88 protein-coding genes and 7 pseudogenes are annotated in these 82,754 nt (G+C 58.4%); 39 read left to right on the top strand and 56 right to left on the bottom strand.

The features are described 5' to 3' along the window. Positions 1–609: 609 nt before the first annotated feature. Positions 610–918: a non-histone chromosomal MC1 family protein gene (locus RH858_RS14270; RefSeq protein ID WP_259534084.1), complete on the bottom strand. Its 309-nt coding sequence runs from the start codon at positions 916–918 to the stop codon at positions 610–612. A 341-nt stretch (positions 919–1,259) separates the two neighbouring features. Between RH858_RS14270 and RH858_RS14265 the strand changes: the two genes are divergently transcribed. Together RH858_RS14265 and RH858_RS14260 are read left to right on the top strand one after the other, a co-directional pair. Further along, a complete protein-coding gene (locus RH858_RS14265; protein WP_119820851.1) occupies positions 1,260–1,457 on the top strand; it encodes a hypothetical protein in 198 nt (65 codons plus the stop codon). Positions 1,458–1,521: 64 nt separating this feature from the next. Next, a complete protein-coding gene (locus tag RH858_RS14260; RefSeq protein WP_259534085.1) occupies positions 1,522–2,577 on the top strand; it encodes a quinone-dependent dihydroorotate dehydrogenase in 1,056 nt (351 codons plus the stop codon). A gap of 51 nt (positions 2,578–2,628) precedes the next feature. Here the strand turns inward: RH858_RS14260 and RH858_RS14255 are convergent, their stop codons facing one another. Further along, positions 2,629–5,274 (bottom strand): valine--tRNA ligase, encoded by a 2,646-nt coding sequence (locus RH858_RS14255; protein ID WP_259534086.1) that lies wholly within the window; start codon positions 5,272–5,274, stop codon positions 2,629–2,631. 149 nt (positions 5,275–5,423) lie between these two features. Between RH858_RS14255 and RH858_RS14250 the strand changes: the two genes are divergently transcribed. Next, complete coding sequence (locus tag RH858_RS14250) at positions 5,424–5,648, top strand: hypothetical protein (protein WP_259534087.1); 225 nt, start codon at positions 5,424–5,426, stop codon at positions 5,646–5,648. On the opposite strand, the gene RH858_RS14245 is transcribed toward RH858_RS14250, so the two are convergent. Genes RH858_RS14245 through RH858_RS14230 form a run of 4 tightly spaced genes read right to left on the bottom strand, consistent with a single transcriptional unit; the run spans position 5,645 to position 7,693 of the window. Further along, on the bottom strand, positions 5,645–6,145 hold the full coding sequence (locus RH858_RS14245; RefSeq protein ID WP_259534088.1) for an amino acid-binding protein: 501 nt from the start codon (positions 6,143–6,145) through the stop codon (positions 5,645–5,647). The genes RH858_RS14250 and RH858_RS14245 overlap by 4 nt on opposite strands. A 59-nt stretch (positions 6,146–6,204) precedes the next feature. Then, on the bottom strand, positions 6,205–6,438 hold the full coding sequence (locus RH858_RS14240; RefSeq protein ID WP_259534089.1) for a hypothetical protein: 234 nt from the start codon (positions 6,436–6,438) through the stop codon (positions 6,205–6,207). 60 nt (positions 6,439–6,498) lie between these two features. Continuing rightward, entirely contained in the window at positions 6,499–6,846 is a 348-nt protein-coding gene (locus RH858_RS14235; RefSeq protein WP_259534090.1) for a hypothetical protein, read from the bottom strand. A gap of 10 nt (positions 6,847–6,856) precedes the next feature. Further along, a complete protein-coding gene (locus RH858_RS14230) occupies positions 6,857–7,693 on the bottom strand; it encodes a ubiquinol-cytochrome c reductase iron-sulfur subunit (protein WP_259534091.1) in 837 nt (278 codons plus the stop codon). Between the two features lie 131 nt (positions 7,694–7,824). Between RH858_RS14230 and ppc the strand changes: the two genes are divergently transcribed. Beyond that, positions 7,825–10,530 (top strand): phosphoenolpyruvate carboxylase, encoded by a 2,706-nt coding sequence (gene ppc, locus RH858_RS14225; RefSeq protein WP_310562233.1) that lies wholly within the window; start codon positions 7,825–7,827, stop codon positions 10,528–10,530. A 43-nt stretch (positions 10,531–10,573) separates the two neighbouring features. On the opposite strand, the gene RH858_RS14220 is transcribed toward ppc, so the two are convergent. Together RH858_RS14220 and RH858_RS14215 are read right to left on the bottom strand one after the other, a co-directional pair. After that, positions 10,574–10,804 carry a hypothetical protein gene (locus RH858_RS14220; protein WP_259534093.1) on the bottom strand — a complete coding sequence of 77 codons (231 nt, stop codon included), beginning with the start codon at positions 10,802–10,804 and terminating at the stop codon, positions 10,574–10,576. Further along, positions 10,804–11,199, bottom strand: coding sequence for a Rid family detoxifying hydrolase (locus RH858_RS14215; RefSeq protein WP_310562232.1), 396 nt, complete (start codon positions 11,197–11,199; stop codon positions 10,804–10,806). Before RH858_RS14215 ends, RH858_RS14220 begins: the two co-directional genes overlap by 1 nt. Before the next feature lie 137 nt (positions 11,200–11,336). Here RH858_RS14215 and RH858_RS14210 point away from each other — a divergent pair, with 137 nt between their 5' ends. Beyond that, complete coding sequence (locus RH858_RS14210; protein WP_310562231.1) at positions 11,337–11,996, top strand: riboflavin synthase; 660 nt, start codon at positions 11,337–11,339, stop codon at positions 11,994–11,996. Between the two features lie 13 nt (positions 11,997–12,009). Here RH858_RS14210 and RH858_RS14205 read toward each other — a convergent pair whose 3' ends face one another. Further along, the gene (locus tag RH858_RS14205; RefSeq protein ID WP_259534096.1) at positions 12,010–12,912 is read right to left on the bottom strand and encodes a helix-turn-helix domain-containing protein; all 903 of its coding nucleotides are present in this window, start codon (positions 12,910–12,912) and stop codon (positions 12,010–12,012) included. 292 nt (positions 12,913–13,204) lie between these two features. Between RH858_RS14205 and RH858_RS14200 the strand changes: the two genes are divergently transcribed. Continuing rightward, positions 13,205–13,795 (top strand): 50S ribosomal protein L15e, encoded by a 591-nt coding sequence (locus RH858_RS14200; protein WP_259534097.1) that lies wholly within the window; start codon positions 13,205–13,207, stop codon positions 13,793–13,795. Positions 13,796–13,930: 135 nt separating this feature from the next. On the opposite strand, the gene RH858_RS14195 is transcribed toward RH858_RS14200, so the two are convergent. Next, on the bottom strand, positions 13,931–14,086 hold the full coding sequence (locus tag RH858_RS14195) for a hypothetical protein (protein WP_310562230.1): 156 nt from the start codon (positions 14,084–14,086) through the stop codon (positions 13,931–13,933). Positions 14,087–14,225: 139 nt separating this feature from the next. Here RH858_RS14195 and RH858_RS14190 point away from each other — a divergent pair, with 139 nt between their 5' ends. From RH858_RS14190 to RH858_RS14180, 3 genes are all read left to right on the top strand, one after another. Next, on the top strand, positions 14,226–14,804 hold the full coding sequence (locus RH858_RS14190) for a hypothetical protein (protein WP_310562229.1): 579 nt from the start codon (positions 14,226–14,228) through the stop codon (positions 14,802–14,804). Further along, entirely contained in the window at positions 14,801–15,220 is a 420-nt protein-coding gene (locus RH858_RS14185) for a universal stress protein (protein WP_259534099.1), read from the top strand. The genes RH858_RS14190 and RH858_RS14185 overlap by 4 nt, the downstream gene beginning before the upstream one ends. A gap of 117 nt (positions 15,221–15,337) precedes the next feature. Beyond that, the gene (locus RH858_RS14180; protein WP_310562228.1) at positions 15,338–17,038 is read left to right on the top strand and encodes a 2-oxo acid dehydrogenase subunit E2; all 1,701 of its coding nucleotides are present in this window, start codon (positions 15,338–15,340) and stop codon (positions 17,036–17,038) included. 6 nt (positions 17,039–17,044) lie between these two features. Here RH858_RS14180 and RH858_RS14175 read toward each other — a convergent pair whose 3' ends face one another. The 4 genes from RH858_RS14175 to RH858_RS14160 all read right to left on the bottom strand — a co-directional run bounded on the left by RH858_RS14175 (position 17,045) and on the right by RH858_RS14160 (position 21,321). After that, complete coding sequence (locus tag RH858_RS14175; protein WP_259534100.1) at positions 17,045–18,070, bottom strand: NAD(+)/NADH kinase; 1,026 nt, start codon at positions 18,068–18,070, stop codon at positions 17,045–17,047. 38 nt (positions 18,071–18,108) lie between these two features. Continuing rightward, entirely contained in the window at positions 18,109–19,110 is a 1,002-nt protein-coding gene (locus tag RH858_RS14170; protein ID WP_310562227.1) for an alpha-ketoacid dehydrogenase subunit beta, read from the bottom strand. After that, a complete protein-coding gene (locus RH858_RS14165; protein ID WP_259534102.1) occupies positions 19,107–20,141 on the bottom strand; it encodes a thiamine pyrophosphate-dependent dehydrogenase E1 component subunit alpha in 1,035 nt (344 codons plus the stop codon). The genes RH858_RS14170 and RH858_RS14165 overlap by 4 nt, the downstream gene beginning before the upstream one ends. A gap of 193 nt (positions 20,142–20,334) precedes the next feature. Continuing rightward, positions 20,335–21,321, bottom strand: coding sequence for a GDP-mannose 4,6-dehydratase (locus tag RH858_RS14160; protein WP_259534103.1), 987 nt, complete (start codon positions 21,319–21,321; stop codon positions 20,335–20,337). Between the two features lie 92 nt (positions 21,322–21,413). Here RH858_RS14160 and RH858_RS14155 point away from each other — a divergent pair, with 92 nt between their 5' ends. The 4 genes from RH858_RS14155 (at position 21,414) to RH858_RS14140 (ending at position 24,919) form a co-directional block, all read left to right on the top strand. After that, the gene (locus RH858_RS14155; protein WP_259534104.1) at positions 21,414–23,090 is read left to right on the top strand and encodes an ATP-binding protein; all 1,677 of its coding nucleotides are present in this window, start codon (positions 21,414–21,416) and stop codon (positions 23,088–23,090) included. 122 nt (positions 23,091–23,212) lie between these two features. After that, positions 23,213–23,683, top strand: coding sequence for a pyridoxamine 5'-phosphate oxidase family protein (locus RH858_RS14150; RefSeq protein WP_259534105.1), 471 nt, complete (start codon positions 23,213–23,215; stop codon positions 23,681–23,683). A 155-nt stretch (positions 23,684–23,838) separates the two neighbouring features. Next, positions 23,839–24,294, top strand: coding sequence for a type IV pilin N-terminal domain-containing protein (locus RH858_RS14145; RefSeq protein WP_310562226.1), 456 nt, complete (start codon positions 23,839–23,841; stop codon positions 24,292–24,294). A gap of 178 nt (positions 24,295–24,472) precedes the next feature. Further along, positions 24,473–24,919 (top strand): PQQ-binding-like beta-propeller repeat protein, encoded by a 447-nt coding sequence (locus RH858_RS14140; RefSeq protein ID WP_310562225.1) that lies wholly within the window; start codon positions 24,473–24,475, stop codon positions 24,917–24,919. Positions 24,920–24,977: 58 nt separating this feature from the next. On the opposite strand, the gene RH858_RS14135 is transcribed toward RH858_RS14140, so the two are convergent. Beyond that, positions 24,978–25,220 carry an amphi-Trp domain-containing protein gene (locus RH858_RS14135; protein WP_310562224.1) on the bottom strand — a complete coding sequence of 81 codons (243 nt, stop codon included), beginning with the start codon at positions 25,218–25,220 and terminating at the stop codon, positions 24,978–24,980. Positions 25,221–25,357: 137 nt separating this feature from the next. Here RH858_RS14135 and RH858_RS14130 point away from each other — a divergent pair, with 137 nt between their 5' ends. Continuing rightward, positions 25,358–25,708, top strand: a complete 351-nt coding sequence (locus RH858_RS14130) for a hypothetical protein (RefSeq protein WP_310562223.1) — start codon at positions 25,358–25,360, stop codon at positions 25,706–25,708. Between the two features lie 32 nt (positions 25,709–25,740). Further along, positions 25,741–27,105: a transposase gene (locus RH858_RS14125; protein ID WP_310562222.1), complete on the top strand. Its 1,365-nt coding sequence runs from the start codon at positions 25,741–25,743 to the stop codon at positions 27,103–27,105. On the opposite strand, the gene RH858_RS14120 is transcribed toward RH858_RS14125, so the two are convergent. The 6 genes from RH858_RS14120 to RH858_RS14095 form a co-directional block, all read right to left on the bottom strand. Further along, a complete protein-coding gene (locus RH858_RS14120) occupies positions 27,085–27,282 on the bottom strand; it encodes an antitoxin VapB family protein (RefSeq protein WP_310562221.1) in 198 nt (65 codons plus the stop codon). The genes RH858_RS14125 and RH858_RS14120 overlap by 21 nt on opposite strands. A 36-nt stretch (positions 27,283–27,318) precedes the next feature. Further along, complete coding sequence (locus tag RH858_RS14115; protein WP_310562220.1) at positions 27,319–27,762, bottom strand: PIN domain-containing protein; 444 nt, start codon at positions 27,760–27,762, stop codon at positions 27,319–27,321. Further along, complete coding sequence (locus RH858_RS14110; protein ID WP_310562219.1) at positions 27,759–28,034, bottom strand: hypothetical protein; 276 nt, start codon at positions 28,032–28,034, stop codon at positions 27,759–27,761. The genes RH858_RS14115 and RH858_RS14110 overlap by 4 nt, the downstream gene beginning before the upstream one ends. 329 nt (positions 28,035–28,363) lie before the next feature. Then, entirely contained in the window at positions 28,364–28,882 is a 519-nt protein-coding gene (locus RH858_RS14105) for a hypothetical protein (protein ID WP_310562218.1), read from the bottom strand. Positions 28,883–28,890: 8 nt separating this feature from the next. Continuing rightward, positions 28,891–29,187 (bottom strand): UPF0175 family protein, encoded by a 297-nt coding sequence (locus tag RH858_RS14100; protein ID WP_310562217.1) that lies wholly within the window; start codon positions 29,185–29,187, stop codon positions 28,891–28,893. Between the two features lie 242 nt (positions 29,188–29,429). Then, on the bottom strand, positions 29,430–29,927 hold the full coding sequence (locus RH858_RS14095; RefSeq protein WP_310562216.1) for a hypothetical protein: 498 nt from the start codon (positions 29,925–29,927) through the stop codon (positions 29,430–29,432). Here RH858_RS14095 and RH858_RS14090 point away from each other — a divergent pair. Continuing rightward, positions 29,823–30,053, top strand: a complete 231-nt coding sequence (locus RH858_RS14090; protein WP_310562234.1) for a hypothetical protein — start codon at positions 29,823–29,825, stop codon at positions 30,051–30,053. The two genes, RH858_RS14095 and RH858_RS14090, sit on opposite strands and share 105 nt — an antisense overlap. A 111-nt stretch (positions 30,054–30,164) precedes the next feature. Here the strand turns inward: RH858_RS14090 and RH858_RS14085 are convergent, their stop codons facing one another. Further along, on the bottom strand, positions 30,165–30,575 hold the full coding sequence (locus RH858_RS14085; RefSeq protein ID WP_310562215.1) for a winged helix-turn-helix domain-containing protein: 411 nt from the start codon (positions 30,573–30,575) through the stop codon (positions 30,165–30,167). A gap of 98 nt (positions 30,576–30,673) precedes the next feature. On the opposite strand from RH858_RS14085, the gene RH858_RS14080 reads away from it, so the two are divergent. Beyond that, positions 30,674–31,294 carry a hypothetical protein gene (locus RH858_RS14080; protein WP_310562214.1) on the top strand — a complete coding sequence of 207 codons (621 nt, stop codon included), beginning with the start codon at positions 30,674–30,676 and terminating at the stop codon, positions 31,292–31,294. 492 nt (positions 31,295–31,786) lie between these two features. On the opposite strand, the gene RH858_RS14075 is transcribed toward RH858_RS14080, so the two are convergent. Then, positions 31,787–32,332 (bottom strand): hypothetical protein, encoded by a 546-nt coding sequence (locus RH858_RS14075; protein ID WP_310562213.1) that lies wholly within the window; start codon positions 32,330–32,332, stop codon positions 31,787–31,789. Positions 32,333–32,461: 129 nt separating this feature from the next. Here RH858_RS14075 and RH858_RS14070 point away from each other — a divergent pair, with 129 nt between their 5' ends. Together RH858_RS14070 and RH858_RS14065 are read left to right on the top strand one after the other, a co-directional pair. Continuing rightward, a complete protein-coding gene (locus tag RH858_RS14070; RefSeq protein ID WP_259534118.1) occupies positions 32,462–32,875 on the top strand; it encodes a MarR family transcriptional regulator in 414 nt (137 codons plus the stop codon). Between the two features lie 11 nt (positions 32,876–32,886). Then, a complete protein-coding gene (locus RH858_RS14065) occupies positions 32,887–33,216 on the top strand; it encodes a DUF433 domain-containing protein (protein ID WP_310562212.1) in 330 nt (109 codons plus the stop codon). Here the strand turns inward: RH858_RS14065 and RH858_RS14060 are convergent. The 8 genes and pseudogenes from RH858_RS14060 to RH858_RS14025 form a co-directional block, all read right to left on the bottom strand. Further along, entirely contained in the window at positions 33,148–33,870 is a 723-nt protein-coding gene (locus RH858_RS14060; RefSeq protein ID WP_259534120.1) for a nucleotidyltransferase domain-containing protein, read from the bottom strand. The genes RH858_RS14065 and RH858_RS14060 overlap by 69 nt on opposite strands. Before the next feature lie 74 nt (positions 33,871–33,944). Continuing rightward, entirely contained in the window at positions 33,945–34,397 is a 453-nt protein-coding gene (locus RH858_RS14055; protein ID WP_310562211.1) for a DUF86 domain-containing protein, read from the bottom strand. Beyond that, the gene (locus tag RH858_RS14050; protein WP_310562210.1) at positions 34,387–34,827 is read right to left on the bottom strand and encodes a nucleotidyltransferase domain-containing protein; all 441 of its coding nucleotides are present in this window, start codon (positions 34,825–34,827) and stop codon (positions 34,387–34,389) included. Before RH858_RS14050 ends, RH858_RS14055 begins: the two co-directional genes overlap by 11 nt. A gap of 82 nt (positions 34,828–34,909) precedes the next feature. Then, positions 34,910–35,254, bottom strand: a complete 345-nt coding sequence (locus tag RH858_RS14045) for a DUF86 domain-containing protein (protein WP_310562209.1) — start codon at positions 35,252–35,254, stop codon at positions 34,910–34,912. Beyond that, complete coding sequence (locus RH858_RS14040) at positions 35,251–35,544, bottom strand: nucleotidyltransferase family protein (RefSeq protein WP_310562208.1); 294 nt, start codon at positions 35,542–35,544, stop codon at positions 35,251–35,253. Before RH858_RS14040 ends, RH858_RS14045 begins: the two co-directional genes overlap by 4 nt. A gap of 70 nt (positions 35,545–35,614) precedes the next feature. Beyond that, positions 35,615–35,821, bottom strand: a complete 207-nt coding sequence (locus tag RH858_RS14035; RefSeq protein WP_310562207.1) for a hypothetical protein — start codon at positions 35,819–35,821, stop codon at positions 35,615–35,617. Positions 35,822–36,058: 237 nt separating this feature from the next. After that, positions 36,059–36,343, bottom strand: a complete 285-nt coding sequence (locus tag RH858_RS14030) for a type II toxin-antitoxin system HicA family toxin (RefSeq protein ID WP_310562206.1) — start codon at positions 36,341–36,343, stop codon at positions 36,059–36,061. Positions 36,344–36,415: 72 nt separating this feature from the next. Then, positions 36,416–36,550: pseudogene (locus tag RH858_RS14025) on the bottom strand (type II toxin-antitoxin system HicB family antitoxin); the annotation flags it as partial. Positions 36,551–36,654: 104 nt separating this feature from the next. Between RH858_RS14025 and RH858_RS14020 the strand changes: the two are divergent. The 4 genes from RH858_RS14020 to RH858_RS14005 all read left to right on the top strand — a co-directional run bounded on the left by RH858_RS14020 (position 36,655) and on the right by RH858_RS14005 (position 38,983). Further along, positions 36,655–36,837 (top strand): hypothetical protein, encoded by a 183-nt coding sequence (locus RH858_RS14020; RefSeq protein ID WP_310562205.1) that lies wholly within the window; start codon positions 36,655–36,657, stop codon positions 36,835–36,837. 330 nt (positions 36,838–37,167) lie between these two features. Continuing rightward, on the top strand, positions 37,168–37,467 hold the full coding sequence (locus tag RH858_RS14015) for a DUF433 domain-containing protein (RefSeq protein ID WP_259534130.1): 300 nt from the start codon (positions 37,168–37,170) through the stop codon (positions 37,465–37,467). 3 nt (positions 37,468–37,470) lie between these two features. Next, positions 37,471–37,794: a DUF5615 family PIN-like protein gene (locus RH858_RS14010; RefSeq protein WP_310562204.1), complete on the top strand. Its 324-nt coding sequence runs from the start codon at positions 37,471–37,473 to the stop codon at positions 37,792–37,794. Between the two features lie 238 nt (positions 37,795–38,032). Beyond that, positions 38,033–38,983, top strand: coding sequence for a glycosyltransferase (locus tag RH858_RS14005; protein ID WP_310562203.1), 951 nt, complete (start codon positions 38,033–38,035; stop codon positions 38,981–38,983). A 17-nt stretch (positions 38,984–39,000) separates the two neighbouring features. Here the strand turns inward: RH858_RS14005 and RH858_RS14000 are convergent, their stop codons facing one another. After that, entirely contained in the window at positions 39,001–40,131 is a 1,131-nt protein-coding gene (locus RH858_RS14000) for a glycosyltransferase family 4 protein (RefSeq protein WP_310562201.1), read from the bottom strand. Then, a complete protein-coding gene (locus tag RH858_RS13995) occupies positions 40,124–41,293 on the bottom strand; it encodes a polysaccharide pyruvyl transferase family protein (RefSeq protein WP_310562199.1) in 1,170 nt (389 codons plus the stop codon). The genes RH858_RS14000 and RH858_RS13995 overlap by 8 nt, the downstream gene beginning before the upstream one ends. A 173-nt stretch (positions 41,294–41,466) precedes the next feature. Between RH858_RS13995 and RH858_RS13990 the strand changes: the two genes are divergently transcribed. Continuing rightward, positions 41,467–42,306: an FAD-binding protein gene (locus tag RH858_RS13990; protein WP_310562198.1), complete on the top strand. Its 840-nt coding sequence runs from the start codon at positions 41,467–41,469 to the stop codon at positions 42,304–42,306. 100 nt (positions 42,307–42,406) lie between these two features. Beyond that, complete coding sequence (locus tag RH858_RS13985; RefSeq protein ID WP_310562197.1) at positions 42,407–43,291, top strand: IS1595 family transposase; 885 nt, start codon at positions 42,407–42,409, stop codon at positions 43,289–43,291. Positions 43,292–43,304: 13 nt separating this feature from the next. Here the strand turns inward: RH858_RS13985 and RH858_RS13980 are convergent, their stop codons facing one another. Then, positions 43,305–44,300, bottom strand: a complete 996-nt coding sequence (locus tag RH858_RS13980; protein ID WP_310562196.1) for a hypothetical protein — start codon at positions 44,298–44,300, stop codon at positions 43,305–43,307. A 137-nt stretch (positions 44,301–44,437) separates the two neighbouring features. On the opposite strand from RH858_RS13980, the gene RH858_RS13975 reads away from it, so the two are divergent. Further along, complete coding sequence (locus RH858_RS13975; RefSeq protein WP_310562195.1) at positions 44,438–45,886, top strand: oligosaccharide flippase family protein; 1,449 nt, start codon at positions 44,438–44,440, stop codon at positions 45,884–45,886. Positions 45,887–46,030: 144 nt separating this feature from the next. Here RH858_RS13975 and RH858_RS13970 read toward each other — a convergent pair. The 5 genes and pseudogenes from RH858_RS13970 to RH858_RS13950 all read right to left on the bottom strand — a co-directional run. Beyond that, positions 46,031–46,789, bottom strand: a pseudogene (locus tag RH858_RS13970) (cell division control protein Cdc6); the annotation flags it as partial. A gap of 418 nt (positions 46,790–47,207) precedes the next feature. After that, complete coding sequence (locus RH858_RS13965) at positions 47,208–48,401, bottom strand: AAA family ATPase (RefSeq protein ID WP_310562194.1); 1,194 nt, start codon at positions 48,399–48,401, stop codon at positions 47,208–47,210. 205 nt (positions 48,402–48,606) lie between these two features. Next, a pseudogene (locus RH858_RS13960) lies at positions 48,607–48,726 on the bottom strand (transcriptional regulator); the annotation flags it as partial. Positions 48,727–48,847: 121 nt separating this feature from the next. After that, positions 48,848–49,993: a cobalamin-independent methionine synthase II family protein gene (locus RH858_RS13955; protein WP_310562193.1), complete on the bottom strand. Its 1,146-nt coding sequence runs from the start codon at positions 49,991–49,993 to the stop codon at positions 48,848–48,850. A gap of 158 nt (positions 49,994–50,151) precedes the next feature. Further along, positions 50,152–50,601 carry a VanZ family protein gene (locus RH858_RS13950; RefSeq protein WP_310562192.1) on the bottom strand — a complete coding sequence of 150 codons (450 nt, stop codon included), beginning with the start codon at positions 50,599–50,601 and terminating at the stop codon, positions 50,152–50,154. Positions 50,602–50,728: 127 nt separating this feature from the next. On the opposite strand from RH858_RS13950, the gene RH858_RS13945 reads away from it, so the two are divergent. Then, the gene (locus RH858_RS13945; protein ID WP_310562191.1) at positions 50,729–52,531 is read left to right on the top strand and encodes an ABC transporter ATP-binding protein; all 1,803 of its coding nucleotides are present in this window, start codon (positions 50,729–50,731) and stop codon (positions 52,529–52,531) included. Between the two features lie 78 nt (positions 52,532–52,609). Here the strand turns inward: RH858_RS13945 and RH858_RS13940 are convergent, their stop codons facing one another. The 4 genes and pseudogenes from RH858_RS13940 to RH858_RS13925 all read right to left on the bottom strand — a co-directional run. Beyond that, a complete protein-coding gene (locus RH858_RS13940; RefSeq protein ID WP_310562189.1) occupies positions 52,610–53,317 on the bottom strand; it encodes an acylneuraminate cytidylyltransferase family protein in 708 nt (235 codons plus the stop codon). Between the two features lie 2 nt (positions 53,318–53,319). Continuing rightward, a complete protein-coding gene (locus RH858_RS13935) occupies positions 53,320–54,318 on the bottom strand; it encodes an ATP-grasp domain-containing protein (protein ID WP_310562188.1) in 999 nt (332 codons plus the stop codon). Next, on the bottom strand, positions 54,306–55,307 hold the full coding sequence (locus RH858_RS13930; RefSeq protein WP_310562186.1) for a pyridoxal-phosphate dependent enzyme: 1,002 nt from the start codon (positions 55,305–55,307) through the stop codon (positions 54,306–54,308). The genes RH858_RS13935 and RH858_RS13930 overlap by 13 nt, the downstream gene beginning before the upstream one ends. 72 nt (positions 55,308–55,379) lie before the next feature. Continuing rightward, positions 55,380–55,565, bottom strand: a pseudogene (locus RH858_RS13925) (IS1595 family transposase); the annotation flags it as partial. A 516-nt stretch (positions 55,566–56,081) separates the two neighbouring features. Here RH858_RS13925 and RH858_RS13920 point away from each other — a divergent pair. Next, positions 56,082–57,122 (top strand): N-acetylneuraminate synthase family protein, encoded by a 1,041-nt coding sequence (locus RH858_RS13920; RefSeq protein ID WP_310562185.1) that lies wholly within the window; start codon positions 56,082–56,084, stop codon positions 57,120–57,122. Further along, positions 57,119–58,270 (top strand): UDP-N-acetylglucosamine 2-epimerase, encoded by a 1,152-nt coding sequence (gene neuC, locus RH858_RS13915; RefSeq protein WP_310562184.1) that lies wholly within the window; start codon positions 57,119–57,121, stop codon positions 58,268–58,270. The genes RH858_RS13920 and neuC overlap by 4 nt, the downstream gene beginning before the upstream one ends. Positions 58,271–58,332: 62 nt before the next feature. On the opposite strand, the gene RH858_RS13910 is transcribed toward neuC, so the two are convergent. The 7 genes and pseudogenes from RH858_RS13910 to RH858_RS13880 form a co-directional block, all read right to left on the bottom strand. Continuing rightward, positions 58,333–58,794, bottom strand: a complete 462-nt coding sequence (locus RH858_RS13910; protein WP_310562183.1) for a GNAT family N-acetyltransferase — start codon at positions 58,792–58,794, stop codon at positions 58,333–58,335. Between the two features lie 369 nt (positions 58,795–59,163). Next, entirely contained in the window at positions 59,164–60,204 is a 1,041-nt protein-coding gene (locus tag RH858_RS13905) for an SDR family NAD(P)-dependent oxidoreductase (protein ID WP_310562182.1), read from the bottom strand. Positions 60,205–60,259: 55 nt separating this feature from the next. Next, positions 60,260–61,387 carry a DegT/DnrJ/EryC1/StrS family aminotransferase gene (locus RH858_RS13900; protein WP_310562181.1) on the bottom strand — a complete coding sequence of 376 codons (1,128 nt, stop codon included), beginning with the start codon at positions 61,385–61,387 and terminating at the stop codon, positions 60,260–60,262. A gap of 68 nt (positions 61,388–61,455) precedes the next feature. Further along, positions 61,456–61,614, bottom strand: a pseudogene (locus RH858_RS13895) (IS701 family transposase); the annotation flags it as partial. Between the two features lie 179 nt (positions 61,615–61,793). Beyond that, positions 61,794–61,947, bottom strand: a pseudogene (locus RH858_RS13890) (IS5/IS1182 family transposase); the annotation flags it as partial. A gap of 237 nt (positions 61,948–62,184) precedes the next feature. After that, complete coding sequence (locus tag RH858_RS13885) at positions 62,185–63,525, bottom strand: surface carbohydrate biosynthesis protein (RefSeq protein WP_310562180.1); 1,341 nt, start codon at positions 63,523–63,525, stop codon at positions 62,185–62,187. A 394-nt stretch (positions 63,526–63,919) separates the two neighbouring features. After that, positions 63,920–64,365: pseudogene (locus RH858_RS13880) on the bottom strand (hypothetical protein); the annotation flags it as partial. 422 nt (positions 64,366–64,787) lie between these two features. On the opposite strand from RH858_RS13880, the gene RH858_RS13875 reads away from it, so the two are divergent. Continuing rightward, positions 64,788–65,788, top strand: a protein-coding gene (locus tag RH858_RS13875; RefSeq protein ID WP_310562179.1) for an IS630 family transposase whose coding sequence is annotated in 2 segments (ribosomal slippage) — positions 64,788–65,280 and positions 65,280–65,788 — 1,002 coding nt in all. Because the reading frame shifts where the segments join, the coding sequence is not laid out codon by codon here. Between the two features lie 323 nt (positions 65,789–66,111). On the opposite strand, the gene RH858_RS13870 is transcribed toward RH858_RS13875, so the two are convergent. Next, complete coding sequence (locus tag RH858_RS13870; protein ID WP_310562177.1) at positions 66,112–67,413, bottom strand: polysaccharide pyruvyl transferase family protein; 1,302 nt, start codon at positions 67,411–67,413, stop codon at positions 66,112–66,114. 415 nt (positions 67,414–67,828) lie between these two features. Between RH858_RS13870 and RH858_RS13865 the strand changes: the two genes are divergently transcribed. After that, a complete protein-coding gene (locus RH858_RS13865; protein ID WP_310562176.1) occupies positions 67,829–68,626 on the top strand; it encodes a nitroreductase family protein in 798 nt (265 codons plus the stop codon). Positions 68,627–68,722: 96 nt separating this feature from the next. Here the strand turns inward: RH858_RS13865 and RH858_RS13860 are convergent, their stop codons facing one another. Further along, positions 68,723–69,844 carry an AAA family ATPase gene (locus RH858_RS13860; protein ID WP_310562175.1) on the bottom strand — a complete coding sequence of 374 codons (1,122 nt, stop codon included), beginning with the start codon at positions 69,842–69,844 and terminating at the stop codon, positions 68,723–68,725. Between RH858_RS13860 and RH858_RS13855 the strand changes: the two genes are divergently transcribed. Both RH858_RS13855 and RH858_RS13850 read left to right on the top strand, forming a co-directional pair. Beyond that, positions 69,750–70,868, top strand: coding sequence for a glycosyltransferase family 2 protein (locus tag RH858_RS13855; protein ID WP_310562174.1), 1,119 nt, complete (start codon positions 69,750–69,752; stop codon positions 70,866–70,868). The genes RH858_RS13860 and RH858_RS13855 overlap by 95 nt on opposite strands. 171 nt (positions 70,869–71,039) lie before the next feature. Continuing rightward, positions 71,040–72,353 carry a hypothetical protein gene (locus tag RH858_RS13850; protein WP_310562172.1) on the top strand — a complete coding sequence of 438 codons (1,314 nt, stop codon included), beginning with the start codon at positions 71,040–71,042 and terminating at the stop codon, positions 72,351–72,353. A gap of 1 nt (position 72,354) precedes the next feature. Here RH858_RS13850 and RH858_RS13845 read toward each other — a convergent pair whose 3' ends face one another. After that, entirely contained in the window at positions 72,355–73,470 is a 1,116-nt protein-coding gene (locus RH858_RS13845) for a glycosyltransferase (RefSeq protein ID WP_310562170.1), read from the bottom strand. 206 nt (positions 73,471–73,676) lie between these two features. Between RH858_RS13845 and RH858_RS13840 the strand changes: the two genes are divergently transcribed. After that, entirely contained in the window at positions 73,677–74,885 is a 1,209-nt protein-coding gene (locus RH858_RS13840) for a hypothetical protein (RefSeq protein WP_310562169.1), read from the top strand. A gap of 4 nt (positions 74,886–74,889) precedes the next feature. On the opposite strand, the gene RH858_RS13835 is transcribed toward RH858_RS13840, so the two are convergent. After that, the gene (locus RH858_RS13835; protein ID WP_310562168.1) at positions 74,890–76,053 is read right to left on the bottom strand and encodes a glycosyltransferase family 4 protein; all 1,164 of its coding nucleotides are present in this window, start codon (positions 76,051–76,053) and stop codon (positions 74,890–74,892) included. A 109-nt stretch (positions 76,054–76,162) separates the two neighbouring features. On the opposite strand from RH858_RS13835, the gene RH858_RS13830 reads away from it, so the two are divergent. After that, the gene (locus RH858_RS13830; protein ID WP_310562167.1) at positions 76,163–77,140 is read left to right on the top strand and encodes a GDP-mannose 4,6-dehydratase; all 978 of its coding nucleotides are present in this window, start codon (positions 76,163–76,165) and stop codon (positions 77,138–77,140) included. Then, positions 77,140–78,480 carry a nucleotide sugar dehydrogenase gene (locus tag RH858_RS13825; RefSeq protein WP_310562166.1) on the top strand — a complete coding sequence of 447 codons (1,341 nt, stop codon included), beginning with the start codon at positions 77,140–77,142 and terminating at the stop codon, positions 78,478–78,480. Before RH858_RS13830 ends, RH858_RS13825 begins: the two co-directional genes overlap by 1 nt. A gap of 30 nt (positions 78,481–78,510) precedes the next feature. On the opposite strand, the gene RH858_RS13820 is transcribed toward RH858_RS13825, so the two are convergent. Together RH858_RS13820 and RH858_RS13815 are read right to left on the bottom strand one after the other, a co-directional pair. Beyond that, positions 78,511–79,470, bottom strand: a complete 960-nt coding sequence (locus RH858_RS13820) for an NAD-dependent epimerase/dehydratase family protein (protein WP_310562165.1) — start codon at positions 79,468–79,470, stop codon at positions 78,511–78,513. 39 nt (positions 79,471–79,509) lie between these two features. After that, positions 79,510–79,767, bottom strand: coding sequence for a MarR family transcriptional regulator (locus RH858_RS13815; RefSeq protein ID WP_310562164.1), 258 nt, complete (start codon positions 79,765–79,767; stop codon positions 79,510–79,512). Positions 79,768–79,948: 181 nt separating this feature from the next. On the opposite strand from RH858_RS13815, the gene RH858_RS13810 reads away from it, so the two are divergent. From RH858_RS13810 to RH858_RS13800, 3 genes are read left to right on the top strand one after another with little or no spacing between them, the layout of a single operon-like run. Further along, positions 79,949–80,845, top strand: a complete 897-nt coding sequence (locus RH858_RS13810) for a hypothetical protein (RefSeq protein WP_310562163.1) — start codon at positions 79,949–79,951, stop codon at positions 80,843–80,845. Position 80,846: 1 nt separating this feature from the next. Further along, positions 80,847–81,713, top strand: a complete 867-nt coding sequence (locus RH858_RS13805; protein WP_310562162.1) for a hypothetical protein — start codon at positions 80,847–80,849, stop codon at positions 81,711–81,713. Then, a complete protein-coding gene (locus tag RH858_RS13800) occupies positions 81,710–82,591 on the top strand; it encodes a hypothetical protein (RefSeq protein ID WP_310562161.1) in 882 nt (293 codons plus the stop codon). The genes RH858_RS13805 and RH858_RS13800 overlap by 4 nt, the downstream gene beginning before the upstream one ends. The last annotated feature ends 163 nt before the right edge of the window (positions 82,592–82,754 follow it).

Genomic DNA, 82,754 nt, shown 5'->3' with positions numbered 1-82,754 from the left:
CTTACGGATCTTATCGTACCGCGTCCGAGGGCTTAAACCCATCGGATCGCTTCCGATTCGATCCCCGCGAATCCGGCCGAATTCGGTCCGGATTCGCGGTCTCGTTCGCATCACGATTCGAATGCCCACCTACTGATAAGGGCATCGGATCGGACGCGGTCGACCCCTCCCATCGGGAGAGGTCGGACCCCGGGTCGCCCCGGGGCGTTCGCATTCTAACCGAGGAGAGTCGACCACTTAACCCCGTCGTTCCATCGCCGCCTCGTCACTCGATTCCACGGCCCGTCGTCACAGTTGTCGACGAGGCTATCGGTCGGGTTCGAAACCTTCCAGTCGATGGCGAACGCCCGAGTTACAGGGAACACGAGACAGGGAACACGAGACAGGAAGCGCGACGGTTCACACTACCGGGAGAACTGTTGCGCGGATGGAGGCCGGTCGATCATCCGTCCGCTCGTACGGGTCGTCCCGCCGGGCGTGCGCCGCGCGTACGACTAACTGTTCGTCACGCGAATAAAAGAGTCGGATTCGACGGCGTCGTCGGCGACCCGATCTTCGCGACCGCCCGACAGGTCGTCACTCTCCGCTGCTACTCGCGGCTACTCGCGGCTACTCTTCGAGGTGTTCGATGCCCTCTTTGGAGACGTTTGCCTCGGTGATCTCCTCGGGCATCCAGTCGGGACTGTTGTCCGGCGCCTCCTCTTCCCAGGCCCAGCCTTCGTAGATGTGGACTTTGTCGGTCCCTTTCTCGCGGAGTCTGAGTTCCTCGGGATCGGCGGCGTCCTCGCTGGGTGCCGGCTCGAGCCGTCGGGCAGCCTTGAGTGCTGCCTGTCGAGGAGTGTTCCCCGAGAACACGCTCGGTTCGTCTCCACCTTCCTCTCGAAGTGCGAAATTGCGCTTACCATCTTCACGTACCATGGTTTTAACCCTCCATGGCAATCGAACACATGATACGTTATAAAAATACCGGGGAAGGCCACCAGAAAGACAGAAAGTATTTAAGCTTCGATCTCGCTCCACCGGAACGAGCGGCGAAAAAAGCGGTTACGGGGCCGATACCGGGGTGAAATCACGGGGTTCAGGGGGCACTGGATGCTCGCGCGCGGTCGGAATCGCCCCACGGCCACCCTGTCCGGGGAGCAAATCGGCGTCCGAACGACCCTCAGCATGGTCGGCTCTTCATCACGGACGGGGGGCCACGGGAGCGCGAAACAACACTTATGTATAGGCTACTCCGAAGTTAGGGATAGATAGGTTCGATGGTCCGGAAAAAGAAGCTCAGCCCGAGTGGGGCCAAGGACGACGACGGGCAGTATCACAACGCCCACGTGAACCTTCACGAAGACGAACTCGCCGTGGCGGGAATGGAGATCGGCGACGAGGTGTTCGTCAGGGTACGGGACGGCAAGATCGTCATCCAGAAGGCGGATTCGGACGAGGTCGAACACGACTTCTAAAGCGACAGTTGACGGCTCCGGCGAGCCGGCGGCTTCTTGTCGCCGGAGGAAGTTTGTCCGGACGATGAGGGCGTACGATCTCCTGAAGCGAGGACTGTTCCTGTTGCCGCCGGAGACGGCACACGGACTCGCAGTGAACGGACTAAAGGCCGTCCAGCGGACGCCGGCAGCGGGGGCGATCGAGCGACGCTGTCGCATCGACGACCCACGCCTCGAGTCCGAGGTGTTCGGCGTGCAGTTCCCCAACCCCGTCGGCGTCGCCGCCGGCTTCGACAAGAACGCGGAGGTGCCGGTGGCGCTTGCGGCGCTGGGCTTTGGCCACCTCGAAATCGGCGCCGTCACCGCCGAACCGCAGGTCGGCAACCCACGTCCACGAGCATTCAGGCTGTCCGAGGATCGGGCACTCATAAACCGGATGGGGTTCAACAACGACGGGGCCGACGCGATCGGACGCCGCCTGGACCGCGGCCCGCTTCCGGACGTTCCGCTCGGCGTCAACATCGGCAAAACGACCGCGACGCCCCTCGCGGAGGCTGCCGACGACTACCGGTACACCTACGAGCGCGTCGCCGAAGCGGGCGACTTCTTCGTGGTGAACGTCTCCTGTCCCAACACTCCGGAGCTCCGCGAACTACAGGACAGAGATGCCCTCGAGGAGATCCTCTCGAAGCTGCAGTCCGCCGGTGCCTCGCCGCTGTTGGTGAAACTCTCGCCAGACCTTCCGGGCCCCGCACTCGAGGAGGCACTTTCGGTCGTCGACGGGATGGGCCTCGACGGGGTCGTCACCACGAACACGACCACCGAACGCCCGAACACGCTGGAGAGCCCGAACCGAAGCCAGCGTGGCGGCCTCTCGGGAAAGCCGATCGAGGACCGTGCGACCGACCTCGTGGGGTACACCGCCCGACGGGTCGACGTTCCCGTGGTCGGCGTCGGTGGAGTCTCGGACGCCGAAGGCGCCTACGCCAAGATCCGGGCGGGGGCGAGCCTGGTACAACTGTACACCGGGCTGATCTACGAGGGGCCGACGATCGCACGCGACATCAACAGGGGACTGCTCGAACTGCTCGAACGGGACGGGTTCGACTCGATAGAAGACGCCGTCGGCGCGGATCTCTAGGCGGGATCCCGCCTTCCGTTCGGCCGACCGCTCACCGCCGACAGCTGCCGATCAGTCGTCGACGCTTACGATGACGACGACGCCGTCGGCGTCGAGGTACGTCCCGTCGCCGGCGTACTGCCGTTCGGTCTCGACCTCGAACATCTCCGGCTCGAGCGCCTCCCCGGCGGCGTGGAGTCGGTCGTCCTCGATCTCGTAGTCGCCGGCCTCGATCGCGGCCTCGATGTCGGGAACGCCGCCGCCGAACTCCGGCCCGACCAGCGAGTAGTCGAGATCGATTCCCGTGACTACCGTCTCGACTGGCGGTTCGGCGCCGGGAAGCACCGCGAGTTCCTCGACGTGCATCACGCCGGTGACGTCCGCTTCGAAGTCGGCGACGTCGGCGTACACCTCGACGCGGTCGAGCGTCGCGTTCAGGGGGAGCTGGTTTTCGCTTTTGTACTTCCGGAGCGCGCCGACGACCGCCATCGCCGCCGCCCCGGCCTCCCGGTCGGCCTCGATCCCGAGCGGTTCGGGCCACGCCTCGAGATGGATGCTCTCCTCGCTTTCGGACGCGTCGTACATCTCCTGCCAGATCTCCTCGGTGGCGTGAGCGAGCAGGGGCGCAAACAGCTTCAGGAACCGCCGGTGGGCGGTCTCGAGCGCGTACTGCGCCGAGCGTTCGTCCTGCCCCTCGCGGATCCGCTGTTTGGCGATCTCGAGGTAGTCGTCACAGAACGTCCCCCAGAAGAACGACCGCAACCGGTCGCGCGCCTTCGAGAACTCCCGGTGTTCGAACTGGTCGGTGAGCGTCTCGATCTCGTCGTCGAGCCGGGCGAGTAGCCACCGATCCAGTTCCCGGAGCTCCTCGGGACGATCGACCGTCCCCTCGGGAGTCAGCGAGTCGACGAGCTTCGAGGCGTTCCACAGCTTCCGGAGCAGTTTCTCGCCGGCGCGGAGCCCTTTCTCCTGGTACGGGAGGTCGTCGCCGACGGCACTGCCGGCCGCCCAGAAGCGCGCGGCGTCGACGGGATACTTCTCGAGCACCTCGTCGGGGGCGACGATGTTCCCTTTCGACTTCGACATCTTCTCGCGGTTCTCGTCGAGCACCATCCCGTTGATCATCGTCGAGTCGAACGGCACTTCGCCGGTGTGTTCGTAACACTTGATCACGGTGTGGAACAGCCAAAAGGAGATGATGTCGTGACCCTGCGGCCTGACGTCCATCGGGTAGATCTCCGGGCGATCCATCGTGTACGACTCCGTCTCGGGGTCCCAGTCCCAGCCGGCGTTGATCAGCGGAGTGAGCGACGAGGTCGCCCACGTGTCGAAGACGTCGTCCTCCGGCCGGAACGACTCGCCCCCGCAGTCGGGACACGCCGCGACCGGCGGGTCGTCCGAGAGCGGATCCACCGGGAGGTCGTCCTTTTCTGCGAGGATCTCGGTGCCACAGGAGTCGCAGTACCACACCGGGAACGGGATCCCCGAGGAGCGCTGCCGGGAGATACACCAGTCCCACTGGAGCCCCTCGACCCAGTGTTCGTACCGGGTGAGCATCTTCTCGGGGAACCACTCCATCTCCCGACCCGCCTCGAGATACTCGTCGGTCCTGTCGAGCACCTCGACGTACCACTGTTCGGTGACGAGGAATTCGATGCCCGTCCCGCACCGTTCGTGGACGTTGACTGTGTGGGTGATCTCCCACCGGTCGAGCAGCGCCCCGACGCCCTCCAGGTCCTCGACGATCTCTTCGCGCGCGTCCGTCGCGTACAGCCCGGCGTACGCGCCGGCGACGTCGGTGAGGTGCCCCGACTCGTCGATGGCGATCCGCAGCGGGAGATCGTGGGCGCGGTACCACTCGATGTCGGTCTGGTCGCCGAACGTACAGCACATCACGATCCCCGACCCAGTCTCCATGTCGACGCGGTCGTCCTCGAGGATCGGCACCTCCTGGCCGAAGATGGGGATCTTCGCATGGTTGCCGACGAGGTGGGCGTTCTCCTCGTCGTCGGGGTGGACGAACACCGCAACGCAGGCCGGGAGCAGTTCGGGACGGGTCGTCGAGATCGTGAACGTCTCCGGGAGGTCGTCGTCCGCCGCCGCTTCGACGACCTCGAATGCGATGTCGTGGAAGTGTGACCCCCGCTCGTCGTCCTCGGTTTCCACCTGCGAGATCGCCGTCTCGCATTCGGGACACCAGATCGCCGGCGCCTCCTCGCGGTACTCGCGGCCCTGCTCGTAGAGGTCGACAAACGACAGCTGGGAGACGCGTTGCACCTGCGGGGAGATCGTGCGGTAGGTGTTGTTCCAGTCGATCGAGACCCCCATCGACTGCATCTTCTCGGTGAACTCCGCTTCGTACTCCCTGCACACCTCCCGACACTTCTGCTGGAACTCCCGACGGTCGAAGTCCTGGTGGCGGATGTCCAGCTCCCGTTCGGTGAGTCGTTCGCTCGCGATCCCGTTGTCGTCGTAGCCGAACGGGAAGAAGACGTCGCGCCCGCGCATGCGATGGAATCGGGCGACCACGTCCTGGAGGATCGACCCGTATACGTGACCCCAGTGGAGGCTCCCGGATACCGTCGGCGGCGGCGTGTCGATCGCGAAGGCGGTGTCCGGGTCGGCTTCGGCGTCCGGATACGAATACGTCTCGTCGTCGACCCAGCGTTGCTGCCACTTGGATTCGACAGCGTCGGGGTCGTAGTCTCCACTGGGCATTGCTACGGCGAGTATAGCCCGCCATCATATGTTAAACGGCACGATTGTGTGGCGAAACGTGGCGACGGTGTGGCGAGACGTGACGACGGGACTGGGCGGGACGACTTCGGGGACAAACGCTTTTATCATCTCCGCCGGGACTGGGCCCCATGAGCGACGGAGAGGAGGACAATCCCTGCCACGCCTGCGGCGAATCGACGACCGACGCGCTGTCGCGAACGGTCAGGCTGAGCGTCGACCGGTCGACGATCGACACCCAGCGGCTCTGCCCGGAGTGTTTCGCCGAGTGGATCGCCCGCTACGAGGAAGAGATGAAAAACGAACAGGACGCCGGAATCGGAGGCGACCCGGACTCGGAGATCATCGTCGACTAAAACTCCACGCGCCGGACGTACGACAGCTCCCTGATCTCCACGAGCAGGTCACCGGGCAACGGATCGTCGGTGATGACGTACAGCTTCGGCTCGTCGGTGAACTCCGGGTCGTCCGAGAGCACCTGCCTGATCGAGATCCCCCGGTCGGCGATCAGACCGGTGATCTCGGCGACGATGCCGGCCTCCTCGGCCGCGCCGACCTCGACAGTGAGCACCGACAGGTCCAGCACCGGCGCGAGATCCATCAGGCTCGGGATCGCGGAGATGTTTCCGAAGATCTCCCGAAGCTGTGGGTCCTCGAGGATCGCGTCGGTGGTCGAATCCACGACTCGACGGTCGACGTCCAGCTCGCGCGCGATTCCGGTGTAGGGGATCTCGATCCCGCCGGAGACCACCCGGCCCTCCTCGTTGACGGAGAAGCCTCGCTCGAGCAGCAGCCGAATCACCGCCTGCTGGCTCGGCGATCCCTCGAACTTGCCCATGATCTCGTCGAACATCCGTTGCCGGTGTTGTCGACGGCGCGAGGTTAATCCTTGTGGGTCCCCCCGGCCGAGACTCACTCGTCTGTGAGTTCGTCTCCGTCGTCGAAAAGCCCCATGTCGGTCGCAACGAGGTCCGCGATGTGCTCGGCGATCGCGGGATCGACCTCGGCGACGTCCTCGCCGTCGTGGAGCCGCCGGTTGTGTCGCTCCACGGTGTCGGCCACCTCCTCGAGCGGGACGCGGGATCTCGTCTCGCAGGCCGGACAGACGATCGGCACCCTGGGCTCCTCCTCGTCGTCAGTTGCCATCGGCTCGGGATACGCGGCAAGGATACAAAAAGCAACGCGACCCGGTCTCGGGGCGAACGGTCACGCGTCGTCGGAGTCTACAGCACCGTCGTCCGCGTCGGCGGCCGTCGCGAGCGCGTCCGGATCGATCTCGTCGACCGCCCCCGCGAGGGAGGCGGCGTCGCTTGCGACCGTCGTGTGATCGACGCCGGCCTGGTCGGCGACGAGCCGGACGTGGGCCGCCAGAAGCGACAGCGCCTGGAGGCCTTCCTCCCGAGGGGAGTCGGCACGCTGGGCGAACGTGGTGTCGACCTCCTCGCCGTCCCGGACGACGCCGACGACAGCTGCGGTGACGCCGTCGTCGTCGAGCAGCTGCCGGGCGTACTCGAGTTCCCGCGCGAACTGCTCGTCCTCGCTGGGTGATGTCACGCGTGGGACCTCACTGTGGGCGCGGCCGGGCGATGAACAGCGTCCGGACGATGTTGAACGGGTCGTACACCGACTGGTGACACTGACAGTACACCTTGTCCTGGGCGTCGTACCGGACCGAGTCCGGAGTCCGTTTGTAGCCGGGGACACAACAGAAGTGCGTACAGACGTTGAGATACGCGAGGAACCCCTCCTCGGTCGACGCTTCGAGCCACTCGCTTTCCTGTGCGGCCTCTTCGATCTGCGTCGACCGGATCACGTTGACCGGCAGCACCTCGTCGGCGCCCTCCGAGCGCCACCGGCAGGTTGCGGGCTTGCCGACGCCCGCAGCGCCGATCTCGTTGCCCCACTCCTGATAGTCGTCGAAATCGTCGATGTGGAGCCGGTCGCCCTCGTCGTACGTCTCTCCCTGCCAGTCGTATCCCGGGCTGCCGGTGACGTGAAAGTAGTTGTCCGAATCGAAGTCGGGCTGGATCCCGGCGGCACCCTCGTAGCCGCAGTACTGGAACCACTCGCCGGAGTAGGTCTCGCCGCCCAGTTCCATTCGCGCGACCTCGACCTCGACCCCCTCGACGACCTCCGTCTCGATGTCGGGCCAGACGCCCCGGAGATACCCCTCGTCGTCGAGTTCGACGGGGATCTGTGGCATCCCTCTCGGCGCCGGACCGCCAGTACGTTCGATGGCCATCGCCTCCGTCTGGCCGCCTCCCGCGCCAGTCTGTGTCGTCAGGGTGTTGATCGACGCGATGCCCGCCGCGCCGACGCCCGAGAGCGCGGCACCGCCGACGACACCCTTCACGAACCGGCGACGTCCGGATTCGGAGGGATACTTGTCCTCTTCGGTCATATCGCTCCCTACGGCCCTGCAGTAAAAAGCATGACGACCGAAGGCGTCCGCCAGCGGGTGATCGAGGGGCACGGAAGGCAAAAATTTGGGGGAGTAATGGTTTTTAGCAGTGGGAAACCAACGGCCGTGGCATGGAGTTACACGACAGGAGCGTCCGCCGCGACGTACGTGAGCTCGGGGCACTCCTGGGAGACGTACTGGAGACGCAGACGTCGACCGAGTCGTTCGAAACCGTCGAGGAGCTTCGAACGGACGCGATCTCTTACCGGGAGGGGGATCTCGACACGCGAAACCCGATTCGGGATCGAATCGACGAACTGTCCCCGGACGAGGCGAGCGTTATCGCGCGTGCATTTACCGTCTACTTCGAACTGATCAATCTCGCGGAGGAGCGCGAGCGTGTTCGCGCCGTCCGGCGCGGTCGACAAGAACACACCCTCGAGGACACCTTCGACCGAACGGTGTCGGAACTGGCCGAACAGGGCGTCGACGGGGAACAACTGCAGGCGATTCTCGACGACGTGTTGGTCGAGCCGACGTTCACCGCTCACCCGACCGAAGCACGGCGGGGGACCGTAAAGGCGAAACTGCGGTCGATCGCAGAACACATCGAGGAGCTCGACGAGCGCCGCCTGACCGACCGGGAGCGGGAGGCACTGTGGCGGAAGATCGACGCCGAGGTGAACAGCCTGTGGGGAACCCGACAGGTTCGGGAGCGTCGTCCGGAGCCGACTGACGAAGCGCTGAACGTCCAGTGGTACCTCGAGAACACGCTGTTCGACGTGATCGGGGAGACGTACCGCGAACTCGAGTCGGTGGTCGACGAAGAGTTCGGCGACGTCGAGATCCCGAAGCTGTTCGAGTTCCGGTCGTGGGCCGGCAGCGACCGCGACGGCAACCCGTTCGTCACGCCGGAGGTGACCAGCGAGACGCTCTCGCGTCAGCGGTCGGTCGTCGTCGAGAAGTATCGCGACGAACTGAAGGTGCTGTCGGCGGCGCTCAGCCAGGACGGTGCCCGGTACGACACGGGACCGGCGTTCACCGAGCGGCTCGAGGCCGACAGAAACCGGTTCCCCGGGCTCGCACCGGAGATCGAAACCAGATATCCCGACGAGCCGTACCGCCAGAAGCTGCGCTTCATGCGCGAGCGGCTCGCCCGCGTCGACGACGTCCGGCCCGGAGAGTACGACGGCCCCGAGATGTTCATCGAGGACCTCGACGCGATCCACCGGAGTCTCCTCGCCAACGGCGGACAGGCAGTCGCCGCGGAGTTCGTCGAGCCGCTGCGCCGACAGGCCTCGACGTTCGGCTTCGCGTTGGCGTCGCTGGACGTTCGGGACCACCAGGAGAACCACACCGAGGCGGTCGCGGAGGCGCTGGAACGCCAGGAGATCGACTACCGCGAGCTCGACGAGGAGGAGCGCATCGAGCTGCTCACCGATGCGATCCTCCAGGAGGAGCCGGTGATCGACCCGTCGGATCCGGGGCTGGTCTCCGAGACCGCCACGCGGGTCCTGTCGCGGTTCGCCAGGCTGGCCGACTGGCAAGACGAGTACGGCATCCAGGCGATCGACACCTACTGCATCTCGATGACCGAGGAGTCCAGCCACGTGCTCGAGGTGCTGTTTTTGGCAGATCAGGCCGGCGTGGTCGCGCTCCCCGATCACTGCGGGATCGACGTGGTGCCGCTTTTGGAAACCGAGTACGCACTCGACGGCGCCGAGCGCATCATGGGTCGACTGTTCGAAAACGAGGCGTACGCACAGGCGCTCGCGACCCGGGGGAACACCCAGGAGGTGATGCTCGGTTACTCCGACTCCAACAAGGAGAACGGCTTCCTGGCTGCCAACTGGTCGCTGTACCGCAACCAGAAGCGACTCGCGGCGATCACCGACGCCTACGACGTCGACCTCCGGCTGTTCCACGGCCGCGGCGGGTCGATCTCCCGGGGCGGCGGGCCGATGAACGAGGCGCTGCTGGCGCTGCCAAACGAGACGGTGACCGGGCAGGTGAAGTTCACCGAGCAGGGCGAGGCGATCGCCGAGAAGTACGGCAACCCCGACATCGCCGAGCGCAACCTCGAACAGATGCTCGACGCCCAGGTTCGGTCGCGACACCGGGCGCTCGAAGAGCCCGTCGAGGCGGTAGAGGACGAGTGGCGCAAGGCGATGCAGACGATGGCGGACGCCGCCGGCGAGTCGTACCGAGAGCTGCTCGAAGCCGATGGCTTCGTCCAGTACTTCGAGCAGGCGACCCCGATCACGGTGATCGAGGACCTCAACCTGGGCTCCCGGCCGGCCTCCCGGACCGACGAGCGCAGCGTCGAGGACCTCCGGGCGATCCCGTGGGTGTTCTCCTGGACGCAGTCGCGGTGTATCCTCCCCGGCTGGTACTCACTGGCCTCCGGGATCGATGCGTATCTCGAGGCCGCAGCCGACGAGGAGGCCGCGCTCGAGACGCTCCAGGAGATGCACGACGAGTGGCCGTTCTTCCGGACGACGCTGGACAACGCCGCGGTGGCGCTGGCCCGAACCGACATGGAGATCGCCACGGAGTACGCCGAACTCGCGGACGCGGAACTGCGCGAGGAGTTCTTCCCGCATCTCCGGGCGGAGTACGAACGGGCAAGCGAGCTCGTCCGCACCATCACCGGCCGTGAGTCGCTGGAGCGCCGCGAGTGGCTCGAAGGGAGCCTCGAACGCCGCAACCCGTACGTCGATCCGCTAAACCTACTACAGGTGGATCTGCTCGACCGGACCCACCGCACGCCCGAAGAGGAGCGCACCCTCCGGCTGACGGTCAACGGGATCGCTGCCGGAATGAAGAACACGGGATAGCGCGGGCCCGGGATAGCTCGAACGTCGTAACGATCGCTTTCCGTTACCGACCCAGCTGCAGGAGCCGCGGTTCGAACAGGTACGCCGTCACACCGAGGACCGCACCGATCGCACCCGCGAGGGGGAACAGTCCCGCGTACCCGAACGGCAAGTCGCCGTCGAGCAGGAGGTACCCCTGTGCAACGACGAGGAACACGAGCGCGCCGATTACCCCCCACAGCAGCGCCGATTTCCGTCGATCGCGGGGATGGATCGGGGGACCGTCGTCAGCCATCACTCGGGGGCGGCGTCCGGAACGACGGCGACGGCCTCGACCTCGACGCCGACGCCCTTCGGGAGCGCACCAGCCTGGACCGCCGACCGGGCGGGCGGTTCCTCCTCGAAGTAGGTGCCGTACGTCTCGTTCATCTCCTCGAAGTCGTCGATGTCCGCGAGGAACACCGTCGTCTTCAGTACGTCCTCCGGGCCGGCGCCGGCCTCCTCGAGCACCGCGAGCAGGTTGTCGAGCACCAGCTCGGTCTGCTCGGCGATCGGGGCGTCGTCCAGCAGTTCGCCGTCGGTCGTCAGCGGGATCTGCCCGGCCGTGAATACGAGCTCGCCCGTCGTCGTCGCCTGACTGTACGCGCCCACTGCCGCCGGTGCTTCGTCGGTACTGATGATCTGCTTCATGCGGTTTCCTTTCGTCGCCCGGGGTTCATTAATGGTTCTTCCTGCGCTACGTCTGCCGGATCCGATGCCGGGGACGATGCGGACACCTCCAGTGCAATATCGACAGCACCTAAACCGGGCCGCGTGTAGCCTCGCGTATGTTCACCGGCATCGTCGAGCGGACAGGGGAGATCGTCGGCGTCGAACACACCGAAGACGGGCGACGGCTCGCGATCGCGGCGCCCGGAATCGAGGACGTCCACCACGGACAGTCGATCGCGATCAGCGGCGTCTGCCTCACCGTCGAGCGACACGGCAAAGAGGTCGAGATCGTCGAAGCCGCCCCGGAGCTGGGGGACGCCTCCAGTGAGGATTCGAACGCGGGCAGCGTCTTCGAGGTGTTTCTCGCGAGCGAGACCGTCGCAAAGACGTACCTCGGTGAACTGGGCGTCGGCGACCGGGTGAACCTCGAGCGCGCGCTCGCGGCCGACGGCCGGTTCGACGGCCACCTCGTGCAGGGCCACGTCGACACGGTGACGACGGTGACGGGAATCGAACGCGTCGGGGAGGACTGGACCTTCTCGTTTGCCGTCCCCCCCGAGTTCGACCAGTACGTCGTTCACAAGGGGTCGGTCGCGCTGGACGGCATCTCGCTGACGGTCGCCGAGCGCCGCGAGGACGAAATGGACGTCGCCATCATCCCGACGACCTACGAGCTCACGACGCTGTCCGACAAGGAGGTCGGCGACCCCGTCCACCTGGAGGTCGACGTCGTCGCGAAGTACGTCGAATCGATCGCACAGGGCTACCTGGAGTAAGACCCCGCGGTTGTTACGACCGGTCGAACTCGATGACTGATAGCTCCTCGTCCAGGAGGACCGACAGCTCCTCCCCGTCGACAGTCACGGTGACCGCGACCCGCACCGGGTCGTCGTCCACGATGGATTCGACGGACTCGACCGACTCGGGTCGCTTCCAGAGCGCGATCTCCCGGTAATCGTATCCCGCCTCGTACAGCAGGGAGACGACAGCCGGGTGATCGAGGAGGAGCGAAACCGCCGAGGTGTGCGAGACGAGTCCACACTCCCGACATTCGTGGACGACCTTGACGCGACCGTCGGGCGGGTCGTCGCCCTCCAGTTGTGCTCGGGCCACTCGTGCGTCGATCGGACCGTTGCAGAGCGGACAGAACCCGCGAATCGTCTTCTGGATCTCCGAAAGTGTGTACTGCTGGAGCGCGTCGGGGTTCGATTCGACGTCGTGTGCCCCGACGAGGATCGGCGGCGCGTGCATGACGACCCGGACGTCGCAGTCGTCACACGCGACGGTCACGTGACCGTCGTCGTAGCTCGCTTCGAGGGTTCCCTCACAGCTCTGTTTGGCGCACTCGCCCACTGGATTCGGGTCGAGTTCGGTGTCGGGTTCCGTGTAGACGCCCGAAACGACGGCGCCGATGATCTGGGCGCCGGCGTGCGTCAGCGCGTAGCCGTCCTCGCGATGCTGGACGAACCGTGGGACGAGCTCCGAGAGGTGGTAGTTGAACCGCCCGGAATCCCGGACGCCGACACGCTCCCTGAGGTCCGAAAACGGGACCGGGTCGCGCTCGGGACCGTCGATCTCCTCGGGCGATTCGGTGTGGATGTCCCACAGCGCCTGCAGGATCTCGAACCTGGTGTCGTTGGCGACGACGCCGAACACGTCGTCGAGATCCGGGACCGGTCTCGCGTCGGTCATACGCGATACTGTGGTGGATAGATATAATCATCCTGTCGGCGGGATCGACGGGATCTGGGGCGGTGTCGGGGCGCGAACCGATCGTCCCGGGCAGCCGACGTTTCGAAGCCCTTAACCCGGTTCTCGAAGTAGCACCGGTAACTCGCTGGCCGACGGGCGACCAGTGGGCACCCGAACCGCCGACGCTCCGGCTCGCGCCGGGGCAGCCGGCGACGGGACGAAATGTGGCCCGGGGCGGAGCCGATCGGTTCCGCCGCCGCGGCTGAATCGCAAGCGCCCGTGGTGAACACCCATGGCACGAAGCTTCTACTCGCACATCAAGGAAGCCTGGCGGGATCCCAGCGACGGGAAACTCGCCGAGCTGCAGTGGCAACGAAAACAGGACTGGCGCGAACAGGGCGCGATCGAGCGGATCGACCGCCCCACGCGGCTGGACAAGGCCCGCGAGCTGGGCTACAAGGCCAAGCAGGGCATCGTGGTCGTCCGCGTCGCGGTCCGGAAAGGCGGCGCACGAAAGCAGCGCTTCACGGCCGGCCGCCGGTCGAAACGGCAGGGCGTCAACCGCATCTCGCGGCGCAAGTCGATCCAGCGCATCGCCGAGGAGCGCGCCAGCCGGAAGTACCCCAACCTCCGAACGCTGGCCTCCTACTGGGTGGGCGAGGACGGCACCCAGAAGTGGCACGAGGTCATCATGGTCGACCCGAACCACCCCGCGATCGAGAACGACGACGAGCTCAACTGGATCTGCGACGACTCCCAGAAGGGTCGGGCGTTCCGCGGGCTGACCAACGCCGGCAAGTCCAACCGCGGGCTCAACCGCCGCGGCAAAGGCGCCGAGAAGGTCCGCCCGAGCACGACGAAAAACGAGCGCAAAGGGAACTAACGCCGCACAGTTTTCCAGGGGCACGGCCCCGCTGTGATCGCGTTTTCGTTCCGCGACAATCACTTGCGTCCCACGAATAACCGCGACCAGTGAGCCGCGGATTCGCCCGGCGGAGGCTCGACGCTCCAGTTCTTTTCAAGTGAGTTCCTCGACGGGGCAGGCCCGGGACCCACGTGGTGGCGGGCGACCGGGGTCCTGTTCAGAGACGGCTGGAACGAGTTCGACAGTGACTGCGAGGGCCTCGAAGGTCCCCCCGGCCGGTCGGACGGGCCAGCCGTCGCGCAGCTGCACACTGCCGGCAATCGAAAGGGGACATATTAACCGTCCACGGGATCCAATTACGGGTAATGACGGTAACTCTGGACCTGGTTTGGGAACGCGACTGTGTCGATCAAACAGAACCGACTGCGCCGCCCCGGGGGGAGCGTCGATGAAACCGGGGCGCGTCGACTTCTTCGTGGATCTCGCGTACGGGCTGTTGATCTTCCTCGCGGTGGTGTTCATTTTCACCGGCGAGACCACGATCGGAATCGCGTTCGGACTGGGGGCGCTCGTCTCCTACGGCATCCACGTGACCTGGAAGATGGCGCGTTTCGATCCCGAATGGATGACCAAGGAGATGACCGAGAACCTCGAGGAAACGCTGACAGAGGAGGTCACCGAAAGCGTCGGCGAGAAGGTCACCGAAGAGGTCACCCAGGAAGTCGGCGAGAAGGTCACCGAAGAGGTCACCCAGGAGGTCGGCGAGAAAGTTAGCGAGGAAGTCACCGCCGAGGTCACCGAGAACGTCACACGGGAGGTCACCGAGAACGTCGAGGAGAAAGTCACCCAGGAGGTCGGCGAGAAGGTCACCCAGGAGGTCGGCGAGAAGGTCACCGAGGAGGTCACCCAGGAAGTCACTGAAAACGTCGAACGGGCGCTGTCGACGGAGATCGACTCGATTATCGAACAGCTCGAAAAGGTCAACGAACGCATCGACAGTCGGTTCAAAGAGGGTGAGGTCGAATGATCGATCGGGTGCTCGTGGCGATGGACAACTCGGAACTTGGCGAGCGCGCCCTCGAATACGCGATCGAGGCGCATCCGAACGCCGAAATCACCGTCTTGCACGTTGTCGGGGAGCCCTCGGGGATGCTCGGAGGGGCGGCCGGCATCGCGCTGGCGGACGACATCGAGGAAGCCGCCGAAGAGCGGGCGGAAGACGTGTTCGATCGCGCGAGAGAGATCGCCGACGAGCACGGCGTCGAGATCGACACCGCAGTCGAGATGGGCCGGCCGGCGCGCGCGATCGTCCGGCGGGCGGAGGCGTTCGACACCGTCGTGATCGGGAGCCACAGCGGGAGTCTCGCCGACCGACTGTTCGTCGGCGACGTGGCGAAGACGGTGTTCCAGCGGTCGCCGGTTCCGGTGACGGTCGTCCGGTGAAACAGTGGATCTGGACCGGACAACCGCCAGATTTCGGGTGGTTCGACGTCGGTACGTGGACGGACACCGCCCCCGACGACAGGCGATTTTATGACATCTCAGTCACAATCTCGTGGTATGGGATACCTCGTCAAGATGCCGAAACTCGGCATGGAGATGTCGCAGGGAACAGTCGTCGCGTGGCTCTTCGAAGAGGGAGACGGCGTCGAGGCGGGAGAACCGATCGCGGAGATCGAATCAGAGAAGACGACCGCCGAAATCGAGGCCCGCGAGGACGGCGTCCTCGGGCGGATCCTGCTCGCGGAGGGGGAGACCTGCGAGCCGGGGGATCCGATCGGGATCGTCGTCGGCCCGGACGAGGACGTCGCCGAGTTCGAGGCAGCGATCGGAGGAACTGGGGACGGCGATCTGTCCCCGGACGCGGAACCTGCCGCAGAGTCCACCACGGACGGCGAACCGGAGGAGATCACGGCGGGCGAATCGGGAGCCGACGCCGAGTCTGCTGTGGACGTGAAAGCGACCCCGCGCGCCCGCAAGCGGGCCGAGGAACTCGGCGTCGACCTCGTGGGGATCGACGGGACCGGTCCAAGCGGGGCAGTGAGCGCCGACGACGTCGAGGCCGCCGCCGAGGGAAAAGAGGAGTCCCCCGACGAGGAGACAGCCGAGAGCGCCTCGGAGGCGGCCGGCCTCACCGTCAGCGAGGAGCGCACCTTCGGACAGATGCGCCGGACGATCGCAACGCGGCTCGGGGAGAGCTACCGCGAGGCGGTCCACGTCACCGAGCACCGCCACGCCGACGCCGAGGCGCTGCTTTCTGCGGCCGACGTCGCCGACGAGGAGCTCGGGGTCGACGTCTCCCTCCCGGACGTCCTGCTGGTCGCGCTGTCGGCCGCTCTCGAAGAGCACCCCGAGTTCAACGCGACGTTCGAGGACGACACCCACCGGCTCTACGAGGAGCACAACGTCGGCCTCGCGGTCGACGTCGAACAGGGGCTGTTGACGCCGGTGTTGCGCGACGTCGGCTCGCTGTCGCTCGAAGAGATCGCACAACGCCGACGCGAGCTCACCCGGCGCGTACTCGACGGCGAGTACGACATGTCGGACCTCCAGGGCGGGACGTTCACGGTGACGAACCTGGGAACCTTCGGCATCGAGCAGTTCGACCCGATCATCAACCCCCCACAGATCGCGATCCTGGGGGTCAACGCGATCGACGAGCACGCCGTACGTGGCGACGACGGCGTGACGTTCCGCCGGCAGCTTCCCCTCTCGCTGTCGTTCGATCACCGGGTCGTCGACGGCGCCGACGCGGCGCGGTTCCTCGAGACGCTCGTCGAGCACGTCGAGAACCCCTGGCCGCTGTTGCCCGACGCGGTGTCTGTGACCGCCGACGTGGCGACTTCGGGCGAGGCGGTCGAACTCCCGGAGCGAACCGTGAGGACGCATCTCCGGGAGGATCTCTCGGGGTGGATCGCGGCCGGCTCCTTCGAGTGGGAGTTCGACGTCACCGAGAAGTTCGGCGGCAGCGGCGGCCCGACGCCGATCGACTACTACCTGGGCGCGCTGTCGTCGTGTCTGGCCTCCAGCATCGGCATCCAGGCTGACATCCGCGACGTGGAACTCGAGGAACTCTCCGTCGAGGCCGAGGCTGCTCCAGCGGAGGGTTCCGTCGAATCGCTCGCTGCCCGGGTGACGATCGACGGCGACACCGACGACGAGACGCTGGAACGGCTCGTGGAAAACGGCGAGCGAACCTGTCACGTCGCGGAGTTGCTCCGCGAGGACGTCCCGCTCGAACTCGGCTGGGAGCGTCCCTGACGATCGCTACAGATCAGTTACGAACGCCCCATCGCGGGCTGCAATCTCGAGCGTTTTCACCGACCCGATCAATCGCGGCCCGTCAGTTCGCACAGTGAGATCGACGGTGGCGTTCGTCAGTTCGAGGTCGCGCTCGCCGTCGACGGCGAGAACACCCTCCTCGATCGTCGTCGACAGCGTCTCGCCCGGGTCGAGCCGGTGACGCTCCCGAATGCCGATCCGTTCGACCACCCCGGGGGCGACGATTCCCCGGAGGATCCGCTCGGGCTGTGGGTCGGTCGTCGCGTCCGTCTCTCCAGCGAACCGCAGCCCGATCCCGCCGGGATCGTCGGGGGCGTGTTCTCCCGCGGCGCCGGCGATCCCCGAGAGGCCAATTTCGCCGGGAGACGCCCGCGAGACGACGCCGATCCGGTAGGCCGTAGCGTCGAGGATCGCCCGCGTCCCGACGAACGGCTCCGCGAGAACGCCGGCGGTCGCGAGCCCGCGCTCGGTCCGGTCGGCCTCCCCGCGCACGCTCGCCTCGATCCAGCCGTGGCGGTACGTCACCGCGTCGGGATCCACGCGACCGGTCGCGACCAGCCCGGCCGCGATCCCGGCGACGGTTCCGTCGACCGAGTCGGGGACCACGTTGTTCGTTCCCGTCGAGATCGCAGCGACCGGCACCTCACCGATCCGGAACCCGACGTCGGCGGTGGTGCCGTCACCGCCGAGGACGATCGCCGCGTCGGCGATCTCGGCGAGCCGTTCGGCCGCGCGATGGGTGTCCTCGCGGTGGCCGGTCGCGAGGGTGTCGAGTTGTCGGACAGGGATCCCCTCGGCGTTGTCGACGATCCGGTCGGCGATCGAACTGACGGTCGGCATCACGAGCGCCTCGATCGGCTCCGCGAGGGAGGCGAGCCCGGCGAGGGCGCACTCGGCGGTCCGGCGCTTCGCGTAGTTGTCGCTGACGGCGGCACCCCCGACGAGCCGCCGGATGTCGCGGCCGGCCGCGGGGTTGACGATCAGCCCGACGGTGGCTGGCTCCCCGGTCACGATCGACGGTCGGTCCCGGGAGTCGACGAATGAACCACTCAGATCACCCGATCGATCGCCTCGCGGACGTCCTCGCCCGTGGGGATCACCTCGTCCTCCAGGGTCGGGCTGAACGGGACGTGCGTGTCGGCGATGCCCACGCGCTGGATCGGCGCATCGAGGCTGAAGAACTCCTCTTCGACGATCCGCGCGACCACCTCGGCGTGGGTGCCGTACGACAGCGGGCTCTCGTCGGCGACGACCAGCCGGCCGGTCTTCCGGACGCTCTCGGCGATCGTCTCGGTGTCCAGCGGGTACAGCGATCGGGGATCGATGACTTCGAGGTCGGCCTCGTCGGCCATCTCCTCTGCAAGATCGAGCGTCTCACCGACGAGCCGCTGGGTCGCGACGACGGTGACGTCCTCGCCCTCGCGTTCGATGCTGGCCTCGCCCAGCGGAACCGTGAAGTCGGGATCGGTCGGAACCTCCCCTTCCTGCTCGTAGATCACCTTGTTCTCGAACACCATCACCGGATCGTTAGACCGGATCGCCGACTTGAGCAGCCCCTTTGCGGCCGCCGGCGTTCCGGGGGCGACCGCCTTGATCCCCGGGAAGTGCGCGAACCACGTGTGGACGGTGCCGGAGTGCTGGCTGGCGGCGCGCTGGCCGCCACCCTCGGTGGTGCGGATCGTCACCGGCATCTCCGTCTTCCCGCCGAACATGTAGCGCATCTTCGCCATCTGGTTCATGATCTGTTCCATCGAAACCCCGAGGAAGTCGGAGAACATCACCTCGACGACCGGCCGGGAACCGGTGGCTGCAGCCCCGACCCCGGCGCCGACGAAGCCGGCCTCGCTGATCGGCGTATCGCGGATCCGCTCTTCGCCGAACTCCCCGATCAGGTCGCCGGTGACCTGGAAGACGCCGCCGAACGTGCCGACGTCTTCGCCCATCACGAACACGTCCTCGTCGCGGCGGAGCTCCTCGCGCATCGCCTCCCGGAGCGCCTCCCGGACGGTCATCGTCTCGGTCTCACCGGCGGTCTCGAGTCCGGTGCTCATCGGGAATCACCCCCGTCGGCGCGGGGCAGTTCAGCGAATGTTGCGATCTCCGGTGCAGGTTCCGCGAACATGTCCTCGTAAGCCTCGTGTGGTTCGGGCGGGTCGGCTCGCTGTGCGCTGTCGACTGCCGCGTCGATCTCGGCGTCGATCTCCTCCCGGATCGATTCGAACTCCGCGTCGGTGAGCTCTCCGCGATCGATCAGCCGTTGTTTGAACTGGTCGATGGGGTCCCGCTCGCGCCAGGCCTCGATCTCCTCCTCGTCGCGATACGGCTGATGGTCGCCCTCGAAGTGTCCCTCGTAGCGGTAGGTGTCCGCCTCGATGAACGTCGGCCCGTCGCCGGCGATTGCCCGCTTTCGAGCCTCCGCGACGGCCTCCGCGACGGCGGTCACGTCCATGCCGTCGATCGTAAAGCCCGGGATGTTGTACGCCTCGGCGGTCTCGCTGAGGTTCTCGACGTTGTGCTGTTTCTCCATCGGCGTCCCCTCCCCGTACTGGTTGTTCTCGACCAGGAAGATCGCCGGCAACCCCCAGGTCGCAGCGAGGTTTATCGACTCGTGTACCTGCCCCTGTGCGACCGCCCCGTCGCCGAAGAACGCCAGCGCGACCCGGTCTTCGCCGTTCCGGTGAGCGGTCAACGCCGCCCCCGTCGCGAGCGGCGGGCCGGCCCCGACGATGCCGTTCGCGCCGAGCATCCCGGCCTCCACGTCGGCGATATGCATCGATCCGCCTTTGCCGTTGCAGTAGCCGTCGGCCTTGCCGTACAGTTCGGCCATCATCCGCTCGGTGTCGAGCCCCTTCGCGATGCAGTGGCCGTGGCCCCGGTGGGTGCTCGTGATGTAGTCGTCCGATTCGAGCGCGGCGGTGGCCCCCACGCCGACCGCCTCCTCGCCTTTGTACAGGTGGACGAATCCGGGGAGTTCGCCGTCCGCGAACAGCTCCCCCGCGGTGGACTCGAACGCGCGGATCCGGTACATCCGTCGGAGCGCCTCGATGCGCCCCTCCTCGGTATCCATGTCTATCGGTGGCATACACCAATACATTGGCCGCCATGAGGTAAGACAATTATGTAAATATTCGATACTGTCACGTTTCGATAGTATTTGACGAAACCGAGCTCGAAAGGACCCGATAGCGGCGTTTGATATACAACATCCTCAGAAATGAGGGATTTAATATATAATATCCGTGGTGATACGATCCGGAACGCCGTCCGCTCGATCGTCAGGAGTTCCGGACCAGCGGGTCGTACCAGTCCTCGTTTCGGCGGTACCAGTCGATGAACTGCCGGACGCCCTCGCGGATGTCGACGGTGGGTTCGTACTCCAGCAGCTCGGTGGCCTTCGAGACGTCGGCGTGGGTGTGTTCGGCGTCGCCTTCCCGGGGGTCGTCGTAGACGATCTCGAGTTCGGGGTCGATCTCGTCGCGGACGACCGCCGCGAGCGTGGTGATGTCGATGTTGTCCGTGGAGCCGACGTTGAGGATCTCCCCGTCGGCGCGGTCGTCGGAAAGCAGCTGTTCGTTGACCCGGCGGACGTCGGTGACGTAGGTAAAATCGCGGGTCTGGGTGCCGTCGCCGTAGATGACGGGCGGTTCGCCGTGGAGACACCGGGAGACGAAGTTCGTCATCGCCATGTTGGGGCGCATCCGGGGGCCGTAGACGGTGAAGTAGCGCAGAGAGACCGTCGGAAGTCCGTAGCGCTCGTAGTACACGCGGGCGTACTGCTCGGTGGCGAGCTTGGAGACGCCGTACGGGGAGACGGGGGTCGTGGGGTGCTCTTCGTCGTACGGGAGGTACTCCGGCTTGCCGTAGACGGACGAAGAGGAGGCGACCACGACCCGATCGAGGTCGTGTTTCCGGGCGGCCTCGAGGAGCTCGATCGTACCGTCGACGTTGTAGCGGTTGACCTTCTTGGGTTCTTCGACGCTCTTGCGGACCCCTGCCTGGGCCGCCTGGTGGTACATGATCTCGGCGTCGGCAACGAGTTCGTCGACGGTTTCGGCGTCGGTGATCGACCCCTCGACGAGCTCGTAGGAGCCGTCGCCGTCCTCGGCGGCGCGTCTGGCTGCATCGACGTTGTGTCGCTTGATTCCGAGGTCGTAGTACGGTTCGAAGTTGTCGACGACGGTGACGTCGTGACCCTGGTGGACGAGCTGTTCGGCGACGTGACCGCCGATGAAGCCGGCTCCCCCAGTGACGAGGACTCGCATGGCTGTGTAATGTGTAGGTGGCGTACAAAAAGCGGGCGCTTCGCCTCTCGACGTATCAGTACATCTACGGTGGACGATATTCTACGGGGAATATGACCGACCGACGGGACGAAGGCGACGGGACGTTCGATCGAAACGCCGCGTATTCGCAGCTCTACGAGGTGATGCAGTCGGAGGCGTCGCTGAACACCCGTCTCGAGGCGGCACTCGAGGTCGGCGCGTCCGCCTTCGACGTGGAGATGAGCTACATCGCGGAGATCGACCGCGAGGCGGGCGACTGGGAGATCGTCCTCACGAACTCCCCGAGCGAACGACCGGACCCGATCGGGCTTCAGGAGGACCTCGAGAACACCTTCTGCAGCCGGACGATCGAAGAAGAGACGACGATCGCGTTCGCGGACGTCGCCGACGTCGGGCTGGAGGATCACCCGGCGGCCGTAGAGTACGGCATCAGCTGTTACCACGGGGCCCCGATCCTGGTCGACGGCAAGACGTACGGCACGGTCTGTTTCTCGTCGCAGGATCCCCGGGCGAAGCCGTTCACGGAAGCGGAAAAGTCGTTTACGCACCTGCTGGCCCAGATGATCGGTCACGAGATCGAACAGGCCGACTACGACCGCGAACTCGCCGAACGGGAGCGCGAACTCAACGAACGGGAGGAGATCTACCGTGCGCTCATCGACGCAAGCTTCGACTTCGTCTTCCGGCTCGACCTCGACGGGCGGTTCGTCCACGAGGTCGGCGGTCGGGCAGTCCACGACACGCAGTCGATAGACGCGTTTCTTGGGTACGGCGACGAGGGGCTCGACGGAACGCCGATCACGGTCGCCCATCCCAATCAGGAGACGACCGACTGGGCGTGGTCGCTGTTCGACCGGGTGCTGAACGGCGAGACGGTCGAGGCGCGGTACTTCCCGCTGGAGACGAACTCGGGAGAGATCGTGTATGTGGACCTCCGGGGTGCGCCGATCTACGACGGCGACGTCCCCCCGGAGGAGCGGTCGCCCGAGGACATCGTCGGGGTCCAGGGGACCGCCCGGGACGCGACCGAGCGGAAGCGACGCGACGGGTTGATAAGCGTCATCAACCGCATCCTGCGGCACAACCTCCGGAACGACGTGGGCGTGATCGACGGCTACGCCGAACTCCTCGAGTCGAACGTGAACGACGGCGAGAACGCGGCCCTGGCCGGACGGATCCGGACCGCCGCAGACCGGCTGCTCGATCTGAGCGAGACCGCACAGAAGCTCGAGGAGAACGTCGACGCGCCCCCGGAACTGCGACCGGTAGACGTCGTGCCGGTACTCGACCGGGTGGTCGAGCAGATCGACGCGACGTATCCCGACGCGGAGATCACGGTCTCGGGACCCGAATCGGCCGTCACCGAAAGCGCCCCGCGGATGGAGACGGCGCTGTGGGAACTCGTGGACAACGCCGCAAAGCACACCGGCGAGTCTCCCGCGATCGACGTCGACGTGGCCATCGAGGGGACCGGGGAGGCCGACTCGTCGGCGACGGTGGTGATCACCGTCGCGGACGACGGTCCCGGGTTGCCGGAGATGGAGCGGTCGGTGCTGGAGGCCGGCGAGGAGGAGCCCCTCGTGCACGGCCAGGGGCTCGGGCTCTGGCTGGTGTACTGGATCGTCACGAGCCTCGAGGGCGACGTGTCGGTGGCCGACTCCCGACGGGGAACAACCATCCAGGTGCGGTTGCCGGCGGCGGAGGGGTCGGCGGAGTCGTCCGGGCCGACGTCCGGCGAGTCGTCCTGAACCGACGCCTGGAGGTCCGGACGCGTCGGATCGAACCCTCCCGGACAGTACGCCGAGGAAGTGATACCTGTCCAATACGACGGTAACAACCACTAAGCCCGTGGAACGCCAGTGTACAGCATATGATCGACCGGCCACCGAGCGTTGGCAACGTGATGAGCGAGTCGGACGCGCGGGCGTTGCTCGAAGAATCCTTCACCGGCGTGTTGAGTCTGGGTGCCGGGAGTCGAGGCTACGGCGTGCCGATGTCGTATCACTACGACCTGGACCAGGATCGGATCGTCGTGGGATTCGTCAACGGCTCCGGGAGCAAGAAGGAGGCGTTCGTGGAGGCGGGGGCCGAGGTGACGCTGACGGTGTACACCATGGACGACGTCGACGTCTGGGAGAGCGTCGTCGCGACCGGGACCCTCTCTCCCGTCAACGGGAACTCGATCCCCGAGGAGTTCGTGCCGGTGTTTTTTACGCGGGATCCGGAGTCGGTAGACCAGCGGGAGTGGAACGATCTCGACGAATGGGAACGCCAGTGGTACGAGATCCGGGTGCAGGACGTGTCCGGACGCCACAGCGGACAGACGCCCGTTAGAGAGTAGCGGTACCAGGGAGCATTCTCACAGCTGATATTCGAGACGACGGGGATATATGATCGCCGACGCAACTTGGTTGTAGCCACCGCGAGAGGGGTAACGCGTCGACGATCGCGTCGGCTGGGGGCGCTTCCCCTTTCGGTGGGATGGACACACGACAGATGCAACTGAAATCATTTGTAACGGAAAAGCGAGCAGTATCGCCGGTCATCGGGGTCATTCTCATGGTCGCGATCACCGTCATTCTGGCGGCCGTGATCGGGACGTTCGTGCTCGGCCTGGGCGATCAGGTCGGGGACACGGCGCCGAACGCGAACTTCGACGTCGACGTCGACGACGAGGAACAAAATGTCACGTTCACGCACTCGGGCGGGGACCAGATCGACCCGAGTACGCTGAAGTTTACGACGTCAGGGGATGTCGGGCTAGATTCCTCTTACCATCACGATGCGAACGGTGACCTCAACGTAGGAAATATCACCTTCGACCAGATGTCGGCGGGCGACAGTCTCACGGCCGAGCTGGACGACAACGACGGAACCGTCAACCTCGTCTGGGACACCGGCGATCGGTCGTCGATCCTTCGATCGGTCGACGTGACCTTCGGATCTAATTAACTGGGGATCTCTTTTCGAGGATTTTTCACGACGTTACACACCGGAGCCGAGCGTGTGAGAGATGGAAGGATGTTTTACCTAGCGAACGCGCTCCGGGCGGGCCAACACACACCCCATCCCTCAAATGGCCACTGAACCTTACGCCAGCTGTTTATAAACGCGCCCGGTAGGGGCTGGTGTGAATAGACGGACGTTCCTCGCGACGGTGGGGGTCGGCGGGGCAGCCCTGACGAGTGGCTGCCAGGGACTCGCCGGCGACGACAGGCTCGAGTGGCGGTTCGAAACCGGCGGCAGCGTGACCTCGGTTCCCGCCGTCGACGACGGGATGGTTTACACCGGGAGCCGCGACAGGTCGGTGTACGCGATCGATCGGTTCACGGGCGAGAAGGAGTGGACGTTCGACACCGGCGGCACGATCTACAACTCGGCACCGGTGATTTCGGAGGACACGCTTTACGTGGGCGGCGCCAGTGGATCCGGGTGCGTACACGCGCTCGACAGGGATTCCGGCGAGGAGAAGTGGCAGTTCGACACCGACGGGACCGTCCACGACTCGCCGACGATCGCGGCGGGGACGCTGTACGTCGGGAGCAACGACGGCCACCTGTACGCGGTGTCGATCTGAGTCGCGGCGGGGAGGCGGCCGGTTCCGGCGGGGAGGTGTTCAAAAGCGTCCGCCGAATTCAGCGCGTCCAGCGGATCTCGTACTCGAGTTCGTAGCGTTCCTTTCCGGTTTCCGAGTCGGTGAGGCGTTCGAGTTCGACCTCGAACAGCGGGGTGTCGGGGATCTCGACGGTCGTCGCGTCCCCGTCGCCGTCCAGGTGGACCGTCCCCGCCTCGATCTCCTCGGCGGCGGCGACGAGCGCCTCGGCGATTTCGGCCCTGGATCTCGGTTCCTCGGTCTTGAAGAGTACTTCTTCGGGCATCGGTTGATGGTCCGTCCCGGGAGGGACATAGCTGTTACACGAATGTCATCCTATGGAGATGACGATCCGTTTCGGGGCGAGCCGCGTTCCGTGCTGGATCCACAAGCTTTTCTCCGGTCGGTTTCGGTGGTGTGATCGTGCAACTCCCGGTGCCGCTGTTGCCGCGCGTGGTCCGATGGGGAGGGGTCGTCGTCGTGGCGGGGCTCATCCTGTACGGGTCGCTGTTGACGGTTCCCGAGACGGTGGTGGACGAGATCCACCCGGAGTTTCTGCCGATCCACTACTGGCGGCACCTGGTCGCGTATCTGACGTTCGCGCTGGCGCTGGCGTATGCGACGGATCACCCAATTCAAGACGGAGGCCCCATCCTCAACGAGCGCAGGGATTCCGATGGTCAATCGGAAGCACAAGCGAGTAGGGTGGGGAGGAAGCCGACAACAATCTGGACAAACCGACACACACAGCCAGATCTGACACCCCAACCGTAACCTTTACAATTTTAAAATCCGACATATTACGTATGGTGGAAGCGAACCGAACTGTTGTGATTCCTCTCAAAATTCCATCAGAATCACGCTCGGACTTCCACCAGACTATCCTGCCGTATCTCTACTGCCAGCAGGAAGCTGTCGAACACTGCTGGCCAGACTCACCGAAACAGCCAGCCGACCTGCTAACCAGCAAGCAGGATGCCGAAAACGCACTCTACGACCGGCTTCGAGACGAGACCAACGAACAACTCCACTCGAATCTCGTCCAGAAAGCCATCAAAGACGCAACCAGCGCGATCTCCTCGTGCAAGACCAGCTGGGAGAACGGCGACCGTCTCAGCAAACCTGATTTTTACGACCGTGAGCGGGCTGGCTACACGATGACCTACGACAAACGAGCCGCCACCTACGGTCGGTACGAGGCGACGTTCTCGACGCTCAATGGCACTGTGACCTGCCGATACGAACTGCCAGCGGAAATCGAGGGAACGCCGTACGGGGAGTATATCCTGGACAGACGGTGGTCGTTTTCCACGAGCAAACTCGTCTTTGACGGCGAGCGGTTCTGGCTCCATGCGGTGATGCAACGCCAGTTCGGCGATGACCCAGTGTATGCACCCACGACGGACAATTCGGGTTCAGACACGCAGAGCGAGGACACTCATCGTGTACTCGGCGTGGACTTGAACGTCGATGGGGCAACAGCGGTGACGTCGACTGGCCAGTTCTACGGCAACGCCGATGCACTCAACGCCTACCGGTCTGAGCAAGAACAGTTACGCGGCGAACTTCAGCAAACAGGGACGCGAAGTGCCCATCTCCGGTTTCAACAGCGGCGTGGCACGGAGTGGCGATACTACGACCAGTACGCCCACCATGTCGCCAATGCCATCAAACAGGAAGCACTCCGGGTTCGTGCCACCCACGTCGCCTTCGAGGAGTTGAGGCGGATTCGCACGCGCATCTCGAATCTGCCCAAGTTCCAGCACTGGCTGTTCAAAAAAGTCCGCACGTACACTGAATACAAGCTGGAAGGATACGGTGTGACTGTGGATACAACGAACCCGGAATACACGAGTCAGGGTTGTAGCCGCACAGATTGTGAGTGTGTGGACGAAGACAATCGGGACGGCAAGCACTTCGAGTGCGTTGAGTGTGGGTATACAGTAAATTCGGATTACAATGCGGCCAAGAACATCGGATTCCGGTACCTCTGTGAGGAGCTATCCAGCCCGGCGAGCCGCACGTGTTCGTCCGGGCAGGCCACGAGTCAACTGGCCTTGGTGTCGGGGACACTCTCACCAGACGGCAGTTTTGTCGAGCATGAGTGGGTGTCCACCGACAAGCCCCACCCTCAACAAGCGAGTGGCAGGTCATCTGCCCGAGCGCAGTAGGGTGGGGTAGTTGACCTCGCCGTACGTCCCGTGGTCCAGAATACCGGCACCCGTGACGTCGGCAAGCTGTCGACGCTGTTCGAGATACTCCCGAATGACCTCGCTGAAACTTCGGTCCCCCTTTTCCCGCTCGAGTTCGCGGTAGACGTCGTCCGCGATGGCGATGTTCTTGCTCATGTATTACGTATGGGTACCCATACGCAAAAGAGTTCCTCACTGGGCGGACGCCACTGTTTCGGGGACGAGCCGGTCGACCACGCCGTCGAAATCGTCATCGAAACTCAGTACGGAGTCGATCCCGTGGCGTTCGACCAGTGCAACCGTCATCGCGTCGGTGAAACTGAACCCGTGTTCGGTGTATCTCTCGTACGTTGCGATCGCGTCCTCGAAGAGCCGCGGCGACGAGTGGAGGAGTTCGATCGCGTCCGGGTACCCCTCGCCACGGATCCGACGGCCGACTTCGATGGCGTCCTCCATCCGGCCAGTTCGTCGGTACGTGAGAGTGACCGTCTCGTCGTAGATGTACTCGCTCGTGAGGACGTGTCCGTACGCTTCCGATCCGAGGACGCGGGCGAGTGCCTCCGTCGCGACGTCGTGGCGAGTCGCGTCGACATCGTGGTGGGCATAGAAGACGCCCGTATCGACGAAGACACTCATCCGTAGAGGATTTCGTCGACGTCGTCTTCGTCCGTTTCGACGCCGGAGGAGATCGTCCCCTCGTTGAACTGTGCGATCTCCTCGTCGGTGAGTGCTGTCGTTCCCTTCCGAAACGAATCGACGAACTCCGACCGGGACTCCACAGCGGACTCGACGAGTCGTGCCAGGATCTCTTGTTGAGTGACTTTCTCCCCCGTCCGCAATTTGATTTCCGCCTGCAGCTCTTCGAGTCGGGATTTCGTCTCCTCGTCCATTTTGACCGCGGTTGCCATATCTCTCAGTTGTATTTGCAACTCAATCACTTTTTCTACAGAGATACAGCGAGAGTGCCTCGGGGTCGTCCGAAAATCGAAGATGGTGGAGCCGCCGGCCCTCACGGACGCACCGAGCGTTCGGGTGTGAATTCCAGCCGACCCATCCCGGGAAGGTCGAGGGGAATTAACTTCGCCTGCGTCCATCCGTCCGTTTCTGGACGGCATGGACAAAACGGTGAAACCTCGGGGCTTGTCTCCAAGGTACTTCACGAACGCGAGCGGATCACGGTCGGAATCGCCACGGATCGACGGCACCCGGATCACCGTCCTCGACGTCACGCGTCGGGTCATCCGTCCGTTTCGATGGTCTCGAAGAGAGAGTCCCGGTCGTCCTCGGAGAAGCGATAGCCGTCGCGTTCCCGTAGTTCCTCGACGAGCCTCGACAGCTCTTCTGTCGTGGCGATCACGTCGCAGTGGATCGCCGCCTGGAGCAACAACACGAGATCCCAGACCTCGACACCCAGCTGCTGTCCGCGCGTTCCGACGTGGGCGTCGTCAGTCACGAGTCGAGCGTCACGTCGGGATGCGATCGCGAGACACCGCGCATCAGTCGAAGAGAGCGCGTGATCGCCGAGCTCGTCCGCCAGTTCGAGTTCGGCTCCCGTCGGGGTGACGATTTCGAGCCAGCCGTCGTTGTACGATTTGACGGCGTCGACGCGGGTGACGAACTCGTAGCCGTCGACCTCGGCACGGTCGAGTTCGTCGACAACCGACGACGGCGTCTCGACGGTCTCGAACACCGACGGCAGCAGTTCCAGCCGGTCGATCTTGGCGAGCGAACTCAAAACGCCATCGACGAGCGTCATCCGTCGACTTACTCGGTGAACGTCTCCAGCCGATCGTCCCGCTTTGAGTCGGACAGAAATCCGGCATCGCGGTCGATCCCCCGGTCTGCGAGTTCGTCCCTGAAGGCCTCCGCCGAGACGCCCGCCAGCTCGGCCGCCCGATTGAGGCTCACGGCGTCGGCCCGGTATTTCTCGACTGCGAGCGACAGCCGAAGCTCTGGACGCCGACGCAACAGCTCACGAACGGCCTCCTCGACCACGGCGTCGGTGTCGTCGTAGCCGCCGGCGGCCGCGATCGCATCGAGATCCTCTGCGAGACCCGACATACGAGTCAGTACGTCCGAATCACGGATAAATACTCTGCCCTGTCCGAGTGGTACGCTTACAATCGAAGCGCCCAAGTCGGATTCGTCACTGCCGAGGTTGCGACGGAACTCGAAGACCTCTGGAACGAAAACCGTGCACACACGTACTATCAAGACGGGATGGCCACAGACGACCGGGCGAATTCGATGGTCGCGCTCGCTGACGAGATCCACTCACAGATCAGTAATCTCGCTGGGCAGTCTCACGAGTGTCTCTGTGATTGACGTCCTCCCCGCGTCGCGCGCCGGACAGTCGTCGCCGAACCAAAGACGAACTGACTAGCAGACTGATCGAGCTCGTTGTGGACGTCGATGACTGCGTCGTTGTGTGCTTCGTGACGACAGCTCGAAAGCCCCCGGCGTCTCGACTCCCGGGATCGCGGCTGCGCTCCTCGCTTCGCTGCGGTGCTTGCCGGATCCGGGTTCGCCGAGACGCCGGCCCCTTTCAGTCCCGCCCGGCCGGTCGGACGGGCCAGCCATCGCTTATCTGAACGCTGTTTGTCCGAGTTGTTCGAAGGGGTATACGGCAGGCCGACCAACGGACGCTCACGACGAGGATCGTCCGCGACGAGGAGATCCGGTCGGGATCGCCACGGATCGACGGCCCCCGGATCACCGTCCTCGACGTCACGCGTCGAGTCATCGACGAACAGGAGGACCCCCACGTCGTCGCCGGCGAGGACGACGTCTCGATGGCCCAACTGTTCACGGCGCGTTCGGACGACGACGATCACCGGGAGGCGTTCGCCGACCGAGAGCGGGAGTTCGCGACCGCACGGCAGAACGGAGAGCGTCGAACCCGAGCGTCCCGAACACGACCGTCTTGAACACGACCGTCTTGCACACAACCGTCCTCTCGAATTTTTTCTATATCGACCAGCTGTGGGTGGTTGCAGGACTCTCCGGTATCTGTACGGTTCCGATCGGTCGCGAGGAACTCACGCAGTCGAGCTGTCGTACAGTTCCGCAAACGTCTGCTCGCCGCGGATCAACTCGTCGACGCCGTCGGTAAGCGTTACCTCACCGAATACGGTCGCGCGATAATACGTGTACAGCCCGCCCTGTCCCCGTTCCGTGCGCTGGCGCTTCTCGACCAGGCCGACGTCGACGAGTTTGTTGAGGTGATAGTGGAGCGTGCTATCGTCGATTTCGAGTGCGCCCTCGAGTTCCTTCGGACTCATCTCGCCGCCGTGGACGAGCCGATAGAGGATTTCATAGCGGGTGCGGTGACCCACAGCGGCGTGCATGTCGAGGTATTCGTCGAGATCGAGGACGCTCTCCTCGGGCAGCAGATCTGCCGGATCGTCCGGGACGTCGCCGCCGAACCTCCGCGTTTGATCCGTCGCCATCGTGCGTCACGCTAGGAGTCGAATACGTTTAGTCGTTATCAAGCCGAGAGTTCTCGAAAACACCGCTTTTTATATATTTCTGCCGGATAGGCGCAGCCATGACCGTCGAGATCACGCGCGAGTTGATCGCAGAGCGGCTCGGAGGCGTGACGTACGACCGGTTTCTCTTCTATCTGATGGGACCGTACAAGTCGTTCAACCTCAACTACGTGCTCAGCGAGGAGGAACGCCGCGAAATCGACGTCGACGATCTTCCCGGGCCGTTGCGCCGGCTGTTCCGGAACAAAGCGGACATCAACGCGGCGCAGGCACTCTTGCGACGCGTTCAGGGGGAACTTCGAACCGACCCGGGAGTGAATGCGTTTCTCGCGCTCGATGTGGGTGTCGACACCGCCGACGTAGATGCAGTGACCCAGAGCATCGAATACGCCCGGTGCAGCAACGCGACCGCGTTCGTAGTGCCGTTCCTCGGTCACAATTTTGGCGTCGGGGAAGAGGCCGGCAGTGTCCTCGAGAACGTCGCGGAGACGCACGGTGACCGGTTGATCTTCGTCCACGAGGACGACGTGACGAGTGCGATGATCCGATCGGCGCCAGTCCGGTGGGATCTGCGTGTCGAGACCTATGAAAGCGAGAGCGAACTCGTCGCCAAACTGCGGCGGTTCGCCGGCGAGGTGATGCACGCCGAACGGCGGGGCGACCTCCGTCGGCTGGAGTAGGATCGGAGCGCACACCGCCGCGGGTGCTGCAACGCGTCCCCCGACGTCGATCGGTGGACGACGCGTGAAAATCGTTCGCTCCACACTGGTCGGCGATACTCTGGAGCGTCCCGGTTCGAACGCGACGGAGCGAGCCGACTGATCGGGATCACGGAGGACGTCGAATCGGAACGGGACGCGATCCGTTCGACTGACGTCTTCGGTTTCGGGGGAGGAATGGGGAGTGTTCGGTCGGTCGAGAACAGTGGCTCGACCACTGTACGAACAGCTCGAAAGCCCCCGGCGTCTCGACTCCCGGGATCGCGGCTGCGCTCCTCGCTTCGCTGCGGTGCTTTCCGGATCCGGGTTCGCCGAGACGCCGGCCCCTTTCAGTCCCACCCGGCCGGTCGGACGGGCCAGCCATCGCTTATCTGAACACGACCTCCGAGTACGTCTCCCGGTCTCGGAGGCCGTCGAGGAACCGAGATCTCGCGATCTCGTTCGAATACCGAGTCACGGGAGTTCCTCGGTCATCGCAACGAGGTCCTCTTCGGTCCGCCAGCGGTACAATCGCCCGTGCCGGTCGAACAGTTCGAAGACGCCATCTTGCATCCAGCCGAACGGATGCTCCTCCTCGTACTCTCGTTTGAGGACGTGACTTTTGGAGAAATACTCGATCGTCCCGACCAGCAGACCCTGTTCGACGAGGAAGTCGCTCGGTTCCTTCTCGGCGACGCCGACGAGGTGCGTCACGACGTCGGCGATCAGGCAGAACTTCTGGATACTGTTGTCCCACTCGCCGCGGATGTCGACCATCCGGAAGGCGTAGGCGTCCTGCCGGCGGTTGAGGCGATCGACCACTAGATTCAGCCGCCGGATCGGCTCCCGGTCGTAGTTCCCGAGGACGAAGTACGATCGATCGTTCTCGTATACGGGCGTCAGTTCGCTCAGGGCGTGGAGGATCTCCTCGTTGTCCGCCAGCGAGATCTCCTCCTCGCCGAGCTGCTCTTTGGCGCTCGTGAGAACTTTCTCGGGGACGGGCGACTCCTCGTCGGACATGCACTGCCGTTCTCGGAACCGCAAGATATGATTTATGGAGTAATTCACCGAGTTATTCGTCCTTCTGTTTACGTTAGAGTAATTTACCCGAGGGTAAACTACTTGACGTCGGGGCGTGTACCGTGGCGTATGAGCACCGACGTGGGGACCGCCGAGGGGACGGAAACCCGCGAACTCGTCCACTTCGTGACCCAGCGGACGCGGTTCGCGCTCGTCAACAACATCCTCCAGCACCCCGAGCAGTTGCCCTCGATGTACGAACTCGAGGAACTCAACCCCAGCGTGAGCGACGCCACCGTCTACAAGCACGTCCAGAAGCTGATCGACGCTGGCATCGTGAGGGAGGTCGCACTCGACGACGACCAGCGCCGGCAGGGCTATCCCTGGAAGTTCTACGGACTCACGGAGGAGGGACTGGCGTTCCTCGAGGAACACAACCTGCTCGCCGCAGAGGAGACCCTCCAGAGGATCTACGAGAGCATCTCCGACAAGCCCGAGAAAATGGTGAAATACGAGAACGCCCCCCGTCCCGAGGTCGAGTAACCCACCGCATCGTGGCCCGCGACAAGGAGATCCGGTCGGGATCGCCACGGATCGGCGGCACCCGGATCACCGTCCTCGATGTCGAGTACGACGTCTCGATGGCCGAGCTGTTCACGGCGCTTTCGTACGACGACGATCACCGGGAGGCGTTCGCCGACCGGGAGCAGGAGTTCGCGACCGCACGGCAGAACGGAGAGCGTCGAACCCGATCGCTGCTCGCGGACGGTTCGAACGCCACAACGACGGTGCTCAACTCGTCGCTGCACGGATCCTCACTGCGCATCGCCGAGCACCTCCGCGGCGTCGGCACCTCCCAACGCCACGTCTTTGACGCGCTCTAACGCGTCGCTGTCTTCGATCACGATTCCCTCGGCCAGCACTTCGTCGATTCCGTCGTCTGCCTCGCCGTGGCTCACCGCCGACTCCACGGACTCGACCAACACCTCGAACTCGTAGCGGTCACCCGGCTCGCCGAATCGCTTCTCGCCGAGGTCGACGGCGATATCGGTCGCCGTGCGTCGTGCCTGCAGGATGTCGTCGCTGTCCTCGACCAGCAGCCAGACGTCGATGTCGCTGCGGCGGTCGGCCTCACCGCGTGCGACGCTCCCGAACACGAGCAGGGCCGAAAACGACGGTACCTCCCGGCGAGCCCGTTCGACAAATTCTCGCACCGGTTCGCGGAACTCGTCTTGGGGCAGCGCGAACAACGGCTCCTCGGGAATCATCACTCGCTCGCGGTTCAGGCGCACGCTCCGGCTGCGCCCGCTCTCGTCGACCCGGACGAGCCCCAGCCCCTGGAGCAGGTCGACCGCACGCGTCGTCGTCTTCGAGCCGTTGTCCGTGATCTCGCGAAGCTGGCGCACGGTGAACTCCCTGAACGGGTTGCAGGTTAGGAGTTCGAGGACGTCTTCCATCGCCACGTACCGGAACACTTGTTCTTCCCCGAACGGGAAGGAGATGTGCAATCCAACTCTTTGATCACTTTTAGTGCCCATGGACACTTTTAGTGTCCAGTAGCAGTAAAACGTTTTGTCAGCCCTCTCACTCGAATACATCGCTACAACGGTCCCTATCCGTCGTCAGTAGCTGCCTCGTCGAGATACTTTCGAACTTCGCGACAGAAGATCGGGAACCATCGCAAATCCTCCTGGAGATGGGAATACACTTGTTCGTCGTCGAGGTCGCCCCCGTAATTGTGTGCGAGGACGTTTCGGAACCCGGCAGCCTCCCCCATTCGAGTCGCAGTTTCCGTCGAGAGGGCGCCCAGTCGTTCGAGACGGTGAAATTTGTCGGCGTTGGTGGCGGGCATTTCCTCCTCCGAATCCCGGATGAGCAACTCGGCGATGTCGATGCACGCCTCGATAGCGACCTGGAACTCCCGTTCGACGATCGCCTGCTGCTCTCGATCGGCGAGGTACTCCTCTCGTCCGAGCGACTGTTTCCGGGCGAGTAGCCCCGTCGCATCCGCCACGAATTCGACCTTGTCGACGATGCGCTCGATCGTCTCCGTGTCAGACGTCAACGGCCTCCTCCATCTCGGCAAGCAGCGCGTCGAACCGGGCGAGTCGGTCCCCGTTCTCGTCGTCGGGCGTCCGATCGGCGAACCGACGTCGGAGTCGGTCGGCCCGATCGGGACTCCCGACCAGAAGCACCCCGCGCTCGAGGGCCGCCTTCCCGACCGCCGGCCGAACTCCGTCGAGATCGACCACGTCGACGTCGTCGGTCCCCAGCTCCCGGGTCAGCTCGACGATCACGTCGAGACGCGCCCGCCGTCTGTCGTCGGACGACAGCTCCGCGTCGAATTCGACCGCGACGTCGACGTCGCTGTGGGCGTGTGTCGACCCGGTGACCTGCGAGCCGAAGAGGACGCCCAGCCGGATCGGGTGTCCCTCGAGCACGCCGCGGATCGCATCGACGTCGATCCCGTCCACGTCGTCGGTCGCAGGGGCCATACCAGTAGGTAGCCTCGCCATCACATAAAAGATGGCTCGCGTCGACGACGATCACCGGAAGGCGTCCGCAGATCGACCGCGATCACTCCGAGTCGAGTTCGGCGCGAATTTGTCCGATTTGGGCCGTTAACGTAGGAATCTCGTCCTGAACGGTCTGCCACACGATCCGCAATTCGACGGTGGCGTATCCATGGATCAGTTTGTCTCGCATCCCGGCCATCTCCGACCACGGCACGTCGCTGTACTCCCGGCGGACGTCGTCCGGCACGTTCTTTGCTGCCTCACCGATCACCTCGAAGTTCCGGAGCACGGCATCGACCGTCTTTTCGTCTTCGAGGAATTCCTCGTAGCTCATGTTTCCGGTGAAACGCTCGATCTTCTCGGCGGCTGCGAGGATGTCGTCGAGGTAATCGAGCACCTCGGTCATACGTAGACGATGTCGTCGGTAACGCGGGATTCGATCCGCGGTTTCAGCGACCCCTTCGTGACGAGATCGACGTCGACGCCGAGCCGCTCCGTCAGTTCGTTCTCCAGGCGAACGAGATCGAGCAACGTCACTGGCCGCTCGAACGCGACGAGCACGTCGAGATCGCTGTCGGGCCGCTGTTCTCCCCGGGCGTACGAGCCGAAGATCCCGAGCTCGCTGATGGGGTACTCCTCCTGGAGCGCTGGCTTGAGCGCAGCGAGCGCCGTCCGGATCTCCTCGTCTGGAGGCATGTTCGACCCTTTGACGTCGACCGGTAATTGTATTGCGGTCGTCACTCCCTGAACCGGCCACGGGAGGTGATCACAGCCGTTCCTCGCGAGCGTCGTCGACGACGTCGCTCATGGGTTTCCCCCCGGCAGCGGCGGCCCGGAGGTCCCGAAGATCGGGTCCATCTTCAGTGGCGTGTTCGTCGAGGAACGCCTCCAGCCGCCGACGGAGTCCCTCCGTGCGCGAGGGACGCAAGAGGTGTCTCCCGAGTCCGGCGACGCCCTCGTCTCCGTTGCTCATGGCGGATTCTCGGCGTTCCCTCGGTTATAATAACTTCCCCGACGGGTCGGTGACTCACCAGATCGTGGCCCGCGAGCAGGAGATTCCGCCCCTGGAGGCTGGAATCATTCTGGAGGCGCTGCGGCCCGTCGTCGAGGGCTGAGTTCGAATGGCTGCCGACAGAGAGCTCGTGTTCGTCGACTCCTCGGTGCTCATCACCGGTGTTCGTCGATCCAACATACTGACAGTTGTCGGCCGTTACCGGACGATCGGCCCACCGTGTGGCCGATCAACCGGTAAATCACTACAACTGCCAGTATCACACCACGCGTGAAAATCGTTCGCTCCACACTGGTCGGCGATACTCTGGAGCGTCCCGGTTCGAACGCGGTCGTGAAGCGGAACCGTAACCGTTCGTTTCTCCCCGGTCACGGGATGGGTGTACTTCAAGATCGCATGATCGCCGCGCGTTCGGTCGTGCCGATATCCGAACTTCTGTAGCACGGAAACGATTTCCTCGCCGGAGAAATCTCGAGAACCCATCTATCGGCGTTCGAACCACGGCGCGTCGGGTTCGGGAGCCGACGTGTCCTCGGCCCGGGCCCGTCTGGTTGCCGCCACCGCCTGGTCGAGGTTGTCGAGGGCCTCCTCACGCGATGGCCCCTGGCTCGCAACGCCCACGTCCTCGTCGATGGCCGACCACCACCCGTCGTCCTCCTCGACGAGACGAATTTCGCGACCGGTGCTCATACGGATCACTAGGTCCGAATATGGGATAAGCGTTCGGTCCGGGATTTCTCGATTGCAGGCGACAGCCGACCCTCCGACGGTCGACGCAACAGGAAGACCTCCACGTGGTCGCCGGCGAGTACGACGTCTCGATGGCCGAACTGTTCACGGCGCTTTCGTACTACTACGAGCATCGGGAGGCGTTCGCCGACCGAGAACGGGAGTTCGCGACCGCACGACAGAACGGAGAGCGTCGAACCCGATCGCTGCTCGCGGACGGTTCGAACGCGACGGAGCGAGTCGACTGATCGGGATCACGGTGGACGCCGAATCGGAACGGGACGCGATCCGTTCGACGGACGTCTTCGGTTTCGGTGGTGTGAACGGGGAGTGTTCGGTCGGTCGAGAACAGTGGCTCGACCACTGTACGAACAGCTCGAAAGCCCCCGGCGTCTCGACTCCCGGGATCACGGCTGCGCTCCTCGCTTCGCTGCGGTGCTTGCCGGATCCGGGTTCGCCGAGACGCCGGCCCCTTTCAGTCCCACCCGGCCGGTCGGACGGACCACCCATCGCTTATCTGAACGCTGTTTGTCCGAGTTGTTCGAGGGTTTATACGGCAGGCCGACCAACGGACACCCATGACGAGGATCGTCCGCGACGAGGAGATCCGGTCGGGATCGCCACGGATCGACGGCACCCGGATCACCGTCCTCGACGTCAAGCGTCGGGTCATCGACGAGCAGGAGGACCCCCACGTCGTCGCCGGCGAGTACGACGTCTCGATGGCCGAACTGTTCACGGCGCTTTCGTACTACTACGATCACCGGGAGGCGTTCGCCGACCGGGAACGGGAGTTCGCGACCGCACGGCAGAACGGAGAGCGTCGAACCCGATCGCTGCTCGCGGACGGTTCGAACGCGACTGAGCGAGCCGACTGATAAATGCGAATTCTCGCCGATACGAACGTCCCCGACGAGTACGTGTCCGCCCTCCGGGGGGACGGCCACGAGGTCGTCTACAGCCGCGACGTCTCTCCGTTGGGCCCGGAAGCGACCGACGACGCGATCACGGAGTACGCCGAATCGGAACGGTACGCGGTACTTTCGACGGACGTCTCCGATTTCGGAGGCAGAAACGCCGACGTCCCGATACTCGTCGCACCACAGGACATGTCCGGAAGCGACGTCCGCGTCGCCGTCGCCCACCTGGAAGCACTCCCGTTCGACCCCGCACAGACCGATCCCATCTGGCTGTCCGGCCTCTGATACTGATTATTCTCGGGCGTAACCGGACGATCGGCGGGCCGGGTGGCCGATCGACCGGTAAATCGCTACAATAATCAGTATGAGACGGTCGGATCTCGATTGTTTCGGAGACGGCGACACCGAGGTGCAGTCACCTCCGGTGGGGCTATCAGTCGGTGACGATCCCACGAGTAGCTCACGACGACAAGCGAAGGCTATAACCGTCCGACGGTGGACCTTCCACCGATCACCGGACGCCATGACGGACACCGCCGACATCCGCGTGTTGCACCTGGTCACCGCCGAGGAGATCTTCTTCCGGCAACAGATCGAGACCTTAGAGCGGAAGGGCGTCGACTGCACGGTGCTGGTGGTCCCCGGCGCCGAGCAGATCGACGGCGACATGGCGGCGCGGCGGGGCGTCCGGGAGTACCTGCAGTTCTTCCCGATGGTCCGGCGGGAGCTGCGCCGAGGGGAGTACGACCTGATCCACGCGAACTACGGGCTGACCGCCCCGTACGCGGTCACGCAGTTCCGGCTGCCGGTCGTGCTCACGCTGTGGGGCTCGGACGTGGTCGGCGTCGACGGCCTGGTGACGAAGGCGTTCGCCTGGCGGGCCGACGCGGTGACGGTCCGGAGCGAGGAGATGCGGGAGTTGCTCGGGCGGGCGGACGCGCACATCGTGCCGAGTGGGGTGGACCTGGAGCGGTTCCGGCCGGTCGATCGGGTGGTGGCTCGGGAGCGCGTCGGGTGGGATCCCGACGGGACGCACGTGCTGTTCCCGTACGCGCCCGACTACGAGCGGAAGAACTACCCCCTGGCGAGACGGGTGGTCGATCGGATCGAGGCGGAGCTGGGCGAGGCGGTGCAGTTGCAGACGATCTCGGGAGTGCCCCACGAGGAGGTGCCGTACTACGTGAACGCGGCCGACGCGCTGCTGTTGACGTCGAGACACGAGGGATCGCCGAACACGGTCAAGGAGGCGATGGCGTGTGATGTTCCGGTGGTCTCGACGGGCGTGGGGGACGTCCGGGAGCGGTTGACGGGAGTGGAGCCCGGTGGGGTCGGGGAGAGTGAAGAGGAGTTGGCGGCGCTGGTTCTGGAGGTTCTGAAGTCCGAGGGCCGGTCGAACGGGCGCGAGGTCGTCAGGGAAGTTAGTTGGGATCGAATTGGGGAACGGTTAGTGGATATCTATCGAGAGGTACTGTAGCTGGGCAAGAGGAGTCGTTACGAGCGAGATTCCTGATAAACTTCCTCGAAAACTCGTTCGTACCGATCGAGCAGTTGGTCGAAGGAGTAGTTCTCGATCATGTGTTCCCGTCCACCGTCGCCCAGCTCCTGTCGAAGTGAGACGTCGGACGAAATGTGATCGACTGCGTCGACGAGGGCGTCCATAGATCCCGCGTGGGTTCCGACCGGTTGCTCGTCGAGGACGCCATCCAACGAGTGATACAACGAGACGACCGGCGTCGCATATCGCCACGCTTCGAGGAAGACGTTCGGGAAGCCCTCGTAGTCGGAGGTGTTGACGAGAGCGATCGCCGATCGATAGTGCTCGTGAATCTCGTGTGGATCCACAAATCCCAGGAACTCAAGGTTCGGTATGTCGGCGGCCTCGGTCTCAATCTCGTCGAAGTGCCCCGGAGCATCGTTGTCGGGAGGGCCGATCATTCGAAACGGTACGTCGGGGAGTTCCCGAGCGAGATCAAGGAATCGATCCGGACGCTTCTGCGTCGGGTCCATCGATCCGACCCAGAGGACGTAGCCTCGATCGGAGTGAGGGACGACCTCCGATTCCTCCGGAATTTCGTAGCCGTTGGGTATCCTGGGTGCCTCGACATCGTGTTCGGAGATGAGAAGTTCCTGCTGATGGTGCGTTTGAGCGACGACCCGATCAGCAGTTCGCATAGCCAGCAGGAATGGATGCCGAAATACGCCCTGGCGTGCGAGGAGTTCCGGATCGACGTTCGCGTCGTTCGCGACGGCGTAGACGAACGACGCATCGGCCAGACTGGTGTGGAGCGCGGCGATCATACAGAGCAAGTCGTTACCGCGGACGTAGTAGACATCCGCATCGATTTCGCGCAGTCCACGAATCGTCTTCCACGCCTTGTACGGTGCCCGCGGTACCCCCCGAACGTCGGGGATCACGCGCCAGACGTCGATCCTGTTTACACGGTCGCGACGTGCCTGATCGTAGTCGAGCGTCGCGATCGAAATCTCATAGCCCAGATCCCGCAATCCGGTAGCGAGCATGTACTGCTGGCGCTCTGCCCCGCCAGTTCCGGGTTCGATTCCGGACCCAAAATACGTATGCAGAGTATCGGAGATAAAACAGATGTGGGGGCGGTTAGTCATTGACGTCTGTTCTAACAGCAGTCAGCGTACGGTCTAGAAAGTCCCGTCCAACTTGACGATGTCTTTGTAGAATCTCACCAATCTTCTCGGACTCGGAAGTCGAGATCTCGGTGTATCTTTCCACGTCAAACTCCCTGCTATCGATCGCAAATCCGTCAACGTGTCTATTCAATAACTCAAACTCGTCGAGGAGTGATTTGGTTTTACTGTACACGTTCCCATACTTTTCGTCTAAATCTATAGTTATAAAGGGGGTCCTATGCTGGAGGCAGAATATCGTGGAGTGCAAACTATCGGTTATCATGAAATCAAACTCACCATGAAGTTGGTAGTATTCAAATGGAGAGACTTCTCCAACGAAATCAACATCAGTATACGGTGATGCATTCGGCGATACGATCAGATAGCCCTTTCTTCGGAATCGGCCCACTAACTCGGAAATCAGCGGATTTCTGGGAGTGTTCACTCCGAGGATTGGTTTTTCGGAAGCGAGAGCAGAGCGATATTCTTTGTTATCGTTGCAATCCTGTGCAATGTCATAAATGAACGTCGGATCGGGAACACGCTCAAAATCCAGCACGTCCAGGTCTCGTAATACGTCTTCAGTATGAGCATCCCGAACACCGATTGCAAAAAAGTCAGTGAGAGACTCAGTTACAAAGTGGCGTTCGGAACCGGTGAATCGATCCACGTCGGTTTTATTTGCAGATGCAGCATAAGCGACCTTTTCGGCCGAGATTTGTGTCCCGCCAAAGTAGACGTTCGGAAAGGGCCTTTCTCCGGAAAATCGTCGGTTATAATCTCCAGTAACCTTCCATATCGTATCGCTACCAAAAATCAGCAAGTCGTAGTTCTGCTCATTAACAAACGAAACAGCCTTTCCATACCGGTCGGAAATGAGCTTTGCAGAAGTCAAATTACAATTTTTCGAGAGGAATTCCGTAGAGAGACGAAAATCACGGATTCGAGCCGGTATCGCATCCAACTGCTTCGTAACTAGAGAATTTTTATATCGTTTGAATTCGTGAGAGAGACACCGATAATCGAGGGTTTCAACCGTTGCTTCCGGGAATAAGTCCTCAACAGATTTGAGTAAACAGTAGTTTTGCAAAAGAGACCCCTTATTTCGATTGTTGTGGAGTGTGAGGATACCAATCTTCATATTCAGCAACTACGGCGACAATTAGCAGGAGTCAATTTAAAAACCCCGGTCCAGTTCGCAATGTAGAACCGGCAATAGACCACGGTTGTCAAGATCCCACAAATCCAGAGTAATATTATCAAACACCAATCAGAGACAAGCTATAAATCGGCCGAGAGAATGAACACACACCGATGGAAGAGATAGTCGACGAACTTTCGAACCACACGTGGATCAAAATAGGAGGTTCGACGAAAATAATGCTCCCCAACTCAAAAGAGGAACTCGTCGACGCAATTGACGCATGTAATTCTAAGGATCAAGGATTTCGGATCCTCGGAAACGGCTCGAACGTTCTTCCGAGCGATAACGGACTGGACGAGATAGTTATCAAGTCGACACACGCCTGTACCGATCTCGAACTTCTGGATGACACCACCGTGCGTGCCGGCGCGTCCGTCATGCTTCCCCAGTTTGTTAATTTCTGTGTACAAAACGATCTCGGAGGGCCAGAATACCTCTACTCTGTCCCCGGAACTATCGGAGGCGGGATCCACATGAACGCAGGTCGCGGCTATCGCCATGACAAGTCAATTTCGGATTTTGTGCACTCAGTAGAGATCTACGACGGGAGCAAAATCAGGACGCTTTCTCGAAACGAGCTAGAATTCGACCACCGCTATTCGACCTTCCAGGATCATCCGGATTGGGTGATTCTCAGTGCAACCTTCGAGTTACCCCCACAGGATTCGGACATCGGCAAAAAGAAGATACAGGAACGAATGGAGATAGTCAAAAATCGGGATCGATCGACTCCATCTTTGGGATCAATCTTCGCTTTCGAACACGATTTTCGACTGCCGATGCAGGGCATAAAAATCGGCGATGCGAAATTCGTTTCAGATAACCGAATTGGGAACCTGGGAAATGCAACGCAAAAGGACGTCAAACGACTCATCTACTTGAAGAAAACGTTGTATCGTTTGATACCTTTTGTTGAAACGCCCCGCGTTGAAGTTCGGATCTGGGATTAGTTACTCCAAACGCTCTTCAGTAGGAGATTGTTGATACTGCTGAGCTGCCGCTGTCGAGTCGAAGAGGACAAGGACACCGCGTCAGCGGTGTCCGACACGGATGATTCCGCTAGATGTGTTTGGGTCGGAATCGGTCGCAGCAGACCTGCTCCAACAGGTTCGCTGGCGTGACGGCGTTTCCTGTCCCCGCTGCCGTTCTGACCGAACGGTCAGAAACGGCAGCTATGGGCACTTTCAGCGGTATCTCTGTAAGGATTGCGGCCGCACGTTCAACGATAAAACCGGCACGATCTTCGCTCATTCGAAGATTGCGCTCCGCAAGTGGTTGTTTTCGATCTACGCGTTTTTGCGGTTTAACACCAGCCTCAGGCAGTTACAGTGCGAAATCGAAGTCACCTACAAAACGATCCACAGGCGTGTCGAGCGCTTCGCCGAAGCGCTCGACGCGCCGTCACTCAATCTCCGTGGACCGGTCGAAATTGACGAGTTCTACGTCTCTGCCGGTTTGAAAGGCCGCGAGCGCGACCGCTGGTCGCGCTCTCGCGGCCTCGCTCGACGCGGGCGCGGAACGTATGAACAGGACAAACCGCCCGTGTTCGTCCTCGTGGATCGTAGCACCGATCAGCGGTACGTTGTACCGGCGAAATCCGCAGATGAATCGACGATTCGGCTCCTGCTGGCTGACCGCCAGCAGGAGCCTCTCACCGTCTATACCGACGGATTTAGCGCGTACGATCCGCTTGGAGAAGACGACCAATTCGACCGCGAATACGTCGTTCACGGAGATGGTGAGTACGCCGATGACGCAGTCCACGTCAACACATGCGAGAGCCACGCGTCGCTGGCGCGACGGTGGCTCTCGCCGCATCGAGGCATCTCAAAAGACCGCCTCACACAGTATCTCCGAGCGTTCCAACTCAGACGAGAACTCTATCGCAAACCCGGACGAGAAGCGCTCAAACATGCCGTCAAAGCTACTCTCTGAAATCAACAATGTGCTACACAAGAGCGTACTCCAAATATCCCAGCGCGTCTAAGCGATCTCGGATCTCAACATCCTCCCGTGATTTTGAACTGATTTTTGGGGTTCTGGTCTCCTGATCCTCCGCGGTAGTCTCAATCCAGGGGACCCGTTTGACTACTGGGTGGGGAAATCCTTCGGGGTGACCATACGCTCCAAACTCTCCGAACGCTTCACCGTGGTCCGACGTAATCGCTACGCGTTCCGCATCGAAATTTTCCAATAGGATATCTACCTGATCGAGAACGAGTCGTAAGTTCTCAAGATAGTACTCCCAAAGTTCTTCCTTCTCGACCTGTCCTTCCCTTAGACTCCTCCATGCCCCGCGCTCAATCTCCGTTGGCGTCGTCCCCTCTTTAACTGCATTAGCTATGTATGGGCCGTGAGGCTGCATATAATGAACAATAATTTTAGATCCGCCCCTTGTTCGTCCACGATCAATCGCGTGGTCAGTTACGATATCTGGTGGCGTAACTTCCAGATCGTCATCACGATAGCCTTCCCAGACATCAACGATATCTTGGACTGAATCAGGTTCCACGACATCCCAATTAGTCCAGTAAAACGGAACATTGAGTCGTTCTGGAGGATAACAATTCTCCCGGAACAAAAATTTCGAGTGGAAGTTTGCTGTAATATACGCCGTTTTAGAAATCTCGTCAGACCACTTCTTCGAAAACGTTTGAGCCAACCATTCGTGGGAATTACTGCCCACAGACCAGATCGAATCGACGTTCTCAATGAATTCGTACTCGTCAGCCACCTCTCGCATGGCGTCAACTCGACACGCGTCAAGAACGATGAGGAGATCCCACTCACGCTCGAAGACGTTCGTTCCAATCGGATATCGAGAAGTGAGCGTATACCAGAGTCCCTGATAGGGCCGCATGAACATCTCCTTCGTCGCTCGTCCCAGATCCGTAGCTAATATTCGGACGCTAGAGAGCGAGGGGAAATTAAAATCGACAGCCATACAGAAAATATCTAGGACGATGGCATAAATTGGTCGGCTGAAATCACTCGAAACGAGACCGAAAGAAGGATCATAACGATCGTGTTCTTTAACACAATCCGGAACAGTTCCCAGGTACTAAAAGAGGTAATTGATGAATGAAGCTTGGGCAGACCTCAGCAATCCATTTCGTTTCGAACGTAGTTGCCTCTATTCTTTCATTCGTCGCGGTGATCCTCTTTGCCCGGATTCTCGGGGCAGACATCCTCGGACAGTACTATCTAGTTCTAGCACTCCTCGCGTGGTTAAAAATCGGCGGCAGAATCGGTGTTAGTTCTGCGCTAATAAAGCGGCTGAGCGAAGGAAGCGAGAAAGGAGAGTACACTGCTGCCGGGGCAATACTAATTCTCATGCTATTTGTGATTTTGGCCCTCGGGATATTGGCCTTCGATGGATACGTCAACGACTATGTCGGTACAGAGGTGGCACTGCTTCTCGTTTTTATGCTCTTCTCCACTCAGATATATTCCTTTTTCAGCGCCGTTCTAAAAGGAAACCACCTGGTTCATATCTCCGGAGTCCTTGCGCCGATCCGGATCACGATCCGTAGCCTGCTTCAAATCGGAGCTGTCATAGCTGGCCTCGGACTGGCTGGCTTACTAGCGGGATACGCAATCGGGTGGATCGTAGCGGGGGCAGTCGCACTTGTCGTACTGGTTCCTTCGTTTTCACTCCCATCGAAGCGCCACTTCATGAGCCTCTTCGAATACGCCAAATACGCCTGGCTCGGGATGGTTCAATCGCGGACGTTCAACTGGATCGACGTCATCGTTCTCGGTTTTTTCGTTCCCACGGGGCAGATTGGGGTTTACTCGGTCGCCTGGAGCATCGCAGTCTTTCTCCTCAAGTTCAGCCACTCGGTGAGTAGCAGTATTTTTCCGGAAATCAGCCAGCTTGCATCGGAGGGTAAAAAGCATGAGGTAGCACGAATCCTCGACAGTGCTATAGCCTACACCGGACTCATCTTGATCCCGGGGCTCGTAGGTGGCCTTCTTCTTTCTGATCGGCTTCTGCGAATATACGGTGAAGAGTTCTCTATGGGGTCCGTCGTACTCGTCGTCCTGATCGTGGGCGTGTTGATATATAGCTATCAGAAACCGCTTCTCACAACGGTGAATGGACTCGATCGTCCGGACATCGCCTTCCGAGTCAATGCAGTGTTCGTAGTCACGAACATTATTCTCAACGTCACTCTCATCTATCTCTACGGCCTGATCGGGGCAGCGATCGCCACCGCACTCTCGGCTGCAATCTCCCTTGCCCTTGCCTACTATTACCTCTCTTCTCTCGTCGACTTCACCGTCCCCTACGTCGAGATCGCTCGCCAGTGGATCGCTGCCCTGCTCATGGGTGGGGTCGTCTACGGGGGACTCTGGATTGAGAATACCTACCGCCTGCTCGCACACAACTTCGCGACAGTCATCATCCTCGTCGGGATTGGGGCGGGAGTCTACTTCCTCGCTCTGCTCGCCATCTCGGCGCAGTTCCGTCGCACCGTCTCAGACAACCTCCCGATTGACGGCCCTCTGCTCACCGGAAGGGCCTGAGACAGAAACAGGAAGTTACCGACAAGGGTCCAGCATGCCTTCAATGTGCTCCGGAGCTGACCGGCGACCTACGATGGTAGGTAATCTCCCCGCTGTCCAGTGACGACGTGCGTGAGAGGGCCCCCACACCTCGTACCGAGTGTACTACTCGCGATCGAGGGCCTCGACGACGACCTCGGGGGACCGAAGCAACTGGTGGACGCGGTAGCTGCCCTCCCCGTGGCCGCCGCCGGTGTGTTCGCTTTCGGTGATGCCCAGAAACGCCTGTTCCTTGAGGAGACGCTGGACCCGATCGTAGCTCAATGGAGACGACTCGGTTTGACTGACGACCTTCTCGTAGGCGTCGTACACCTCCGCAGTGCGGAACCGCGTTTCCTCCGTCGTCTCGGTGAGTAACGCGAGCGCGCGAAGGACGTGTTTCACGTGTGGCGTCTGTCCACTCACGAGTCGCTGGAAGCGGTTGATCTCCGCCTTTCGGAGGGCGGCGTCGACGTGACCTTCGGTGACGGTCGCGGCGCTTTCCTTTTCGGCGAGGCGTCCGGCCTCGTAGAGCACGTCGATCGCCTTGCGTGCGTCCCCGTGTTCCCGGGCGGCAAGCGCCGCGGTCTTCGAGATGACGCCGTCCTCGAGAACCCCCTCGACAAATGCGTCCCGGCGGTGATCGAGGATCACCCGGAGCTGCGTGGCGTCGTAGGGGTCGAAGACGAGTTCGTTGTCCTGCAGGGACGAGTCGACACATTCGCCGAGTCGATCGCGGTATTCGATCTTGTTGCTGATGCAGATCACGCCGATCATCGTCTCGGACTTCTCGCTTTCCCGGGCGCGAGAGAGGCTCCGCAGCAGATCGTCGCTTTCGAGTTTGTCGACCTCGTCGAGCACGACGACGAACGCGTCCACATTACTCGGTACGAGGTGTGGGGTGGAGGAGAAAAGGCATGCGTGCGCAGTAGACTGGCTCGTTCATCGATCAATTCCCGCAGATACATTCGTGTCCTCGGGACGAGCGGCCCACGATGTACTGGTGGACTTCCAACGCGAGACTGTACAGTCGTTGGGCTCGTTTCTCCGCTGCAAGACCGTCCTGACAGTACGTTTTTGCCCGATGGTTCCGCCAGAGGTCCGCCAGATCGTCAGAGATGTTCTCGGAGAAGAGCCCGAGAGAGGCCGCTTCCCGGTATACCGCCGTGTGCGACCCGGGGAGATTCCCAGGTTCCAACTCGCCGCGTTCGAGCAACCGAAAAGCGAGCGACCGCAGCAAAAGGTCGTACCGCAGCAACCGATCGGTGATTCGATCCACCCCCACCCCCGGGTGTGTCGTGAACTATCCGACCAGATGCATCAGTCCGTCAAGTCGATCGATCGAATCGAGGACTTCGATCGTCGCACCCAGGTCCGTATTCAGTTCCCAGAAGTACTTTCGCCCCCCTTCGGATCCGGCCGTCCGGGTGGTATACTGTGTGACACCCAGCAGATCGAGTTCCTTGAGATGATCACGGACGCGATCCAGCGAGATGTCGTTGGCATCAAGCTCCGCACAGACGTTTCGGTAGGCAGCGTACACCCGTCGCGTTCGGGCAGGGGTCTCCCCGCAGGACTCCAGCACGACGAGAGCCACGAGGGCCAGGTGATCCTGGAGCGTAAGCCCCTCGATGCTTCGCATTACCGATCGACGATCGACGTTCGCCTCCGCCTGTTCGGCGTGCTCGTCGGTGACGCGGGTGTCGCCCTGTCGGAGTGCGATCTCGCCGGCCTCGTACAGGTAGTCAATCGCCTGTCGGGCGGATCCCTGGTCGTTGGCCGCGTAGCCGGCACAGAGCGCGATCGCACTCTCGTCGATGACATCGTCGACGAACGCTTTCTCGACGCGACGCCCGAGGATCGACCGGAGCTGACCCGCGTCGTAGGCGTCGAACATGATCCGGCGCTCCCGAAACGAGTCTTTCACTTTCGGCGAGAGTTCGGCGAGGAAGTTCCCGTCGTTGCTGATGCCGATCACGCTCACGTCGACGTCGTCTTCGATGTGGTCGTTGTCCTTCGCGCGGCTGAGTTCGTACAGGAGGAGGTCGTTTTGCCCGATCGCGTCGACTTCGTCGAGAACCAGGACGATCGTTCCGCCCATGTCGTTGACGAGATCGTAAAAATAATCGAAAACTTTGCGTTTCGGATGACCGTTCGGATTCTCTCCGGTCTGCTGTTCGACGAGATTGCAGACGACCTGATACGAGGACGTCTGCCCAGCACAGGTGTGAAAGATCGTCGTGAGATCGACGCCCCTGTTGGCCGCCTCAGCTTCGAATTCCTCGAGGATAAATCGGGCCGCTGCCGTCTTCCCCTGGCCGGTCTTCCCTTGGAGGAAGACGTCGTGCGGCCTGCCGGTCCCCAGTCCAGGACTGAGGGCGGCACCCAGTTCCGAGAGCTCTGCCTCGCGCTCCGGGAGTTCGTCCGGCGTGTATTCCTCGACCAGAACGGACTCGTCGGCAAAAATCGACGACCGATCCTGAAAATACTCCGGCATAGGTTTCCCATCATAACCCAGTCATATATAGCTTGTGTGTCGTAGGCGTCGTTAACCCCCCGGGTGCGTCGTGAACTACGGCCAAAATAAATCGGACCTACGAAAGCCGAGAGGAACCGGAACAAACGTTGGAGGTCTGATTCTGCAGAGGCCTACCTTTTCTCGGAAGTTCACGACACACCCGGGGGAGGGGGATCGATCGTCACTGAATCGCGCCGCCAGGCCCACACTCCTCGAGCTCGAGGACGCCGAGTACCTTCAGGTGTTTCAGATCCGAGTGAACGTCGGAGACGTCGGGATCGACGAGGCGAGCCGCCTCGCGCACAACCAGAACACGAGAGAACGACACGATGCGTCCACGTGCCAAGTTCCAACTCCACGGTGCTCCAGAGGAGCGCTTCGACTTGATTGTCCTCCATCTGACGATCTGGATAACGAGGCCGGCGCTAGAACAGCCGTTCGGAGGCCAGCCTCGCGCCGTCGACCAGCGCCTCGAGTTTCGCCCAGACGATCTCCCGATCGACGTTGCCGAGGTCGGCGAACGTATCGAAGCCACAGTCGGGGGCCGCCACGATCCGACCGGGATCGCCGATCGCCGTCGCCGCACGTTCCAGGCGCTCGGCGACGACCTCCGGATGCTCGACGAAGTTGGTTTTCGTGTCGATCACGCCCGGCATGAACGTGAGGTCGTCCGGGAGCGGGTGCTCCTCAAAGACGTCGTACTCGTGCTGGTGGCGCGGATTAGACTGCTCGATCGAGAGGATCCCGACATCGGCGCGGTAGAGTTCGTCGATCACGGCCGACAGGGGAACGTCGTGGTGATGCGGGCCCTCGTAGTTGCCCCAGCAGGTGTGCAACCGCAGCCGCTCGCGGGGCACCCCCGCCGTCGCGTCGTTGATGGCCTCGACGTGAAGCCGGACCACCTCCCGAAACTCGTCGATCGAGTGGTCCTTCCAGGTGTGGTGGGCGCCCATCAGCAGGTCCGGCGCGTCCAGCTGCAACTGTGCGTCGGTCGCGTCGGCGATCAGTTCGTACTCCTCGCTCATCGCCTCGGCCAGTGCGAACAGCTTCTCCTCGTACGTGTCGTAGTACTCGTTCCCGAAGGTGTACGCGAGGGTCCCCGGTGTCGCGGCGGTGACGAAGGTGTCGTCGTCCCCGTTCGTCTCGTCCAGCAGCTCGTGGGACGCCTCGATCTCCGCGCGTGCCGGTGCGGGATCGTACTCGAGCGGGGCGACCACCGCCGGCGTCGTCTGGAACTCGAGCACGCTCGAGATCGCCTCGCCCGCGTACTCGGGATAGTCGTCGAGGTCGGTGAACGTCGGGAAGGCGCTCTCCCCGCCCAGCCCGTCGAGCCGGTCCTCGACGTAGAAGTTGAACGCCACGCGAGGCTGCTCCCCGTCGTTGATGACGTCGAGACCGACCTCGCGCTGACGACGGACGACCTCGCGAGTGGCCTCCTCGATCGCCGATTCGAACGCCGACGCGGGCACGTCCTGGCCCTGCTCCCGCCGTTCGATCAGGTCGAGCAGTTCGGGGGGTCGCGGGAGACTCCCCACGTGGGTCGTTCGAATGCGGTCTTCTGTGTCTGACATCGTGCCAGTAATGAGTGATGAGAATATTATAAGGTTAATAGATTACTACAAATAATTCCCCTATTCGTCACGGTGTCTATTAGCCAGTGGAGACGGGCGACTCGAGGACGGACCCCTCGCAAAAGACGATCGGACCGGGAAGGCCCCGACTATCTCGATCACTCTGGCGGTTCGTCGACGCTTCCGGCGAGGAGGTTCTCGATTGGCGTGAGTTCGAGAGCCGGCCGGACGAAAAACCAGGCGAGGACGAGGCTGGCGCCGAGCGTGTTCACGACGACGTCGGTGATCATGAACTGCGTTCGTTCGGGAACGAACACCTGGCCGAACTCCATGGCGACCCCGAAGAAGGCGGCGATGGCGATCACGAGGGCGGCGTGGCGCCATCGCGGCAGTCGCCAGTGGTCGGTGGCATACGCGAGGGTGCCGGCGAGCGTGAAGTAGGCGACGAAGTGGCGCCAGTGAGAGAGTGGGCTAAACCACGGGCGGGCGTCGTCGACGACCGTCTCCGGCGGGGGCGAGAGCAGGGAGGCGTAGAAGATGAGGCCGGCGACGGCGGCGACGGCCGTCCACCGGATCGAACGCGGGAGCAAGGGGATCGGCACCTGCACCGGGTACGGGTGGCGGACGGGATTAAAAGGGTGTTGTGGTTTCGAAGTCAGTGGAGAGATCCGTCCCGGAGGAGAATCGTGAAAAGAGATCAACGCGTATAAACGAGGGTAAGACGACCACCAGATAATGAGCGAGGCCGAAGAGATCAGCCGGCGCGAGCAACTCCGTGCGCTGCTACGGGTTGCCAAATATCGCCCGGCGCTTGCTGCTGCGATCGTGGTCGGCGGCGTCTTCGCTGCGTTACTGGAAGGTGTCGGACTGAGTTTCATCCTCCCGATCGTCGAGATCGTACAGGCGCCCGGCGACCCGGCGGCTGAGGCCGACGGGATCATGCTGGCGTTCGTGACTGCATATCAGTATTTGGGGATCCCGTTTACACTCGGCTACGTGATTACCGGGGTGAGTCTGATTCTCGCGGTCCGGTGGACGTCGACGTTCCTGGTTCGGTGGCTCCGGGAGGCGCTGGTCGTCGATTACACGCGGGAGATTCAGAAACACTCCTTCGACAACGCCCTCGACGCGCGGATCCAGTATTTCGACCAGGAAGGGTCCGACGACATCCTCAACGCGATCGTTACGCAGGCGGAATACGCAGGTCGGACGATTCGATTTGTGATTGATTTGATCGAGCAGGCGTTCTTGACGTTGATGTATCTCGCAGTCGCCCTAATCTTGGCTCCGTTTTTGACACTGTTCGCCATCGCGCTGCTCGGTGGGTTTGCGGTGCTGTTTCGGTACGTCGTCGAACCGGGATACGAACTCGGAGACAAAGTTGCGGAGGCGAACGAACAGGTCCAACAGACAGCACAGGCGGGAACACAGGGGATCAGAGATACGAAGGTGTTCGGCCTGAGAACGGAGCTGTTCCAGGATTTCCTCGACGCCGTCAATCAGTTTGCAGAATCCAGCATCAAACTCCGACGCAACGAGCAGGCGATCAAGAACTTCTACAACCTACTGACTGCCGTGTCCGTGTTCGTTTTGATTTATCTCGCCATCGTCTTCGCAGACATGTCGCTTGGAGCGCTCGGGATCTTCCTGTTCGCGATGTTCAGACTCGGACCGAAGGCGAGCAATTTGAACTCGCTGTTTTATAAGGTCGAAAACAATCTCCCGCATCTGGTTCGTACGCAGCAGTTTATCGACGAACTCGAGCGAAATAGTGAACCTGAGGGTGACTCCGAGCAAGTTCCGAGGGAGGTTCAGACCGTCGAGTTCGACGACGTCTGGTTCTCGTACAACGAAGACGAGCAGGTGCTTCGTGGGATCGACTTCGAAGTTGAGAAGGGAGAGTTCATCGGGTTCGTCGGGCAATCCGGCGCAGGCAAGTCGACGATCGTGTCGTTGCTGGCCCGAATGTACGAAGTCGATCGTGGGGTGATTCGGGCGAACGGAAGACCGATTGACGAGATGGATATCGACGAGTGGCGCGATCGGCTGTCGGTGGTCCGCCAGAGTCCGTTCATCTTCAACGATACGCTGCGGTACAATCTCACAATCGGCAATCGAGACGTGAGTGAAAGGGAGCTGGATAGAGTGTGTGAGATCGCGAAGGTGGACGAATTCATGGACGATCTGCCGGATGGATACGACACCATGTTGGGTGACGACGGCGTCCGGCTGTCCGGCGGGCAGAAGCAACGGGTGGCGCTTGCTCGGGCGCTTATCGAAGATGCCGACCTGTTGATCCTCGACGAGGCCACCAGCGACCTCGACTCGAATCTCGAAAAACAGGTGCAGCAGGCGATCGAGGAGATGGAACGCGATTACGCTATTATTACGATCGCACATCGTCTGTCGACCGTGAAGAACGCCGACCGGATATACACGGTCGAAGAAGGGAAGATTACGGAAGCTGGTGAGCATCGAGAACTCGTCGACAACGGTGGTAAGTACGCCGAGCTGTACGGGATTCAATCGAGTGGATGATTCCACCTAACAGCATCTAGCTTCACTACATCCACCAGTCCATTATTATTAGAAATTACTCACAAAGTACACAAGTAGTTACTTATCCTCGCTTATGAGAGCTCGCGCAATCTCAAGATCAATCGGTTCATCGATGTCTATCGAACGTTTTCTCGGCATTTCATACCCAACCGTTTTTTCGGTATAGAACGTTCCAGTCTCTCTGTACCTATCGGTGTATGTAGCGAATATTGCACCATTTGGGTGTTTGAGATCGAAATCCTGACTCCGAGATGATGAAGCCGACCATAGTGGGCTGTCTTCACAATGTGGTTGGAGAAAGCCGTTACTGTTCTCTGAGATGGCCCATTGTGGCGGAACACTATATTCTGTAGTTGAAATCAGAGAGCTCCCATTCGTGTTTGAGAGTTTTCTAATAGATTTATCAATGTCTTCGGGCTTCCGAAATGGAGATGTGGCTTGCAGTAGGACTAGAATATTGTAGTCCTCTCCTCTGTTTGATTCCAGCCAGTCTAAAGCATGACGTACAACGGGACTTGTAGGCGAAGTATCCGTGGCAAGTTCTTTCGGACGTCGAAAGGGAACCTCGGCACCCCATTCTTCGGAGATTGCCGCGATCTCATCGTCGTCCGTGGAGACAACTGTATCATCAACTACCTCCGAATTTAGAGCGTCTTCGATTGTATGAGCGATTAGCGGTTTTCCCCCCAGATCACGAATATTTTTTCGTGGTACTCTGGATGATCCGCCCCTGGCAGGAATTAGTGCGAGAACTCGGTTCCTCATAGTTATTTGACGGTTGTTATTTGGCCACGATCCGATTCAGGTGAATAAATACGATAGGTCTTGATCATGTGTGTTCCCGAGTCAAAATCACCAATTCGCGGGTCAACTTTTTCTCCAGACCCAATTGAAACTGCAGCAGCAACGAAATCACCACCCGCTAGATGAGTCAGTGGATATCCCCCACCAAAGCGGGCATTCAGCTCCATAACATATGCTCGATCACCATCATAGAAGCAATCGATATCTAGCGGTCCAAGATGTCCTAATGTCTCCCCCACAGTCTTGCCAATTTCCATGAGTTCTGGCTCATCAACAGAGACTGCTTTGTCTGTTTCGCCAGCCCGCATAGCAATTTTTTTCCGCGGCACTATCGAGATCGGTTCTCGATCGTGGTTATTGAAGACATCTACTCCATATTCTTGACCCTGTAGTTTTTCCTGCGCAATCGGTCGGTCGATTCGGTTCCAGAACAACTTAAGTTCGTCCATACTTGATGCTTCGTACACGTCTTCACTCCCGCTTCCAAACCGAGGTTTCACGATTACAGGGAGTTCTATTTCATTTGTATCAATTTTTTCCTTTATTATATCTAGATCAGACGTAGTAAATGGGGTGAGGATTCCATTAGAAGTCAGGAACTCATACGTACTTATTTTATCATTTGCGATGTCAATACATCTTGGTTCAGAAATCAAAACCCGTGTCTCCTTCTCTTTGAAAACGTCCTTGTTTTCGGCGAATATCTGGAGTTCTCGGTCGTTCGTGGGGATAACTAAGTCAACGTCTTCATTCACGCAAATATTTCGTATGCTCGAGATATAATCATCCTCGTCAAATGGTGGAACTACAAATCCGTGATCGCAATCTCCAAATACAGGAGCAAGCGGGTCACAATCGGCAGCATACACTTTACCAGACGATCCCAACACCTCCTTAAAGTACTCTACAAGATAACTACGTCGGCCCGAACTAGTTATTAGAACACGATTTACTTCGTCCATACCCTCTCGCTTTCGAAGCGAGATACAAATAGGCCCGGGAAGCCACCTGTATGAAGAAAGACGATATTCGATTTAGCGTCTAACTCTCCTCTGTTCAATAAGTCAAGCATTGCTCCAAATGTCTTCCCAGTATATGTAGGTTCTAGGAAAATGCCTTCCAATCGAGCGACCGATTTCACTGCATCACGAGCACGATCAGTAGCGGTCCCGTATCCATCTTCCCCGATATAATCGTCGTAAACGATGATATCACCGATATTTGTGGGGATTGATCCTCCTCCCTGATTCAATTCAGTCAAGATATCTCGGATTTCTTCTTCACACCGCTCGGTGGATCGAGCTACACTAATACCAATTACATCAACGTCGACATCTTTTTGCGCAAATCCTGCGAGGAGTCCCGCATGGGTCGTTCCGGTTCCCGTTGCAGTCACGAGATAATCAATGGAATCTCCGCTTTTTTGGTCAAGCAGTTCCGTTACGCAGTTCATATATCCCATAGCACCTTCTTTTGAATGCCCTCCACCTTCAATAAAATAGGGAGATTTCCCTTTTGAGTGAAGTCTTTCCATTATTCTATCGATTTCAGCACTCGCATTCGAAGCTGTGGTATACGAAACATTCCCACCGAGAATTTCCTCAAGAAGTCTATTGCCCTCAATCTTGTCAGGGGAATTCCCAGAATCAGTGATCAATATAAGATGACATTCGAGATCAAGTTTAGCTGCCGTAGCCGCAGTCATTCTCGCGTGATTTGATTGAATCGAACCAAGAGTTACCAATGTATCCGCTCCTGCCTCTATTGCGTCATGTGAAATGTACTCCAGTTTACGTGCCTTATTTCCTCCAGCCCCAAGGGAAGTAAGATCATCCCTTTTTACCCAGAAGTTAGCCTGATATGTAGAGGACACCCGAGTAAGTTCCTCAAGAGGAGTAGGTTTTGAGAACAAATCGATCTTGTTATTCAAGCACACTTGAGATTTCGTCATGGGATTCTACTCTCAGGTTGATTTTTGTTCCATTTATTCGCGTCGCTCTTGAGAAGCCACGCTTGTGGAGAGTTAGAGCACGGTTCGAACGATTTCTTTGAGCGCTTTTCGTTCGGGGTTGCGGAGGATTCGACGCCGGAACTGAAAAGCTCTGAAGGACGGCGTGAGTTTGTCTCTTGAGATGCCTCGATGCGGGGAGAGCCGACCTCGTGCCAGCGAACCGTAAATCTCCCAGGTGTTGACGTGCGCGTCCCTATTACAAGCATTCCCCACGGTTATAAAGACGAGATCATCACGTCAGCGCTTTATCACCTGTTTGACGAACAGGAACGCATCGAGGTAAGATCGGCCGGGAGAAACTCCAACGCGTACTATTTCGATTATTCCTACATCGACATTTGCACGCACATAGGCTTCGGTAATGTCGACTTCCAGCGTCGTCTCATCGATAGCGTTTGTCAAATGTTAGCCAATTTTAGAGATAAACAGGTGCGACAAGCGATGATACCACTGGTGCACAACTTCATACGGTCGCCCAACTACTGCCTCAACACGTCGATAGGGAAACCCTGCGTGGGACAATAATACTGCTTCAACACGCTGTTGTATCTCCGTATCCTCACGGGAAATATTTCTTGCTCGCGTGCTTTACTAGTCGACGCGGTCGAGCATCCTCAAGAAATCAATTTAATTTACTCTGCTGCGTTATTCAAGCTAATGTTGGCATCCTTACCTCTCGATGTCTTTATCAGGTTGGAACGGGACCAGTCTTTTATGTGTTGTGGGAATCCGTTTGATCCCGAAGAGGTTTATTTCATCGCAGAAGCGGGGGTTAATCACAACGGATCACTCGAGAGGGCAAAAAAGATGATTGATGTCGCGGAGGACGCTGGTGCGGATGCAATCAAATTCCAGTCCTATGTTGCGGAGGCATCGGTCGTCGAAAATGAGCAGAAGGTGAAGTATCAGGCTGAAAACACGGACGAAATGGAGACACAACTGGAAATGCTACAGCGGTACGAGCTGTCCCGTGATGACCACGAAGTGCTGATCAAGTACTGTGCTGACTCGGCTATTGACTTCCTGACGACCGTCTCGACAATTGAGAGTGTAAACAAAATCCGCGACTTTGACCTGCCACTGCTCAAGATTGGATCCCCGGATCTCAATAACTTCCCCACCCTAGAGTATGTCCTAGAGTTAGACGTTCCACTTATCATCAGTACGGGGATGTCGTATATGAACGAAGTCCTAGAGACTTACGAATTCGTTCGGGACAGATCTGAAGAGCACGACATCGCATTTCTACACTGTGTGTCCGACTATCCCGCAGATCCAAGCGAGTTAAATTTGAAGGCCATTGAAACCATGCGAAATCAGCTCTCATGTCCAGTGGGGTTCTCCGACCACACCATTCATCCCGAGACGCCGAGTATTGCGGTCGGTTCAGGTGCAAGCATCATCGAGAAACACTTCACGTTGGACAAAAGCCTAGAGGGACCAGACCACGAAGCATCTCTTGAACCGGCGGAGTTGGATCGGGCCATCTCGCTGGTCCGGCTTGCCAGCGAAGCACGCGGTGACGGTACAAAGGAACCGGCCCCGTCAGAGGTTGAAAATCGAACGAAGGTACGGCGAAGCATCCACACGACAACCTCTTTGACCTCCGGAGATACAATTCACGAGTCGGACATACGGATCTGTCGGCCTGCAGACGGACTTGAACCGAAGTACTGGAACCAGATAATCGGAACTGAGGTCGCCAGATCTCTCGAATCAGGAGAACCGCTCCAGGAGGACCACGTTCAGCTATGAGACGGGTCGCAGTAGTGACCGGAACGAGAGCCGAGTATGGGCTGTTACGGCGTACAATGCGGCAGATTTCCGCCTCAGAGCAGTTGTCGTTGTCGACAATTGTGACGGGCATGCATCTATCACCGCAGCACGGCCGAACGGTGACCGAAATCAGGGACGACGGCTTCTCGATCAGCCAGACTGTTCGCATGCTTTTGGACGACGACTCAACTTCCGGGATGGCAAAATCGTTCGGGGTGGGGGTCAGCGGGTTCTCTCAAGCGTTCGATGCGGTTGGTCCCGACTTCCTCCTTGTTCTTGGAGATCGGATCGAAGCCTTCGCCGCGACAGTGGCCGCGGCTATGATGAATGTCCCGGTCGGGCATATCGCGGGTGGGAGTATCCGGGGTGGTGGTATGATAGATGAGTCGATACGTCACTCAATGACCCGGTTCGCACACCTCCACTTCGTCCAGTCGGAGAGGGCAGCTGAGACCTTGCGGGCGGTCGGCGAACACCCCAAGCGCATTCACACCGTTGGTGCTCCTGCCCTTGACGAGATTACTGACGAGTCGTTCGCTGATGGGGAGACCGTTGTGAAGTCACTCGACCTGTCACCGGCCGAGCCGGTAGTCCTCGTCCTCCAACATCCAGTCACGACGAAGCCGGACGAGGCCGGGGCACAAATGCACGAGACACTATCTGCTGCCGAGTCGGCCGGCTATCAAACGATCGTAATCCACCCTAACTCCGATCCCGGTCGATCGCAGATCGTCTCAGAGATACGCCAGTACTGTGATCGGAACAATAACTTCGTCGATGTCCCAACGCTCTCAAGAGAGAAGTATCTCGGATTGCTGGCATTTGCAGACGCACTAGTTGGCAATTCAAGTAGCGGTATTGTCGAAGCTCCGTGCCTCGGCATTCCGGTTATTGATGTCGGCCCACGGCAAGGGGATCGAGACAGAGCTGACATCGTCACCCAGGTTCCATATGACAAACGTGAGATTGAACGGGTCCTAATGGAGGTCGTTTGCGACAGTAAACGACAAAATGTCGATCCGACACGGAGTCCTTATTACCACGGTGGTGCGAGCAAAAACATCGTTGATGTAATCAAGCGATTGGATGAGTACTCCGACCTCCTCGAAAAGAGAGTCCACGTGTAAGGCAAGAGCGGTGGATGATTTTGTGACTACGCTGATCGTCGGATCGACAATGACTTGCCTTCTTACAGTTTTTTCTCGTACTCAATCCGATTCTCTCCAACGTGTTCAACCTGAGTGAATCCAACCTTCTCGAAGACATGCTGAGACGACGCGTTTTCTTCAAATATTTCCGCTGTCACTACAGGGTAGCCATGATCGTCGAGCCAATCAACGGCGAACTCCACTGCCTCAGTTGCGACTCCGTTTCCCCACAAAGTCACTTCTCCAACCCAGACGCCTACGGCCGGCCGGTCTGTGTCTAGTCCCGAGAGGGTGACAACACCGACATCACGCCATCGTTCCCCTTCGTTGACTGTGATAATATAGTCACGGCGGTTTTCGCGCTGTTTCCACCACGATAGGTGATCTTCCCACTTGAGTGGTCCGTCCTGGCCATAGAGCGACCGATAGAGTTTCGGATGCGAACGCCACGCCATTAGCAATTCTAGATCGCTTTCGGTCGCCGGCCGGTACTCGATGTCCATAGTAGCGCATGGACAACCAACCGACTTGACTCTGTTGAGGAGACAGTCGGGCATCGCATTTGCCCTCGTCCGAAACCGTGGCTCGTTTCTCATTGACAGTTACCAGAATCGATGATCACCCAGTGATGGATTACGCAGATCGTCCACTACCCAAGGGAAATTATCATATCAAACTGATTTATCAGCCTACAGTACACTCTTCGGAAGAAGGTTGTTAGTCGGTTAGAGTTGGCGCTGTAGAAGCGTAGCGGGCAAATAAGTCCATACTATCATGGGAAAGCAGCTGAGCGTATCATAGATATCCTCAAAACGACAACGTTTGATCGCAAACTCTGGATAACCGTTTAACCGTTTCGAGTTGTGACCAAATTAGGACCCCTTATCTGGCATCTCCATATCGAGAGAGGCAGCTTCTATGAGATCAATCAATTCGTTTTTGGGAAGTCGCCGTGCATCTTTCGAGGTGTACTCGTTGTCAACGACTTCAGCGTCCGCATAGTTCACTGAGTCGTATCCTGGAACATCAATCTGGGGAAGAATGACATACATATCGTCCAACTCGCGAGCCTGCATACTTTCGTCAGTAGAGACGAGTTTTTCGTGTGTTCGTTCGCCCGGTCTCGCGCCCATAATTTCGATGTCGATCTCCTCTGGACTCTGTCCAATACGCGGTGCATATTCCTCAACCATTGCCTCGGCTAGAGTACCAACCCTGAAGCTCGGCATTTTGAGCACAAAGACCTCTCCGCTGGTCATGCGCTCGTGGGCTTGAAGGACCAGCGCCGCTGCTTCTTCAATCGGCATAATGAACCGCGTCATCTCCGGATCAGTCACGGTAACCGGCCCTCCATCCCTGATTTGTTGCATAAACAGAGGAACCACCGATCCACTCGATCCCAGGACGTTGCCGAAGCGGACACAGCCGAACTTGGTTTCGCGTTCTCCCTTGTACGTGTTTGCAGCGATTGTCAAGCGCTCCGAGAGGAGTTTAGTAGCGCCCATTACGGACGTCGGGTTCGAGGACTTGTCCGTACTCACGGCAACGACGGACTCGACCTCGGTTTCGAGTGCCGCCCGAATCAGGTTTTGTGTCCCCTGAACGTTCGTCTGAACAGTCTCGAATGGATTATATTCGTTTATTGTAACGTGCTTTAGTGCAGCTGCGTGAAATACGACATCGATATTCTCCATCGCAAGTTCGAGACGATCCTGATCACGGACGTCACCCAAAAGGTATCGAACCGGTGTATCTTCACCCAGTTCGTTTTGGAGATTAAACAGACCCTCCTCGTTGTTATCGAGAACGCGAACCACGGAAGGGTCCTGTTTCAGAATTTCTTCGACCAGATGAGAACCGATAGAGCCACAGCCCCCGGTGACGAGCACGTTCTTTCCCGCGAGAGACGTCATGTGTTCATACCCCGAGTCAGTGAGTAAACCGTTTTCGAAGTCCGAACGAATAGAGTTATTCGACCGCGTCAGCCACTGCGTCGACGATCCGAGTCGTTTCCTCCGTGGAGAGGTTCGGGTGCATCGGTAACGATAGCACCCGACTCGAGATGTCATCCGTGACCGGAAGATCCGGAATCTCGTCTTTCGTTTCTGTATAGTACTCGGTCCGGTGGACTGGCGGATCCCAATACACCTTCGAGGCGATATTTCGATCGTCTAGCGTTTTGATCACGTGATCCCGATCGATCCAGTCGGCGAGTTCGACAGTGTACAGTTGATAGACGTGAGTGCCGTTCTCCGGCGGTTCGTGCGGTTGGACGCCATCGACGTCACCGAATCCGTCGTCGAGTTCGGCGGCAGCTCGTCGACGTCCTTCGATGAGCGAGTCGATTCGATCGAGTTGTGAACAGCCGAGTGCCGCCGTAAGATCTGACATCCGAATGTTGGTGCCGAGGTCGACATACTGGCCGGAGTCGGAACTCTCGAAATAGTCGCTCGACGCGCGCCCGTGCGATCGATATAGTTTCACCTTCTCGGCGAGTTCGTCATCGTCAGTAACGACGGCACCGCCTTCTCCGGTCGCGACGATCTTGTTCTGGCAGAAGCTGAGTGCAGCGACGTTCCCAAACGTTCCAAGCTTCCGGCCACCGTATTCCGCGCCGAGGACTTCCGCGGCGTCCTCGATTACAGGAACATCGTGATCATGTGCGATCCGAACGATTTCCTCGATCCGACACGCTGTTCCGTACGGGTGCACGGGAATGACTCCTGCGGTTGTGTCGGTGATTTGCTTCCCCAGACTTTTGGGGTCAATTCCGTACGTTTCAGGCTCGATATCGACGAAGATCGGATCGGCTCCGGCGAGACGAACCGCGTTTGCCGTCGCGATGAACGTGAATGACGGAACAATCACCTCGTCGCCTTCACCGATGTCTAGTGCTTTGATTGCGGCGACGAGTGCAGTGGTTCCTGAGTTCCCTGTGAGGGCATGGTTAATATTGAGTTCGTTTTCTAACTTGGATTCGAAAGTTGAGACGTAGGGTCCTTTAGCCCAGTATCTGCCTCGTTCAATGGAATTTCTTGTGTTTTTGAGATCGTTCTGGTTCCAATCGATCTCAAACAGTGGAACTGTATCATCCATACCCAGAGATGTTAGTCTTATCTGGTAATAATGTACGGCCATTCATTTGGTCGTATTAAGTTAGAAATTCAACTTTGCACATTGGGCACGGCTTTTGAGTGGACAAAGAGGTCGTCGATCGCTTCTATGAAATCATCGACGCCGCGATCATTGTCCTCTCGAACCCACGAAAGTAGGTTCTAGACGGCTTCCATCAGGGAGTGTTCGTGGTTCGCTCGAAATGATGACGTTGGGGTTGAGACAGCGATCCAAACTCGTAGAACACACCCGTATACGACAAGAAATTCGGGATCGGCATCATCCGCCCTTACCATCCTCTACGTTTCGTCCTACTTCAACGGGCAAAGCTGAGTTTAGGGATGTCAAACATTTCACTGAGCAAACCCACCGCAATGCGGTAGGATTAGCCCAGCTCAATTCGGAGTGGATGCAAGGTGATAATCACCCATTCAGCGAACCCTCCACCCCCTTTCGGGGCCGGCGAGTTCGTCTGGATAAGCGACTACTGCTTTGACCTTAGCCACCGTAACACGTGTGAAGAGACAAATTTCGTTTCTCATATCGATCCGTCTCTTCGCCTGCTACTAGATAATGGAGTCGTCGGCTTTACGTTTAGCGGAACTACGGAGCCGTTTCATAACCTTTGAGTGTTTGTCAATGTGTGAATCACCAATGTGTTGTTACACATTCTTAATACAAACATGCCTTGAGTACTAAAGCCGAGCGAGCACTTGACAGCCCAACCCACGGTTTCGGACATGGAACGCTGATTGTGGCGGGTTTCGCCGATTCCTAAATCAACACTTTGCAGTTACACAAAACGTATCTTCTAACTTGTTATGCCGGCGGATGCTAACTTTATTGACATCTATTAGATCAGAAATATCGTCTATTTTTTGTTTGATCTCATTATCAGTTATGTGTGGGAATTTTTGATTAGAAGTTTTCCAACTCTCTTTTAATCCTGAACTCCTTATAAAATATAACGACTTATGTCCAAGTGAGTAAACGATAATCCTCTTGAGACGTTCTTTAATGCCAGGTGGATTTATATCACTTGACACCTCATCAACCGGTAATTCGATATTATTGATTATATTTGCTATCCTATCTGCTGAATTAAAGTCTATATTTCCGATGTGGATTTTCAACTGATCTTTTTTCTCCTCACTCATCATGTATGTAGAATTCTGATAGTAAAGATCTGACTGTACTCTCTTAACTAATTTGTCTACTGATTTTATCCGCTTACTCACAAGGTTTGGGACATCAGATCGAACTTGATCTTTTTCCTTCTTTATTGGATCGTAAGCATAGACATTTCGTTCCATTAGAGCTGCCTCAATACCGGTTGTACAACTGTTATGTATAACTACTTGTGATCCAGCTATCCAATCTCGGACGTCACCACGGTGTATGACTTTAATGTTACCGTAATCTTTAAATTCTTTTTCATATGTTAAAAAATTTTCTGATGGATGAGGACGAACGATAATATTATTTTCAACACTTTCTCCTAGAGTATGGATCATGTCTATAAAGGACAAATACATGTTCTTTACATATTCATATCTTTCCCCAAAATTATATACGTCACTAGTACCTTTAAGAACGTTCTTTGGCGGATTATTGCACGAACTATGGTTAGCGATCGAAAAGTTAGTATTGATTAAAATATAGTCACCAAATTTCTCTACCAACTTTTTAGACCTTCTTTCGTATATACTTCTTAATGGAGGTTGTAGTAAATCAAACCGGGGATTACCTGTGACTGAAATGTTTGTATTTGTACTATTTCCTTCGACGATTCTCTTAGATCGGTCCCCCCACGCTAAATACCAGTCAATATTTTCAAGTCGTTCAGCACTTATCCGTTTACTATAGGTTGCTTCATCCGCAAAGATACCTCCTTCTGAATCCAACAATAGTACTTTGGCTCTTATTTTATCTGCTTTATTCCGATCAACACTATTGCAATTACTGATATATATGTCAGGATCTATTATATCAAACCCCCGGTTCACCGATGAGGACCTGCCAAGATATACTTCATGACCATCACTAGCCAATCTTATAGCTAAATATAGCTTGCTATCCAATTCCCGGACTCTTGTTTCTATTGGTATACTAACCTTCATGTGGAGATTATTCGATAGCTGATCGTGCGTGCTGCAACTACTTTTGATTGGTTTCTATTTATTTGCTTCTGTCTTTCGCTCATACCAACAAGTCTTAAACTCAGTAATGAAGAGTGCATTGGTTGGTGTTGTTAGCCGCTCCGTTGTAGTTTCAGTACCTCACAAAGCATCGCCAGTTATCCAGACTTGAGTTACCTGTTCTGGTGTGATGAGTCATCGGTAACGGTTGAGCAACGCTGATCGAAGACTGAACTTTCGCTGTCGGCGACTGACCGCCGCCTACGCGACAGCGTAGCCACTTGCGAAAACGCTTTCTCGGTCAGAGACTATCAGTGGAACCGGTCGTAAGTGGCCAGTTTCCAGGGACGGCCCGACGTACCGCGATGGCCGTCTACGCTACCCGTCGAACCACATTCCTGAACTCCTTGTATGGCCACTACCAGAGGCGACGCTCCCCACAGCGGGGCGTCGCCACGTACCTCAAGTAGATATACCGCCAGGTGTTCTGTAACAGCAGGTTGATCACCACAAACAGCAGCCGAAGTACCGGATCTTTCGAGGTGGGGAAAATAACGTCGCCTCCGGGAGTTCCCGCTGAATCGTCGAGTCTCACTTGATGATCGGCATCACCTAGGCGAGGTTGTGGACTTAGAGGAGTGTGAAATACTTGCCCTCGTAGAATTCGCTGTCGAGTTAGACGGTCTTTACCTCGAACTTGAACTCATCGGGGAGGCCAAGGAACTCCCCGAGAACGTAGCTGGCGGTGTCGCCGCCAGTGAGACTGCGCACCGCCAGCGTGTATCGTTTGTTGTTTACGCAGCTTTGGGAGGTACTGAGACTCGAAATTCCGTTTCGAATACCTCCTCAACGAGCCACGATTGAGGAATGAGTGCTACCGAAATAGCAGTCCCGCCAGTAACGAGGATTACTACTCCAAACGTTCTTCTGTCGGAGATTGTTGATACTGGTGAGCTGTCGCTGTAGAGTCGAAGAGGACAAGGGCACCGCTGACGCGGTGCCCGACACGAATGATTCCGCTCGATGCATTTGGGTCGGAATCGGTCGCAGCGGATCTGTTGCAGCAGGTTCGCTGGCGCGACACGTGACTCTCGCCGCATCGAGGCCTCTCAAAAGATCGGCTCAAACATTATCTCCGAGCGTTCCAACTCAGACGAAAACTCTACCGCAACCCCGTACGAAAAGCGCTCAAACACGCTATAGTAACCGTTAGAATTATTTGCCCGTAAAGGGTAGAACTTGGTGTGGACCACCTCGAGAAAATCACCCTTGACGAGCTTCATGAAGCACTGGACTCAGTCGAAGATAAAAAGCCGACTCAGCGACTCTTGGCCGCGATCGCGTATAAAAACGGCATCTCTCAAACCGAACTCGCTGAATGGTTCGGAGTCGGTCGAAGAACGATCTACAGTTGGCTCCAGCGTTTCGATACGGACGAACCGCTCTGGGAGGCGGTTGCTGATGATCATCGATCTGGAAGAAATCGGAAGCTCTCAAAATCTGAACTCGAGGAATTTCGAGAAACACTCCACGAATCGCCAGAAGAAGCGGGGTACGACGAACCGGCATGGACGACGAAACTTGTTCGACATCACCTCAACGAATCGTACGACGTGGAGTACTCGATACCGAGCTGCCGACGATTGCTCAAAGAAGCCGGCCTTAGCTACCAGAAACCTCGTCCAGCAAACGCCAAAGCCGAACCAGAAGATCGCGAGGAGTTCGACCAAATCCTCAAAAAAAGCGCAGGGATTTGGACGCCAAAGTAGTGTGCATCGATCAGACGAAAACGTCGGTAAATGGCGATCCGACACAAGCCTGGTTCGAACGAAATTCGCGTCCAAACGTCGAATTATCTGGCCTGCGCGACTGGACGTGTTTGCTCGGGGCAGTCACCGAAGACGGTGAATCGTTCTTTTCGCGATTTCCCGAATACGTCACTGCCGAACACGCTAAACATTTCATCTTGGCAATATACGAAGAATTCGAAGAGGATTTGATCGTCGTTCACGATGGTGCGTCCTATTTTCGAGCATCGGCCGTCACGAACCTGGCGGACCGTGACGGCATCGAATTCGTTCGGTTACCTGCGTATCGGCCAGATCTAAATCCGGTCGAGGAATGCTGGAGACAGCTAGAATCGGCGCTTGGCAACCGCTACTTCGAATCTCTGAACGAGCTTACACGGACGATCGACACGGCTCTGACTCAATTGAGTCTCCCTGTAGTGAGTAATTACTTCTAATGGTTACTATATCAAAGCGACTCTCTGAATCAACAATGTGCTACACAAGAGCGTACTCCAAAAATAGAATCCAAAGACATCGTTAGCCCAATTTCTGACGGGTCAATCCTCGGCGATATATTTGCGTACGCCGTTAAATATCCCTGATTCCGTGAACACAAAAAGTAGGCTATAAACGGACATACCGAGGGTGTAGTTACCCTACCCGCCGCTACCGAGCAGCCGAACGATTATCGCAATTGTCATTATGCCCATGAATATAACACCGATCCTAGACCCGCATATCGAGACGAAAGCTCGTAACAGGTTTCGAGCCATTCGAATCAGTCGTCAAATAGATCGCCGAACAAATCGTTTTGCTGAATTTCATCGACTTTTTCCCCAATCAATTCCGACTCGCAGTCGTAAGAATTACACATCTGTTCAACCGCCGAAACCAGTTCTTGCTCGTCGATTTCGTCTCGCCCCTCGAAAAAGTAGGCTGACTGGTCAAATCTATCCAGAAGTTCCCGATACTTGACTGCCCAACCGATCGCGATCGCAGGGACCTGATTTTTGTAAGCGTGAACGAGCGAGTGATACCGTGACCCGAGTAGGAAGTCGAACTGACGAATGATGTGTTCGAGTTCGATCGCGTTCAGATCCTCCTCAAAGAGAACAACATTGTCGTTTTCGCTGAAACGCTTCTCTATCTCCCTGCAGAGGTCCAGATCCTCGATCGAATGTCTGAGTACGTAGGTCGTTTTTCCATTCTCGAGTAGTGCTTCGATAGCGGCGTCGTAAACCGAGTAGAGTTCTTCGGGATCAGTTCGCTCGAACACTTGAGAATTGGGTACGATACCGACAGCCTCCGATTCGAGATCTTTTCGTTCGAGATCCGGCTCGGACGTGTAGATATTGGCGGGATCGTATCCCTCGTTCTGCAATACGATATCGAACTCTCGTCGAACGTTATTTCGGGTGTACGGTGCGAGCGACTTCACACCGGCCTGTTCTCGAGGACAGATGACGTCCGGGTACGAAAGATAGGTCTGCATCAGAGGATTGAGCAAGAGTTTCGATGCTGAGGAATAGTCGAATGGTCCAATAGACTGAGGAAGTATGTACATCGGGACGTCATATTCACCTGCGATAAGAATATCGGTGAGATATATGAATGAGGTCTTTGCACCCATCTGCGATGAGAGAGCGAATCCGTTTATATCGATTAACATACTACAGTCTTCGAGAACATTCTTGACTGCTTTTTTATCCTGTTTCGGATACTGTGTGGTGTTTCCGAAGTCCAATTCAGGAGAGAGAAGAGACAACTGCGTTTCTGGTCCCCAAGGAAGGATGTTGAACTCGTACTGAGCCTTCTCATCCGGATCTCGTTCGTAGTCCCGCCCCGAAAGAAGATAGACGTCCTTCTCCGGATATCGTTTGGACATCTGATCTACGACGGTGAACGTCATCGCCTGCGCTCCTTTATTGAAGAGTTCACCACCGACGATGACGATAGAATCCCCTTCCCTCGAAGGCGTTGAAACCTCCTTGTCAGTGAAAAACAGATCGGACAATAATCGTTTCTCGACAGCAGCTACGAGAGAGACGTTCCGAATGGGTTTGCGATACTCACCGCACATGCGTTAGAACCATTTCTGCAATCAATATAAGCCACCCGATACCGTCCCGAAAAGAGAGAATTGAAGTGCTATCCGGGGTTCCGTACTCAGAAAGATGCCGTCACTCACCTCCCGAGCAAAATCGACATACCGTGAAGAGGGCGGATGGTCCCTTCTGCGAAAGGGAAAGCAATTCGTCCTGAGAAAATTCTTCGATCGTTTCGTCTGGAAAATTCTCCCTAAGAACACGGTTTTTCGGACAATAGCCCGATCACGCGTACTTACTGCTCTCTTCTTTCTTCTCAAGGGAACGTTCTATCGAGAGCAGCGTTCCGTTTTGTGCGGTATCGCAAAATATCACGAACTCGAAGAACAGCAGCAGGCACCTCGTCATCGGATTATCAGGAGTATCCATCGAATCGAGAAGGGCCTCTCAATGAAGGATCGGAGGCCAGTATTTGCAGAATCGTACATTAGAGAAGTCGTCGGTGACCTGATCACAGCATGGGATCCGGAGAACGACGACGATCAGCTCCGGTGGGCAGTCGACGTTCTCGTCGAGTACTTCGATACCGTCGAACGGACAGACATCATCTCCGAAGCCGAAGACGAGTTCGTTGAATTCCTCTCTGGCATCGACTATTCCCCAGACAACCGCGTTCCGTTTCCGCGGAAGGAGCTCGACGACTCTCCCGTTTCGATAGACGAACTAAAGCAATTGGCAGTTCGGAGAACGAGCACTCGCTGGTTCGAACAGCGGGACGTTCCGAAAGAACCCGTCGACGACGCGCTGGAGGTGGCTATGCAGTCTCCGAGCGCGTGTAACAGGCAGTCCTACGAGTTCCGGCTGTACGACGATCCGGAGATGATTGACGAGATCACATCGCTAGCGATCGGCGCGTCGGGATACAAGGACAACATTCCTCTTCTCGCGGTGATCGTCGGCAAACAGCGGGCATACTTCAACGACCGGGACAAGCACGTGATCTACATCGATGCGAGTCTGGCTGCGATGGCGTTTCAGTTCGCACTGGAGACGCAGGGGCTCGCTTCCTGCAGTATCAACTGGCCTGCGATTCCGGAGAACGAGCGCCAGATGGAGGAACTCCTCGATCTCGACTGTGACGAGAACGTCGTCATGTTGATGGCGATCGGGTATCCGGATCCGGATGGGATGATTCCGTATTCGGAGAAAAAAGCGGTCGAGACAGTGCGATCGTACAACAGATATTGAACACGGGTACCCGATAACTCACACACCTCGTACCGAGTGAGTTCTCACACCCGAGCCCCTCTAGTATTCGTACCCCCACACCTCGTACCGAGTGTACTACTCGCGATCGAGGGCCTCGACGACGACCTCGGGAGATCGGAGCAACTGGTGGACCCGATAGCTCCCCTCCCCGTGACCGCCACCGGTGTGTTCGCTTTCGGTGATGCCCAGAAACGCCTGCTCCTTGGGAAGGCGCTGGACCCGATCGTAGCTCAACGGAGACGATTCCGTTTGACTGACGACCTTCCCGTAGGCGTCGTACACCTCAGCAGTGCGGAACCGCGTCCCCTCCGTCGTCTCGGTGAGTAACGCGAGCGCGCGAAGGACGTGTTTCACGTGCGGCGTCTGTCCACTCACGAGTCGCTGGAAGCGGTTGATCTCCGCCTTTCGGAAGGCGGCGTCGACGTGACCTTCGGTGACGGTCGTGGCGCCTTCCTTTTCGGCGAGACGCCCGGCCTCGTAGAGCACGTCGATGGCCTTGCGTGCGTCCCCGTGTTCCCGGGCGGCAAGCGCGGCGGTCTTCGAGATTACGCCGTCCTCGAGAACTCCCTCGACGAAGGCGTCGCGGCGGTGATCGAGGATCGCCCGGAGCTGCGTGGCGTCGTAGGGATCGAAGACGAGTTCGTTGTCCTGCAGGGACGAGTCGACACGTTCGCCGAGTCGGTCGCGGTATTCGATCTTGTTGCTGATGCAGATCACGCCGATCATCGTGTCGGACTTCCCGCTTTCACGGGCACGAGAGAGGCTCCGCAGCAGGTCGTCGCTTTCGAGTTTGTCGATCTCGTCGAGCACGACGACGAACGCGTCCACGTCGTGTTCTGCGAGCAGTTCCCACGTGATGTCGCGGTAGTCCGCCGCGGCGATCCCCTTCCGGGGAATGGACTTGTCCGCCGCCGGATCGCCGAGGATCGACCGGAGGTCGCGGGCCATCTCCCGGCTCGCCTGCGTTTCCGTCCCGTAGTCGGAGCAGTCGACGTAGGCCGACGCCAGCGTGTAGCCGTTCTCGGCGGCCTGCCGTCTCGCCTCCCTCGTCACACACCTCGCAACGAGTGATTTTCCGGTGCCGGTCTTGCCGTAGATAATCGTGGTCTCCGGCGGTCCACCGTGGATCGCGGGAGCGAGCGCGCTGCCGACGGGTTCTATCTTCGGAGAAAAAAGCGGACGAGACGGTTCGATCATACAATCATCATCTTTTACTCCCGAAGGTTCATCACCAGCGAGTCCCCAAAGTAAGTACGATAAAATGCCCCAAGCGAGTGTAATCACTGCAACTTATAATAGGGCAACAACACTACCGCGCGCGATCGAGAGTGTCCTTTCTCAATCATTTGGTGATTTTGAATATATAATCGTAGATGATGGATCTGACGATGGTACGGAGGAAGTTGTTGAAGAGTATGACGATGATCGCATCAAATACATACAGCTCCAGAACAACCGAGGAGCGAACATCGCTCGAAATATTGGAATTAAGAAAGCAAGCGGCAATTATATCTCAATACTGGATTCGGACGATGAATACCATCCAAAGCGGTTAGAGAAAACAATTTCAAGATTGAATAGCCTTTCAGATGAATTTGGTGCCGTATATCATTCTTACCAACGTGTTCAGGACAACCAGATGCTAGGGGTTCGAAGAACCAAGAATCAAGAATTAACTCTAGATGATTTACGGCACGGGAACGAGATCGGGAGTTTTTTAGCTGTAACATTTCGGTCAGAAGTATTTGAGGAAGTAGGTATATTAGATGAAGAGATGGTTGCTGGACAAGACTATGAATTCTACCTCAGAATGGCTAAACACTTTAAATTCAAAGGAATATCAGACTGTCTAGCAACATATCATCTATCACCAGATGCTATATCGTCAATTTTCGACCGAAAACAAAAAGCGAATGAACAATTATTATGCCGTCACGGTGATATACTCAGCGATAAGCGACATGCTAAACACTACTATAGTCGATTCTTCATTCATATCCACGACGACGATATAGATAGTGCAAGATCTGCATTGATAAAATCAATTCAATATAATCCCTATTTCTTGTTGCCATACTATTACTTATTTTTTACCCTCATGGGAAAAACAGGATTCGAATTCGGCGACCAGATCAAAAGGTATATTAATAAATTTCTATTACTGGTTGTTAATGTATTTGAATTACAAGAAACTCCAGATGGACATCAAACACTTAAATAACATGGGTTTGATGATCATCGGTAGTTACACTAACGACTCAGGTTCAACGCCTCCAAGATGAAATATCATCCGTCACTTATAATCCCTCTTCCACAATAATCTGGCACAATTATGTGGTCAAAAATTCATAAAATACTATATACAGCTGCGGTTAGGTTCCAGACCGACACAATGACCGAATTAGAAGTACTTCGGTCACTTTCAACTAATGAGATAAAGAAAGTCAGAAAATACCAGACTAAAAAGCTTTTAGAACTATTGAACTACGCAAATAACAATTCTCCATATTATTCTAAAAAGATTCCTGATTCGGTCCTCACAAATGACGTACAGAAATTTAAAGTGGAACATATGGAAAAAATCCCAGTGCTACAAAAGCAAACTTTAAAAAATGAAAATGGAAATATATCAGTAGAAAATTTAGAAAACAGAGATTTCTTTCGAAATCGTTCTGGCGGATCAACAGGTGAACCAGTTGAATTTGTCCAAGATCAGCAATACCTTGATTCGGCACGAGCTGTAACGATTCTTTTTGATGAATGGAGTGGCTATTATATAGGAGAGAGAAGAGTCAGGCTGTGGGGTTCTGAACGGGATCTGTTTCAAGGTCAAGAAAAGATCATGACGAGGATTAAGCGATATCTGAAAAATGAGATCTGGCTCAATTCTTTTCGAATGACGGAGGAGGATATGAAAGAATACGTAGAGAAAATCAACTCGTTTCAGCCCGTTCAACTTCTGGGATATGCAGATAGCACATATGAGTTAGCGAAGTTCGCCGAAGCAAAAGGTCTCGAAGTTCATTCACCGACAGCCGTAATGACTTCTGCAGGGAAGCTCTATCCTCATATGCGAGAGCAGATTGAACAGACATTCGACGCTCCAGTATACGATCGCTACGGGAGCCGAGAAGTTGGGGATATCGCCTGCGAATGTTCCAACCACGAAGGTCTGCACATCTCGTCTCCAACTCACTTCGTTGAAGTCGTCGACGATGATGGCAACCACGTCGACAAAGGAGAACAAGGCCATGTTCTTGTCACATCGTTAACTAACTATTCAATGCCGTTTATCCGGTATCGTATCGGTGATATGGCTGTATGGGGAGGGTACGACTGCTCTTGTGACCTTCCATTCCCCGTTCTAAAAGAGATTTCCGGGCGAGAAACGAGCATGTTTTACACGAAAGATGGCGACGTAGTTTCGCCTGAATACTTTATCCATCTTCTCGGGGTCGTCCTTGATCCCGAATGGCTGGAGAAGTTCCAAGTCGTGCAGCAGAAACACGATCACGTGGTCGTAAAGTGCGTGCCCAGTATCCCACAAACTCGAGTTGAGGAGGACTATTCCAATAGTCTCCAAGAGATTACCGAAAAGATTCAGTTGGTATTGGGCGATGATTGTACCGTTGACTACAACTTCGTTTCAGAGATTCCGCCGAGTGATTCAGGAAAATATCTCTACGCAGTTTCAGAAGTGAATTAAACTATCTTGGCTCTGTAACCTGGGCGTAGAGATCCTCAAATTCAGAAACCATCCGTTCTATCGTAAACTCTTCACGCGCATAAGCCGCTGCTGTACTTCCTAATTTTTCTTGTCGACCGCTATCATCCAATAGTTCCACAAGTTGGTTCGCGATTGCGTCGCTATCGTGCGGAGGCACGAACAATCCCGTTTTTCCGTCGTCAATGAGTTCGGAGTTCCCGTCAACGGGCGTGGCCACGATGGGAAGGCCGGCGATCATCGCCTCCATCAATGCCCCCGGGAGTCCCTCGTAGTGAGAAGGGAATACAAATACATCCATTGCGTCTAGGAGATCAGGAACGTTGTCTCGTTGGCCAGCAAAAACTACGGAATCGCCACAACCCAAATTCTGTACTTTTGCCTCAAGACCGTCTCTCTCAGGGCCGTCCCCTACGAATAACAACTGGGCCTCTGGCTTGGATTCGAGAACGGTTGGCCATGCCTCCAAAAGGTCGTAGTGGCCTTTACGTTCGATCAAACGGCCGACAGTTCCGACTACAGGATGTTCTCTCTGAATACCGAGAGAATCCAGTAGTTCAGGGGTCGCCTTCCCGCTTCGATACCGAGAGATGTCACGACCATTTCGAATCACGGAGACTTTTTGTGGATTTACACCATGCTCCGTGATAAAGTCAACACCAGACTCAGAATTTGAGACGACGTGGTCCGCACGAGAATGAACAAAGCCTCGAACACTACTTCTAATGAAGGTTGGATCATTAGGGACTGTTCGAACCCCGGTTATAACTGTCGTATTATTATTCAAGTTCCCACCCAATATTGCGAGTAGATTATCATAGAATAGAAAAGAATGGATTATATCTGGCTGTTCCTGTCTGACTGCGCGGAAGAATTTCAACGGTGCTCTAACATCTAATTTGCTTTTTGCATTAAGGGATCGTAGAGTAATAGAGTTAGGAAGTTCCTCTGCAAGTGGATTCTTATCTTCAATCGTCCACAAGGAAACATCAAATTGGTCAAGATCAAGACCATTCACTAGTTCCAGTAAAGTACGCTCTGCCCCCCCTACCGACAAGTTCCCGATAACATACCAAACACGGGGCCGAGTATCTTCCATCAGTTGGCTAGATTATCACCTCCGATTATTAATGCCGTGGAATCGAAAAGGGTATTAATTACAATGTGTTTATCGTATAATATAAAATGCCACCGTCTATACTCTGGCTATCCGTAATATTCCGACATATATAATGAGCTGTACGATAATCTGCTGTACAAGCTTCGATTGCGTCGTCTGAAAAGACGGAGGCACTAACGAAATCAATGGACAAGGCCACAAAACAAGCACTGCCAGTTTTCGCTGTCGCGTTTTGTATTCGGATTGTTGCCGCAATTATAACGACTGTTACAAACCTCAATCCGGATTCCACAGCTGATGCTGTCAGATTTGAGAATACTGCAGCATTAATCGCACAAGGTATACTCAAAGGCGAGCCGTATTTGTTGACATCAGGGTCATTGAAAATCACCGAATTTTTGATTCCACTGTCTTCCCCAGAAATTTATAAACTGTGGGGTACGTTCCTCGCTCCGTTCTGGCTACTTCCAGGGCCAAGCGGACTCTACGCACGACTTGGAACTGCTTTTTTGGGGGCTTTTGCAATCTATAATGTCTATGTTCTAGCTCGCTACTATCACTCTCATAGAGCAGGGGTCATCGCTACACTACCAATGATGTTCTATCCGAGTATCGTCGCGGTCCACAGTACCTTGCTCCGCGAAGCTCTCGTTTTATTTGGAATTACTACGGCAGCACGCGTGCTATTGGTTCCCTCAAATAAACGATCGAGACTAATTTCCTATGTTCTCGCCGGAGGCCTTCTACACGTTGCGCTATTACTTCGGGATGATAATGTTATCGTCTATGCTGCTGCGATAGCTACCGCCGTCACCGGGTACGCGATTACATCAGGATATTTATCGAAACGTACCCTCGGAATCGGAGCCGCACTTTCACCGATTGGATTTGTTCTTTCATTACCAGTCATACAAGACGGGATTGAATTCCTGGCGCGTACACGCGAACTACGTGCGAGGGGCCGGGCAGTATATCTTCCCGATGTTATTCCGCAAACAGTCTTTGAACTTGCAGCCTTTAGCTGGATAGGAGCAGTATACTTCCTTTATGCTCCGTTCCCTTGGATGATAGAAACTATGCCTGATTTGCTTGTCGGCATTGAAGGAATAGTAAGTATGGGATTTACTCTTGCAGGAATGTGGGGGATACGCTCGATGATCCAAAAAAACAAACCTGTAACAGCAGGCCTTATCGTCGGGCTCGTTCTCGCTGTCGTTCTTTATGGAGTTGGAACCGTGAACTACGGAACAGGGATGCGACATAGACAGATGTTCCTTTGGGTGATCTTTTTGTTCGGCGGAATCGGAATTGCAGAACAGATCGAATTCAAGTGGGCGTTCCAGAGCGAGAATAGTCCGGACCTCAGATCAGGCCAAATTTCTGACCGGGAATAGACTTTCATCCACCATTAGAAATCAAGCCGTGATACACTTCCGAATAATCGGACACCATTCGATCAGTCAAAAAGTGTTCCGTCCGCTGGCGGCCAGCCCGCCCGAATTGTTTACGTAACCTCGGAGAACGAACGAACCGCTCTAATTCATCCGCCAACCGGTCCACATCTCCAGGTTCGATAAGTATTCCTGTTTCCTCTTGATCAACGATTTCCGGAATTCCAGCAATATTGGTTGCAAGAACAGGAAGGCCGGTAGCCATCGCCTCAATGATGACAAGGGGTGTTCCCTCTCGAAATGAGGGAAGAACGAGAAGATCACAACCAGACATGACCTCCGGGATATCTTCTCGGTACCCCAAAAGGAAAACGGTCTGATCGAGCCCCCGTGATCGAATTTCAGTCATCAGATAATCGCGAAGCGGACCATCTCCCGCAATGAGAACGGACAGATCGTTTGCATCGAGACGTTCAACTGCATCAAGGAGAACGTCGAATCCTTTTCCCTCTACTAGTCGACTTACCATTAAAATTCGGACGCCAGACCCGGGCAGATCATCTGTTGGCGAAGCGTCGTGAAACTCATTAAGTTCGATGCCGTACTTGATTGTCCGATACTGTTCTGCACGGCCGATATTATTCGAGAGATATTCCTCAGAAATCACATCTGCGATAGAAATCATCTCGTCCGTCCACGGTGCGGCCACTCTTTCACACTGCTTGACAAACCAGTTGAGAATGTCATTTCGGTCCTCCGTGAATGGGACTCCATGGATAGTGTGTACGACGTTTGGCGCACCAGCAAGTTGAGCAGCAGTACGACCAATGATTCCTGCCTCAGTACTATGGGTGTGGATGATGTCGAATTCGTGCTTCTGGATGTACCGAGCAACTGTAAATACAGCTCCTATCGCAGTGAGTGGGTTGTAATGCTTGATCAGAGGGAACTGTTTCGTGTCGACTCCCTTCTGTTGGAGTTCATTGACCAGATGTTGATCAAATTCGGCACCATATCCAACGGTCACGTCAAATCCGTCGACTTCGGTGGCGATCGGAACGAGCGCATTGACTGCCCCACCATCAATAAGCCTCGTTATGAGATGAAATATCCGTGGTTGTGCAGACATGGTTTCCTTATTCTGTTCAATCGCAAGAGTATAGGAAAACATATTCGATATTTCCACAATCAGTTCAAAAGTGAATCGTCCAAGAACAGTATGACAGCGAGGCAAGATACGAAAGGTACTCTTTTCTCGGACTAAAAGAATCGCCAATCACATGACGATTCTCATTACCGGGGGGGCAGGATTCATCGGTTCCCATCTCGTCGATCACCTCCTCAACGAGACGAATCACCGAATCCGTGTCCTCGATGACTTTTCCACCGGCGACGCCACAAACCTCGAACACCTCGACACCGACCGACTCGAGGTGCATACTGGCGATATCCGGAACGCCAAAACAGTGTCTGCCGCTGCCGAGGATGTCGATTTTATTTACCACCTGGCGGCCGCCGTCGGTGTCCAAAACGTCGTCGACAACCCACTCGAATCACTCAGAATCAACCTCCGCGGTACCGAAAATGTACTTGAAGCAGCCCATGCCGACAACATCCCGACGTTTATCGCCTCCTCCTCGGAGGTCTACGGCAAGAGTGAAGATCTCCCGTTTTCCGAGACAGACGATCGAGTCATCGGTCCGACGACTGTTACACGATGGGGATACACCACCGCCAAGGCAACTGATGAGTTCCTCGCACTCAGCTATCACCGCAAGCATGACCTCCCGATCGTGATCGGACGATACTTCAACATCGTTGGGCCACGGCAGACCGGGGAGTATGGTATGGTAATTCCCACGTTCGTCGAACAAGCACTAACAGGGGAACCCCTTACCGTCTACGGCGACGGCACCCAGACCCGGAGTTTCACCCACGTCGCAGACGCGGTCCAAGTGACCCACGAACTCTTGGAGACACCCGACGCCCATGGGGAAGTGTTCAATGTCGGTGCTCCGAACCCCACAAGTATAAACGACCTCGCCGAGCGCGTACTCGAGATGACAGGGAGCGACTCTCAGATCAGCCACGTTCCCTTCGAGGAGGCATTCGATGAGAATTTCGAGGAGCCCGACCGACGCGAACCGGACGTCTCGAAGCTTGAGTCCGTGCTGGGTTGGGCACCCGAAACGGATCTCGATCGTATACTTGCGGACGTCATCGAGGCACGTTCGGAAACACGACCGGGGGTGACTTGATGAGCTATTCACTCGACGACCTCCACCTTCGACTTGGGGATCGGGATGCCACAATCGGTGTCATCGGACTGGGATACGTGGGCCTCCCGCTGGCACTGGAGTTCACTGCCGCTGGCTTCGATGTCGCGGGGTTCGACATCGACCTCGGTCGAGTCGATCGCCTCCTGCACGCAGACAGCTACGTTGACGACGTGAGCGACGCCGCCTTACAGAAAGGGCTCGATTCCGGATTCACGCCAGGGGCGGAACCCCAGGTTGTCGCGGACTGTGACGCGTACGTGATCGCAGTCCCGACCGGTATGAACGACAAGACAGGGGAACCCAGGATGGATGCCGTCGAGGCCGCTACCGAGACGGTCGCCGAGCAGTCGGGTTCTCGGAAGACGCTTGTCGTCGTCTCCAGCACCGTGTATCCTGGAGCGACCCGCGAAGTCGTCGCCCCAATCGTTGAGGAGGGACGCGACGCACCGACTCATCTGGCCATGGTTCCAGAGCGGTTGAATCCCGGCGGCGACGTTCCGTTCGAGGAGATCCCATTGGTCGTTGGTGCCGACACGAATCCGGCACGGGAGGCTGCCGTCGAGTTGTTCGACGCCGTCGTAGCCGACACTTACCCAGTCGACTCAACCGAGACAGCCGAACTGACGAAGACGCTCGAGAACACTTACCGGATGGTGAACATCGCTCTGGTGAACGAATTGGTCACGCTGGCCGAAGGACTTGAGGGCGACGTGTGGGAGGCGATCGATGCAGCCGCCACCAAACCATTCGGGTTTCAGTCGTTCTATCCAGGCCCCGGCGTGGGTGGCCACTGTATTCCGATCGATCCGCAATTCCTCGTGTGGCGTGCCGACCAGTTCGACGGAGACCTGGCGTTTATCCGGGACGCCCACCGGGTGAACGAGCGAATGCCGGAGCTGGTCGTCGATCGCCTGGAAACGATGTTGTCAGGCCGAGGGATCTCACCAGAGGACGCGACTATCGTTGCGCTGGGTGCTGCATATAAACCCAATGTGGGGGACACCCGAAATTCTCCGGCACTACGGGTCGCCGATCGACTGGACGATCGGGCGAAGGTAACCGTAGTAGATCCGCACGTAGACGATGAAGGAACAGCCCGACGACTTCTTCGATCACCTGAAGAGGCTGACCTCGCAGGGGCAGACGCCGTCGTCCTGCTGGTGGATCACGACGCTTTCGATCTGGAGTACGTTGGAAAAACCGCGAAGTTCGTATTTGACACCCGAAACGCGATGCCACCAGAATGCGATGCCGATGTCGTGACCCTGGGAGAAGTAACCGAACAGTCACACTGGAAACCCGATCTTCTAGCGCGTTGAGGGATCAACATATAACCAACGCCAATACAGCTAGTCGTCCGCCTCGCTGTTTTGACGAAATTCGACGAGATTTCTTAGTCCTTCCTCGAGCGTTACTTCAGGTGTGAAGTCGAGTCGGTTCTGAATACGCTGGATATCTGCACGGCTTTTGGAGACATCGCCTGGGCGTGCCGATTCATGGACGAGCTCCGAATCAGAGTCAGAAACATCTCGGATCAGTTTGGCGAGTTCCAGAATCGAGATCTCGGTGCCAGTGCCAACATTGAACGCTTCCCCGACGACATCCGTCGTCGCTGCACGAATATTGGCCTGCACAACGTCAGAGACATGAACGAAATCACGTGTCTGAGTACCTTCCCCATGAATCGTGATCGGCTCTCCCGACAGGGCCTGATCGACGAAAATACTGATTACTCCCCCATATGGTCCCGATCCCTGGCGTGGGCCATAGACGTTGAAGTAGCGAAGGGCTACGGTTTCCAGTCCGTACAACTCGTTATATAAGCGTGCGTAGTGATCGAGAGCGAGTTTATCGAGTCCGTATGGTGACGACGGTGTCTTCGAATCCTCCTCGGAAACCGGGAGCGTTTCTGGTTCGCCATAAATGGCAGTGCTCGACGCGAGCACGACACGAACATCGTGTTTTCGAGCCTCCTCGAGAATGGTAAGCGTCGCATCGAGATTCGTTTCGTGACTCTCGATCGGGTTCTCGACGCTCTCGTTGACGCTTACGATCGCAGCTTGATGGAAAACAATATCGATCCCCTCGAAGGCTCGTCCGAGAGTCTCCCCCTCTCTTATATCTCCCCGAACGAAGTTGGCTGCCTCCGGGACGTAGTCCCGATTGCCGTTCGAGAGATCGTCAAGCACAGTAACGTCACAGTAGTCGACGAGTTGGTCAGCGAGATGGCTTCCAATAAAGCCTGCGCCGCCTGTAATGAGCACAGAGGAGCCTTCAAGAGTTTCCAACTCTGAACGAATTTGTCCCATACTACTACCCGTTCTCCGATTACCATTTAATCCGCGGTTTTACTCTTCTCTCGGATCCGCCACGAACTCGTACAACCCCCCACGATTCAACTGCTCGATCCACCCGGCGTTCGCCAGGTTCCGCAGCGCGTACTCCACCTGTCCCTTGTCGAGATCGGAGTGCTCCCGAACGTACAGCGGATTCACCCGCCCCCACGGCTCGCCCGTGTGACGGCCCTCCCGAAACAGCTCCAGCACCCGTTCCTCGCGCTCGGTGGGCTCGTACTGCTCGTTGACCATCCCTGTCGCCACGTTCACCGCCGGGATATATAAGGCTCAACCAAACGCCTGACAAACGACCGAACGATTTGCTAAACATTTTGCTTAGCAAAAACACTAAATACCATCCGCCACAACGAGAAATCAGAAGCGCGGGACGCCGCGGAGAAATCCGAGCCGGTGGTGGCGCACCGACCCCGCGCTTCGTCGGAGACGAAGCATGACAATCCACGACATCGCCGGAGTTGAACCTTCCGGCACGATCGCATCGCGGGACGCGTTCGTCCGCATCCGGACGGACCTCCTGGTGATCGGCGACAGTATCATGACCGATCGCCATCACGCGTCCAACAACAACTACCGGGACGACGACCCCCAGAACCAGATCGGCGGCATCATCCCCGCCTTCCCGCTGTCGGGCTGGCTCCGCCACGGGATGGAACGCGTCGTCCAGGAAGCCGGCGGCACCGCCTGCCATCCGGGCGAGGCCGACGCCAACTTCAAAAAACGCGACGTCTACGACCGCGATCTGGAGGCGGGCTACCACGAGAAGGGCGCCTGCGTCGACGACCCGACCACCGACCCCGGCTGCGTGATCTTCGACCTCTTCGGGGGCTTCAGCGACCGCCCGGGGAAGGTGATGCGCCGCCCGATCCGGTTCAGCCCCGTCCGGTCGACGGTGGACTACACGCGGGGGCAGGCCGAGGGGCACTACCGCCGGCTCAACCGCAACGTGGTCTCGCGCAACCCTGACGACGACCGCCAGCCCCTCCGAAACGCCGAACTCGACGCCGTCGCCAACCTCGACGGGGCGTGGCACCTCTCCTTTCGGGAGCTGAAACCCGAGTTCCTCGGCCTCCTCGCGGAGGCGGTCGACTTCCTCGACGCCCACGCCACCGGCTTCATGCACCAGCTCGGCGGCGCCCGGAACTTCGGCGCCGGGATCGTCGACTGCGACCTGATAAACCCCCTCTACGACGAGTCCGAACTGAAGCGCGTCTTCGACCGCCACGCGTCCCCCACCGACGCGATGGACCGAAAGGACGACCGCTGGGCCGACGAGCACCGTCCAGCCGTCGTGGAGGCGCTCCACCGCCGGATCGAGGAGGGGCCGTGAGATGGCCGGCGAGGCAGTCGACATCGATCGGGACGACCCCCTGTCGGACGATTCCCGCCCGAACGATTCCCGCCCGGACGACCCGATGCTTGTGGCCTACCGCCACGACGCCCACAAACTCACCGGGCACCCCCACGAGGCGGCCCCGGAGACCCACGCCGGCGTCCCGGTGAACCGGACCGTTCCCCTCGGCGCCGACGGGGACGCCGCCGCCCTGAGCCGCCCCGGTGCCGACCCCCGACAGACGGTCGACAACCACGCGACGGGCTACCGCCTGTCGGTCCTCACGGGCGAGACGCAGTTCGACCTCGAGAACGCCTCCCGGGCCACCCTCGCGTCGGCGATCGACGACCTGCTCGCGATCCCCGATCCCGAGACGGCCCACCGGACCTGGCTCACCTCCGACGTGGCCGCCCTGTTCAACGAGTCGTCGTACTACCCGTACACGAGCCTCAAGTACCACACCCTGCTCGTGGCAGCGCTTTTGGACAACTACCGGGCCGGCCACGACTTCGCCGACCTCCGGCTCGTCGTCGATCCCGGGGACGTGATCGTTCCCCACCGGACCGTCTACGTCGATCGCGTCGACACCGTCGACGAGGCCGCCGAGATCGACGACGACACCGACACCGGCGACTTCGCACTCCGGATCACCGGCGACCCGACCCCCGATCGGCCGACGACCCGACTCGGGACCCACCCTCGGCGCTCGTGGGCGAGTACCTGGTCGAACCTCCCGGCTCATCCCCTGGAGACGGACCGCGACCGGTTCGACAGAGTGCTGGACGCGAACCTCCGCCGGATCCGGAGCTGGTCGACGGCCCTGCAGTACCTCGAGGACTTCGGGGGCTGGAGGCCGGAGCGATGACGCGGATTCAGCAGGTCCACTGGGAGCTGGAGATGGATTACATCGGCCACCCGTACTACGTCTCCGGGAACGCCATCCTGCACGCCCTCGGACAGCAACTCCCCGCTGAAATGCTCGGCACGCTGCAGGCGAGCCATGGGATGTTCGTTCCGGGCCAGTACGGAACGTATCCGGAGGAGCACTCACAGTCCGGATCACACCCCACGCTCGGTAACGGACTGTCCGAGGTCGCCGCCTACGAGGATCTGTTCCTCTTTCGGAACCCGGCGCAGCGCTGGCTCATCGATACGCGACCCCGGGACGCCGTGAACGCGCTCTCCCTGCGACCGCAACGTGGCCACCCGGCGTTGGCTTCCGAGACGATCGTTGGACTCCCGGAAGAGCATCGGTTCGATACGCGACCGACGCGATGGTTCGTCAGCGCCTACCTGCATGCCACCGACGGGGAGGTGCTGCCGATCGATGACGACTCACTCGACGGGCTCCAGTTCGGGGGCAAGCGAAACTACGGATACGGCACCACCGAACTGGTGGACACGCAACTGGTCGATCTCGACGCGCTCGATTACTCAACCCTCGAGGCGTGTACCACGTTCGAACTGGAACTACTGACACCGTTCGTGCTCGAATCGGCGTATCCGAACGCCAACGATCAGTCCGTCCCCTGGTGGTGGACGGAGACACGGGACGACCTCCGCGAACGAGAGGAACGTATCGTCGAACAGCGGGAGATGTACCGACTCAGAACCGTCGATCACGGTCAGATCGTCTCGTACAATGGTGACACACCCGTCGAAACGGCAAAAAACGGTGTCTGTCGCGTCGGGACGCATTCGAGATACGGCTTCGGTGAGTTCCGACTCGTCCCTCTCGACTAACACGCATCCGGATACGTCACGACGACGCAATCATAAAGAAATCAGGTTCACACACCTAATCGACTCATCGCGTGGACGTGATACTGGCCCACACCCTTCGTATCAGACCGTCGGCTGTCGGCTCTTCCGAGGGCGACCGCGCTCCCGCGCGCGGTCGACAACG

The organism is Halalkaliarchaeum sp. AArc-GB (assembly GCF_031432225.1).
Classification (GTDB): domain Archaea; phylum Halobacteriota; class Halobacteria; order Halobacteriales; family Haloferacaceae; genus Halalkaliarchaeum.
This window is presented reverse-complemented; position numbering and strand designations above follow the sequence as displayed.

Bases quoted from the DNA above. Each gene is read 5' to 3' on its own strand.
- RH858_RS14270 (WP_259534084.1), bottom strand. From the start codon at position 918: ATGGTACGTGAAGATGGTAAGCGCAATTTCGCACTTCGAGAGGAAGGT.
- RH858_RS14265 (WP_119820851.1), top strand. From the start codon at position 1,260: ATGGTCCGGAAAAAGAAGCTCAGCCCGAGTGGGGCCAAGGACGACGAC.
- RH858_RS14260 (WP_259534085.1), top strand. From the start codon at position 1,522: ATGAGGGCGTACGATCTCCTGAAGCGAGGACTGTTCCTGTTGCCGCCG.
- RH858_RS14255 (WP_259534086.1), bottom strand. From the start codon at position 5,274: ATGCCCAGTGGAGACTACGACCCCGACGCTGTCGAATCCAAGTGGCAG.
- RH858_RS14250 (WP_259534087.1), top strand. From the start codon at position 5,424: ATGAGCGACGGAGAGGAGGACAATCCCTGCCACGCCTGCGGCGAATCG.
- RH858_RS14245 (WP_259534088.1), bottom strand. From the start codon at position 6,145: ATGTTCGACGAGATCATGGGCAAGTTCGAGGGATCGCCGAGCCAGCAG.
- RH858_RS14240 (WP_259534089.1), bottom strand. From the start codon at position 6,438: ATGGCAACTGACGACGAGGAGGAGCCCAGGGTGCCGATCGTCTGTCCG.
- RH858_RS14230 (WP_259534091.1), bottom strand. From the start codon at position 7,693: ATGACCGAAGAGGACAAGTATCCCTCCGAATCCGGACGTCGCCGGTTC.
- ppc (WP_310562233.1), top strand. From the start codon at position 7,825: ATGGAGTTACACGACAGGAGCGTCCGCCGCGACGTACGTGAGCTCGGG.
- RH858_RS14220 (WP_259534093.1), bottom strand. From the start codon at position 10,804: ATGGCTGACGACGGTCCCCCGATCCATCCCCGCGATCGACGGAAATCG.
- RH858_RS14215 (WP_310562232.1), bottom strand. From the start codon at position 11,199: ATGAAGCAGATCATCAGTACCGACGAAGCACCGGCGGCAGTGGGCGCG.
- RH858_RS14210 (WP_310562231.1), top strand. From the start codon at position 11,337: ATGTTCACCGGCATCGTCGAGCGGACAGGGGAGATCGTCGGCGTCGAA.
- RH858_RS14205 (WP_259534096.1), bottom strand. From the start codon at position 12,912: ATGACCGACGCGAGACCGGTCCCGGATCTCGACGACGTGTTCGGCGTC.
- RH858_RS14200 (WP_259534097.1), top strand. From the start codon at position 13,205: ATGGCACGAAGCTTCTACTCGCACATCAAGGAAGCCTGGCGGGATCCC.
- RH858_RS14190 (WP_310562229.1), top strand. From the start codon at position 14,226: ATGAAACCGGGGCGCGTCGACTTCTTCGTGGATCTCGCGTACGGGCTG.
- RH858_RS14185 (WP_259534099.1), top strand. From the start codon at position 14,801: ATGATCGATCGGGTGCTCGTGGCGATGGACAACTCGGAACTTGGCGAG.
- RH858_RS14180 (WP_310562228.1), top strand. From the start codon at position 15,338: ATGGGATACCTCGTCAAGATGCCGAAACTCGGCATGGAGATGTCGCAG.
- RH858_RS14170 (WP_310562227.1), bottom strand. From the start codon at position 19,110: ATGAGCACCGGACTCGAGACCGCCGGTGAGACCGAGACGATGACCGTC.
- RH858_RS14165 (WP_259534102.1), bottom strand. From the start codon at position 20,141: ATGCCACCGATAGACATGGATACCGAGGAGGGGCGCATCGAGGCGCTC.
- RH858_RS14160 (WP_259534103.1), bottom strand. From the start codon at position 21,321: ATGCGAGTCCTCGTCACTGGGGGAGCCGGCTTCATCGGCGGTCACGTC.
- RH858_RS14155 (WP_259534104.1), top strand. From the start codon at position 21,414: ATGACCGACCGACGGGACGAAGGCGACGGGACGTTCGATCGAAACGCC.
- RH858_RS14150 (WP_259534105.1), top strand. From the start codon at position 23,213: ATGATCGACCGGCCACCGAGCGTTGGCAACGTGATGAGCGAGTCGGAC.
- RH858_RS14145 (WP_310562226.1), top strand. From the start codon at position 23,839: ATGCAACTGAAATCATTTGTAACGGAAAAGCGAGCAGTATCGCCGGTC.
- RH858_RS14135 (WP_310562224.1), bottom strand. From the start codon at position 25,220: ATGCCCGAAGAAGTACTCTTCAAGACCGAGGAACCGAGATCCAGGGCC.
- RH858_RS14125 (WP_310562222.1), top strand. From the start codon at position 25,741: ATGGTGGAAGCGAACCGAACTGTTGTGATTCCTCTCAAAATTCCATCA.
- RH858_RS14120 (WP_310562221.1), bottom strand. From the start codon at position 27,282: ATGAGCAAGAACATCGCCATCGCGGACGACGTCTACCGCGAACTCGAG.
- RH858_RS14115 (WP_310562220.1), bottom strand. From the start codon at position 27,762: ATGAGTGTCTTCGTCGATACGGGCGTCTTCTATGCCCACCACGATGTC.
- RH858_RS14110 (WP_310562219.1), bottom strand. From the start codon at position 28,034: ATGGCAACCGCGGTCAAAATGGACGAGGAGACGAAATCCCGACTCGAA.
- RH858_RS14105 (WP_310562218.1), bottom strand. From the start codon at position 28,882: ATGACGCTCGTCGATGGCGTTTTGAGTTCGCTCGCCAAGATCGACCGG.
- RH858_RS14100 (WP_310562217.1), bottom strand. From the start codon at position 29,187: ATGTCGGGTCTCGCAGAGGATCTCGATGCGATCGCGGCCGCCGGCGGC.
- RH858_RS14085 (WP_310562215.1), bottom strand. From the start codon at position 30,575: ATGGCGACGGATCAAACGCGGAGGTTCGGCGGCGACGTCCCGGACGAT.
- RH858_RS14080 (WP_310562214.1), top strand. From the start codon at position 30,674: ATGACCGTCGAGATCACGCGCGAGTTGATCGCAGAGCGGCTCGGAGGC.
- RH858_RS14075 (WP_310562213.1), bottom strand. From the start codon at position 32,332: ATGTCCGACGAGGAGTCGCCCGTCCCCGAGAAAGTTCTCACGAGCGCC.
- RH858_RS14070 (WP_259534118.1), top strand. From the start codon at position 32,462: ATGAGCACCGACGTGGGGACCGCCGAGGGGACGGAAACCCGCGAACTC.
- RH858_RS14060 (WP_259534120.1), bottom strand. From the start codon at position 33,870: ATGGGCACTAAAAGTGATCAAAGAGTTGGATTGCACATCTCCTTCCCG.
- RH858_RS14050 (WP_310562210.1), bottom strand. From the start codon at position 34,827: ATGGCCCCTGCGACCGACGACGTGGACGGGATCGACGTCGATGCGATC.
- RH858_RS14045 (WP_310562209.1), bottom strand. From the start codon at position 35,254: ATGACCGAGGTGCTCGATTACCTCGACGACATCCTCGCAGCCGCCGAG.
- RH858_RS14040 (WP_310562208.1), bottom strand. From the start codon at position 35,544: ATGCCTCCAGACGAGGAGATCCGGACGGCGCTCGCTGCGCTCAAGCCA.
- RH858_RS14035 (WP_310562207.1), bottom strand. From the start codon at position 35,821: ATGAGCAACGGAGACGAGGGCGTCGCCGGACTCGGGAGACACCTCTTG.
- RH858_RS14030 (WP_310562206.1), bottom strand. From the start codon at position 36,343: ATGGGTTCTCGAGATTTCTCCGGCGAGGAAATCGTTTCCGTGCTACAG.
- RH858_RS14015 (WP_259534130.1), top strand. From the start codon at position 37,168: ATGACGAGGATCGTCCGCGACGAGGAGATCCGGTCGGGATCGCCACGG.
- RH858_RS14010 (WP_310562204.1), top strand. From the start codon at position 37,471: ATGCGAATTCTCGCCGATACGAACGTCCCCGACGAGTACGTGTCCGCC.
- RH858_RS14005 (WP_310562203.1), top strand. From the start codon at position 38,033: ATGACGGACACCGCCGACATCCGCGTGTTGCACCTGGTCACCGCCGAG.
- RH858_RS14000 (WP_310562201.1), bottom strand. From the start codon at position 40,131: ATGACTAACCGCCCCCACATCTGTTTTATCTCCGATACTCTGCATACG.
- RH858_RS13995 (WP_310562199.1), bottom strand. From the start codon at position 41,293: ATGAAGATTGGTATCCTCACACTCCACAACAATCGAAATAAGGGGTCT.
- RH858_RS13990 (WP_310562198.1), top strand. From the start codon at position 41,467: ATGGAAGAGATAGTCGACGAACTTTCGAACCACACGTGGATCAAAATA.
- RH858_RS13985 (WP_310562197.1), top strand. From the start codon at position 42,407: ATGATTCCGCTAGATGTGTTTGGGTCGGAATCGGTCGCAGCAGACCTG.
- RH858_RS13980 (WP_310562196.1), bottom strand. From the start codon at position 44,300: ATGGCTGTCGATTTTAATTTCCCCTCGCTCTCTAGCGTCCGAATATTA.
- RH858_RS13975 (WP_310562195.1), top strand. From the start codon at position 44,438: ATGAAGCTTGGGCAGACCTCAGCAATCCATTTCGTTTCGAACGTAGTT.
- RH858_RS13965 (WP_310562194.1), bottom strand. From the start codon at position 48,401: ATGCCGGAGTATTTTCAGGATCGGTCGTCGATTTTTGCCGACGAGTCC.
- RH858_RS13955 (WP_310562193.1), bottom strand. From the start codon at position 49,993: ATGTCAGACACAGAAGACCGCATTCGAACGACCCACGTGGGGAGTCTC.
- RH858_RS13945 (WP_310562191.1), top strand. From the start codon at position 50,729: ATGAGCGAGGCCGAAGAGATCAGCCGGCGCGAGCAACTCCGTGCGCTG.
- RH858_RS13940 (WP_310562189.1), bottom strand. From the start codon at position 53,317: ATGAGGAACCGAGTTCTCGCACTAATTCCTGCCAGGGGCGGATCATCC.
- RH858_RS13935 (WP_310562188.1), bottom strand. From the start codon at position 54,318: ATGGACGAAGTAAATCGTGTTCTAATAACTAGTTCGGGCCGACGTAGT.
- RH858_RS13930 (WP_310562186.1), bottom strand. From the start codon at position 55,307: ATGACGAAATCTCAAGTGTGCTTGAATAACAAGATCGATTTGTTCTCA.
- RH858_RS13920 (WP_310562185.1), top strand. From the start codon at position 56,082: ATGTGTTGTGGGAATCCGTTTGATCCCGAAGAGGTTTATTTCATCGCA.
- neuC (WP_310562184.1), top strand. From the start codon at position 57,119: ATGAGACGGGTCGCAGTAGTGACCGGAACGAGAGCCGAGTATGGGCTG.
- RH858_RS13910 (WP_310562183.1), bottom strand. From the start codon at position 58,794: ATGGACATCGAGTACCGGCCGGCGACCGAAAGCGATCTAGAATTGCTA.
- RH858_RS13905 (WP_310562182.1), bottom strand. From the start codon at position 60,204: ATGACGTCTCTCGCGGGAAAGAACGTGCTCGTCACCGGGGGCTGTGGC.
- RH858_RS13900 (WP_310562181.1), bottom strand. From the start codon at position 61,387: ATGGATGATACAGTTCCACTGTTTGAGATCGATTGGAACCAGAACGAT.
- RH858_RS13885 (WP_310562180.1), bottom strand. From the start codon at position 63,525: ATGAAGGTTAGTATACCAATAGAAACAAGAGTCCGGGAATTGGATAGC.
- RH858_RS13870 (WP_310562177.1), bottom strand. From the start codon at position 67,413: ATGTGCGGTGAGTATCGCAAACCCATTCGGAACGTCTCTCTCGTAGCT.
- RH858_RS13865 (WP_310562176.1), top strand. From the start codon at position 67,829: ATGAAGGATCGGAGGCCAGTATTTGCAGAATCGTACATTAGAGAAGTC.
- RH858_RS13860 (WP_310562175.1), bottom strand. From the start codon at position 69,844: ATGATCGAACCGTCTCGTCCGCTTTTTTCTCCGAAGATAGAACCCGTC.
- RH858_RS13850 (WP_310562172.1), top strand. From the start codon at position 71,040: ATGACCGAATTAGAAGTACTTCGGTCACTTTCAACTAATGAGATAAAG.
- RH858_RS13845 (WP_310562170.1), bottom strand. From the start codon at position 73,470: ATGGAAGATACTCGGCCCCGTGTTTGGTATGTTATCGGGAACTTGTCG.
- RH858_RS13840 (WP_310562169.1), top strand. From the start codon at position 73,677: ATGGACAAGGCCACAAAACAAGCACTGCCAGTTTTCGCTGTCGCGTTT.
- RH858_RS13835 (WP_310562168.1), bottom strand. From the start codon at position 76,053: ATGTTTTCCTATACTCTTGCGATTGAACAGAATAAGGAAACCATGTCT.
- RH858_RS13830 (WP_310562167.1), top strand. From the start codon at position 76,163: ATGACGATTCTCATTACCGGGGGGGCAGGATTCATCGGTTCCCATCTC.
- RH858_RS13825 (WP_310562166.1), top strand. From the start codon at position 77,140: ATGAGCTATTCACTCGACGACCTCCACCTTCGACTTGGGGATCGGGAT.
- RH858_RS13820 (WP_310562165.1), bottom strand. From the start codon at position 79,470: ATGGGACAAATTCGTTCAGAGTTGGAAACTCTTGAAGGCTCCTCTGTG.
- RH858_RS13810 (WP_310562163.1), top strand. From the start codon at position 79,949: ATGACAATCCACGACATCGCCGGAGTTGAACCTTCCGGCACGATCGCA.
- RH858_RS13805 (WP_310562162.1), top strand. From the start codon at position 80,847: ATGGCCGGCGAGGCAGTCGACATCGATCGGGACGACCCCCTGTCGGAC.
- RH858_RS13800 (WP_310562161.1), top strand. From the start codon at position 81,710: ATGACGCGGATTCAGCAGGTCCACTGGGAGCTGGAGATGGATTACATC.